100 protein-coding genes and 1 tRNA gene (1 of these 101 running past the window's edge) are annotated in these 115,343 nt (G+C 58.9%); 53 read left to right on the top strand and 48 right to left on the bottom strand.

Annotated features, from left to right (window positions below):
- Window positions 1–792, bottom strand: the 5' portion of a protein-coding gene (apbC, locus tag Q9290_RS05745) for an iron-sulfur cluster carrier protein ApbC (protein ID WP_306078686.1). The gene continues 282 nt to the left of window position 1, outside the view; 792 of the gene's 1,074 nt are visible here — the first part of the coding sequence; its start codon is at window positions 790–792; its stop codon lies off the left edge, out of view.
- Between the two features lie 139 nt (window positions 793–931).
- Between apbC and metG the strand changes: the two genes are divergently transcribed.
- A complete protein-coding gene (metG, locus tag Q9290_RS05740; RefSeq protein WP_306078685.1) occupies window positions 932–2,965 on the top strand; it encodes a methionine--tRNA ligase in 2,034 nt (677 codons plus the stop codon).
- A 159-nt stretch (window positions 2,966–3,124) separates the two neighbouring features.
- On the opposite strand, the gene Q9290_RS05735 is transcribed toward metG, so the two are convergent.
- The 3 genes from Q9290_RS05735 to pabB form a co-directional block, all read right to left on the bottom strand.
- Complete coding sequence (locus tag Q9290_RS05735) at window positions 3,125–4,507, bottom strand: L-serine ammonia-lyase (RefSeq protein ID WP_306078684.1); 1,383 nt, start codon at window positions 4,505–4,507, stop codon at window positions 3,125–3,127.
- Between the two features lie 156 nt (window positions 4,508–4,663).
- Window positions 4,664–5,227, bottom strand: coding sequence for a CoA pyrophosphatase (locus tag Q9290_RS05730; protein ID WP_306078683.1), 564 nt, complete (start codon window positions 5,225–5,227; stop codon window positions 4,664–4,666).
- On the bottom strand, window positions 5,224–6,600 hold the full coding sequence (pabB, locus tag Q9290_RS05725) for an aminodeoxychorismate synthase component I (protein WP_306078682.1): 1,377 nt from the start codon (window positions 6,598–6,600) through the stop codon (window positions 5,224–5,226). Before pabB ends, Q9290_RS05730 begins: the two co-directional genes overlap by 4 nt.
- Before the next feature lie 125 nt (window positions 6,601–6,725).
- On the opposite strand from pabB, the gene Q9290_RS05720 reads away from it, so the two are divergent.
- On the top strand, window positions 6,726–8,246 hold the full coding sequence (locus Q9290_RS05720) for a fumarate hydratase (protein ID WP_306078681.1): 1,521 nt from the start codon (window positions 6,726–6,728) through the stop codon (window positions 8,244–8,246).
- Between the two features lie 132 nt (window positions 8,247–8,378).
- On the opposite strand, the gene yccX is transcribed toward Q9290_RS05720, so the two are convergent.
- Complete coding sequence (gene yccX, locus Q9290_RS05715; RefSeq protein ID WP_306078680.1) at window positions 8,379–8,651, bottom strand: acylphosphatase; 273 nt, start codon at window positions 8,649–8,651, stop codon at window positions 8,379–8,381.
- A gap of 80 nt (window positions 8,652–8,731) precedes the next feature.
- Here yccX and Q9290_RS05710 point away from each other — a divergent pair, with 80 nt between their 5' ends.
- The 4 genes from Q9290_RS05710 (at window position 8,732) to Q9290_RS05695 (ending at window position 12,808) form a co-directional block, all read left to right on the top strand.
- Entirely contained in the window at window positions 8,732–9,925 is a 1,194-nt protein-coding gene (locus Q9290_RS05710) for a class I SAM-dependent methyltransferase (RefSeq protein WP_306078679.1), read from the top strand.
- A gap of 104 nt (window positions 9,926–10,029) precedes the next feature.
- Window positions 10,030–11,067 (top strand): selenide, water dikinase SelD, encoded by a 1,038-nt coding sequence (gene selD / locus Q9290_RS05705; protein ID WP_306078678.1) that lies wholly within the window; start codon window positions 10,030–10,032, stop codon window positions 11,065–11,067.
- Window positions 11,060–12,163 carry a tRNA 2-selenouridine(34) synthase MnmH gene (gene mnmH, locus Q9290_RS05700; RefSeq protein ID WP_306078677.1) on the top strand — a complete coding sequence of 368 codons (1,104 nt, stop codon included), beginning with the start codon at window positions 11,060–11,062 and terminating at the stop codon, window positions 12,161–12,163. The genes selD and mnmH overlap by 8 nt, the downstream gene beginning before the upstream one ends.
- Before the next feature lie 12 nt (window positions 12,164–12,175).
- Entirely contained in the window at window positions 12,176–12,808 is a 633-nt protein-coding gene (locus Q9290_RS05695; RefSeq protein ID WP_306078676.1) for an MBL fold metallo-hydrolase, read from the top strand.
- 148 nt (window positions 12,809–12,956) lie between these two features.
- On the opposite strand, the gene Q9290_RS05690 is transcribed toward Q9290_RS05695, so the two are convergent.
- Entirely contained in the window at window positions 12,957–14,156 is a 1,200-nt protein-coding gene (locus Q9290_RS05690; RefSeq protein WP_306078675.1) for an IS4 family transposase, read from the bottom strand.
- A gap of 108 nt (window positions 14,157–14,264) precedes the next feature.
- Window positions 14,265–14,873, bottom strand: coding sequence for a YdbT family protein (locus tag Q9290_RS05685; protein WP_306078674.1), 609 nt, complete (start codon window positions 14,871–14,873; stop codon window positions 14,265–14,267).
- 94 nt (window positions 14,874–14,967) lie between these two features.
- Between Q9290_RS05685 and mepA the strand changes: the two genes are divergently transcribed.
- The 3 genes from mepA to glpD are packed head-to-tail and all read left to right on the top strand — an operon-like array spanning window position 14,968 to window position 18,727.
- Window positions 14,968–15,738 carry a penicillin-insensitive murein endopeptidase gene (gene mepA, locus Q9290_RS05680; protein WP_306078673.1) on the top strand — a complete coding sequence of 257 codons (771 nt, stop codon included), beginning with the start codon at window positions 14,968–14,970 and terminating at the stop codon, window positions 15,736–15,738.
- Window positions 15,735–17,231, top strand: coding sequence for a glycerol kinase GlpK (gene glpK, locus Q9290_RS05675; RefSeq protein WP_306078672.1), 1,497 nt, complete (start codon window positions 15,735–15,737; stop codon window positions 17,229–17,231). The genes mepA and glpK overlap by 4 nt, the downstream gene beginning before the upstream one ends.
- Window positions 17,228–18,727, top strand: a complete 1,500-nt coding sequence (gene glpD / locus Q9290_RS05670) for a glycerol-3-phosphate dehydrogenase (RefSeq protein WP_306078671.1) — start codon at window positions 17,228–17,230, stop codon at window positions 18,725–18,727. Before glpK ends, glpD begins: the two co-directional genes overlap by 4 nt.
- 17 nt (window positions 18,728–18,744) lie before the next feature.
- On the opposite strand, the gene Q9290_RS05665 is transcribed toward glpD, so the two are convergent.
- The 20 genes from Q9290_RS05665 to Q9290_RS05570 all read right to left on the bottom strand — a co-directional run bounded on the left by Q9290_RS05665 (window position 18,745) and on the right by Q9290_RS05570 (window position 39,567).
- Window positions 18,745–20,523 (bottom strand): putative bifunctional diguanylate cyclase/phosphodiesterase, encoded by a 1,779-nt coding sequence (locus tag Q9290_RS05665; RefSeq protein WP_306078670.1) that lies wholly within the window; start codon window positions 20,521–20,523, stop codon window positions 18,745–18,747.
- 125 nt (window positions 20,524–20,648) lie between these two features.
- The gene (locus tag Q9290_RS05660; protein ID WP_306078669.1) at window positions 20,649–23,840 is read right to left on the bottom strand and encodes a hypothetical protein; all 3,192 of its coding nucleotides are present in this window, start codon (window positions 23,838–23,840) and stop codon (window positions 20,649–20,651) included.
- Entirely contained in the window at window positions 23,837–24,226 is a 390-nt protein-coding gene (locus tag Q9290_RS05655) for a hypothetical protein (RefSeq protein WP_306078668.1), read from the bottom strand. The genes Q9290_RS05660 and Q9290_RS05655 overlap by 4 nt, the downstream gene beginning before the upstream one ends.
- A complete protein-coding gene (locus tag Q9290_RS05650; RefSeq protein ID WP_306078667.1) occupies window positions 24,216–24,971 on the bottom strand; it encodes a type II secretion system protein in 756 nt (251 codons plus the stop codon). The genes Q9290_RS05655 and Q9290_RS05650 overlap by 11 nt, the downstream gene beginning before the upstream one ends.
- Window positions 24,968–25,495, bottom strand: a complete 528-nt coding sequence (locus Q9290_RS05645; protein ID WP_306078666.1) for a prepilin-type cleavage/methylation-like protein — start codon at window positions 25,493–25,495, stop codon at window positions 24,968–24,970. The genes Q9290_RS05650 and Q9290_RS05645 overlap by 4 nt, the downstream gene beginning before the upstream one ends.
- Window positions 25,482–26,021, bottom strand: coding sequence for a pilus assembly FimT family protein (locus Q9290_RS05640; RefSeq protein WP_306078665.1), 540 nt, complete (start codon window positions 26,019–26,021; stop codon window positions 25,482–25,484). Before Q9290_RS05640 ends, Q9290_RS05645 begins: the two co-directional genes overlap by 14 nt.
- A gap of 4 nt (window positions 26,022–26,025) precedes the next feature.
- On the bottom strand, window positions 26,026–26,565 hold the full coding sequence (locus Q9290_RS05635) for a pilus assembly FimT family protein (RefSeq protein ID WP_306078664.1): 540 nt from the start codon (window positions 26,563–26,565) through the stop codon (window positions 26,026–26,028).
- Window positions 26,566–26,678: 113 nt separating this feature from the next.
- Window positions 26,679–27,191, bottom strand: coding sequence for a type II secretion system protein (locus tag Q9290_RS05630; protein ID WP_306078663.1), 513 nt, complete (start codon window positions 27,189–27,191; stop codon window positions 26,679–26,681).
- Window positions 27,192–27,348: 157 nt separating this feature from the next.
- Window positions 27,349–28,572: a type II secretion system F family protein gene (locus Q9290_RS05625; RefSeq protein ID WP_306078662.1), complete on the bottom strand. Its 1,224-nt coding sequence runs from the start codon at window positions 28,570–28,572 to the stop codon at window positions 27,349–27,351.
- Complete coding sequence (locus Q9290_RS05620; RefSeq protein ID WP_306078661.1) at window positions 28,572–30,269, bottom strand: GspE/PulE family protein; 1,698 nt, start codon at window positions 30,267–30,269, stop codon at window positions 28,572–28,574. Before Q9290_RS05620 ends, Q9290_RS05625 begins: the two co-directional genes overlap by 1 nt.
- The gene (locus Q9290_RS05615) at window positions 30,247–30,978 is read right to left on the bottom strand and encodes a tetratricopeptide repeat protein (protein ID WP_306078660.1); all 732 of its coding nucleotides are present in this window, start codon (window positions 30,976–30,978) and stop codon (window positions 30,247–30,249) included. The genes Q9290_RS05620 and Q9290_RS05615 overlap by 23 nt, the downstream gene beginning before the upstream one ends.
- The gene (mshL, locus tag Q9290_RS05610) at window positions 30,978–32,570 is read right to left on the bottom strand and encodes a pilus (MSHA type) biogenesis protein MshL (protein WP_306078659.1); all 1,593 of its coding nucleotides are present in this window, start codon (window positions 32,568–32,570) and stop codon (window positions 30,978–30,980) included. Before mshL ends, Q9290_RS05615 begins: the two co-directional genes overlap by 1 nt.
- A complete protein-coding gene (locus Q9290_RS05605) occupies window positions 32,567–32,893 on the bottom strand; it encodes a SctD/MshK family protein (RefSeq protein WP_306078658.1) in 327 nt (108 codons plus the stop codon). Before Q9290_RS05605 ends, mshL begins: the two co-directional genes overlap by 4 nt.
- Window positions 32,886–33,530 carry a type 4a pilus biogenesis protein PilO gene (locus Q9290_RS05600; RefSeq protein ID WP_306078657.1) on the bottom strand — a complete coding sequence of 215 codons (645 nt, stop codon included), beginning with the start codon at window positions 33,528–33,530 and terminating at the stop codon, window positions 32,886–32,888. Before Q9290_RS05600 ends, Q9290_RS05605 begins: the two co-directional genes overlap by 8 nt.
- Complete coding sequence (locus Q9290_RS05595; RefSeq protein WP_306078656.1) at window positions 33,527–34,105, bottom strand: fimbrial assembly protein; 579 nt, start codon at window positions 34,103–34,105, stop codon at window positions 33,527–33,529. Before Q9290_RS05595 ends, Q9290_RS05600 begins: the two co-directional genes overlap by 4 nt.
- Window positions 34,102–34,959, bottom strand: a complete 858-nt coding sequence (locus tag Q9290_RS05590; protein WP_306078655.1) for an MSHA biogenesis protein MshI — start codon at window positions 34,957–34,959, stop codon at window positions 34,102–34,104. Before Q9290_RS05590 ends, Q9290_RS05595 begins: the two co-directional genes overlap by 4 nt.
- A gap of 132 nt (window positions 34,960–35,091) precedes the next feature.
- Window positions 35,092–36,792, bottom strand: coding sequence for a sodium:solute symporter family protein (locus Q9290_RS05585; protein WP_306078654.1), 1,701 nt, complete (start codon window positions 36,790–36,792; stop codon window positions 35,092–35,094).
- 12 nt (window positions 36,793–36,804) lie between these two features.
- Window positions 36,805–37,071 (bottom strand): DUF4212 domain-containing protein, encoded by a 267-nt coding sequence (locus Q9290_RS05580; RefSeq protein WP_306078653.1) that lies wholly within the window; start codon window positions 37,069–37,071, stop codon window positions 36,805–36,807.
- A 150-nt stretch (window positions 37,072–37,221) separates the two neighbouring features.
- On the bottom strand, window positions 37,222–38,103 hold the full coding sequence (locus tag Q9290_RS05575; RefSeq protein WP_306078652.1) for an AEC family transporter: 882 nt from the start codon (window positions 38,101–38,103) through the stop codon (window positions 37,222–37,224).
- A 210-nt stretch (window positions 38,104–38,313) separates the two neighbouring features.
- Entirely contained in the window at window positions 38,314–39,567 is a 1,254-nt protein-coding gene (locus Q9290_RS05570; protein WP_306078651.1) for a D-amino acid dehydrogenase, read from the bottom strand.
- Window positions 39,568–39,591: 24 nt separating this feature from the next.
- On the opposite strand from Q9290_RS05570, the gene Q9290_RS05565 reads away from it, so the two are divergent.
- Window positions 39,592–39,786 (top strand): hypothetical protein, encoded by a 195-nt coding sequence (locus tag Q9290_RS05565; protein ID WP_306078650.1) that lies wholly within the window; start codon window positions 39,592–39,594, stop codon window positions 39,784–39,786.
- A 33-nt stretch (window positions 39,787–39,819) separates the two neighbouring features.
- On the opposite strand, the gene Q9290_RS05560 is transcribed toward Q9290_RS05565, so the two are convergent.
- Window positions 39,820–42,495: a hybrid sensor histidine kinase/response regulator gene (locus Q9290_RS05560; RefSeq protein WP_306078649.1), complete on the bottom strand. Its 2,676-nt coding sequence runs from the start codon at window positions 42,493–42,495 to the stop codon at window positions 39,820–39,822.
- Between the two features lie 81 nt (window positions 42,496–42,576).
- Between Q9290_RS05560 and Q9290_RS05555 the strand changes: the two genes are divergently transcribed.
- Entirely contained in the window at window positions 42,577–43,941 is a 1,365-nt protein-coding gene (locus Q9290_RS05555) for an SLC13 family permease (protein ID WP_306078648.1), read from the top strand.
- 71 nt (window positions 43,942–44,012) lie between these two features.
- Here Q9290_RS05555 and Q9290_RS05550 read toward each other — a convergent pair whose 3' ends face one another.
- On the bottom strand, window positions 44,013–44,222 hold the full coding sequence (locus Q9290_RS05550) for a DUF1127 domain-containing protein (protein ID WP_306078647.1): 210 nt from the start codon (window positions 44,220–44,222) through the stop codon (window positions 44,013–44,015).
- 575 nt (window positions 44,223–44,797) lie between these two features.
- Between Q9290_RS05550 and Q9290_RS05545 the strand changes: the two genes are divergently transcribed.
- Together Q9290_RS05545 and Q9290_RS05540 are read left to right on the top strand one after the other, a co-directional pair.
- Window positions 44,798–46,273, top strand: coding sequence for a sodium-dependent transporter (locus Q9290_RS05545; RefSeq protein ID WP_306078646.1), 1,476 nt, complete (start codon window positions 44,798–44,800; stop codon window positions 46,271–46,273).
- Entirely contained in the window at window positions 46,270–46,368 is a 99-nt protein-coding gene (locus Q9290_RS05540) for a MetS family NSS transporter small subunit (RefSeq protein WP_306078645.1), read from the top strand. Before Q9290_RS05545 ends, Q9290_RS05540 begins: the two co-directional genes overlap by 4 nt.
- A 104-nt stretch (window positions 46,369–46,472) precedes the next feature.
- On the opposite strand, the gene Q9290_RS05535 is transcribed toward Q9290_RS05540, so the two are convergent.
- Window positions 46,473–46,985 (bottom strand): ATP-dependent zinc protease family protein, encoded by a 513-nt coding sequence (locus Q9290_RS05535; RefSeq protein ID WP_306078644.1) that lies wholly within the window; start codon window positions 46,983–46,985, stop codon window positions 46,473–46,475.
- Between the two features lie 145 nt (window positions 46,986–47,130).
- Here Q9290_RS05535 and Q9290_RS05530 point away from each other — a divergent pair, with 145 nt between their 5' ends.
- The 3 genes from Q9290_RS05530 to Q9290_RS05520 are packed head-to-tail and all read left to right on the top strand — an operon-like array spanning window position 47,131 to window position 49,053.
- Window positions 47,131–47,904: a DUF3025 domain-containing protein gene (locus tag Q9290_RS05530; protein ID WP_306078643.1), complete on the top strand. Its 774-nt coding sequence runs from the start codon at window positions 47,131–47,133 to the stop codon at window positions 47,902–47,904.
- 55 nt (window positions 47,905–47,959) lie between these two features.
- A complete protein-coding gene (gene lpxM, locus Q9290_RS05525) occupies window positions 47,960–48,928 on the top strand; it encodes a lauroyl-Kdo(2)-lipid IV(A) myristoyltransferase (protein ID WP_306078642.1) in 969 nt (322 codons plus the stop codon).
- Window positions 48,928–49,053 (top strand): hypothetical protein, encoded by a 126-nt coding sequence (locus Q9290_RS05520; protein ID WP_306078641.1) that lies wholly within the window; start codon window positions 48,928–48,930, stop codon window positions 49,051–49,053. Before lpxM ends, Q9290_RS05520 begins: the two co-directional genes overlap by 1 nt.
- 148 nt (window positions 49,054–49,201) lie before the next feature.
- Here the strand turns inward: Q9290_RS05520 and Q9290_RS05515 are convergent, their stop codons facing one another.
- The 3 genes from Q9290_RS05515 to Q9290_RS05505 all read right to left on the bottom strand — a co-directional run bounded on the left by Q9290_RS05515 (window position 49,202) and on the right by Q9290_RS05505 (window position 52,105).
- Complete coding sequence (locus Q9290_RS05515) at window positions 49,202–49,993, bottom strand: sulfite exporter TauE/SafE family protein (RefSeq protein WP_306078640.1); 792 nt, start codon at window positions 49,991–49,993, stop codon at window positions 49,202–49,204.
- Window positions 49,994–50,154: 161 nt separating this feature from the next.
- Window positions 50,155–51,012 carry a flagellar protein MotY gene (locus tag Q9290_RS05510; protein WP_306078639.1) on the bottom strand — a complete coding sequence of 286 codons (858 nt, stop codon included), beginning with the start codon at window positions 51,010–51,012 and terminating at the stop codon, window positions 50,155–50,157.
- 67 nt (window positions 51,013–51,079) lie between these two features.
- Window positions 51,080–52,105: an adenosine deaminase gene (locus tag Q9290_RS05505; protein WP_306078638.1), complete on the bottom strand. Its 1,026-nt coding sequence runs from the start codon at window positions 52,103–52,105 to the stop codon at window positions 51,080–51,082.
- A 124-nt stretch (window positions 52,106–52,229) separates the two neighbouring features.
- On the opposite strand from Q9290_RS05505, the gene mtgA reads away from it, so the two are divergent.
- The 3 genes from mtgA (at window position 52,230) to Q9290_RS05490 (ending at window position 55,460) form a co-directional block, all read left to right on the top strand.
- Window positions 52,230–52,904: a monofunctional biosynthetic peptidoglycan transglycosylase gene (gene mtgA / locus Q9290_RS05500; RefSeq protein WP_306078636.1), complete on the top strand. Its 675-nt coding sequence runs from the start codon at window positions 52,230–52,232 to the stop codon at window positions 52,902–52,904.
- Between the two features lie 90 nt (window positions 52,905–52,994).
- Window positions 52,995–53,747, top strand: a complete 753-nt coding sequence (locus tag Q9290_RS05495) for an HAD-IIA family hydrolase (RefSeq protein WP_306078635.1) — start codon at window positions 52,995–52,997, stop codon at window positions 53,745–53,747.
- Window positions 53,748–53,885: 138 nt separating this feature from the next.
- Window positions 53,886–55,460, top strand: a complete 1,575-nt coding sequence (locus tag Q9290_RS05490; RefSeq protein WP_306078634.1) for a cation:proton antiporter family protein — start codon at window positions 53,886–53,888, stop codon at window positions 55,458–55,460.
- Window positions 55,461–55,507: 47 nt separating this feature from the next.
- Here Q9290_RS05490 and Q9290_RS05485 read toward each other — a convergent pair whose 3' ends face one another.
- Window positions 55,508–55,909: a phosphate-starvation-inducible protein PsiE gene (locus Q9290_RS05485; protein WP_306078633.1), complete on the bottom strand. Its 402-nt coding sequence runs from the start codon at window positions 55,907–55,909 to the stop codon at window positions 55,508–55,510.
- 215 nt (window positions 55,910–56,124) lie between these two features.
- Between Q9290_RS05485 and Q9290_RS05480 the strand changes: the two genes are divergently transcribed.
- Both Q9290_RS05480 and Q9290_RS05475 read left to right on the top strand, forming a co-directional pair.
- Window positions 56,125–57,609 (top strand): SulP family inorganic anion transporter, encoded by a 1,485-nt coding sequence (locus tag Q9290_RS05480; protein WP_306078632.1) that lies wholly within the window; start codon window positions 56,125–56,127, stop codon window positions 57,607–57,609.
- Window positions 57,610–57,634: 25 nt separating this feature from the next.
- On the top strand, window positions 57,635–58,483 hold the full coding sequence (locus Q9290_RS05475; RefSeq protein WP_306078631.1) for a universal stress protein: 849 nt from the start codon (window positions 57,635–57,637) through the stop codon (window positions 58,481–58,483).
- A gap of 141 nt (window positions 58,484–58,624) precedes the next feature.
- Here Q9290_RS05475 and mtnK read toward each other — a convergent pair whose 3' ends face one another.
- Window positions 58,625–59,827, bottom strand: coding sequence for an S-methyl-5-thioribose kinase (gene mtnK, locus Q9290_RS05470; RefSeq protein WP_306078630.1), 1,203 nt, complete (start codon window positions 59,825–59,827; stop codon window positions 58,625–58,627).
- A 168-nt stretch (window positions 59,828–59,995) separates the two neighbouring features.
- On the opposite strand from mtnK, the gene arsS reads away from it, so the two are divergent.
- From arsS to Q9290_RS05450, 4 genes are read left to right on the top strand one after another with little or no spacing between them, the layout of a single operon-like run.
- Window positions 59,996–60,967, top strand: coding sequence for an arsenosugar biosynthesis radical SAM (seleno)protein ArsS (gene arsS / locus Q9290_RS05465; protein WP_306078629.1), 972 nt, complete (start codon window positions 59,996–59,998; stop codon window positions 60,965–60,967).
- Window positions 60,964–61,620: a TIGR04283 family arsenosugar biosynthesis glycosyltransferase gene (locus tag Q9290_RS05460; RefSeq protein ID WP_306078628.1), complete on the top strand. Its 657-nt coding sequence runs from the start codon at window positions 60,964–60,966 to the stop codon at window positions 61,618–61,620. The genes arsS and Q9290_RS05460 overlap by 4 nt, the downstream gene beginning before the upstream one ends.
- On the top strand, window positions 61,617–62,222 hold the full coding sequence (locus Q9290_RS05455) for a TIGR04282 family arsenosugar biosynthesis glycosyltransferase (RefSeq protein WP_306078627.1): 606 nt from the start codon (window positions 61,617–61,619) through the stop codon (window positions 62,220–62,222). The genes Q9290_RS05460 and Q9290_RS05455 overlap by 4 nt, the downstream gene beginning before the upstream one ends.
- Window positions 62,219–63,016 (top strand): sterol desaturase family protein, encoded by a 798-nt coding sequence (locus Q9290_RS05450; RefSeq protein WP_306078626.1) that lies wholly within the window; start codon window positions 62,219–62,221, stop codon window positions 63,014–63,016. Before Q9290_RS05455 ends, Q9290_RS05450 begins: the two co-directional genes overlap by 4 nt.
- Before the next feature lie 61 nt (window positions 63,017–63,077).
- Here Q9290_RS05450 and Q9290_RS05445 read toward each other — a convergent pair whose 3' ends face one another.
- Window positions 63,078–63,269 carry a hypothetical protein gene (locus Q9290_RS05445; RefSeq protein ID WP_306078625.1) on the bottom strand — a complete coding sequence of 64 codons (192 nt, stop codon included), beginning with the start codon at window positions 63,267–63,269 and terminating at the stop codon, window positions 63,078–63,080.
- Window positions 63,270–63,577: 308 nt separating this feature from the next.
- Here Q9290_RS05445 and Q9290_RS05440 point away from each other — a divergent pair, with 308 nt between their 5' ends.
- Window positions 63,578–64,432 (top strand): universal stress protein, encoded by an 855-nt coding sequence (locus Q9290_RS05440; protein WP_306078624.1) that lies wholly within the window; start codon window positions 63,578–63,580, stop codon window positions 64,430–64,432.
- Between the two features lie 179 nt (window positions 64,433–64,611).
- On the opposite strand, the gene Q9290_RS05435 is transcribed toward Q9290_RS05440, so the two are convergent.
- Both Q9290_RS05435 and Q9290_RS05430 read right to left on the bottom strand, forming a co-directional pair.
- Window positions 64,612–66,204: an ABC-F family ATPase gene (locus tag Q9290_RS05435; RefSeq protein ID WP_306078623.1), complete on the bottom strand. Its 1,593-nt coding sequence runs from the start codon at window positions 66,202–66,204 to the stop codon at window positions 64,612–64,614.
- A gap of 107 nt (window positions 66,205–66,311) precedes the next feature.
- Window positions 66,312–67,175 carry a universal stress protein gene (locus tag Q9290_RS05430; RefSeq protein ID WP_306078622.1) on the bottom strand — a complete coding sequence of 288 codons (864 nt, stop codon included), beginning with the start codon at window positions 67,173–67,175 and terminating at the stop codon, window positions 66,312–66,314.
- Window positions 67,176–67,361: 186 nt separating this feature from the next.
- Here Q9290_RS05430 and Q9290_RS05425 point away from each other — a divergent pair, with 186 nt between their 5' ends.
- The 4 genes from Q9290_RS05425 (at window position 67,362) to asnB (ending at window position 70,683) form a co-directional block, all read left to right on the top strand.
- The gene (locus Q9290_RS05425; RefSeq protein ID WP_306078894.1) at window positions 67,362–67,787 is read left to right on the top strand and encodes a YbjN domain-containing protein; all 426 of its coding nucleotides are present in this window, start codon (window positions 67,362–67,364) and stop codon (window positions 67,785–67,787) included.
- A gap of 130 nt (window positions 67,788–67,917) precedes the next feature.
- Window positions 67,918–68,005: transfer RNA gene (locus Q9290_RS05420), tRNA-Ser, on the top strand.
- Between the two features lie 249 nt (window positions 68,006–68,254).
- Window positions 68,255–68,827 (top strand): 2OG-Fe(II) oxygenase, encoded by a 573-nt coding sequence (locus tag Q9290_RS05415; protein WP_371930899.1) that lies wholly within the window; start codon window positions 68,255–68,257, stop codon window positions 68,825–68,827.
- Between the two features lie 191 nt (window positions 68,828–69,018).
- Window positions 69,019–70,683, top strand: a complete 1,665-nt coding sequence (gene asnB, locus Q9290_RS05410) for an asparagine synthase B (protein ID WP_306078620.1) — start codon at window positions 69,019–69,021, stop codon at window positions 70,681–70,683.
- A 224-nt stretch (window positions 70,684–70,907) separates the two neighbouring features.
- Here asnB and guaA read toward each other — a convergent pair whose 3' ends face one another.
- Both guaA and guaB read right to left on the bottom strand, forming a co-directional pair.
- Window positions 70,908–72,485 (bottom strand): glutamine-hydrolyzing GMP synthase, encoded by a 1,578-nt coding sequence (gene guaA, locus Q9290_RS05405; protein ID WP_306078619.1) that lies wholly within the window; start codon window positions 72,483–72,485, stop codon window positions 70,908–70,910.
- Window positions 72,486–72,576: 91 nt separating this feature from the next.
- Window positions 72,577–74,040 (bottom strand): IMP dehydrogenase, encoded by a 1,464-nt coding sequence (gene guaB, locus Q9290_RS05400; protein ID WP_306078618.1) that lies wholly within the window; start codon window positions 74,038–74,040, stop codon window positions 72,577–72,579.
- 160 nt (window positions 74,041–74,200) lie between these two features.
- Between guaB and xseA the strand changes: the two genes are divergently transcribed.
- Complete coding sequence (gene xseA, locus Q9290_RS05395) at window positions 74,201–75,538, top strand: exodeoxyribonuclease VII large subunit (RefSeq protein ID WP_306078617.1); 1,338 nt, start codon at window positions 74,201–74,203, stop codon at window positions 75,536–75,538.
- Between the two features lie 157 nt (window positions 75,539–75,695).
- On the opposite strand, the gene Q9290_RS05390 is transcribed toward xseA, so the two are convergent.
- The 8 genes from Q9290_RS05390 to Q9290_RS05355 all read right to left on the bottom strand — a co-directional run bounded on the left by Q9290_RS05390 (window position 75,696) and on the right by Q9290_RS05355 (window position 85,531).
- Window positions 75,696–76,412: a hypothetical protein gene (locus Q9290_RS05390; protein WP_306078616.1), complete on the bottom strand. Its 717-nt coding sequence runs from the start codon at window positions 76,410–76,412 to the stop codon at window positions 75,696–75,698.
- 369 nt (window positions 76,413–76,781) lie between these two features.
- Window positions 76,782–77,483, bottom strand: coding sequence for a hypothetical protein (locus Q9290_RS05385; protein ID WP_306078615.1), 702 nt, complete (start codon window positions 77,481–77,483; stop codon window positions 76,782–76,784).
- A 184-nt stretch (window positions 77,484–77,667) separates the two neighbouring features.
- Window positions 77,668–78,099, bottom strand: coding sequence for a hypothetical protein (locus tag Q9290_RS05380; RefSeq protein WP_306078614.1), 432 nt, complete (start codon window positions 78,097–78,099; stop codon window positions 77,668–77,670).
- A gap of 36 nt (window positions 78,100–78,135) precedes the next feature.
- A complete protein-coding gene (locus Q9290_RS05375; protein WP_306078613.1) occupies window positions 78,136–78,366 on the bottom strand; it encodes a hypothetical protein in 231 nt (76 codons plus the stop codon).
- A gap of 203 nt (window positions 78,367–78,569) precedes the next feature.
- Window positions 78,570–79,271 carry a hypothetical protein gene (locus Q9290_RS05370; RefSeq protein WP_306078612.1) on the bottom strand — a complete coding sequence of 234 codons (702 nt, stop codon included), beginning with the start codon at window positions 79,269–79,271 and terminating at the stop codon, window positions 78,570–78,572.
- Between the two features lies 1 nt (window position 79,272).
- Window positions 79,273–82,554 (bottom strand): T6SS effector BTH_I2691 family protein, encoded by a 3,282-nt coding sequence (locus Q9290_RS05365; RefSeq protein ID WP_306078611.1) that lies wholly within the window; start codon window positions 82,552–82,554, stop codon window positions 79,273–79,275.
- Window positions 82,536–83,453, bottom strand: a complete 918-nt coding sequence (locus Q9290_RS05360) for a DUF4123 domain-containing protein (RefSeq protein ID WP_306078610.1) — start codon at window positions 83,451–83,453, stop codon at window positions 82,536–82,538. The genes Q9290_RS05365 and Q9290_RS05360 overlap by 19 nt, the downstream gene beginning before the upstream one ends.
- On the bottom strand, window positions 83,450–85,531 hold the full coding sequence (locus tag Q9290_RS05355) for a type VI secretion system Vgr family protein (RefSeq protein WP_306078609.1): 2,082 nt from the start codon (window positions 85,529–85,531) through the stop codon (window positions 83,450–83,452). Before Q9290_RS05355 ends, Q9290_RS05360 begins: the two co-directional genes overlap by 4 nt.
- Window positions 85,532–86,332: 801 nt before the next feature.
- Between Q9290_RS05355 and tssA the strand changes: the two genes are divergently transcribed.
- The 22 genes from tssA to Q9290_RS05245 form a co-directional block, all read left to right on the top strand.
- Entirely contained in the window at window positions 86,333–87,880 is a 1,548-nt protein-coding gene (gene tssA, locus Q9290_RS05350) for a type VI secretion system protein TssA (RefSeq protein WP_306078608.1), read from the top strand.
- A gap of 18 nt (window positions 87,881–87,898) precedes the next feature.
- A complete protein-coding gene (gene tssB / locus Q9290_RS05345; protein ID WP_306078607.1) occupies window positions 87,899–88,393 on the top strand; it encodes a type VI secretion system contractile sheath small subunit in 495 nt (164 codons plus the stop codon).
- 21 nt (window positions 88,394–88,414) lie between these two features.
- Window positions 88,415–89,890, top strand: coding sequence for a type VI secretion system contractile sheath large subunit (gene tssC, locus Q9290_RS05340; RefSeq protein WP_306078606.1), 1,476 nt, complete (start codon window positions 88,415–88,417; stop codon window positions 89,888–89,890).
- Window positions 89,891–89,893: 3 nt separating this feature from the next.
- On the top strand, window positions 89,894–90,298 hold the full coding sequence (tssE, locus tag Q9290_RS05335) for a type VI secretion system baseplate subunit TssE (protein ID WP_306078605.1): 405 nt from the start codon (window positions 89,894–89,896) through the stop codon (window positions 90,296–90,298).
- Between the two features lies 1 nt (window position 90,299).
- Window positions 90,300–92,054 carry a type VI secretion system baseplate subunit TssF gene (gene tssF, locus Q9290_RS05330; protein ID WP_306078604.1) on the top strand — a complete coding sequence of 585 codons (1,755 nt, stop codon included), beginning with the start codon at window positions 90,300–90,302 and terminating at the stop codon, window positions 92,052–92,054.
- A complete protein-coding gene (tssG, locus tag Q9290_RS05325; protein WP_306078603.1) occupies window positions 92,018–93,031 on the top strand; it encodes a type VI secretion system baseplate subunit TssG in 1,014 nt (337 codons plus the stop codon). Before tssF ends, tssG begins: the two co-directional genes overlap by 37 nt.
- A 4-nt stretch (window positions 93,032–93,035) precedes the next feature.
- Window positions 93,036–95,615 (top strand): type VI secretion system ATPase TssH, encoded by a 2,580-nt coding sequence (gene tssH, locus Q9290_RS05320; protein ID WP_306078602.1) that lies wholly within the window; start codon window positions 93,036–93,038, stop codon window positions 95,613–95,615.
- Window positions 95,612–97,183 carry a sigma-54 interaction domain-containing protein gene (locus Q9290_RS05315; protein WP_306078601.1) on the top strand — a complete coding sequence of 524 codons (1,572 nt, stop codon included), beginning with the start codon at window positions 95,612–95,614 and terminating at the stop codon, window positions 97,181–97,183. The genes tssH and Q9290_RS05315 overlap by 4 nt, the downstream gene beginning before the upstream one ends.
- 1 nt (window position 97,184) lies before the next feature.
- Window positions 97,185–97,310 (top strand): hypothetical protein, encoded by a 126-nt coding sequence (locus Q9290_RS05310; protein ID WP_306078600.1) that lies wholly within the window; start codon window positions 97,185–97,187, stop codon window positions 97,308–97,310.
- A gap of 14 nt (window positions 97,311–97,324) precedes the next feature.
- Window positions 97,325–98,614: a type VI secretion system-associated FHA domain protein TagH gene (tagH, locus tag Q9290_RS05305; RefSeq protein ID WP_306078599.1), complete on the top strand. Its 1,290-nt coding sequence runs from the start codon at window positions 97,325–97,327 to the stop codon at window positions 98,612–98,614.
- Window positions 98,611–99,072, top strand: coding sequence for a type VI secretion system lipoprotein TssJ (tssJ, locus tag Q9290_RS05300; protein ID WP_306078598.1), 462 nt, complete (start codon window positions 98,611–98,613; stop codon window positions 99,070–99,072). Before tagH ends, tssJ begins: the two co-directional genes overlap by 4 nt.
- 7 nt (window positions 99,073–99,079) lie before the next feature.
- Window positions 99,080–100,405 carry a type VI secretion system baseplate subunit TssK gene (gene tssK / locus Q9290_RS05295; protein WP_306078597.1) on the top strand — a complete coding sequence of 442 codons (1,326 nt, stop codon included), beginning with the start codon at window positions 99,080–99,082 and terminating at the stop codon, window positions 100,403–100,405.
- A gap of 1 nt (window position 100,406) precedes the next feature.
- Window positions 100,407–101,297 (top strand): type IVB secretion system protein IcmH/DotU, encoded by an 891-nt coding sequence (gene icmH, locus Q9290_RS05290; protein ID WP_306078596.1) that lies wholly within the window; start codon window positions 100,407–100,409, stop codon window positions 101,295–101,297.
- The gene (tssM, locus tag Q9290_RS05285; RefSeq protein WP_306078595.1) at window positions 101,294–104,827 is read left to right on the top strand and encodes a type VI secretion system membrane subunit TssM; all 3,534 of its coding nucleotides are present in this window, start codon (window positions 101,294–101,296) and stop codon (window positions 104,825–104,827) included. Before icmH ends, tssM begins: the two co-directional genes overlap by 4 nt.
- Window positions 104,824–105,564, top strand: a complete 741-nt coding sequence (locus tag Q9290_RS05280; RefSeq protein WP_306078594.1) for a PP2C family protein-serine/threonine phosphatase — start codon at window positions 104,824–104,826, stop codon at window positions 105,562–105,564. Before tssM ends, Q9290_RS05280 begins: the two co-directional genes overlap by 4 nt.
- 2 nt (window positions 105,565–105,566) lie before the next feature.
- Entirely contained in the window at window positions 105,567–106,469 is a 903-nt protein-coding gene (locus Q9290_RS05275; protein ID WP_306078593.1) for a serine/threonine-protein kinase, read from the top strand.
- Between the two features lie 184 nt (window positions 106,470–106,653).
- Window positions 106,654–107,172, top strand: coding sequence for an Hcp family type VI secretion system effector (locus tag Q9290_RS05270; protein ID WP_306078592.1), 519 nt, complete (start codon window positions 106,654–106,656; stop codon window positions 107,170–107,172).
- Window positions 107,173–107,293: 121 nt separating this feature from the next.
- A complete protein-coding gene (locus Q9290_RS05265) occupies window positions 107,294–107,578 on the top strand; it encodes a PAAR domain-containing protein (protein ID WP_306078591.1) in 285 nt (94 codons plus the stop codon).
- 133 nt (window positions 107,579–107,711) lie between these two features.
- Window positions 107,712–109,808, top strand: a complete 2,097-nt coding sequence (locus tag Q9290_RS05260) for a type VI secretion system Vgr family protein (RefSeq protein ID WP_306078590.1) — start codon at window positions 107,712–107,714, stop codon at window positions 109,806–109,808.
- Entirely contained in the window at window positions 109,805–113,185 is a 3,381-nt protein-coding gene (locus tag Q9290_RS05255) for a toxin VasX (protein WP_306078589.1), read from the top strand. Before Q9290_RS05260 ends, Q9290_RS05255 begins: the two co-directional genes overlap by 4 nt.
- On the top strand, window positions 113,182–114,225 hold the full coding sequence (locus Q9290_RS05250) for a hypothetical protein (protein WP_306078588.1): 1,044 nt from the start codon (window positions 113,182–113,184) through the stop codon (window positions 114,223–114,225). Before Q9290_RS05255 ends, Q9290_RS05250 begins: the two co-directional genes overlap by 4 nt.
- Before the next feature lie 29 nt (window positions 114,226–114,254).
- Window positions 114,255–115,343: hypothetical protein (locus Q9290_RS05245; RefSeq protein ID WP_306078587.1), on the top strand; the 1,089-nt coding region annotated here is incomplete at its 3' end.

Raw genomic sequence — 115,343 nt, 5'->3', positions numbered from 1 at the left:
TTCTATTACCCCCAACACGGGAATATTGACCTTGCCGAACATGTTAATGCCTTTTACCGCATCGGCCAGGGCCACGTTCTGGGGCGTGGTCACCACCACCGCCGCCGTGGTGGGCACCTGCTGGGCAATGGTGAGCTGAATATCGCCCGTGCCCGGTGGCAGGTCCACCACCAGATAGTCGAGCTCACCCCAGCGGGTTTCCCGCAATATCTGCGACAGCGCCTTGCTGGCCATGGGTCCGCGCCAGACGGTGGCGTCGGTGGCGCCCACCAGAAAACCGATGCTGTTGGCACAAATGCCGTGAGCCTTAACCGGCGCCATGGTTTTGCCGTCGTCGCTGGCCGGGCGGGCCTCGGCTACCCCCAGCATCATGGGAATGGAAGGGCCGTAGACATCGGCGTCGAGAAGGCCCACCCGGGCCCCCATGCGGCTCAGCGCCAACGCGAGATTAACCGCCGTGGTGGACTTGCCTACCCCACCCTTGCCCGACGACACAGCAATAATGTTACGCACCCCGGCCACCGCCGGTGCCTCGTTGGCATGGGCCAGGGTGGCCACCTCTGTGTGCAGTTGCCAGTCCACGACCTGTGCCCCGGCCAGGGCACACAGCTCGGCATTCAGGGATTGCAGTTCATCGGCAAGACGGTGTTGTGCAAACGGAAGCACCAGCGAGATGTGAAGCGTGCCATCACGAACTTCGATGTTACGCACCACGCCGGCAGAGACCAGATCCTCGGGCCAGTGTTTGGGCGTAAAACGGCTCAGCCGCTGGCGAATTGGTTCAATATTCATTCACTTGCGTCCACTTGGGGGAATGGCTGCACTGTAGCAAAAGCGCAACAGGGGGAAAACGCCGTTGAAGAGTGTATATGAGAAAAAACTCGGGTAACATGCAGGGTCCCGTCAACCCGACTCATTAAAAATGGAAATTATGGCTACCGATCCACGTAAGATTCTCGTTACCTGCGCCCTGCCCTATGCCAACGGTTCAATTCACCTTGGTCATATGCTTGAGCACATTCAGGCCGACATCTGGGTTCGCTATCAGCGAATGCGTGGTCATCAGGTCCATTTCATTTGCGCCGACGACGCCCACGGCACCCCCATCATGCTTAAGGCCCAGCAGCTGGGCGTGAGCCCGGAAGACATGATTGCGGCGGTGCAGAAAGAGCACCAGCACGACTTCGACCGCTTCAACATCGGTTTCGACAACTATCACAGCACTCACAGCAGCGAAAACCGGGAATTTGCCGAGCTGATCTACGGCCGGCTGAAAGAAAACGGCTTTATTCAGAGCCGCACCATCTCCCAGCTGTTTGATCCCGAGCAGTACATGTTCCTGCCCGACCGCTTTGTGAAAGGCACCTGCCCCAGCTGCAAGGCGGAAGATCAGTACGGCGACAACTGCGAGGTGTGCTCCGCCACCTATACGCCAGCAGAGCTGATCGATCCCAAGTCTGCCGTGTCCGGCGCCACTCCGGTAATGAAGGACACCGAGCACTTCTTCTTTGACCTGCCCCAGTTCGACGGCATGCTCAAGGCCTGGACCCGCTCCGGCGCCCTGCAGGAAGAAATGGCCAACAAGCTGGAAGAATGGTTTGAATCCGGCCTGCAACAGTGGGACATCACCCGCGACGCTCCCTACTTCGGCTTTGAAATCCCCGGTGCCCCGGGCAAGTATTTCTACGTCTGGCTGGACGCCCCCATCGGCTACATGGGCTCGTTCAAGAACTATTGCGACAAGCGCGGCGATCTCAGCTTTGATGATTACTGGAACAAGAACAGTGACGCCGAGCTGTACCACTTTATCGGCAAGGATATCGTCTACTTCCACAGCCTGTTCTGGCCGGCCATGCTGGAAGGCAGTGACTTCCGCAAGCCCAACAACATCTTCGTGCATGGCTATGTCACCGTGAACGGCGCCAAGATGTCCAAGTCCAAGGGCACCTTTATCAAGGCCGACACCTATCTTAAGCACCTGGATCCCGAGTGCCTGCGTTATTACTACGCCGCCAAGCTCACCAGCCGCATTGATGATCTGGATCTGAACCTGGGCGATTTTGTCGCCCGGGTGAATGCCGACGTGGTCAACAAGCTGGTGAACCTGGCGTCGCGCAACGCCGGCTTTATTGCCAAGCGCTTTGACGGCCAGCTTGCCGCCGACTGTGCCGAGCCCGAACTATACGCCGAGTTTGCCGCGGCCGCCGAGCGCATTGGCGAGTTTTACGAGCAGCGGGAATTCGGCCGCGCCATTCGCGAGATCATGGCCCTGGCCGACAAGGCCAATCGCTATGTGGACGACAAGGCCCCCTGGGTGGTGGCCAAGGAAGAAGGCAAGGACGCCGAACTACAGGCCATCTGCTCCGTGGGCATCAACCTGTTCCGGGTACTGATGACCTACCTGAAGCCGGTGATGCCGAAACTGGCCGAACGGGCCGAGGCCTTCCTCAACGCCGATCTGGCCTGGAACGCCGTCGCCACTCCGCTCACCGGTCATGGCATCAACAAGTTCAAGGCGCTGTTCAGCCGCATTGAAGCCGACAAGGTGGACGCCATGGTGGAAGCCTCCAAGGAAGATCTGGCCGCCGAGCAGGCCAAGGTCGCCCCCACCGGCCCGCTGGCGGACGATCCCATCAGCGATACCATCAGCTTTGACGACTTCGCCAAGGTGGATCTGCGGGTGGCGCTGATCAAAAAGGCGGAAGCCGTGCCCAAGGCCGACAAGCTGCTGCGCCTGCAACTGGATCTGGGTGGTGAAACCCGTCAGGTGTTCGCCGGCATCAAGTCTGCCTACAACCCGGAAGATCTGGAAGGCAAGCTCACCGTCATGGTGGCCAACCTGGCCCCGCGCAAGATGCGCTTTGGCATGAGCGAAGGCATGGTGCTGGCCGCCGGCCCCGGCGGCAAGGATCTGTGGATCCTGGAGCCCCACGACGGCGCCCAGCCGGGTATGCGGATTAAATAATTATCCGGAGCGCAGGCTGCCAGCCTGCATGAGCGCCCGACAGGGCGCTCCTTTGCCGCTGACGTGGCAATATGCGGGCAAGCTGCCCGCGCTCCAACAAAAAGCCCGGCAATCGCCGGGCTTTTTTACGCCTTACTCCTCACGCCTCACGGGCAGGCATCAGCATTCAATAATGTTCACTGCCAGACCACCGCGGGCGGTTTCCTTGTATTTGGTTTTCATGTCCATGCCGGTGTCACGCATGGTCTTGATCACCTTGTCGAGGGACACCTTGTGCTCACCGGTGCCCCGCAGGGCCAGGCGGCTGGCGTTGATGGCCTTCACTGCGCCCATGGCGTTACGCTCAATGCAGGGCACCTGCACCAGGCCACCCACGGGATCGCAGGTCAGACCCAGGTTGTGCTCCATGCCGATTTCCGCGGCGTTTTCCACGTACTCGATGGTGCCCCCCACCACGGCAGTCAGCGCACCGGCGGCCATGGAGCAGGCCACGCCCACTTCCCCCTGGCAGCCCACTTCGGCACCGGAGATGGAGGCGTTTTCCTTGTACAAAATGCCAATGGCGGCGGCGGTGAGGAAATACTGCACCAGGGCGTCGTCATCCACCGGCTGTACGAACTTGTCGTAATAGTGCAGCACGGCGGGCAAAATACCGGCGGCGCCGTTGGTGGGCGCAGTCACCACCCGGCCACCGGCGGCGTTTTCCTCGTTCACCGCCAGGGCGAACAGGTCCACCCACTCCATTACGCTCAGGGGATCCTTGTTGTACTGGGCTTCGCTCACCAGGCGGCGATGCAGTGACGGCGCCCGGCGCTTGACCTTGAGACCGCCAGGAAGAATGCCCTCGGTCTTGCAGCCGCGCTTGACGCAGGCCTTCATCACCTCCCAGATCTCCCGCAGGCCGGCGACGATCTCTTCCTCGCTGCGATTGACGGTTTCGTTGGCCATCATCAGGGCGCTGATGGACAGGCCGTTTTCCCGGCACAGCCGCAGCAGCTCGTCGCCGCTCTTGAACGGATACGGCACCGGGCGGGCGCTGGACTCGGCCACGGCGGCGGCCTTGGTGTCGGCAAATTCCTCGGCCTTGACGATAAAGCCGCCACCGATGGAGTAATAGGACTGTTCGGCCAGCACTTCATTGCCCTCAAAGGCACGGCAGGTCATGCCGTTGCTGTGCAGAGGCAGGGTTTTGCGGCGGTGAAACACAATGGCGCCGGTGCGCGGAAAGGCAGCCGGATGAGTCTGGTTGAGCACAATTTCCTGGCTGGTTTCCACCTTTTCCAGAAAGCCGGGAATGATGTCCACATCCACAGATTCCGGATCAAAGCCGCCCAGGCCGAGGATCACTGCCTTGCCGGTGCCGTGGCCGATGCCGGTCTGGCCCAGAGAGCCAAACAGCTCAACTTCCACGCGGGTGGTTCGGCTGAGTGTGCCCTGCTCGGCCATGGCCTGAACAAAGGCATGGGCTGCCCGCATGGGGCCAACGGTATGGGAAGAGGACGGGCCGATACCGATACTGAACATGTCAAACACGCTGATCATGGCAAACTCCAAACACTACTCGCTTAGGAACAGCGACGCGCACTGGCTATCGCTCAACTATTATTGAACGATTGTAGGTTTATTTGAGTTTTAACCCAACAACATTTTAACAAGTTACAAAAATGTAAAGCGGGAACTGTGATGGGGATCGCCCGTTCAGCGGGCTATCTGGCGTGCAAACTGATGAATAACCGCGGCGGTAATGCCCCACACCCACAGGCCTCGCCAGTGAATAAACACCACCCGGTGCAGCTTGCCCCGCCGGTGCTGGCTCAGCACATGATGGTGGCGCAGATCCAGCAGGTAATCCAGCGGCACCCGGTAAAGCTCATCCACTTCTTCCGGGTTGAGCACAAACTCCGGCTGGCCCTGCACCAGTCCTACAAAGGGCGTGAGCGCAAAGCCGGAGATGGTGTACTGGGCCCGCAGTCGTGCCAGCAACCGGCAACATTCCGGCGGCAGGCCAATTTCTTCTTCGCTCTCACGCAGGGCGGTGTGCCACAGGCTGGCATCACCCTCATCCACCCGGCCGCCGGGAAAACTGATCTGCCCCGGATGCTGGCGCAAATGGCGGCTGCGCCGGGTCAGCACCAGCTCAAGGCCCTGCTCCCCTTCCAGCAACGGCATCAGCACCGCCGCCGGCCGGGCGTGATCCGGCCAGCCCGGATCGGGCGCCGGTGGCAATAGGTTGATACGGGTGATCAGCTCGTCCAGGGTCATAGGGTTTCAAGCACCGGCAGAATGCGGCCCAGCTTGTCGAAAAGCTCCTGATATTCATCCGCCTGCTTCGAGTCGGCCACCACGCCGCCGCCGGCCCAGCAATAAAGCCGGTTTTGCTCCGCCAGCAGGGTGCGAATGGTAATGCTGGTGTCCATGCGACCGTGAGCGCTGATATAGCCCATGCTGCCGCAGTAGCCGTGGCGACGGTGGGGCTCCAGCTCCTCGATGATTTCCATGGCCCGCACCTTGGGAGCCCCGGTAATGGAGCCGCCGGGAAAGGTAGCCGCCAGCAAGTCGGTGCCGTCCAGGCCTTCTTTCAGCTCACCGGTGATGGTGGACACCAGATGATGTACCGCCGGAAACGACTCGATGGCAAACAGCGACGGCACCTTGACCGTGCCCGGCACACAGACCCGGCCAATGTCGTTGCGCAGCAAGTCCACGATCATCAGGTTCTCGGATCTGTCCTTGGGCGCGGCAGCCAGCTCTTCGGCCAGTTGCCGGTCCTGCGCCTCGTTTTCGCCTCTGGGCCGGGTGCCCTTGATGGGCTTGGTTTCCACCCGCTGTCCGTCAAGGGCAATAAAACGCTCCGGCGACAGGCTGAGCACAGTGCCCTCGGGCAGCGGCATAAAGGCGGAAAACGGCGCGCGATTGTGCTCGCTTAAGGCACAGTAGGCGGCCCAGGGGTCGCCCTCAAACGGGGCGGTAAAGCGCACCGTAAGGTTGATCTGATAACAGTCGCCGGCGGCCAGGTACGCCTGCACTCGATCAAAGTTGGCTCCGTATTGCTCACGGCTCTGGTTGGCCTGCCAGGGTCCGGTCAGATGAAACGAATTAGCGGGCTCAGCCGTCAGCCCCCGCCACCAGGCCAGTTTTTGTTGCAAGGCGGCTTCGTCGCCCAGCACCAGTAAATGGGCCATTTGCTGCTCCCGGTCAATGACCCAGGCCCAGTCGTAGATGCCCACCGCCATATCGGGAGTATCCAGCTCGTTGATGGCGCGCTCGGGGATCCGCTCCAGCCGACGGCCCAGATCGTAACCAAAGAGACCCAGGGCGCCACCGGCAAAGGGCAAATGGGCGTAGTTCTCGGGCAGACTGACCTTCCCCAGCAGACGCTGCTGCCAGGTTTTGAGCAAGGAAAACGGGCAGTCGGTGGAGTGTTCGCTGCCGTCGCCATGGCTGATGACGGTGGTCTCACCGTGAGTGACCAGGGTCGCCAGGGGATGGGCGCTGAGTATGTGAAAGCGGCTGTCTGAGGCCTGCGGCGAGGCCGACTCAAGCAACACCGCCCAGGGGGTATTGGCCAGGGGTGAAAAGAAGTCGCGCACCGCGCCGGCAAAGGGCTCGCTGTGTATGTGCAAAGGCAGTCCCATTTATGTAATCCACTCGACAGTTTTGGCATTCCGCCCCGGGCCAGACTGGTCAGCCGGGGGCGGTGAAGCGTATCATGGCGCCGATTATAACAATACAGAGCCAGCCGATAACCCATGAGGAAGCCATGAGCATTATCAAAAAGCAGGACTTTATCGACTCCGTTGCTGACGCCCTTCAATATATCTCCTATTACCACCCGCTGGATTTCGTGAAGGCGCTGGAAAAGGCCTACGAAAAGGAACAAAGCCAGGCCGCCAAGGACGCCATCGCGCAGATACTCATCAACTCACGCATGTCCGCCGAAGGTCACCGCCCCCTGTGCCAGGACACCGGCATTGTGACCTGCTTTGTGAAAATCGGCATGCAGGTGCAGTGGGACTCCGATTTCACCGTGCAGGAAATGGTGGATGAGGGCGTACGTCGTGCCTACTCCACCCCCGACAACCCGCTGCGTGCCAGCATTGTCGCCGATCCCGCCGGTGCCCGTAAAAACACCAAGGACAATGCCCCTGCCGTGGTGCACATCGACATGGTGCCCGGTGGCGAAGTGGAAGTGGCCATTGCCGCCAAGGGTGGCGGCTCCGAGAACAAGTCCAAGATGGTGATGCTGAACCCGTCCGACGACGTGGTGGAGTGGGTACTGAAAACCCTGCCTACCATGGGTGCCGGCTGGTGCCCTCCGGGCATGCTGGGCATCGGCATCGGCGGCACCGCCGAAAAGGCTGCTGTGCTGGCCAAGGAATCCCTGATGGATCCGGTGGATATTCACGAATTGATCGAGCGTGGCGCCGAGACCACCGAGGAAAAACTGCGCCTGGAGCTGTTTGAAAAGGCCAACAAGCTGGGCATTGGCGCCCAGGGCCTGGGTGGCCTGACCACGGTTGTCGATGTGAAAATCAAGACCGCGCCTACGCACGCCGCCTCCAAGCCGGTGGTGATGATCCCCAACTGCGCCGCTACCCGCCACGTGCACTTCCACCTGGACGGCACCGGCCCCGCCGAGCTGACTCCGCCGAAGCTGGAAGACTGGCCGGAAGTCACCTGGGAAGTGGGTGAAAACGTGCGCCGGGTCAACCTGGACACCGTGACCCGGGACGACATTCAAGAGTGGAAGATGGGTGAAACGCTGCTGCTCTCCGGCAAGCTGCTCACCGGCCGGGATGCGGCCCACAAGCGCATTCAGGACATGCTCAGCAAGGGCGAACAACTGCCGGTCGACTTCAAGGGTCGCTTCATCTACTACGTGGGCCCGGTAGACGCCATTGGCGACGAAGCCGTGGGCCCCGCCGGCCCCACCACCTCCACCCGCATGGACAAGTTCACCGACATGATGCTGGAGCAGGCCGGCCTGATGGGCATGGTGGGCAAGGCCGAGCGCGGCCCGGCCACCGTGGGCTCCATTCGCGATCACAAGGCGGTGTACCTGATGGCCGTAGGCGGCGCCGCCTACCTGGTGGCCAAGGCGGTGAAAAAAGCCAAGGTGCTGGCCTTTGAAGATCTGGGCATGGAAGCCATCTATGAATTCGAGGTGGAAGACATGCCGGTGACCGTGGCCGTCGACAGCCTGGGCAACAACGCCCACGAAGCCGGCCCCGCCATCTGGAAAGCCAAAATCGAAGAGCTGGACGCCACCCTGAAGGGCTAAACCCGATACGCATGCCGGCTTCGAGCCGGCATTTTCTTGGGAGCGCGGGCAGCCTGCCCGCAAATTGCCGCAACGCGGCAAGGTTTTTAGCCCCCTTCGGGCGCTAATGCAGGCTGGCAGCCTGCGCTCCCTTCATCCGGTTTCAAATCCGTGCAGCCCGGTGGGCGCAATCTCGTCTTCCTGCAGCCCGGTTACTTGCGCGGTATCCGGCCCGGTGTGCAGCCAGTTGAGCAACTGGCGCACGCTGGCCAACTCTCCTTCCGCCAGCACTTCTACCCGACCGTCGGGCAGGTTGCGGGCGTAGCCGTTTACCCCCAGCCGCTCGGCTTCACACTGGGTGTAATAACGAAAGCTCACCCCCTGCACCCGGCCGCTGACCCAGATTTTTTTGGCAATCACGGTCATTTTTTCTCGCCTCCCCTTTGTGTTTTAGGCTCGTCACTTCTAGAATTATGCCCCTTTTTTTCAAGCAAGCGGCCCAGCCTATGACCTCCTCTATAACCCTAGTTGCCGGACGGGAAAAATCCCTTCTGCGCCGCCACCCCTGGGTATTCTCCCGTGCCGTTGACAGAGTACAGGGCCAGCCCAACGCCGGCGACACCGTCGACATTCTGAGCCACAAGGGCCAGTGGCTGGGCCGGGGCTTTTACTCACCCCAGTCCCAGATCCGCGCCCGGGTGTGGACCTTTGACCGCAATGAGCACATCGACGAGGCCTTCTTTCTACGCCGCCTTGAGCGCGCCAAGGCCGGCCGCGAGGATTTGATCCATGAGCAGGGCCTGACCGGCTACCGGCTGTGCGCCGCCGAGTCCGACGGCCTGCCCGGGGTGACCATAGACGTGTACGCCAACGTGGTGGTGTGCCAGCTGCTCAGCACCGGCGCCGAGCGCTGGCGCAAGGCCATTGTGGCTGCCCTCACCAGCCTGTATCCCGGCGCCTGCATCTACGAGCGCTCCGACGTGGCAGTGCGCAAGAAGGAAGGCCTGAAAGAGCGCAAGGGCCTGCTGGCCGGCACCCTGCCCACGGAGCCGGTGGTGATTGAAGAAAACAACGGTGTGCGCATTCTGATAGACGTGGAAACCGGCCACAAAACCGGCTTTTATCTGGATCAGCGCGACAACCGCCGCATTGCCGGCCGCTACTGCCAGGGCAAGCGGGTGCTTAACTGCTTCAGCTACACCGGCACCTTTGGTGTGTATGCTCTGAAGGGCGGCGCCAGCGAAGTGGTGAATGCCGATGTGTCCGAGTCAGCCCTGGCACTGGCGAAACAAAATGCCGAGCTTAACCAGCTGGATCTCAGCCGGGCTCGCTTTGAGCAGGCCGACGTGTTCAAGCTGCTGCGGGAATACCGGGAGCAGGGTGAAAGCTTTGATGTGATTGTGCTGGATCCGCCCAAGTTTGCCGAAAGCAAGGCCCAGCTCAACGGCGCCTGCCGGGGCTATAAAGACATCAATATGCTGGCCTTTCAGCTGCTCAATCCGGGCGGCGTGCTGCTCACCTTCTCCTGCTCCGGGCTGATGACCTCGGATCTGTTTCAGAAAATCGTGGCCGACGCCGCCCTGGATGCCGGTCGCGACGCCCAGATCCTGGAGCGCCTGAACCAGGCTGCCGATCACCCCATCGGCACCGCCTACCCGGAAGGCCACTACCTTAAGGGTCTGGTGGTACGGGCCTGGTAAACCCCGCTCATTTTCCCCGGCGCGTGTGCGCCGGGGAAGCGGATGCGAAGGCCGACGAGAAAGAGTAGAATGGGCGCTTTCCGTTAGTCACCAAGGAAGCTCGAGTGGAACCCATTCGCCTGACCCAATACAGCCACGGCGCCGGCTGCGGCTGTAAAATTTCCCCCAAAATTCTCGACACCATACTGCACAGCCAGTTGCCCGGGTTTAACGATCCGCGCCTGGTGGTGGGCAACGACAGCCGCGATGACGCCGCCGTGGTCGATATCGGCAATGGCATGGGGATCATTTCCACCACCGACTTCTTTATGCCCATCGTCGACGACCCCTTTACCTTTGGCCGCATCGCCGCCACCAACGCCATCAGCGACATTTACGCCATGGGCGGCACCCCTGTGGTGGCCATTGCCATTCTCGGCTGGCCGGTTAACACCCTGGCGCCGGAAGTGGCCCAGCAGGTTATCGACGGCGGTCGTCAGGCCTGCCATGATGCCGGCATTACCCTTGCCGGTGGTCACAGCATCGACGCCCCCGAGCCCATTTTTGGGCTGGCGGTCACCGGCCAGATCCCGCTCAGTCAGGTCAAGCGCAACGACACCGCCGCCGCCGGCGACGTGCTGTTTCTGACCAAGCCGCTGGGCATTGGCGTGCTCTCCACCGCCCAGAAAAAGGGCGTGCTGCGGGAAGAAGACAGCCAGCTGGCGCCTGAGGTAATGTGCCGACTCAACAAGCCGGGCCAGGACTTTGCTGCCCTGGACGGCGTGAGTGCCATGACCGACGTGACCGGCTTTGGTCTGCTCGGCCATCTGGTGGAAGTGTGCGAAGGTGCCGATGTCAGCGCGCGCCTCAACATGGCCGACATTCCCCTGCTGCCCAACCTGGATCACTACCTGCAGGCCGGCGCCGTGCCCGGCGGCACCCTGCGCAACTTTGACGCCTACGGCCACAAGCTGGCGCCGCTCACTCAGCGCCAGCAACATATTCTGTGCGATCCGCAAACCAGCGGCGGCCTGCTGGTGGCGGTGCGCCCCGATGCCATCGATGAATTCCTGAGCGTGGCCGCGCGCCATGAGCTGAGCCTGTCTGCCATCGGTGAGCTGGTGGCCGCCGGTGAGCACCGCGTTGAGGTCATCGATGTCTGAGCTGGAAACCGATCTCGACCGGCTGTTGACCGAAGATGTGCCCATGCTGGATCTGCGCGCCCCGGTAGAGTTTATTCAGGGCGCCTTTCCCGCCGCCACCAACCTGCCGCTGATGACCGATGACGAACGGGCCCAGGTGGGCACCTGCTACAAGCAGCAGGGCCAGCAGGCGGCCATCGAGCTGGGTCACCAACTGGTGGCCGGGGCCGTGCGTGAAGAACGGCTGCAGGGCTGGCTGAACTGGCTGAACGAACACTCAAACGGCGTGATTTACTGCTTTCGCGGTGGCCTGCGCAGCCAGACGGTGCAGCAGTGGCTGCACGATGCCGGCCGCCCGGTAGCCCGTGTAAAAGGCGGCTACAAGGCGCTACGCCGGCGCCTGCTGCAGGAAATTGAACAGGGCTTTGCCGGCCCCGGCTTTGTGCTGACCGGGCTCACCGGCAGCGGCAAGACCGACTGGCTGGCACGCTCGCCGCTGTCGCTGGATCTGGAAGGTTATGCTCACCACAGGGGCTCCAGCTTTGGCCACTGGGGCGAGCCCCAGCCCACCCCCATCAACTTTGAAAACCGCCTGGCCATTGCCCGAATGAAACAGCGCCAGGCCGGCATTCAGGGCTGGCTGGTGGAAGACGAAAGCGCCATGATCGGCCGCTGCCCAGTGCCCCTGCCCCTGTATGAGCGCATGCAGCGAGTGCCACTGTTGTTGCTGGAAGTGCCCTTTGAGCAGCGGGTACAACAAATTCGTCACGACTATGTGGAAACCATGCAGCGCCATTTTCATGACGATTTCGACCGGCTGGAAAGCTACCTGCAGGACAGCCTCAAGCGGCTGTACAAACGCCTGGGCGACCGGGAATGGCGACGGTTGTCCGACATTGTGGCCGAAGCGGTGCGCCAGCAGCGGGCCGGGTTTGGTTGTGCTGCCCACGAAGAGTGGATCGCCACCCTGCTGGGGGTCTATTACGATCCCATCTACGCCCGTCATCAGGCCGCCAAGGCGGATCGCATTGTCAAACGCGGCGAGGCCGAGGAGCTGGCCGAGTGGCTGGCACAGCAGCCCGAGGCGCAGACTTCACAACCTCGAGTTTTATGTTAAAGGAAGACTGACATGCTGAACCGAATCACCCTGCCGGTGACGCCTTTTATGCAAAACTGCAGCCTGGTCTGGTGCTCTGCCACCAACAAGGCGGCTCTGATTGATCCCGGTGGTGAAACCGACCGCCTGCTGGAAGCGATTGATGAGCGACATCTCACCCTGGAGCGCATTATTCTGACCCACGGTCATCTGGATCATGTGGGCGCCACCGGCGAGCTGGTGGAAAAAACCGGGGTACCGGTGGACGGCCCCGGCGAAGCGGACGCCTACTGGATAGATGGCCTGCCCCAGCAGGCGCAGATGTTTGGCTTTGATCCGGTGCCGGGCTTTACTCCCGATCGCTGGCTGACCCCCGGCGACACCGTTACCGTGGGTGAAGAAACTCTCGAGGTATACCACTGCCCCGGTCATACCCCGGGCCACATGGTGCTGCTGCATCAAGGCCAGCGGCTGTCCTTTGTGGGCGACGTGCTGTTCAACGGCGGCATTGGCCGCACCGACTTTCCCGGTGGCAACCATGAGCAGCTGATCAACAGCATCAAGCACACTCTGCTGCCGCTGGGTGACGACATCACCTTTGTGCCCGGCCACGGCCCGGAAAGCACCTTTGGCGCTGAGCGCCTCAATAACCCGTTTTTGCGCTAAAAGCCCTTTAGGGGCAATCGCCCCACCTCTGTCATGCCCGTGAAGACGGGCATCCAGAACATGGAGCAGTGCTTTGAAAACAACACAGGATCTGAAGACATGCATGAACTCCCGCCTTCGCGCTGAGGGCTCCCCAGTTTTTTACTGGTCATGCAGAAACGCCTGGTGAGAGTAAGTAAAGGCGGCTCAACCTTGCCAGAGCTCGCTCCAGTAGTGAGCCTGTCACTCGCCGGGATTCATGAAACAGCACTTGCTTGCCCAGAGTGATAAAAGACAGCACCCGGCGTTGCAGCGTATTCGCCTGATAACGCCGGTGCCGTCCTTGTTGTTCGCACTCGAACCCCACCAGCCACAGCATCAGCGTGGCAACCTGGGCAATCAGGCACAGCACCGCAATCCGTTTCTCCCCGAGCGTTTTACTGTTACTCCAGCCAAAACCGTAGCGCTGGCTCTTGTCATCGCGGAAGTTCTGCTCAATTTGCATCCGGGTCTGGTAGATGGAGACCACTTCTTTCGCGCTCAGGTGCTCATCCGAGGTCACCAACAACCAAGGCTCCTTGGTCAAGGCGCTGTAACGTGCCTCTGCTTGCGGATAAAGCGGCTGTTTTTTACCCCGCTTTTTATGCCGTCCCTTGGATGGTCCGTGATATTGATGAAAATACACCGGGCAACGCCGCTGCACTGACTTGCCCAACAAACCCAGCCCCAGTGCCTTGGGGATAGAGTTCGCATGCTGTGCCAGTTCGGCCGCCGGGTGCCATTCCTGTTCACTATCCAGCTTGCCGTAGATACGGCCGCGGACCCGCCCCACAAACTCCCAGCCCAATGCGCGTACCTGCCGTAACCATGGTGTTTTGAAGCCGGCATCTGTCACAATCACCACACGACGCTGTGTTCCCAGCAGTGTTTGTAGGTCGAGAAGAAACTGCTGGTGCTCATCGGTGTGCTCCTGACGCTCGGAGGACACCACCCGGTTCAACAAGGGTAACCCACGGCCCTCGTACACCAGACTGGCACGCAACACATGGAAGTCCTGGCTGCAGCAGCCACTCCAGTCAATGGCAATGACACAGCTGGGCAGGCATGCCGTGATACGGCGGGCAATAGCGGCGCTGATGGCGGTATTTTCATGGTGCAGTTTTTTATTGCCGATGAACCGGTCTACCCGCTTTATCTTGTGCTTCACCTTGGATTTTCCCGGAAAATGGCGACCAATTTGCGTCAGGGAAAGCGTGTTCCCCGCGATCAACCCTTCCGCGCAAGACAGCAGGTTTTTGGTACGAGCCTGATGGAAAGAAGTGAGGGCAGAGCGGAAGAAGTTATGGCAGACTGTGCGGACGGCAGGCATGGCGGGTCCTCTTTGTTTTTTTGGCGATTAACAAAAGAGAAAATCTACCATGCCTGCCTATTTTTTTGGGGATCCCTCAGCGCCTTCGCGGGAGTGACAGCCCGTAACTCAATCATCCCAGTCGTCATCGTCTTCGTCCTGCACCGGCTCATCCACCACGACGATAGGCGCCAGCGGGGCGATGGCCGCCAGCAATGTACGGCGCGGCTGCCAGTTGGCGACAAAGCCAAAGCGGTAGCAGCTTTCACCCAGGGCAAAGCGCTCTTCCGCCTGAGTTTCCAGGGTCTGGTGCACCTCGGCCAGCTCGTCGTGATTCAACTGCAAGTCCATGGTAAAGGCGATAATGGCGCCGTCGTGCCCCGGCAGCTTGCCCTTGTTTACTGCCCTCACCCGCTCGCGAGGCAGGCTCACCGCCTGTTTGCGATTGCCGTTCACCAGATACAGCCGCTCATTATCGAACGCCAGGTTAATCAGCCGCTGCCGGCTCCAGCTGGCGGGCCACAGGCTCACCAGCAGCAGCACGCCGCCAAACACCAGGCCCACATAGTGCATCAGCTCAAAGCCGTTTTGCGCATCAAGCCACGACCATACCACCGCCACCAGACTGGCCAGCAGCACGGCCCCCTGGGTGGCATAAAAACGAAAAGCGGGAGGCTGCAGCACATACTCAAGGGGCTGCTGTAACAACTGTTGCACGGTCAGGCGCTGCATGGTCATGATGGAATTCCGAGTGCGTCAAAAAACGCTACCCTAGCAAAAAACCTCGAGGGCATAAATAATGGTGCCATATGGGCAAAACAAGGTGCAGACCATGATGAAACCCTTTTTGCTGCTGGCACTGCTGGCCTCGGCGCAGCCACTGCTGGTCCAGGCCGAAGCCATTGGCGGTTATGCCGCCGGTTGCCAGACCGGGGCCCAGCCGCTGCCTCAGTCCGGGGCCGGCTTTCGGGTGGTGCGGGCCGAGCGCCAGCGCCACTATGGCCAGCCACAGATGATCGACTATTTGCAGGCACTGGGCCAACGGACGCAGCAGGCCGGTCTTGCGCCCATGCTGGTGGCGGATATGGCCAAACAGCACGGTGGTCCCTTTGCCTATGGCCACCGCAGCCACCAGACCGGGCTCGACGCCGATATCTGGCTGCGTTCCGGCCACGGCCCCCTGCCGTCCCGTTCGCAGGACATGGTGAATCACCGGCTCTACATTCTTAACCGTCATTTTGGCGACGATCAGCGTCAGCTGATTGCCCTGGCCGCCCAGGACGAACGCGTAAGCCGCATTTTTGTGCATCCCTTAATCAAGCAGGCCATGTGCAGGGCCTATGGTGACGCTCCCTGGCTGAACCGGTTGCGCCCCTGGTTTGGTCACTCCAGCCATTTTCATGTGCGCCTGCATTGCCCGGCCGGTTCACCGAACTGCGAGCCGCAGGCGGCCGTTCCCGCCGGCACCGGCTGCGGCCGAGAGCTGGCCAGCTGGATTAATGACAAAAGCGGCGCCCTCAGTGCCGGCCCGCGCAAACCCTGGCGCCCCGCTCTGCCCGCTGCCTGCAACACGCTGCTTGCCAGCAAGGAGCCGGATTCATGACAACCGACAAACCCTATGTACTGGCGCTGGATCAGGGCACAACATCTTCCCGCGCTATTCTGTTTGACCGCCAGGCTCAAGTGGTGGCCATGGCTCAGCGGGAGTTTACCCAGCATTATCCGCAGGCCGGCTGGGTGGAGCACGACGCCACCGAGATCTGGGCCACTCAGCGGGCCACCCTGACCGAGGTATTGGCCAAAAGCGGCGTCCGCCCCGAGCAGATCAGTGGTATTGGCATTACCAACCAGCGGGAAACCACCCTGGTGTGGAACAAACACACGGGAGAGCCCATTCACCACGCCATAGTGTGGCAATGCCGGCGCACCGCACCCCTGTGTGAGCAGTTAAAGGCACAGGGCCTTGAGCAGGAGATAAAAACCCGCACCGGCCTGGTGCCTGACGCCTATTTCTCGGCCACCAAAATTCAGTGGCTGCTGGACAATGTGCCCGGTGCCCGTAAGCAGGCCGAGGCCGGCGAGCTGCTGTTTGGCACCATGGACACCTGGCTGGTATGGAAACTGACCGAGGGCCGGGTGCATGTCACCGATTACACCAATGCCTCCCGTACCCTGCTGTTCAACATCAATACCCTGGAATGGGACCCCTTTCTGCTGGAAACACTGAATATTCCCGCCAGCATGCTGCCCGAGGTCAAACCTTCCTGTGCCGTATATGGCCACACCAAACTGGGGGTGGATGTGCCCATTGCCGGCATGGCCGGCGATCAGCAGGCGGCACTGTTTGGGCAGCTGTGCTTTCACAAGGGCATGGTCAAAAACACCTATGGCACCGGCTGCTTTATGCTGATGAACACCGGCAAGAAAAAAGTGGAATCAAACCACGGCCTGCTCACTACCCTGGCGGTGGGCGCCGATGGCGACGTGAACTATGCGCTGGAAGGCTCGGTGTTCATGGGCGGGGCCATTATTCAATGGCTGCGGGACGAACTGGGGCTGATTGCCCATGCCGCCGACAGCGAAGCCTGCGCCGGGCAAGTAACCAGCACTCACGGTGTGTATCTGGTGCCCGCCTTTACCGGCCTGGGGGCGCCCTACTGGGATCCTTACGCCCGCGGCACCATTACCGGCCTGACCCGGGGTGCCAACCGCAACCACATTGTGCGCGCGGCGCTGGAGGCCATTGCCTTTCAGAGCCGGGATCTGCTCGACGCCATGCAGCAGGACGCGGGCCTGCGGCTGGCCGCCCTGAAGGTGGACGGCGGCGCCGCCGCCAACAACTTTTTAATGCAGTTTCAGGCCGACATTACTCACAGCCGGGTGATACGGCCGCAACTGCTGGAAACCACCGCTCTGGGGGCGGCCTTTCTGGCGGGGCTGGCCACCGGACTCTGGCAAAATACCGACGAGCTGGCCCTGTGTGTGGCCGTTGACCGGGAGTTTGGCCCTCACATGAACAGCGTTGACCGCGAGCAGCAATACAAGGGCTGGCAACAGGCCGTGGCTCGCGCGCAGCACCAGGGGAAGCCGTCATGACTACGCCCATTACCGATGTTTTGGTCATCGGCGGCGGCATCAATGGCGCGGGCATTGCCCTGGATGCCGCCGGACGCGGCCTTTCCGTCACCCTGTGCGAAATGAAGGATCTGGCCTCGGCCACTTCCTCGGCCAGCAGCAAGCTGATCCACGGCGGCCTGCGTTATCTGGAGCAGTTTGAATTCCGGCTGGTGCACGAAGCCCTGGCAGAGCGGGAAACCCTGCTGCACGCCGCTCCGCACATTATCTGGCCGTTGCGCTTTCGCCTGCCCCACCGCCCTCACCTGCGCCCAGCCTGGATGATTCGCCTGGGGCTCTGGCTGTACGATCATCTGGCCCGGCGGGACCGGCTGCCGGGCTCAAAAGCCCTGCGCCTGAGCGAGCACGGCCCGCTGCAACCCCATCTGCGCCGGGCCTTTGAGTATTCCGATGCCTGGGTGGATGACGCCCGTCTGGTGGTGCTGTGTGCCCTGGCCGCCAGGGAGCGCGGGGCTCTGATCCTGCCCCGTACCCGGTGCACAAGGGCCATACGGGAAAACGGCCTGTGGCGGGTGCGGCTGGAGAGTGAAAACGGTGATTCGCGCACCCTCTGGGCCCGGACTCTGGTGAACGCCGCCGGCCCCTGGGCCAGCACTATGTTTGATACCGTGTTGTCATCGCCGGCGCCGGCGCGGCTTCGGCTGGTGAAAGGCAGCCATATGGTGGTGCCGCGCATTTATGACACCGATGAAGCCTATATTCTACAAAACCGGGATGGCCGCATCGTGTTTGTACTGCCCTATGAGCAGGACTATTCGCTGATTGGCACCACGGATGTGGACCATCACGGCGATCCCGCCACGGTCAGTGCCAGCAATGAGGAAATTGACTATTTGTGCAACGTGGTCAACGCCCATTTTCGCCGGCAAATCACACCGGCCGATGTGGTGTACCACTACGCCGGCGTGCGCCCGCTGATGGCCGAAGGCAATGGCGAGGCCCGAAAGGCGTCGCGGGACTACAGGCTGTTGCTCGACACCTCCGACGGAGAAGCCCCGCTGCTGTCGGTATTTGGCGGCAAGATCACCACCTTTCGCGCTCTGGCGGAAGACGCACTGAACAAACTGGCCGTATTCCTGCCTCAGGCTACGGGCCCCTGGACCACACAACTGGTGCTGCCCGGCGGCGATTTCCACGACCATGCTGCTCTGACGACCGAGCTGACACACGATTTCCCCTGGCTGCCCGAGCCCGTGATGCACCGCTATGTGCGCAGCTACGGCACCCGCTGCCGGCGCTTTCTGCAAGACGGCAAAAGCATTGAGGATCTGGGTGAGCACCTTGGCGCCGGCTTGTATGCCAAAGAGCTGGATTACCTGATGCAGGAAGAATGGGCACGCACCGCCGACGACGTGCTGTGGCGGCGCAGCAAACTGGGCCTGCGGTTTACCCGGGCCCAGCGCCAGCAGCTGAATGAATATATGGAAGCCACGTTGACCTCACCCGCACAGACATAACCGCCGCAGCCGGATTTTCAATTCAGCGCCCCGCCTTCGGGCCGCCCGGCGGCTAAATCCAGCAGAGGGCACATTTCGTTCACCTGCATGGGTTTGTAATAGTAATAGCCCTGCACCCTTAACGGGCCGAAGTCGTTCAGCAGCTCCAGCTGCTCCGCCTGCTCTACCCCTTCCACCACCAGGCTCAGCGACAACTGACGGGCCAGCTCCATAATGGTGCGCAGCAGGATCAGCGCCCGCTCATTTTCACAGGCTTCCACCATAAAACTGCGGTCGATCTTGAGTTCATCAAGAGGAAAACGATGCAGGCACGACAGCGCCGAATAACCGGTACCAAAGTCATCTAGCGACAGGGTAAAGCCGCAATCCCGCAACTGTTGCAGCATATTCACACCGGCCTCTATCTGCTCCATCATGGTCGACTCGGTGACCTCCAGCCGCAGCTGCCGGGGAGCCAGTCCAAAGTGGCTGACGGTGGCCATCAGCCAGTCGCAGAAATCGGGCTGAGTAAACTGCTGGGCGCCCAGATTCACCGACACCACCGGCGGCGCCAGCCCCTGCTCACGCCAGGCCACCAGCTGAGCACAGGCCTGTTCGATGACCCAGCGATCCAGCCTGACCGACAGGCCGCTTTGCTCGGCCACCGGAATAAACTCCACCGGCGACAGCACACCCAGGCGCGGATGTGTCCAGCGCAGCAGCGCCTCCAGCCCCACAATACGCTCGTCGCTGGAGCATACCTGTGGCTGGTAATGCAGGCTTACCCCCTGAGACTCGCCGGTGCTCAACATATGACTGAGACTATGCTCTATAACCAGCTCCCTGTGGTGCATCTCGTGCTGACGCTGATCCACAAACTGAAAGCGGTTTCGCCCTTCCCGCTTCGCCATGGCATGAGCATATTCCGCCGCCTGCAGCAGGTTTTCGGGCTCACGCGCATCCCTGGGGTACACCGAGATCCCGATGCTGGGTTGCAGGCAAACGATGTTTTTATCCGCCAGCACCATGGGCTGAGACAGTAAATGCAGCAGTTTGTCGGCCAGTTGCGCCATGGTGGCGTCTTCCGCCTTGCTGTGGCGCAGCACCGCAAACACGTCGCCCTGCAGCCGCACCAGGGTATCGGCTTCATCTACCGCGGCCTGCAGGGTACGCGCCTGCTGGCGCAGCACGTCGTCGCCCCAGGTCATGCCCAGTTGCTCGTTTACCGGCTTGAGGCGGCCGATATCCAGCACCATGAGACCAACTCGAATTTTGTTTCGCTGGGCTTCGGCCAGGGCCTGATCCAGCCGGGTGGCCAGCAGCTGGCGATTGCCCAGCTGGGTTAAGGGATCCTTGAAGGTAAAGGGGGTGCGGTCCTGCTCGTAACTGCGCTGGCCGCTGAGATCGTGGCCAATGGCCACGCGGTGAGTTACATCGCCCCTGGCATTGGTCAGGCTGTTGATGCTGAGCCACTGCGGATACACCTCACCGGTCTTGCGCCGGTTCCAGACCTGGCCGCTCCAGCTGCCATGGTGCAGCAGTTGATGCCACATTTTCCGGTAAAAGTCGGGATCGTGCCTGGCCGACTGCATCAGCCTGGGAGTTTTACCGAGCACCTCTTCGGGACTGTAACCGGTGATTTGGGTAAAGGCCGGATTCACCCGCTCGATCACGCCGTCGGCGTTGGTCACAATAATGGATTCCAGGGCGTTGTCGAACACATGCTGCAACAACTGCCGCTTGAACTTGAGGTTGTGCTCCAGGGTAAAGGCATCCATGCCTGGTACTGCCACTGAAGGAGACTGTTCTTCGCGCACTGTGGGTATCCTTACCGTTTGATTGTTATTTTTTTACACGTCCATGATAATTTCTTGTAAACATTAATTGAAACATTTTTGTCACATTTTACGCCACCGGGATCATGGTGGCGCAACAAAGTCCGTCAGCGGGTCACCTCGCGCCGGTTAAAGGTGCGATCGCTGGCCCGCCGTCGCGGATTGTTGAGAATGTCCAGCATGGCGGAGGGGTTGGTCAGTTTGTCGTCTTTATCGACCGGTTTCAGCCAGTCGGGCAGGCCTTCTATGGTGACTTTGATGTTCTCCTTTTGCTGCTCATAGGGAGGAACATTCAAGACAGGCTTATCATCAAGCTTATCAAGGCCAAGCTTCAGTTCATCGAGTACCGGCTCAAGGACAAACTGCTGTTCAGGCTTAAGTTCCGGGCTGGCAAGGCTATAAGCCGTGCTCTTGTCTTCCTCCAGAGTAAACTTATCCTTGCCGAAATAATGCAGTTTACTGAGCATCTTACCTTCTTCGCCGACTTTCACTTCAGTATCCAGCAGGGTGACAAAGCCGAAGCGCAGGGTGTCGTTTTCTTGAGCCAAGGTGGTGTTTGCATCATCAATTCCCTTAGTTTCATCGTGATCATTGATGGTCAGCTCAAGCGGCAAATTGAGTTCTGTTTCCGGGAACGGCGAGTCCTTGATGAAGACAAAATTGTCGGTATCAACAGTAACTACATGCTCACCATTACTGCTATCGCTGACACTCCATTCCAGCTCGTCATAATCAAATGATGGATCAAGCTCAAGCTCTATATTGCCGTCAAGGCCACCGGCAAACTCGCCGCTGTAACTGGGCAATTTATTACCCTCGGTGTCCAGCCCCACTACGGTAAAGGAAGGGGGGGTATCAAAGCTCATACCAGGCCTACCCGCATAAACTATATTACCCGTAATATCACCGTTTTGAGTTTTGATCACCTCTAGTGACGCAGGTACGGTACGGCCGATATATGCACTATGACCTTCAGTAATAAGTGGAGTATCACCCTCTGGTATATAGTCGGCTTTCCAAGCATCAACCGTCACGCCCAGTCGCCCTACAATATCACTGGGAAACAGGTGGGAAGAATACAAATTTGATGCACCATCATCATTCAGATCATAATCCTTTAGCTGATTAAGATCTTCATTTTCCAAGGTCGCGTGGATGCCATTTAAAGTCCGACCTGCGAGCCAGTTCAATGACAGTGGCTGATCATCAATGTCGAGCGCCGCTACTGTGAGTTCGATTTGTTCACCTGCTGCGGCTAGTACAGCACAGCTGCCGGCATCGCTCGAATAGTCAAAACCGCTGGCGCCACCGCAATCAACACTCTCTTGAACTTGCCAATATCTGGGTACAAAGGCGACCTTATCGGTGATGGCAGTATCGAATCCACCTTCGGGGAGAGCTTGTTCAACACTCAGGGTTAACTGATCTGCATTGGGATAGCTCAAAGTACTACCGCTCACCGGCAAGCTTAGTCTTTTGCTTTCTCCTGCCTTGAGGGTGGCAATAATACCGCCATCCGCTTTATATAATGTCACCGGGATTTCGTCATCATAGCTGGCGTTACTGTCAAAATTCAATAATACGTCAACCTCACTGCCACCGGAGAGACAATTACCGTTAAAAGAGATAGCCGCCTTGCCACCCGCATAAGCGGTATCAACGTCAAAGGTCAGCGGGCCGTTATTACTGCTAGTTACGGAAGATGATACGGTACAGGTTCTTTCACCGTTCACATAACATACCAAAGGGTTATCCGTATCAGGATTCATGTTGCCACCCTGGCCGTCGCTCTGCACCACCATGGTAAAGGGGTAGCCCGGTGTTCTGTTCAGCGACTGGGACTCACTACCGTAAATTTTGTTGAAAATCGCCAAATTGGAACCATTAGCCTTAACGTGCAGCTTGGCCTTATCTGTGTATTTTTCAGTGCAACTTTCATTGACACAAGCATAGGCAGTAAGCTGCTTACTACAGCTATTGAAGTGCAATTCGTAATGATGAACCAGGCCCGTAGAAGCATTTTGAGAGATATTATTGATAAAGCTATTTTCATCCATGTCCAGATCAATAACGTTTACCGCACCGTAAATGCCAGCATTTTTATCCAAATCCAGTTCGCCATTTACATACACCGAGCCATAAAGCCTGGCACCTTCATCCAGCTCCACTTCGCCTTCTTCGCCATCGTCGTCATCATTGTCATCGCTGAGGTAGCGATTACTCATGCCATACACATAAACAGTGATGGGCTGGCTGCTGCTGCCTAGCCTTGTTTTGTCATCAAGTTCCAGCTCAGCCCCGACATGCAACGTTACCGCGCCCGCAGCTTCAAGTACCGCAGCCTTGTTGCCATCATCCTGGTCTTTCAGTTCAACTTCATGGAAGTAATAATTCCCCGCATCCAGGATGAGTGAACCTTCCAGTTCAAGCTTCTCAGCAGACACTTTTCCTCGAACCTTTGAAGAAAAGCCATCAATATCCAGCTTTTTATTGGTAAGCAAACTTCCGGTGAAGTCTGTTTTTTCAATTTTGATGTCCGTATCAGGTGCATAGATATGAAGATGATTGATACTGCCAGCTTCGACAATATCGACATCATTTTTTACATAAAAGTGGGTTTCACCTTCTAGAATGAGAGTGCCATCACTAACGTCGAGTTCTTCAATCCAGTACTCACCTGCCGGAAAAGTTATCTGCCCACCGTCCTTCACTTCTATTTTTTTTATTTTATATTCGCCATTAGAGTTTATTATCTCGAATTTACATTTATCTTTGACAATGATTTTTTCATAAGATGACGCAGAATCTCGTTTATTACCTTCATCACAATCCACTTCATGCGAAGAGCTTGTACTTTCAAATACCCGTGGAAATAGCACTGCATTACCATTAAAGCTCGATAATTCAGCTTTCTTCCCCAACTTATAACTCAGCCGACAGTCTTTATCATCACACTTTCCATCCAGCGAGTCATCCTTGTTTTTGAAATCAAGATAACCCAAGGTGCCGCTCATTTTACGTGAGCCATAAATTTCAGCTCCCGCATCCATTTCTATTTCACCTAACTCACTGTGACTTTGAGCAGCATAGCAAAACAGCTCTTCTGTGGCGCCCGCTTCATTGCAGGCGCGACTGTCATTATTGCCGTTATTGCCGTTATTGCCGTTATTGCCGTTATTGCCGTTATTGCCGTTATTGCCGTTATTGCCGTTATTGCCGTTATTGCCGTTATTGCCAGCATAACTATGGAAAGACAAAGACAGCAAGGCTATAAGTGACAGCGCTATCACTTTTTTCATTCAATCACCTCAACTTCGATATTTCGGACCACAGTCAGGCCGCTGCCGGAGCAGTTACCTGTGGTTATGATTTTTACCTGGGTTGCTGCGCCGCCGCTGGGCTTTTGCAGATCCTGAACATGGGCCTGGCATTGGTTAATGATGGCGGGAGCGCTACTTGTGACTACCATGTCGGCGTCAATATTATCGAGCGTTGCAAAGATTTGTTGCTCCAGTACGGCTTCGGCCGCAAGCCGGGCTCGAAGGGCCAGGGTTTCATACACCAGCTGGCGGCTGCTCTGCCCCGAGAGGGTGACCATGGTTGCCATCAGGCCAGACAGAATAAGCATGATAAAGAGCACGCTGATCAGCATGCTGCCGTGCTGGCGTGAGACCTCAGGGTGCATAAGTCACCTGTAATTGTGCCGGCAGTACCAAATCACCATCCCGCGTGCTCAAGGTCAGCTCCATCTGAACCAATTGATTGGACCAATCGTAGCCCAGAAAGACGGTATCTCCTGTGATCCCGGTCACCATCAGGCTGGTTTTTCCCCAGTCTTTACCGGGGCTTTTTACTTCACGTTCAAGGTCGCCGCTGCGCAGGCAATAGCGCACCTGCTCATTTTTCAGCAAGGTATAGCGCTGACCCAGTCCTTCACGTCTGAAGTCAATATCAGCGGGAGTATCAAAGATATTACTCACGACAAAATTGTTATCGGTAGGCTCTTGCTCCAGCTGATAAACATTTTCAGGGGCTATCGCCGGGTAATCACCCCATTCAATCTCTCCGCTGTCGGCACGAATGGCCATATAGCTGCTTTTGATGTTTGTATTGTTCAGACTGAGGGGCTTGATAAAGGTAGCCAGATTGTTTTTGGCCATCCCGGTATAGGTGCCGGCAGCCAGGGCGGGTACAAAAGAAAGGCAGCGGTTGCTGTCACTGATATAAACGCTGGGCCCATAGGAAACTGCCAGTTCACGGCGCAGGCGTTCCATGGCAAAACGGGCGCCGGCCAGGGCCTGAGCGCGTTCTGCCCCCCCTACGTAACTCTCAGCCATTTGAGCGATAAAACCGGTGCCGAATACGGCACTGATGCCAATCAGCACCATCACAATCACCAGCTCCAGCAGGGTAAAACCACGGGCCTTCATCGTATGTTGTACCTGTGCAGAATAAAGGAAATGTCGCTCCCGCTCTTATCCGCAATGGTGATGATGACTTTTTTGTAATCAGCACTGCCATCACTTTTTTCTTCAACACAAGTATTTATCTTGTAACGAGAATACAAAGTGGCATGGCTTAAATTAAGCTGTTCTTCCCCTGCAAGCACATCTCCAGAGATAGCATTTTCATCACCGCACCAGAGGTGAAAGTCATCTACATCATCAAAGTCAGTTAGTTCACTTTCGCTGCCATCGGGTCCGAAATCTTCCTCTTTGGTGCAGTCGGTGGAGCAGCGTTCCTGTTCGTCGGGCTTGTTTTTTTCATCATATTTTACCGCCAGCACCTGCTCAGCCAAGGCTTCGGCCAGGGCCACGGCGCGAAACTGAAATACCGGATCCAGCTGTCGCGGCTGGCTTAAAAAAAACAATCCCGCCCCCACCAGGATAATGGCCAGCACCGCCAGCCCTACCACATATTCCAGCAGGCTGAGCCCTGCATTACGGCGCAACATGAATATATCCCTCGGGTTCTATCAGTACGGTTTTACCGGCAAGGGTGATTTGCAGCCTAGTTACCAACGACTGATAGCCAGTACCAGTATTTACAAAGGGACGGCCAAGGCGGCTGGATTCACTGAGATAATTGGTATCGCTGGCGACTTCGCCAAATTGCAGTACAAATGGAAGAGTGATACTGGCACTAACCGGTAGTTCAACACCCAGCCACAGGTTGGGGTCCAGACTAGTCATATCTTCCAGCAAACTCGAGCTTTGGCAATTACTGGAAATGGATACCCCATTGGTAGTAACCGCAATCACACCGCAGCGTTCTAAAGGTGCAGTGCTCTGCAGCGCCTGAGGGTCGTTCATGGCTCTGAGCTGAGCCAGACGCAGTAAACCCGCCAGATTGCGCGCCTGAAGGGAGCCTTCAAAATCACCACCAACGGGCAGGCGCGGAATGGCCACGGCGGCCAGTATGCCTACCAGCACCAGCACTGCGACCATTTCTATTAATGTAAAAGCGCCCTGCTTGCTCAAATATTCAGCACCCCTTGGTGTTCAGTTTTATACTTGCCGGCTTGCTGTTGGTTGCCGCCGTATAGGTCACTTTGCAGTTATCAAGTTCCTGGCGCTGCCTTGGTTTGATATGCAGATTTTTTCCAGCCTGACCACTGTCGTCACTATCGGTGTATTTAATTACGTAGTTATCGCTGTCGAGCACTTCACCGGCCTTTTCGTTTTTAAAACCTTCAGATCCGGTAAGCAGAGCAATAATGCCGTATTCGTCGGCGGTGGGATAGCCCCGCACCCAGCTGACACCTCCGTCTACACGGCTCGCCACCAGGTTAAAACTGGCATCGGTATGAGTGCCGGCGCCGAGTTTGTCGAAACCGCCGATAATAGCTTTGGTGTGAGCCAGGGTGGTCGCGGTTTTCATAGCGTTGGCCAGTGCAGTGAGATTGGCAATATAGGCATCACGCTGTAAATTCAGAAAGCGGGGTGCGGCGGTAGCCCCGAGAATACCGAGGATGACCATTACCAGCACCAGCTCGATAAGGGTAAATCCGGCTGAGAGACACATGGTACACCTACGATGGTTAAATGTACGGAATTAGTGACGCCAACAATAAATAACTTAGAGACAACAAGCGTTCTACAGGGGGAGAAAAGGCAGCCGAAGCCGCCTTAAAGGAGTTAGCAATCGCTGGTTGTAGCTGCGACTCCTGCCGTGCTGCCAGCACCTGAAGCTTCAGTGTAGGTTAGGCCGCACGTGTCTCTCTTAGAAAACCTTGCAGAAGGGAAAATCTGCAAGGTAGGAGGGGTAACATCACCCGAGATAATTACGTTATAGGATACTTCTGTATTAGATTCAGTGGTTACAACTGCGTAGTCAGTGTTTTCAGTCAGGTCAATCAGCTTCAGAATTCCGTCTTTAGACGCTTCGGGGAAACCATATTCAAATTTCACATTCCCAATACCATCAACATCAACACTTTCATCTGATTCTTGGTCCACTCCTGCCAAAACAGCTTTAGTACTACCAAGTGTCATCGCAGAGTTAAATGATCCTTTAAGCGCATTTACATTCGCACCATAGGCATCATCTTGCAGGTTGATAAACCGCGGTGCGGCCACCGCACCCAGAATACCGAGGATCACGATAACAATTACCAGTTCTATCAGGGTAAAACCCGCTGCTCTTTTCATTTTTTTTCCTTGCTTTTTTGTGTTGCCAGTCTGTTATGAAAGGTTGAGAAATTTACTCAACTAATTCAATTAATTATCGTAATAAATGGTACTGATAGAGCCGGTTTCAATCCAGCCTTTTTTGTGTAAAAACCGTTCATGCATGCAAAAAACCGGCTCACCCGCCTTTTACAATGTTGACCATGTCCCACATGGGGGTGAATATGCCGAGCGCCAGCACCAGTACCATGCCGGCAATGGCGGTGATCAAAATGGGTTCAATGCGCGACGACAGGTTGGCAATGTCATAATCCACCTCTTCTTCGTAGAAACGCCCCGCTTCCATCACCATTTCATCCACCCGGCCGGTTTCTTCCCCTACCCGGAACATCTGCAAAATCAGGGGGGTAAACACGCCGCTGTTATCGGCCACCGCCGACAGGCTGTCGCCGGAGGTCAGCCCCTCGCCCATGCGGTGAATGGCCTGGGTCAGAAAGGCATTGTCGGTGGCACTGCCCGCCAGGCGCAGCACCCGGGTAATGGGCACACCGGCGGAGAGCATCATGGCAAAACTGCGACAAAAGCGCGCCAACAAAATGCGCTTGATCAGCGGCCCCACAATGGGAATGCGCAGCAGGGTATGGTGCCAGCGCAGCCGGCCCGTTGGCGTGCGCACATACCAGGCGAACCCGCCGGCGAGGGCCAGGCCGCCGGCCACCACCAGACCAAAGTAATGAGTAAAAAAGTAAGAGCTGCCAATCAGAAATCGGGTAGTCGGGGGCAATTCCGCCCCCAGGCGGGCAAAAATGCCACTGAAAGCCGGGATCACATAAAGGTTGATGATGGTCATGGCCGCCACCATGGCAATGGTCACGAACATGGGGTAACGAATGGCGGCCTTGATGCGCCGGCGGGTGTCCAGCTCCAGCTGGTAATAATGAGCCAGCTGCAAAAACGCCTGCTCCAGCTGGCCGGTGCTCTCCCCCACTTCCACCAGCGACACAAACAAACTGTTGAACAGATGCGGGTGGGCCGCCAGGGCGTTGGCCAGGGTCTGGCCCTGATTGAGAGACTGGGCAACCTCATCGAGGGCTTCTTTCAGTACCCGCACGTCCGTGGTATCGCGCAGCCCTTCCACAATGCGCAAAATGGGAATGCCGGCCCGGGTGAGTGAGGCAAACTGGCGGCTTAAAATCAGCAGTGCCTCGGGCTTGATGCCACCCTTGAGGAACTGACGCAGTTGCAGCCAGGTTTTGGTGCCAGAGCGGGCTTCCTTCATTTCCACCGGTATCAACCCCGCCTGGGCCAGGCTGGCGGCGGCGCTTTCGGGCGAGCTGGCCTCCATGCGGCCCTCGCTGAGCTGGCCCTGACGATCCCGGGCCTTGTACTGGTAAAAGGCCATCAGTCCACCCACTCGGACAGGCGCAGCACTTCCGACACCGCAATATTGCCCTGCAGGGCCTGCTCCAGTGCCGCCTGGGCCAGAGTCACAAACCCGGGCTGGCTGGCCACTTCCGCCTCAAAGGCCTCGATATGCTGTTTGCGCAGGGCGTCGGCCATGGCCTGGTTGACTTCCAGCCATTCAAACACGCCAATGCGTCCCTTGTAGCCGGTGTGGTTGCAGCTGGCACAGCCCTCGCCCCGATAAAACTGACCGTGCTCGGCCTGAGGGTTCAGGTGCATCAAAAACTGGCGCTCGCCCTCGTCGGGCTGGTGCGGCACCTTGCAGTAGTCACAGATTTTACGGACCAGGCGCTGGGCCAGCACGGCTTTCAGGGTGCTGGCCACCAGGTAACCGGGCACACCCATGTCCATCAGCCGAACCGCGGAGCTGGGGGCGTCGTTGGTGTGCAGGGTAGACAGCACCAGGTGGCCGGTGAGTGCGCCGCGCATGGCGATTTCGGCGGTTTCCTGATCGCGCATTTCGCCGATCAGCAGCACGTCCGGGTCCTGCCGCAGGCTGGTGCGCAGAATGCGGGCAAAGGTGAGCCCCACCTTGCTGTTCACCTGCACCTGGTTCACCCGGGGTAGCCGGTATTCCACCGGGTCCTCGGCGGTAATGATTTTGCGATCCGGGGTATTGAGCTCGGACAGCGCACCATACAGGGTGGTGGTTTTGCCGCTGCCGGTGGGGCCGGTTACCAGAATAATGCCATTGGGGCTGGCCAGCTTGCGCCGGAACGACGCCATCAGCGCCGGTGCCATGCCGGCCTGCTCCAGGGTGCGGGTGCCGCCGGACTGATCCAGCAGTCGCAGTACCACCGCCTCGCCATATTGCACCGGCATGGTGGCCATGCGCACATCTACCGGATTATTTTTGATACTCAGCTCAAAGCGGCCATCCTGAGGCAGGCGCCGCTCGGAAATATCCAGCCCGGCCATCAGCTTGAGCCGCGACACCAGCGCCGGCGCAATGGCCACTTCCTTCAGCTCGGTTTCCTGCAGCAGGCCGTCTACCCGCATGCGCAGGCGAATAACCTTGTTATCGGGCTCAATGTGAATGTCGGAGGCGCCCACCTGCAGGGCATCTTCAAACAGCGAGTTGAGCAGTCGCGCCACCGTGGCGTCGTTATCTTCCAGCCCGGCGGTGTCAATTACGCTGCGGCTGGGGGCGTGCTCTTCCGACAGCTGACCGGCCAGGTTGGCGATATCGTCGGTACGCCGGTAGAGCTGATCGTACAGCGCCAGCATCTGGCTGTGAGGCGCCACCGCCAGGTGTACCTCGCGGGGGGCCAGCAGATTGCTGATGGCGTCCTGAGTATCGAGATCGGCAGGGTCGGCCAGCACCACCGTGGCCTGGTTATCGTCGGCGTCGATCACCAGGGCCCGGTAGCGCCGGGCGTACACTTCCGACAGCAGTTTAACCGCCTGGGGCTTTATCTCGATTTTATTGAGATCCAGCAGCGGGATCACCAGCTGCTCGGCCACAAAGCCCAGCAGTTGCAGCTCGGTGAGTATGCCCATCTGCACCATCACCGCCCCGAGGCGGCCACCTTCCTGGCGCTGGCGTTGCAGTACTGTCTCCAGCTGGGCTTCGCTGATCACGCCATGGTCAATCAGCAGCTCGCCCAGACGTTTAGTGAGTTTGCGTTGTGCCATGTTGCTCCAGTTGCTGGTTCACAAATTGCAAGGAGGCCACGCCCAGATCCACACTGGCGCGGGCCTGCTCAAAGGCGGCGGTAAAGTCGCGCCCCAGGGTCCGCTGACACAGGCCCAGGCCCAGCCACCAGGGGCCGCTGTCCTGTTGTGCCAGCAGGCGATGATAAAGAGAAACGGCGGCATCACACCGGCCGCTACGCCGGCCGGCCTCGGCCTTGAGACCGTAGTAGTCGAGGTGTTCAGCCAGTGCCGGCTCGGCGCCGTCCAGTACCTTCCAGGTGGCGGCGTGGCGGTTTTCACTGGCCAGAATGCGCGCCAGGGTCAGGCGCAACTCCGGTTGTTGCAGGGCCAGTTCAATGCCCTGCTGCAGCAGATGTTTGGCCTCATTAAGCGCGCCCCGGCCATATTGGAGTGATGCCAGCTTTAAGCGAAGGTCATGAGCGTCAGGAAATTCTGCCAGCACCCCGGCCAGGGCGCCTTCGGCTCCGGCCCAGTCGCCGGCAGCAAGAGCCAGATCGGCAGCCTTTTGGCTTTCTGCCAGACGTTCGCTCCGACTGTAGGCCACCTCGCTAATCGCCAGCTCGCTGGCCGCCGGCGGAGTGCTCATTACCTCGGCCCACACCGGATCCTGCCAGTCGGGTTTGTCGTTCTGGGCCAGCGCGGGTGTACCAGACAGCGCCAGCAAAATTACCCCACTAACGACTCTCATCAGCGAATGCCACTGTGCAAGGCATCAAGAGCGGACGGCGGATACCATTTTTCCAACAAATCCCGGGAGCGTTGCAGCTCGGTTTCCCAGGTATTGGCCGCCACCACCACGGGGCGCAGCATGATCACCAGCTCGCTCTTCTGAGTGGCCAGGTTGCGGTTCTTGAACAGGTTGCCCAGCACCGGGATCTGGCTTATCAGAGGCACGGCGGTTTCCTGCTGGATTTGTTTTTCCTGCATCAGACCGCCGATAATAATCACCTCGCCGGACGCGGCTTCCACCACTGTATCCGACTCCCGCACCGTACTTCTGGCAAGAGGGAGCTGAAGTTCACCCTGGCCGAAATTAATGGTTTTATTGGCATCTTCCACCTCACTCACCGCCGGGTGAATATGCAGCAACACGCGGTTGTCATCGGCGATCTGAGGAGTCACATCCAGCGAAATACCCGAGAAAAACGGACTCAGTTCAATGTCGGGAGACGTTTCCGATACACCGCTGGTATTGGTGGTGGTCAGTGAAAAGTCGGTCACAAAGTATTCATCGGTGCCCACCTTGATCACGGCTTTCTGGTTATTGCTGGTGGTCACCCGCGGATTGGACAGGGTATTTACCTCGCCTTGTGTCTGTAACAGGTTAACCACGGCTTCAAAGTTACCGTCGGTATAATTAAACACGGCCCCGCCACCCAGCAAATTAGCCAAGGGGCTTAAAAATCCCGGATAGGGCTGGCTGGTACCCCCTGTGGCTATCTGACCCTTTCGGCTGTCGGCCGACAGGTTATTCCACTCAATGCCCTGCTCATAACCGTCATTCAGCTCCACTTCCACAATGCGGGCTTCGAGGATCACCTGACGCTTGAGCTGGCGCTCGGCGCGGGTGAGAAAGTCATCCACCAGGGCCAGCTCGTCGGGGGCAGCCCGCACGGTTACCAGGCCGGCCTGAGGATTGGTGACCACTACCCTGCCTTCGTCATCGCCAATCAGCCGGCCGAGGGCGCTTTCCAGATCGGACCAGAAATCGTTGCTCGACTCGGTATTGATGCGGGTGGCGCTGCCCTCGCCGTTGCCGTCCTCGCCGGTGGCCAGACTGCTGCCGCTGATGGCGGTTTGCGACTGGCCGTTGCGGCTGAGCATCAGGTAGTTGACGTTAAAGGTGCGGGTACGCACGCCGTTGGGAAACACCTGATACACGCCGCCCCGGCGCTCAATGCCGTAGCCGTAAAGGCCGGAAATGGCCTCAAGGATCTCCGGCAAGGTGACCCGGCGCAGGTTAAGGGTAATGGTGCCCGCCACTTGCGGGTGCACCGCAATGCTGACCTTGTGCTGGCTGCCAAGGGCGGCAAAAAACTCCCGCGCATCCACATCCCGGGCCGAAATATCGAAACGGCGCAGCGGCGCAGTCTGACTGCCGCTTACCGGGCGGCGCGTACTCAACAGCTCCTGCTCTACCGCTGCCGGCACCGCATCGGGCGTGGCCCGCAAGGCCTCGTCGAGGGCGTCCTTGGGCAGGGTGCCATCGGGCGCATGTACACAGGCGCCAAGGCCGGCACACAAGAGGGCCAGGGTAAGAGGTCGTATCATCCGTTTCATTGAGTATCCGCGTTATCAAAAGTGGGAAACAGGCTCAGCACCAGGCGCTTGCCCTGGCCTTCAAGCACCACCCGCTCGCTGGTGATGCGCAACAGCCGGTAGCCACCAATGGTGTCGCCCTGCACATAGCGATGGCCGTCGAGAATGGCGCTGGGCTGGCCACCGCCGAAAATGGCCTGCAGGCGGGGCTCAGCCGGCGTCTGGGCATGCAGCTCGGTTGAGCCGGCCGCCGGCGGGGTCAGGCCCGCAAGGGGCCGGGTGGGATCCTGCAAGCTGCTGGTGGCACTCAGCAGGGTAAAAACCAGGGCACTGGCATTAACCACGGATCAGCTCCTTGTGTTGACTGATGGTAAAGAATTCCAGCCGAATATGGCCGGTGGGATATTGGTCCAGCTCAAAGCTCAGGCTTTGCCAGAAAATCCGCCCGTTCAGCCGCTCCAGCCCTTTGGCGTAGTCCAGCAACTGCAGGTAGCTGCCGGACAGCTCCAGCGCCAGGGCATGGCGATACAGGCGCTGGCCGCCTTCCTGGTTCTGCGCCATGGGCTCGGCCGGCAGGTTGGTAAGCCCCAGCAGGGTCAGGCCACTGCCCTGATCCAGCACCGACAGCAGCAGTCCGGCCATCTGCTCCGCTCCCACCAGGGTGCGCATGCGCTGATCCACATTCTGGTTAAGCCGGTCCAGCTGGCGGTTGAGCCGCTGAATGCGCTGACTTTGATCACTGGCCTTGAGCTCGCCAATACGCCGGTTAAACTCATCCGCCAGCCCGCGCTGCTCGGCCAGCTCCCGTTCCAGGCGCTGTTGCTCGGCCTTCAGACGTTCACCGGTGGCCTGCAGCGTTTGTTCAAACAGGGTCAGCCCCAGCCAGGCCGCCAGCGCCCAGCCGGCGACCGCCAGCAGCCAGCGCTCGCGTTTGGGCCGGGCCATAAAATGGTCGTTGAGCAGGATCAGCCGCTGTTTCATTGGGTGACTCCTTCACTGTGCAGGCTGAACGACAGTCCGCCGGGCTCGCGGCGATGTATGTTCAGCTTGCCAAATTCCCGCCGGGCCAGGCTCTCGCGGCCGTCAAAACCCAGGATCCAGGCCGGCACGGCGGCGGCATCGCTGGCTTCGCCGGTCAGGGTCATGGCGCGGCCCTGCAACTGCACGCCGGTCAGCGACACTCTGCTCCAGGGCACCCGGGCCAGATCTTCCAGGGTGTCGGCGTAAGACACCAGCTCGTCCTGACTCAGCAGACCCAGCAACTGGCGGCGGGTGCGAATGTCCCGCTCCAGGCGCAGACGCTCGCCATCGTCCTGGCGCTGATTAAGCAGGGCCAGGCCTTGTTGCAGTTGCGCCACATTGTTCCGGGCAGCGGCAAGCTGCTGCTCCAGGCCGCGGTTGGCGGCGTGCAATTGATAGTTGGTCAGGTGTTGCCAGGCAAACACACTGCCCCACAGCAACACCAGTGCCACCAGCCCTAGTCCACACTGGCGCAGGGTGGGCAGATCCCGCACCGGCTTGAGGGCGGCCTGATAAAACTCGATGCGTGTTTTCACCGGCTTTCCTCCTGCAACATGCCCAGGGCCGGCAGGCTGACCGGTGACAGGTGTTCGTTGCTGAGGGATTCGGGCTGAATATCAAACACCTGGCCAATGGCGGTCTGCACCGCCGTTGTCACCCGGGCCGGCAGGGCCAGAAACCACTTGTTGGGGGCATTGAGCCTGAGCTGACCAGTGGCGTAGTCGATGCTGCGCTGCAGCTCCAGCAGCAGGTTGTCAAACACGAACTGATCCACCGCCATGGTGTCGTCGTCCAGGGCCTGAAAGCCGCGAATGGTTCGGGAAAAATGCCACTGGCGCTGATGCACAAAGGTCATGGTCAGCTCCTGGCCGGGCACCTTGTGCAGCACCAGGCCGCGCTGGTCCGGGGCCAGCAGGTTGGTCATGGCCAGTTCATCCACGCCCATGGTCTCAATGTCGCACAGGGGCGACACCGCCTTGACCAAGGCCGCCAGTTGAGCCCGCCGGCTGTAATAAACGGCAATGCGCTCGGTGCCCTGGGGGCCCGCGGGCAGGTCAATATAGTCAAACAGCAATTGCTCCACCGGCTCGTCCACCAGCTCGCGCATGCACCAGGGCAGGGCCTGGGCCAGCTCGTCATCGGGCATGGCGGGTTTGTCGAGCTGCGCCTGACGGTAATATTGCCGTCCCAGCGCCAGCCGCAACCGCCGGCCCTGCCAGTGTTGCGCTTCAATCAGGGCGGTCAGAGCTTCGGCCGGTTGCTCGCCACTGGCCAGAGGGTACTCCACCACCTGCTGCGGATATTGCTCTTCCACCGCATAGAGCGCACTTGAAGTGAGGTAAATGCCCACTGCCGTGCTGCTCTGGGCAGATTTGAACCATTTGAACATTCAGGCCCTTTCTTCGGTGAAATAAAGAAAAGGCAGTATAAACAGTTAAAAGCGGTTAATGAACATGGGCTTGAACAAAGCAGAAATAAAAAAGGGACGCTTTCGCGTCCCTGTTATTTTCATTGATGTGGATCAATGGCTGTGCGCGGCACCGGCTCCCTTGGGAAAACGAATGCTTTCCACCAGGTCCTGTACTTCCTGCGGAGTTTCGGTAGTGACTTTGGCCACAATCAGCGAGACCGCCAGGTTCACCAGCATACCCAGGGTACCAATCCCTTCGGGAGAAATACCGAACAGCCAGTTTTCAGGGGTGCTGGCCGCCGGATTGATGAACTTGAAGTAAATGATGTAGCTGGCGGTAAAGGCAATACCGCTCACCATACCGGCAATGGCGCCTTCCTTGTTCATCTTCTTGTAGAAAATACCAAGAACAATGGCCGGGAAGAAGGACGCCGCTGCCAGACCAAAGGCAAAGGCCACCACCTGCGCCACAAAGCCGGGCGGGTTAATCCCCAGGTAACCAGCCCCAATCACCGCCACGGCGGCGGCAATGCGCGCGGCCAGCAGCTCCTGCTTGTCGGTCATGTCGGGCTTCAAGCCTTTCTTCAGCAGATCGTGCGCAATGGAGGTGGAGATCACCAGCAGCAGACCCGCCGCAGTCGACAGCGCCGCCGCCATGCCGCCGGCCGCCAGCAGGGCCACGACCCAGTTGGGCAGCTTGCCAATTTCGGGGCTGGCCAGCACGATGATGTCGGGGCTGATGGTCATTTCGTTGCGCTCGTCACCGGAATAGAAGAGGCGACCGTCGTTGTTCTTGTCTTCCCAGGTAACCAGGCCGGTTTTCTCCCAGTTGGCGACCCAACCGGGGGCCTGTTCGGCGACCACACCCTTGCCGTCGGCACCGTTGAGGCCGTCAATCATGTTGACCCGAGCAAAGGCGGCCACGGCGGGGGCTGTGGTATACAGGAAGGAGATGAACAGCAGCGCCCAGCCGGCAGAGATACGGGCATCACGCACCTTGGGCACGGTGAAGAAACGAATGATCACGTGAGGCAGACCGGCGGTACCCACCATGAGCGCGGCGGTGATGAAGAACACATCAATGCCCGACTTGCTGCCCGAGGTATATTCGGTAAAGCCCAGCTCTTCAGACAGGCCGTCAAGCTTGTCGAGCAGCTCCATGCCGTCCGTGGTCTGGCCAATAAAGCCCAGCTGCGGAATGGCATTGCCGGTCACCAGAATAGACACAAAAATGGCCGGTACCAGGAAAGCGAAGATCAGCACGCAGTACTGGGCCACCTGGGTGTAGGTGATGCCCTTCATTCCGCCGAGCACCGCGTAGAAGAACACGATGGCCATGCCGATGATCACACCCACGTCGATGTCCACTTCCAGGAAGCGGGAAAACACCACGCCGGTACCACGCATCTGGCCCGCCACATAGGTGAAGGACACAAAGATGGCACAGAATACCGCTACCATGCGCGCAGTCTGGGAGTAGTAACGATCACCGATAAAGTCCGGCACGGTAAACTTGCCAAACTTGCGCAGGTAAGGCGCCAGGCACAGCGCCAGCAGCACATAGCCACCGGTCCAGCCCATCAGATACACACTGCCGTCGTAGCCGGCAAAGGAAATGATGCCCGCCATGGAAATAAAGGACGCCGCCGACATCCAGTCGGCCGCCGTGGCCATGCCGTTGGCCACCGGGTGCACGCCACCGCCGGCCACGTAAAATTCACCGGTGGTGCCGGCCCGAGCCCAGATGGCAATACCGATATAAAGAGCGAAGCTGAGCCCCACCAGAATAAATGTCCAGGTTTGAATATCCATTTCCTGCCCCTTTTACGCTTCGTCTACGTTGTATTTCTTGTCGAGCACATTCATTCGCCATACATAAACGAAGATGAGCACCACAAATACATAAATGGCTCCCTGCTGGGAGAACCAGAATCCGAGTTTGGCACCGCCAATGGTGAAGGCATTGAGCACATCCACCAGCACGATGCCGCACAAATAGGAAACCGTGAACCAGATGGCCAGCAATATGCCCATCAGCCGCAGGTTTTCCTTCCAGTACGCCTTTTGTTTTTCCTGACTTTCGAACGCCATTCTTTCTCTCCTTGAATCACCGAATACGGTTCGAAAATAACATTAACGCGAAGAAAGGAATTTGAAACTTAGACTTTGGTATTAACAAGGCGTTAACAAAAATGAAACAAGCAAAGCCGGAGCGGCAGAGCGCCCCGGCGAGGAAGGGATTCAGAAGAAGCTTAAGGTAAGATAAACCACCACGGGAATAATGGCCACTGCCATCACATTGCCCAGCAGCACTATGCTGGCCATTTTGTCGGGCTGGCAGCGATATTGCTCACACAGCAGGTAATTGAGGACCGCCGGCGGCAACATCACCGACAGTGCCAACAACTGCAACCACTCGGACCTGAGCGGCAGCCACCACGTTACCAGCGCAAAGGCCACCGCCCCCGCCAGCAGGTAGGCCAGGTTCACCCGAAACGCCAGCCCCAGGTTGCCGACCTCCCCCACCGACAGCCGCACACCCAGCGCAAACAGCATCAGCGGCACCGCCATCTGCCCCAGCAGATCGGCGCTGGTGTAAACAAAGTCGGGCAGCAGCGCTTTATGATCCGCCAGCAGCACACCGGCCACCGCCGCCCACACAATGGGGTTTTTCAGCCACTGCCAGCGACCCGCCTCGCGGGAAAGAATAAACAGCCCCAGCGAAAAGTGCAGCAGGTTGGACAAGACAAACAAAATGATGATGGCGCCGAGCTGATCTTCGCCATAGGCCAGCATCATCAGCGGAATGCCGATATTGCCGGTATTGCGGAACATGCCTGCCAGCACCAGGGTGCGTCGCTCCAGGCCCTGAAAACGGAACAGGCTGAGCAGCAGCCCCGGCAGGGTAATGCACAAGGCACCGGCCAGGATCAGCGGCCAGCTGTCGGCAAGGGAAACGGGGTTGTGAATAAGGGCGGAAAACACCAGTGCCGGGCAGAACACCGCCACGTTGGCCAGATTGACAAAGCCCATGTCCGGGTTGCGCTGACGCCGGCCAAACACATAGCCGACCGCCACCACGGCGAACACCGGCAGTACGATGTTAAGCAGAGTAAGCAGCATAAAAGAAAGGAAAGCCAAAAAACGGCAATAGTGCGTCTTTTGGCTTTCGGTGTCCAGATGTGAGGCTCGTCAGCACCCGAGCCTGTCATACCGGCCTTTGAGCCGGTATCTTTCTACAGCTGTGCTCTTGAACAAGTGCATCCCGCCCCGGACTCCGGGTCAGGCCCGGAGTGACGACCTTTGGGGGCGAAGGCGCCCCGCGCTCCAGCCTCAGCCGTAACGGCTGTAGGCCAGGCCGTCGCTGTCGATGTCCGGCTGCTTGCCGGAGATCAGATCGGCCACCAGTGCCGCCGAGCCGGCGCCCATGGTCCACCCAAGCGTGCCGTGGCCGGTGTTCAGCCACAGGTTCTTGTAGCGGGTGCCGCCGATGATGGGGGTACCGTCCGGGGTCATGGGACGGAAACCGGTCCAGAACTCGGCTTCATCAATTTTGCCGCCTTTGGGGAACAGGCTGCTGACCGAGTGGGCGATGGTCTCCCGGCGGGCGGCGGGCAGATCCTTGTTGAAGTCGGCCAGCTCTGCGGTGCCGGCGGCACGAATACGGTTTTCAAAGCGGGTAATGGCCACCTTGAAGGTCTCGTCCATCACGGTGGACTGAGGCGCGTCTTCGTCCTTGTTGACCTCAATGGTCAGGGAGTAGCCCTTCACCGGATAGATGGGCAGGCTGATGCCGAGCGGGGTGAGCAGGAAGGGCGAGTAGCTGCCCATGCACACCAGCACCTGATCGGCGGTTTCCAGGCCATGATCGGTCTGCACGCCGCGAATTTCGTCGCCGTCGCGCACCAATGCCTTGATCTCGGAGTTGAACTTGAACACCACGCCCTTTTCCTGACACTTCTTCACCAATGCCTTGGTGAACAGGTTGCAGTCACCGGTCTGATCATCGGGAAAATGCAGGCCACCCACCAGCTTGTCCTTTACCCGGGCCAGGGCCGGCTCGCGGGCAATACAGTCTTCCACGTTAAGCATGGCGTGATTCACGCCGAACTCCTGCAGCACCTTGATGTCCTTGGCGGCATCGGCCACCTGCTTCTCGGTGCGGAACACCTGCAGCAGGCCTTTCTTGCGGCCTTCAAAGGGCAGGTTCAGCTCGTTCTGCAGGGCGTTGATGCACTGGCGGCTGTACTCGGATACCCGCACCATGCGTGACTTATTGATGCTGTAGGACTTTTCGTTGCAATTGGCCAGCATGGACAGCATAAACTTCCACTGCGCCGGATTGGTGCCGGGGCGGACCTTGAGCGGGGCGTGGGACTGGAACATCCACTTCATTGCCTTCACCGGAATGCCGGGGGCCGCCCAGGGAGAAGACATGCCGAACGACAGCTGGCCGGCGTTGGCAAAGCTGGTTTCTTCCGCCGCATCGGGCTGACGATCCAGCACCACCACTTCGTGGCCCTGTTGCGCCAGATACCAGGCGCTGGTTACGCCGACAACACCACTACCCAGAACCAAAACTTTCATAACACTTCCCTATCAAGATGCCTGTTGAGCGAGAATATCATCCAAAAAAATGGAAATATCCAGAGTGATACATCACAAAAAAACCTCGCGTTTATCTGGGGGAAAGGCGGACGCGAGGCGATGACGGGCAAGCATTACAGGTTAGTCTGCGGCGGGTTTTTACCTAAGAATAAAATTCCAATAAAAAACAAAAATACAGAACTTAAAACCAAACATTAAATACCTGTGATCCACTTCACAAAACGTGAAGAATCAGTCGCTTTCCAGGCGGGAAATGGCCTCTTCGAGTCCTTTTTGCAGTAGCGCCAGTTGCGCGTATGGCAGGGGTTGCTGTTGCTCGGGCCATTGCCGTGCTCCCTCGGCCAGTTCGGCCAGGGCGGTTTCACCATCGGCACGGGCACAACGGGCCAGTCCACTCAGCAAATGCGCCACTTCGGCCCAGTCGCCTTCTGCCTGAGCCGCCTGCAGCAACCACAGCTCGTCCCGGCACGCCGGCAACTCGGCGGATTTGCTGTCGGGCTTCACCGGCGGCACCGGCTCGCCGCCGGCCGGTACGGATGCAGGCCGTTCGGTACCGGGGCGGCCGCACTGCTCCACCAGCGCCTGATACAAGTCGTTGCGATTGACCGGCTTGGACACATAGGCATTCATGCCCGAGCCGTAGCTGCTTTCCCGATCGCTGCGCATGGCACTGGCGGTCAGGGCAATAATGGGCACGTCATGATGGCGCTGCAGCCGGCGGATCTGACGGGTGGCTTCCAGACCATCGAGAATGGGCATCTGCAAGTCCATCAGAATGGCATCAAAGGCCTGCCGGGACACCAGCTCCACCGCCTGACGGCCGTTATCGGCCAGACTCACGGTCACGCCCACCCGGGCGAGGTATTCGATCACCAGCTGCTGGTTAAGACGATTGTCTTCCGCCAGCAGCACATGACAGCCGGACAGCCGGCGGCGGTAATGATCGGCGTCGGTATCGGTCATAACCGGGGCCTGTGCCGCCGGCGCGGGATTCAGCACCCGCGCCAGACAGGCCGACAGCCGGCTCCAGGTGACGGGTTTGGAGACATAATGCTCAATGCCCAGCGCCCGCATTTGGGTCGCCGGACGATCCCGGCCAAAGGCACTGACCACCAGAATGGGCAGCGCTTCAAGGTGAGCTTGCTGACGAATGCTGCGGGCCAGGTCAAGCCCGTTTTCCCGCCCCAGGCAGCAGTCGATCAGCGCCAGTGCCAGCTCTCCGCCCCGGTGTTGCAGCAGGGCCCTGGCGGCGTCGATGTTCATGGCGGTATACACCACAAAACCGGCCCGTCTGAGCATGTCGCTCATCACCTCCAGCGCCTGGGGATTGTCGTCCACCACCAGTACCTTCTGGCCCGGCTCAAACACCGGGGTAAAGTCGGGCTTGTCGTCACGGGCCGGACGCAACGGCAGGGTCACGCTGAAGGTAGAGCCCCGCCCCGGCACACTGTGCACACTGATACTCCCGCCCATCAGCTCCACCAGGTGCCGGCAAATGCTGAGCCCCAGCCCGCTGCCACCGTATTTGCGGGTGGTGCTGGCATCCACCTGGGTAAAGGACTGAAACAGCTGCTCCTGCAACTCGGGCACAATGCCGATGCCGGTGTCGCGCACGTCAAACCGCAGCCGGGGCTCGGCCTCGTCGATGACCGACAGGCTCAGCACCACCTCCCCCCGCTCGGTGAACTTGAGGGCATTGCTGACCAGGTTGGTGAGCACCTGGCCCAGACGCAGGGGATCGCCCTGCAGCCGGTCAGGTACGTTGGGCGCCTTGTTGATGATCACTTCCAGCTGTTTTTGCTCCGACATGTCGGCAAACAGCCCCGCCAGCCGCTCCAGCTGTTCGTTCAGATCAAAGGCGATGTCTTCCAGCTCGAGCTTGCCGGCTTCCACCTTGGTGAGATCGAGAATGTCGTTGATCAGCAACAGCAGGTTGTCGGAAGACAGCTGGATCTTGGACAGGTAATCGCTCTGGCGGGCGTCGAGGGCGGTTTGCTGCAGCAACGACACAAACCCGATGATGGCGTTCATCGGGGTGCGGATTTCGTGACTCATGTTGGCCAGAAAATCGGTCTTGGCCTGGGCCAGGGCCCCGGCGCTGCGGCTGGCCTGGCGCCACTTGCGGTTATTGAGATAGAGCAGGCCGCCGCCGGCGCACAGCAACCCCAGCACCAGCATCAGCGCCAGCCCCAGCAGCTGGTCCCGGCTGTGCTCGGTACGCTGCCGCCAGCCGGCGATCCAGTCGTAGAACTCGGCGATATTGGTATCGGCAAAACGGTGGCGCAACCGGATCAACCGGCGCAGGTTGACCGAGTAGATGCCCTGCGCATAAAGCGCCTCATCCAGCCGTGGCGTGGACGGGGTCCGCTGGCGCAGGGCGCCCGCTTCACGCTCCAGTCCCCTGACAAACAGCGGATTGGTGGTGTAGAGATAGAGCCGGCTGTGCTGCAAAAGCTGCTGCAGGCCCGGTCCGGCTTCACCCGCCGGCACCCGGCCCACGGCATCGGCAAACACCCCCAGGCTGTGGCGCGCATGCAGCTCCGCCTCCTGTAACTGCTGCAGGGTCTCGAGGTAGTCGTCGGGGTGCTGATCCCCGGCCAGGGTGGCCAGCTGAGCCATGCCCGACTGACTGATGTGCTGCTGAAATTGCGACAGCAGCAGGCTGAGCCGGCGCACCTTGTCGTCCAGCAGCACGGCGCCCTCAGCGTCGGGCATCATTACCTGGTGGTGAATGTGGTAGAGCTCGTCGACAATGGGCTCGGCATAGCGCAGCAACTGGCGGCCGTCCTCATACTGACGATACAGGCCGTGAGCGTGGCCGAACAACAGCAACAAGGCCACCGCGAGCGGCAGCAACAGCCAGCGGCGTTTTTGAACACGGGCGTCGGGTTTTGCGGCCGCCATCATCTCTTGTGTCTACCTCGTGGTGATATAGTTTGCCGGGATCCCGACAATTCAAAACCAAAACAACAACATAACAGGAACATCATGTCCAACCATGTTTCGCCGCCGGCCTCGCCCTCGGGCCGCACGGGCATTTTAGTGCTTGGCCTGCTGGCCCTGCCGGTGCTGATTTTCGCCCTGCCGTTTGAGCCGGCCATCAACAAGGGGCTGGCGCTGCTGCTGGTGATCGCCACCCTGTGGCTGACCGAAGCGGTGCATATTACCATTACCGCCCTGCTGGTGCCCCTGCTGGCGGTGCTGCTGGGGATACTCGACACCGGTACCGCCCTCGGCAACTTTGCCAACCCCATTATCTTTTTGTTTCTGGGCGGCTTTGCCCTGGCCGCCGCCATGCGCTGCCAGGGCCTGGACCGGCTGGTGGCCGGGCGCATACTGCAGCTGGCTCAAGGCCGGCTGCTGGCCGCCGTATTGCTGTTGTTTGCCACCTCGGCCTTTCTGTCCATGTGGATAAGCAATACCGCCACCGCCGCCATGATGCTGCCCCTTGCCCTGGGCCTGCTGCGCTGTCTGGACGCCGAGCGCCACGCCGCCACTTATGTGTTTGTGCTGCTGGGCGTGGCCTACAGCGCCAATATCGGCGGCATCGCCACCCTGGTGGGTAGCCCACCCAACGCCATTGCCGCCGCCGAAACCGGCCTGGATTTTACCGACTGGATGGCCATTGGCCTGCCCATTACCCTGTTACTGCTGCCGGTGGCCGTGGGCATGCTGTGGCTGCTGTTTCGCCCCCAGCTGAACGAGCGGGTGGAGATCACCGAAGACAGCCTGAGCTGGAACCGCAGCCGCCGGGTGACCCTGGGCATTTTTCTGCTCACCGTGAGCCTGTGGATCTTCTCGGCGCCGGTATCTAAGGCGCTGGGCACCCTGCCCGCCTTTGATACCCTGGTGGCCGTGCTGGCCATCATACTGATTGGCATGACCCGGGTAGCCGGCTGGAAAGACATTGAACACCAGGCCGACTGGGGCGTGCTGCTGCTATTTGGCGGCGGCCTCACCCTGAGCCATATTCTCAAGGAAACCGGCACCAGCCTGTTTCTCGCCACTCATCTGGCCGGCTGGCTGGCCAGCGCCGGTCCCTGGCTGATTTTGCTGACCATTACCGCCTTTGTGGTGTTTCTTACCGAGCTGGCGTCCAATACCGCCAGCGCCGCCCTGTTGATCCCGGTGTTTGCGGCGGTGGCCGAGGGGCTGGGGCTGTCGCCGGTCATGGTGGCGGCCCTGATCGCGGTATCGGCGTCCTGCGCCTTTATGCTGCCGGTGGCCACGCCCCCCAATGCCATCGTGTTTGGCTCGGGGCTGGTGCCTCAGCGGCAAATGATGAAGGCGGGCTTTGCCATCAACCTGAGCTGTATTAGCCTGCTGACCGCCTGGTTCGGCCTGACCGGCTGAGCACCGGGCCGAAGGATCAAAAAAGCCGCTGACTGGCAGCGGCTTTTTTGGTTGAGGCGCATTCCTTGCGATTATTGTTGCCAGAACGGCTTGCTGACTTCCTGATGGCGGTCGGCTTCGTTCAGGCCAATGTCCTTCAGCAAATAAGGGGGCAGTTCGGCCAGCTCACGACGGGAGCGGCTGCGACCCAGCCAGAGACCAAGGGTGGCCAGCAGACCGGTCGAACGACGTGTGGTGCTTTGAGTGCGGGCAGTGCGGACTGAAGTTTGAGTGGTGTTCATAACGCGCCTCCTGAGTGAATGCGCGCACAGCTTAGTGATGTCGGCATGGCCGGCTCAACCGAGTTTTTCTGTCCGGTAAAATAAAAAAAACTAATGGCAGATCACTGACAAACAGGAAGAAAACAGCGATAAAACCAGTGCATTACATTTCACAAACACAGCGGTCACTGACGGTAACATGAGAAAAAATACCTTCAAGCCGCCCCCCCCTCACCGATGAATTTTTATGCACAAAACATGGCAATATGCTTTGATAAAGGCCGGTTACAGCGGGACCTGCTGCATATTCTGCAATCAGCCTTGAGTCCTGCCACGCTGAGCGCCGCTCGACGATTTTTATCAAAATGCAAAAAACACGAATACGCTGGCGGAATGGTAAAACCAAAGACGATAACACCAACTCAACAATAAAAAATCATGGATAATTCCAGTCATACTCAATCAAGCCCTTAAATATAAGGCATTAATCCTGCATCACAGCAGATCGGCGCGTTGATTTTGTGGTCAGCAGCCCCTACCCTGCGCCCGGTAAAACTATCCTGTAGTTATTCTTTTTAAATTCCCGAGGAATCGTTATGAAACGAGAACAATGGGGTTCCCGCACCGGTTTTATCCTGGCCGCGGTCGGCTCTGCCGTCGGCCTGGGTAACATCTGGCGCTTCCCCTATATGGCTTATGAGAACGGCGGTGGCGCCTTCTTTATTCCCTATCTGTTTGCCATGCTGACCGCCGGCATTCCCTTTATGATCCTGGAGTTTACCCTGGGTCAGAAATACCGCGCCGGCGCGCCCGGTGTTCTGCGCCGGCTGAACTCCCGCTTTGAATGGCTGGGCTGGTTTCAGGTGATGATCTGCGCCGTGATCGCCTTTTATTACGTGGTGGTCATCGCTTGGGCCATTTCCTATGCCTGGTTTGCTGTTGATCAGAGCTGGGGTGACGACAGCAACGCTTTCTTCTTTGGCGAGTTCCTGGGGCTGGGTGACAACTCGCCGTCCAGTCTGGGCGGCATTCAGAGCCACCTGCTGCTGCCGCTGGTACTGGCCTGGGCCGCCAGCTTTATTGCCACCTACCGGGGTGTGCAGGGCGGTATCGAGAAAATCAACAAGGTGCTGATGCCGCTGTTGTTCCTGCTGGTGCTGGTGCTGATTGGCCGTATCGCGTTTCTGCCGGGTGCCCTGAACGGCATTAACTGGCTGCTGGAGCCCGATTTCAGCAAGATCTGGGATCTCAAGGTATGGTCTGCCGCCTATGGCCAGATCTTCTTCACCCTGAGTGTGGGCTTTGCCATCATGCTGTCTTATGCCAGCTTTTTGCCGGAAAAGTCCGACATCAACAACAACGCCTTTATGACGGTGCTGATGAACTGCGGCTTCTCCATGCTGGCCGGCATCATGATCTTTGGTGCGCTGGGCTACATGGCCCAGGCACAGGACAAGGCGCTGACCGACGTAGTGAGCTCGGGCGTGGGTCTGGCCTTTGTGACCCTGCCGACAGCCATTAACCTGCTGCCCGCCCCCGGCGTGATGGGCCCGCTGTTCTTCCTGGCACTGGTGTTTGCCGGTATCAGCTCGCACATTTCCATTGCCCAGGCGGTGACCACCGGCCTGATGGACAAAACCGGATGGAGCCGGCAGAAAACCTCCGTGGTGTTCTGTGGTACCGGTTTTGTGGTCAGCCTGCTGTTCATCACCGAAGGCGGTTTGCTGCTGCTAGATCTGGTGGACCACTTTATCAACAACATGGCGCTGCTGGGCTCCTGTCTGCTTGAGCTGTTCCTGGTGGGCTGGCTGTGCAAGCTGTCCGATTATCAGCAGCGGGCCAACCAGCTGTCGGAGTTTACCATCGGCATCTGGTGGCAGCTGTGCATCAAGTTTGTGTCCATCGCCATGCTGGTGGTGATCCTGTTCAACAACATAGTGGGTGCCTTCAAGGAAAACTACGGCGGTTACAGCGATAACGAAATTCTGTTTATCGGCTGGGGCATGATTGCGGTGATGCTGGTTCTGGCCGTGATCATCAACGCCAGCAGCAAGCAGGAGGTGAAAGCATGAGTACCGGAGCCATTATCATGATGCTGATTGGTCTGGGCATCACCTGGGGCGGTGCCGCCCTGTGCATTCGCCGGGCCATGAAGGCCAAGCAATAAGCACAAGCAGTAACGCAAAAGGCAGCCGGTTGGCTGCCTTTTTTGTGGATGTCGTATGCTGCCATGCTACCGGTTCCCCATGCCGGCATGTCACTATGCTCTCCTTACGGTTTGTGCTTGGGTTGCACAAACAACCGTGACGGATCAATCAGCACATCATCGTTCATGAACTCACGGCCCAGCAGCACCGGGTAAAGCATGCGGGTACGATCCTTGAGGGTAAATTCCACCTCCTTGTCCAGATCACCGACCCGCACCGGCAGCATGATCACCGGCCGGCGATCTGTCTTTTTGCTGTTGGCCTGGCGAATTCTCACATACCGGCTGAGCGGCGCTTCCAGCTGAGCCAGATGATTGTCGTGGCGAAAATGAAAGCGGATCCATGCCTTGCCGTCCCGCTCGAACTCTTCAATATCGGTGGCCGACATCGACGAGGTCTTGGCCCCCGAATCAATGCGCGCCTTGACGCTGTCTTCCAGCGTCGGCAGCCACAGCCACTCCACCCGGCCCAGCAACCATTTATTCTCTATTTTCACGTTTTCTCCATTTGCCGCCTGCGCCATCACGCCAGGGAACAACAGAACCATCAACCAGATTACTCCCATGACCCGTTTCATCGGCACTCCTCGTGCGTCAGCCATTGTCGCCATTAGTTTACTCAAGCACACTCGGCCTCGAAAATAGGAAAAACAGCAAAATTATGCTGAACATTGCCCTTCGCCGGGAGTATCCTTGGCGGCTTTTATGCTGAAGGGACGGCCGATGAACTGGGATCCCGATTTTACCACGCGTAACGCCATTCTTGGCCAGCTGGCTGGTCTGGTGGCATTTAATGAGTCCGACTGGCCGACCAACGCCAGCCTGAACCGGGAACTGGCCGCCGGGCTGCCGGTGCGCTTTGTGGATGACGAGGCCTTTGCCGCGCTCGGCTGCTACTACGAAGAAGCCGTGGCGCGAGGACAAGTGCCCACCCGCAGCGCCAACTGGCATGACTTCTTCGGTGCCATGATCTGGCATCTGTTTCCCCGCACCAAGGCACTGCTGAACCGGCTGCACATGGACGACATTCATGCCCATGGGGCACGCCAACGGACGCCACGCCGGGATCGCATCACCCATTTCGATGAATGCGGCCTGGTGCTGGCGGTGCCCGAGGGTGACGATGTTGAGGCGCTGCTGCTGGCCCACGACTGGCAAAAACTGTTTCTCGAACAGCGCAGCCGCTGGGGCAACGACTGGCAACCCTTTATCTTTGGCCACGCCCTGTACGAGCTGGCACTCAGTCCCTTTATTGGTCTGACGGCCAAGGCGGTGATACTGCCCATGCCCGATGCCTTTTTTGCGTTGCCACGCAACGAACAATACGGAGTGCTGGACCGGCACCTGAGTGACGCATTACAGACCCGGCAGCTGTTCGACAGGCCACGTCCCCTGCGGCCATTGCCGCTGCTGGGCATTCCCGGCTGGTGGCCCGCCAACGAGGCTTCGAGCTTTTACGACAACACCGACTATTTCCGGCCCCGCCGGCAAGGGTGATTTGCCGCCGGTTTTTTCATACACTTGGCGATCTTCTGGTTTCGAGGTAGATGTTATGTCCGGGCAGGATCCCGTTTACGATGCACAGTTCAAATCCCGCTATCTGCACCCGCGCTACTGGCCAACCTGGCTGTCCATTGCCCTGCTGTGGCTGCTGGCCTGGCTGCCGGTCCGCGCCCGGGATGCCTTTGCTGGCGCGTTTGCTCCCCTGCTGGTAAAACTGGCCAAAAAACAATGCTATATCGCCCGTACCAACATTCGTCTGTGCTTTCCCGACCTGTCCGACGACAAAGTGGAAGCCATGTTACTGCAGTCCATACGCGCCGGCCTGATGACCTTTTTTGCCTACGGCGAATGGACCGCCCGCAGCCCGGACTATCTGCAGGGGCGCTTTAAAGTGCATGGCCAGGAGCATATCGACGCCTGCCTGGCCGAGAACAAGCAGATCATCTTTATGATCCCCCACACCTGGGCCATCGACGCCGGCGGCCTGTACCTGACCTCATTGGGCATGCCCATGTGCACCATGATGCACAGCGCCAAGAACGAAGTGTTTGACTGGTTTATCAACCGCCAGCGGGCTCGCTTTAACGGCATTGTTTACGAGCGCGATGCCGGCATCAAGGCGGTGATCAAGACCATTCGCGACGGCAAGCACTTCTTTTACCTGCCGGATCAGGATCACGGCCGGGATGCCAGTATCTTCGTGCCCTTTTTTGCCGAGATGAAGGCTACCCTGCCCGCCCTGCCCAAGCTGGTGAAACTGACCGGCGCCCGCGTGATACCGGTGCTGAGTGTGTATAACACGGACGCGCACCGCTATGAGCTGGTCGTCCGCCCGCCCATGGAGCCCTATCCCACCCGCGATCTCACCGCCGACACCCGCGCCATGAACGCCGAAATCGAGGCCCTGCTGGGCGACTGGCCCGAACAGTACATGTGGTTTCTGAAGTATTTTCAGACTCAGGTAGACAGCCGGGAAGGCCGTTACGAGGCGGGTATTCGCAAGATTCGGGGGCGCTGATGAACTGGCTGAACCATGTCTTCAATTATGCCGGCCTGGTGGCCCTTGGCCTGCTGATTCTCTGGGCCGTGGCCCGGCTGGATGACTGGCTGGCGGCGCGGGAGAAGTCTCCTTCGAAGCACTGAAAGCGATTAGCGAACCCCAAAAGCCCGGGGGCTCCAGGAAAGTACGTCACCCCCGCGAAGGCGGGGGTCCATGACATATCGCACTGGACTCCCGCCTTCGCGGGAGTGACGGCAGATAAAACGAAGGTTTGTCAGCAGGGGCTGGTTGTTACGCCGGAAAAAACAGGAATTTGGCGCCCACCAGCAGCAGGAACACCGCAAAGGCGCGCTTCAGTACCACCGCCGACAGCTTGTGCGCCAGAATGGCGCCCACACGGGCAAAGGGCATGCTGGCCACGCTGATGCCAATCAGCGCCGGCAGATAAACATAGCCCCAGGCCTCATCAGGCAGGGTGGTCTGATCCATGCCATGCACCACATAGCTCAGCGCCCCCACCAGGGCGATGGGAAAACCGCAGGCTGACGACACCGCCACCGCCCGCTGCATGGGCACCGAACACCAGCTTAAAAACGGCACCGTGAGCGAGCCGCCACCAATGCCGAAAATGCCAGAGGCCCAGCCGATAAAGCCCCCCATGGCCACCTGTGTCGGTTTACCCGGCAGTTTACCGCTGCCGCTCGGCATCAGGTTAAACAGCATCTGCGCCGACATCAGCCAGGCAAACAGACCGATCACCCGCTGCAACTGCAGGCCCGACATCTTGTCGGCGGTATAACCGCCCAGCCAGGCGCCCACCACAATGCCCGCCGACAACATGGCCGCCAGCTTCCAGTCGATGGCGCGACGACCGTGATGGGTATGAATGGCGCTGAGCGAGGTAAACACGATGGTGGCAAGCGAGGTGCCCACCGCCATGTGGGCCACCAGCTCACCGCCGATGCCCTGCAAATTGAAGCTGAAAATCAGCACCGGCACAATAATCAGGCCGCCGCCCACGCCAAACAGTCCCGCCAGGGTGCCGGCAAAGGCTCCCAGCACCATGTACATCAACCAGGTCATCTTGTATCCCTGAAAATTTGAAAAGGCCCAATAAGCTACCCAAGCGAGACGCAAAGGAAAAGGGGGAATATGATTTATATGTGCATTCCCACGCCAAGCGCGGGAACGAGACACAGTGGCCTGCAGAATGGATTTCGGCTCGGGGGACTGGAATGACCAGGTCAGATCGGCGCCCGGCCCAGGCTTATCACCACCCGGCGGTTGCTGTTGCGCCCGTCCGGGGTGCTGTTGTCGGCAATGGGCCGGCGTTCGCCGTGACCTTCCACGCTGATGCTGGTGTCCGGCAGGCCCAGCTCGAGAAAGCGATCCTTGATGGCCCTGGCCCGCAACAGCGATAACTGCTTGTTGTGAAACTCGGTACCAAAGCTGTCGGTATAGGTGTTGATCACCACTTCACCGATATTGGGATCGGCACGCACATAGTCGGCGATCATCGCCAGTCGCTGGCGTGAGTGCGGGGTCAGCTCGTCGGCGTTGTTCACGTAGTTGAGCACGCTGAAGGCGATGTCTTCAAAGCCGTAGGGCAGCAGATTGTGCTGGCAGTCCAGAAAGGCGGCGTAGCGGGCGCGAAAGTTCACCGACGACAGCCCCACGCCGGTGGTTTTGTCACCGGCATACCAGTCGTCAAAATAAAAGGTGGGCCAGCGTCCCTGGCTGAGCTCGTCGAGCATGATCCAGGCGTTTTGCTGCTCCACCATGGCATCGAACTGCTGATAAAAGGTCACCTGGCTGATGGGCCTGGCCGCGCGGCCGGGCTGCCAGTAGGGTGACTCGCTTCTCAGTGCCGCCTGCCGGGTCCGGGGCATGGCCCTGAGCGGGCTCAGCTCAAACACCAGGTTCACGTTTTTGCCGGCACGGCTGACAAAAGCGCCGGTACCAAAGCCGGGAATACCGTGCTCCAGCCGACACTCCACCGCCGAGTCGGCGGCCAGCCGCCAGCGGGAATGATCCAGACTGGCCACATAGGTACGCGGCTGGGCCCAGCACGTTGTGCTGAGCACCAGTCCCGTTACTGCCATGAGTTTGCGCACACCCTTCGCCTCTTGTTACACCCTGATATGCTTATCGGCGCCAGGGCGAACAGCTTTAGCCGGCATCGGGGCGAACGCCGAATTTTTCTCCGTGCGCCTGGATTTCGTGCAACAGCAGGGTTTTCTCTTCCGGCGACAACCAGCAGGCCTCCACCCCGTTCATGGCCAGCCTCAGCAGTTCACCGTCGCTCATGCCAAGGCCCTGTTGCAGCGCCTGATAGTTGGCGTTCATGTAGCCGCCAAAATAGGCCGGATCGTCCGAGTTCACGGTGACGCACAGGCCGGCCTGCAACAATTTTTGCATGGGATGATCGGCCATCGAATTGACCACCCTGAGCTTGAGATTTGACAGCGGACACACGGTCAGCGGAATACGCGCCTTGGCAAGTTCTTCCATCAGTGCGGTATCCTCAATGGCCGCCACGCCGTGATCAACGCGCTCCACGCCCAGCAGCGTGAGGGCATCGCGAATGTATTGCGGCGGCCCTTCCTCGCCGGCGTGAGCCACCAGCCGGTAGCCCTGCTCCCGGGCCAGGGCATAGGCGCGGCGAAACTTCTCGGGCGGGTTGCCCTGCTCGGCGGAGTCCAGCCCCACCCCGGTGAGAAAGGCATGAAACGGCTCGGCCTGTCGCAGGGTTTCAATGGCCGATTCTTCCGGCAGATGGCGCAGAAACGACAAGATCAGCCGGCTGCTCATGCCCCAGTCGTGGCGGGCCTGCTCCAGCGCCCGGTGAATACCGGTAACCACCGCCGAAAAGGGAATACCCCTGTCGGTATGGGCCTGGGGGTCAAAAAATATCTCGGTATGACGCACATTTTCGCGGTGGGCCCGTTGCAGGTAGGCATGGGTCATGTCGAAAAAGTCCTGCTCGGTCTGCAGCACACTCATGCCCGCGTAATAGATATCCAGGAACGACTGAAGATCATCGAAGTCGTAGGCCGCCCTCAGGGCGCTTTCATCCGCGTAATTCAGGGTGATACCATTGCGCCGGGCCAGGGCAAAGACCAGCTCTGGCTCCAGAGAGCCTTCAATGTGGAGATGCAGCTCCACCTTGGGCAGTTGCTCGATAAATGCAGACATGGCACCTCTCCTTAATTCTGCCGGCCTGTTACTTAAAGATAACAAAGAATCCCCTTCGGCCGTGGTGCCATCTGGGACAAATTTGAAAACCGTGATCTGCCCGTGACCAAGAGATTGCCTATTCATGACCACCCTGTTTAAGCGCCTGCTGCGATGGCTGGCCATTCTGTTACTGCTGGTGCCGCTGGCCCTGACCCTGCTGTACCGCTTCGTGCCCGTTCCGGTAACGCCCCTGATGGTGATCAGACTGTTTGAGGGCGAACCCCTGCACAAGGACTGGCAGCCCGCCTCGCGCATTTCCAATCAGCTGAAAATGGCGGTGATCGCCGCGGAAGACAACAAGTTCTGCCGCCATCACGGCTTTGACTGGGACGCCTTTGGCGATGTGCTGAGCGAAGCCGCCGAAGGGGGCCGGCTGCGCGGCGGCAGCACCATTACCATGCAGACCGCCAAAAACCTGTATTTATGGCCGGGGCGCAGTTACACCCGCAAGGCCCTGGAGGCGCTTTATACGCCCATGCTGGAGTGGCTGCTGCCCAAAGAGCGCATTCTTACCCTGTATCTCAACATTGCCGAGTTCGGCCCCGGGATTTATGGCGCCGAAGCCGCCGCCCGAGCCTGGTTCAACACCTCCGCCGCCCGACTTAACCGCCAGCAGGCCAGCCTGCTGGCGGCAGTGTTGCCCAATCCCCGACGTTTTTCAGCCGGCCGGCCTTCGGCCTATGTGCAAGGACGCGCGGCTGCCATTTCCCGGCGCATTAATGGCCTGGGCGGCTGGCTTGACTGCATCGGCAAATGACAAAAGCCATTCCCGCGGTCATGAAACTGTCATATTCTGGCAACACAGTGGGAACCAGGCCGGCACGAGAATCCGGCACAAGGAGCACCAATGCAAAAAAACAACCTGATCTGTGATATTGACGGCGTCATACTGCACAACAACGATCTTATTCCCGGCGCCGATGCCTTTGTGCGTCGCGTGCTGGAGCAGGACATGAACCTGCTGTTCCTCACCAACTATCCGGCACAGACCCCCAAGGATCTGCAAAACCGCTTTTACTCGGCGGGCATCGAGGTGCCGGAAAGCTGCTTTTACACCTCGGCCATGGCCACCGCCGACTTTCTCAAGCGCCAGAGCGGTGAAAAGGCCTATGTCATCGGTGAAGGGGCACTGATCCACGAGTTGTACAAGGCCGGCTTTACCATTACCGACATTGATCCCGACTTTGTGGTGGTGGGCGAAACCCGCAATTACAACTGGAGCATGATCCAGATGGCCGCCCGCTTCGTGGCCGACGGTGCCCGCTTTATCGCCACCAACCCGGACACTCACGGCCCGCAAATGCACCCGGCCTGCGGTGCCCTGTGCGCCCCCATCGAACGTATGACCGGCAAAAAGCCGTTTTACGTGGGCAAGCCCAGTGCCTGGATAGTGCGTGCCGCCCTCAACCACATGGACGCCCATTCGGAAAACACCCTGATTGTGGGCGACAACCTGCGCACCGACATTCTTGCCGGTTTTCAGGCGGGGCTGGAAACCATACTGGTGCTGACCGGCGTCAGCCAGGTGCCCGACATCGACAAAATGCCGTTCCGGCCTCAGCACATCTACGGCTCGGTGAACGACATCGATTTGTTCTGACGCTCACCCGGGCCTTCAACAAGGTCCCCCTTTCGCAAAAACCGGCTTCAAACTGGCCGCCTTTGTTGACAAGGTGCGGCCTGAACACCGACTATAGCCCCACCACAGGAGTCGGTTACAACCTATAACAAGCACATCATGGATCCCGTTTTTATTGCTGTCGCCTTTGGCTGCGGCCTCATTGTTTATTTGATTGGCCTGCCGCCGCTCATCGGCTTTCTGGCAGCCGGCTTCGTACTCAATGCCATGGGCTATGAGCCCAACGTCACCCTCGACACCCTCGCCAATCTGGGCGTGACCCTGCTGCTGTTCAGCATCGGGCTCAAGCTCGATATCAAGACATTGCTGCGCAAGGAGGTGTGGGGCACCGCCTGCGGGCACATTGTCTCGTCCACGGCGCTGTTTACCCTGGTGCTGCTCGGTATCAAGACCCTCGGCTTTGCCCTGGCTCAGGAGCTGCACTGGCAACAGGCCATGGTCATGGCCTTTGCGCTGAGTTTTTCCAGCACGGTGTTTGCGGTCAAGGTGCTGGAAGAGCGCAGCGACATGAACACCTTTTACGGTGTGGTCGCCATCGGTGTGCTGGTCATGCAGGACCTGTTCGCGGTGGCCTTTCTCAGTATCTCCGCCGGTAAAATGCCCAGCCCCTGGGCGCTGGCACTGCTGGTGGTGCTGCCGCTGCTGCGGCCGGTTTTCTGCCGCATTCTGGAGCGGGCCGGTCACGGCGAACTGCAAACCCTGTTCGCCGTGTTTCTGGCGCTGGTGGTGGGCTACGGCGGCTTTCAGCTGGTGGGCCTCAAGGGCGATCTGGGGGCGCTGGTAATCGGCATGATGCTGGCCTCCCACTACAGCTCACCCGAACTGGCCAAGTCGTTCTTCAACATGAAAGAGCTGTTTCTGGTGGCGTTTTTCCTGAACATTGGCCTGAACGGCATGCCCACCATGGACACCCTGTGGATTTCGCTGCTGCTGCTGCTGGTGCTGCCCCTGAAAAGCGTTATTTATTACAAGTTGTACAAACGCAGCTACCTGCGCCCCCGTACCTCGCTGCTGGCCACCCTCAGCCTGAGCAACTTCTCCGAGTTCGGCCTGATCGTGGCGGCACTGGCGGCTCAGCAGGGCATGCTCAGCAACGACTGGGTGATTGTGGCGTCCATCTCCCTGGCCATTTCCTTTGTGGCCTCGGCGCCCCTGAACGCCAATAACGAAAACATTTATCGCCGCTTTATGCACCGGCTCACGCCCCAGGATCCGGCAGAGCTGCATCCCGACGACATGCCCATTCACCTGGGCGATGCCAATATTCTTATCGTGGGCATGGGCCGAATCGGCCAGGGCGCCTACATGGAGCTGGAAGGCATGAACCCGGGCAAGAAGCTGGTGGGCATTGACTCGGACGAAAAAAAGATTCCGCTGCTGAAAGAGCTCAATATCAACGTGATCAAGGGCGACGCGTCCGACTCGGACTTCTGGGACAAGGCCAACATCGGCAGTCAGCTGGAGTACATCTTCCTGGCCATGCCCAACCACGCCGGTAACCTGTATGCCCTGGAGCAGATTCGCCACGCCAACTTCACCGGCCGGGTGGCGGCCATTATTCGTTATCCGGAAGAAGGGGCCCAGCTGCGTGAGCTGGGAGCCGACGAGGTGTTCAATATCTACGAGGAAGCAGGCAGCGGCTTTGCCCGCCATGTGATTGAGCACACCGGGTAATGTCAGGGACTGGGGACCGGGAAATCCTTGTCCCTGATCCCGGCGGTTTAGTGACCGCCTTCTTCCTTGTCGTAGGGGTATTTGGCATGGCCAAAGCGAATGGCCAGAATGGCCAGGGCCAGCACCAGGGCCGCGCCGGCCACGGTGATCAGCCGCCAGTTGTCCATGCCCTTCATGTCGAGGATCAGGTAACGGGCCAGTGCCACTATGGCAATATAAAGCGGAATGCGAATGGGCAGCTTGCCCGAACGCAGGTAAATGGCCACCATGGCCAGCACTTCCAGGTAAATAAACATCAGCAGCAGGTCTGCCAGCGACACATTGCGCGCCTGCCACATGGTGTTCACCTCCAGTGCCACCGCCACCACAGTGGCAATGGCCACGATGATCAGGCCGATATGCTGCATCATATCCAGTGCACGGCTGCCCAGCATTCTGTTATCACTCATTCATGTTCTCCCTGTTGATTGAAATCGGTATGGGTGCTGATCTTGTTCGACCCCGACCGGATCCCTATAATACCCGCTCTCAAAATCGCGACGCTTACAATAAATAACGTTTTAATGAAAATTCTGCATAACGTCTGCGCGCGACTCAATCCGGCTTTCGCACCCGCATTTTCATGCTTCCCGAAAGGCCATCGACCCACAATTCGGAAACCGCAATGATCCCCAAGCTCAAACAAACCTGGTTCTTTAACGTCAAGGGCGACGTGCTGGCCGGTCTGGTGGTGGCGCTCGCACTGATCCCGGAAGCCATCGCCTTCTCCATCATCGCCGGCGTCGACCCCAAAATCGGCCTGTATGCGTCTTTCAGCATGGCGGTGGTCATCGCCTTTGCCGGCGGCCGCCCGGGCATGATCTCTGCTGCCACCGGCGCCATGGCCCTGCTGATGGTCACCCTGGTGAAAGAGCATGGCCTGCAATACCTGCTGGCCGCCACCCTGCTGTGTGGCTTGTTTCAGATTGTCATCGGCTACCTGAAGCTGGGCCAGCTGATGCGCTTTGTGTCCCGCTCCGTGGTTACCGGCTTCGTTAACGCCCTGGCCATTCTGATCTTTATGGCTCAGCTGCCGGAGCTGACCAACGTCACCTGGCATGTCTATGCCATGACCCTTGCCGGCCTCGGCATTATTTATCTGCTGCCGCTGGTGCCGCGCATTGGCAAGTTGCTGCCATCGCCGCTGGTGTGCATTGTGGGCCTGACCATTGTCGCCATGATGTTCAACATCGACGTGCGCACCGTGGGTGATATGGGTGAGCTGCCCGACACCCTGCCGGTGTTCCTGTGGCCGGACGTGCCCCTGAACCTGGAGACCCTGGCCATTATCTTCCCCTACTCGCTGTCACTGGCGGTGGTGGGTCTGCTGGAGTCCATGATGACCGCCACCATAGTGGACGATCTCACCGACACCAAGAGCGACAAAAACCGCGAGTGCAAGGGCCAGGGTCTGGCCAACATCGCCACCGGCCTGCTGGGCGGCATGGCCGGCTGCGCCATGATCGGCCAGTCGGTGATCAACGTGAAGTCCGGCGGCCGCGGCCGGCTGTCCACCCTGGTGGCCGGTGTGGTGCTGCTTATTCTGGTGGTGTTCCTCGGCCCCTGGGTGTCGCAAATTCCCATGGCCGCCCTGGTGGCGGTGATGATCATGGTGTCCATCGGTACCTTCAGCTGGGCCTCCATTCGTGATCTGCGTACCCTGCCCAAGAGCAGCAGCCTGGTGATGATCGCCACGGTGGCGGTGGTGGTGTACAGCCACAACCTGGCCTGGGGTGTGCTGGTGGGTGTGCTGCTCAGCGCCCTGTTCTTTGCCAACAAGGTGGGCCAGATCCTCTACATTGGCTCGGAAAAAACCACCGATGGCAACCGAGAATACCAGGTGGTGGGCCAGGTATTCTTTACCTCTGCCGAGCAGTTTGTGGCCGCCTTTGATTTCAAGGAAGTGCTAGACAAGGTGCGTATCGATCTGAGCCGCGCCCATTTCTGGGACATTACCGCCATCAGCGCTCTCGACAAGGTGGTACTCACCTTCAAGCGGGAAGGCACGGAAGTGGAGATTATCGGCCTGAATGAGGCCAGCGCCACACTTGTTGATCGCTTTGCTGTGCATAACGATCCGCAGGCGGTAGAAAAGCTGATGGGGCACTGATGCCAACGACACGGGAGAACCGACAATGACCGAACAAGTACTGGCCTGTATCGACGGCTCCGGCCACGCGGCGGCGGTATGCGACTGGGCCGGCTGGGCCAGCCAGCGCCTGAACGCCCCCCTGACCCTGGTGCATGTGCTCGATAAAGAGCCCGGCCCGGTGCAGGGTGATTTGAGTGGCAGCATTGGCCTTGGCAGCCAGGAGCATCTGCTGGCCGAGCTGGCCGAGCTGGACGCCAAACGCGGCAAACTGGCCCGGGAGCAGGGCCGGCTGATGCTGGACGCGGCCAGGGAGCGCGCGGTAAAGAGTGGCGTAACCAGCGCCGATACCCTGCAGCGCCACGGCGCCCTGGTGGATACCCTGGTGGAGCTTGAGCCCGACACCCGGCTGCTGGTGCTGGGCCGCCACGGCGAGGCCTCGGCTCATGCTCATCTGGGCAGCCATGTAGAGCAGGTGATCCGTGCCCTGCACCGGCCCATTCTGGTGACCCTGGGCGAATTTCGCGCCCCGCAAAAAATCATGCTGGCCTTTGACGGCAGCGCCACCACCCGCAAGGGCGTGGAAATGCTGGCGGCAAGCCCTCTGTTCAAGGGCCTGGAGCTGCACCTGGTGCTGGCCGGTGCCGACACCGACGACAACCGGGCCCAGCTGGAATGGGCGCGGCAGCTGCTGGAGCAGGCAGGGATCAGTGCGGTCATCGCCATTGTGCCCGGCGAGGCCGGCAAGGCGCTCACCGACTACCAGCAACAGCAGAACGTGGATCTAATGATCATGGGCGCCTACGGTCACTCCCGCATTCGCCAGTGGCTGGTGGGCAGCACCACCACCGCCATGATCCGGGACGCCAGGGCGCCACTGCTGATTTTGCGGTAGCGCCTCTTCGAGGCGCTGTTTGCTCGTTCCCACGCTCCGCGTGGGAATGCATACCGCGCTTTGGTTATACCCGCTCCCGCAAACAATATATACACTCCCACGCTGGAGCGTGGGAGCGAGTTCAACCCAACTCCCGGTGATTCACTCCCCTTCTGCCGCCATGCGCCTGAGCCAGCTGCACAGGCCCAGCGGGCTTAGTGCGGTGGCGTCCAGGATCAGTCGCCTGCCCAGCCACAATGCCCGGCGCTGGCAGCGCTCTCTTCGGGCATCGTCGGCAATGTCATCCAGATCCGTAACATGGGCAATACCAATGGTACGACGAACAAGCTCTGTACCGGCATAACCCAGGCTGTCCTGCCACACCTGCTGCACAAACTCGGCCACAAAGGCGGGCTCACCCATCAGAGGCGATGCGGTGTGTTTTGTCAGCGCCACAAACTCCTGACTGAATGCCTTCCACAACCGGCGAATGTCTTCCACCCGGGTAAAGCGCGCCTGCTCGGCGTCTTTGGCATTGCCCCACCCCGGCCAGCCACAAAAGTTCAGCATCAGGTTGGCCATCACCAGGCCCAGATCAAACCCCATGGGACCGTAAAAGCCGAACTCGGCGTCAAACACCCGGCACTCCCCCTCTTTCACAAACACCGAGCCGGTGTGCAGATCCCCGTGCAGCAAGGCCTGGGCGTCACACTGAAAGCGCAGCCGCAAATGCGCCACCCTGTGCTTCAAGGCCCGATCAGCCCACAGTTCGGCGGCGTCGCTTTCAAGCCCGGGCGGCACCCGGTTACGCTCATGATCCTGGTAGGGATCGCTGAAAAACACCGTATCCGTGGTCTCGCACAGCTCGGGGTTGGCCAGCCGTGTCACTTCGGCCCGTTTGCGTGCCGAAGGCAGGTGGAAGTCGGAAGTGCCATACAGCACCCGCGCCAGATGCCGCCCCAGCGCGTCTGCCACGCTCACGGGTTCGTGATCCGCCAGCAGCGCCTGCCGCCACACGCGCCAGCCGGTGAGATCTTCCAGCAGCAGAGCCGAAAGCTCGTCGTCGTGATGCAGCAGCGCCAGCGTACCTGCGGGGCTGAGCTCGCCGTGGCGACGCAGAACTTGCGCTTCCCGCGCGGCCCGGTGACGGGTCAGTGGCCAGTCTTCGCCAATGCAGCGAATGTAAGGCAGGGCCTGCTTGACGATCACCCCTCGCCCGCTGGCATCCGCCACCCTGAATACCCGGTTGAGGTTGCCGTCTCCCACTTCCTCGGCGGTCAGCGCACTGTCGGCGGCAAATCCCGAGTAATGGCGACGGGCGAAGTCGGTGGCATCATGCAGGCTAAAAATGCGGTAGGCGGTCATCTAACTCCTCCGAGGATGTACTTTTCATCATGACTGCCTCCACTATAGAAGGCGGCATCACAAAAAAATGGTTCAAATGAACCTTTTTCATTCTCCCTGCTACCTTTTTGTAAGAAACCCCCTCGCCCGCCACACTAATGAATACAGCCATGCCGACGGAGCCTTGTTATGCGTGACACCCTGCCGCTGCTGGAGCAGACCGACTTTCCGCCGATCCGGCGTGAACGCCTCGACACCCTGCAGGTGAACCTGGGTTACCGGTGCAACATGAAATGCGTGCACTGCCACGTAGCCGCCGGGCCTCACCGCACCGAAATGATGGACGAGCAAACGCTGGCGCTGATCCCCCGGGTATTGCAGGCCAGGGGCATTACCACCCTGGATCTCACCGGCGGGGCCCCCGAGCTGCATTCGGGCTTTCGCCACCTGGTGCGTCAGGCCCGCGCCCTTGGCGTGCGGGTGATTGACCGCTGCAACCTCACCATACTGCTGGAGCCGGGGCAGGAAACCCTGGCGGCGTTTCTGGCGGAAAACCAGGTAGAAGTGGTGGCCTCCCTGCCCTGCTATGCCATGGAGAATGTCGACCGGCAGCGGGGCAAGGGCAGCTTTGATAAAAGCATTCTGGCACAGCAACAGCTCAACCGGCTGGGCTACGGCAAGCCCGGCTCAGATCTGGTGCTGAACCTGGTGTACAACCCTCAGGGGCCCAGCCTGCCACCACCTCAAGCGGAACTGGAAGCGGCCTACCGGCACCAGCTGAAGCGCCACTTCGACATTGAGTTCAATCAGCTGTTTGCCCTGGCCAATATGCCCATCAAGCGCTTTGGCGACTACCTCATCAGCAAACGCCAGTTTCACGACTACATGACCTTGCTACAAGACAACTTCAGCGCCGACAACCTGACCAATGTCATGTGCAAAAGCCTGATCAGCGTTGACTGGCAGGGTTACCTGTATGACTGCGACTTCAACCAGCAGCTCGAGCTGCCGCTTGCCGGTGAAGGCCGGCCCCACCTTGAAGACCTGCTGCAACAGGATTACGTGGGCTGTGCTATTCGGGTGGCGGGCCACTGCCATGGCTGCACCGCCGGTCAGGGCAGCAGTTGCGGCGGCGCCCTTCATGACGAGGGGCCAGCATGAGCCTCAGCATTATTATTCCCGCTCTCAACGAAGCCACCACCCTTCCGGCGACCCTGAAGGCCCTGCCGCCGCATGCCGAAGTCATTGTGGTGGATGGCGGCAGCACCGATGACACGCCCCGGCTGGCCCAGCGCCTGGGCGCACGGGTTATTCCCTCACGGCCCGGCCGGGCCCGGCAGATGAACGCCGGTGCCGCCGCGGCACGGGGCCAGTGCCTGCTGTTTTTGCATGCCGACACGCTGTTGCCCGACCGGGCGGCGGAGCTTGTCACCACCGCGCTGCAACGCCATCACTGGGGCCGGTTCGATGTGATCTTGCAGGGCCGCCAGCCCATGCTGGCGGTGATAGGCAGGCTGATGAACCTGCGCTCCCGGCTGAGCGGCATCGCCACCGGTGATCAAGGCCTGTTCATGCGTAAAAGTACCTTTTCAGCAGTGGGCGGCTTTCCCGAGCAGCCCTTGATGGAAGACATCGAGCTCAGCAAGCGCCTTAAAAAACAGGGGCCGCCGGCCTGTTTGCGGCAACGGGTGCGCACCTCCGGCCGGCGCTGGGAGCAGAACGGCCTGTGGCGAACCATCTGGCTGATGTGGCGCCTGCGCTTTGCCTACTGGCGCGGCGCCGATCCCGAACAGCTGGCGGCACAGTACCGATGACGACCCGCCTTCTGATTTTTGCCAAGGCGCCCCTGCCCGGCCAAGCCAAAACCCGGCTGATCCCGGCGCTGGGCGCCGAGGGGGCCGCCCGCCTGGCTCACACCATGCTGAACAGCACACTCGCGCATGCCCTGGCCGCCGATATCGGCCCGGTGGAGTTGTGCATGAGCCCGGCCCCCACCCACTCCGACTGGAGAGCCTTTCATCTGCCGGCAGGCCTAGAGCCAAGTGGCCAGGGTGAGGGCAATTTGGGCGCCCGCATGGCCCGGGCGGCCAGGCGTGGCCTGACGCAGAATGAGGCGGTCTTGCTGGTGGGCACCGACTGCCCCCAGTTGTGCCCGGCACTGCTGCAACGGGCGGCGACCCGGCTTGCCGGTTACGACGCCCTGCTGCATGCCACCGCCGACGGCGGCTATGCCCTGCTGGGCCAGCGCCGGTTTTCTGCCGCGCTGTTCGACAACATGCCCTGGAGCACCGACCGGGTAGCGGAGTTAACCCGCCAGCGGCTTGACGCCCTGGGCTGGCACTGGTGTGAGGGCGAAACCCTGCAGGATATTGATGAGCCGGGGGATCTGTTTCTGTTGCCGGGGCGCTGGCTATGAACGAGTTTGAACCCTGGCTGCGGCTGGGCAGTTTTGCCGGCCTGTTGCTGCTGTTCCTGCTGTGGGAGCAGGCCGCCCCTCGCCGGCCACGACAACAAAAACGCTGGCGGCGCTGGCTCAGGCATCTGGCGCTGGCCGGTTTCAATACCCTGCTGGTGCGGGCCCTGTTTCCGCTGGCCGCCGTGGGGGCAGCGCTGCTGGCCACGAGCCGGGGCTGGGGGCTGCTGCCCTGGCTTAACCTTCCCGGGTGGCTGGCGCTGGTTCTGACGGTACTGATCCTGGATTTCATCATCTACTGGCAGCACCGGCTGTTTCACCGGGTGCCGCTGCTGTGGCGGCTGCATCGCATGCACCACACCGACACCGAGCTGGACGTGACCACGGGCGTGCGTTTTCATCCGCTGGAAATTCTGCTGTCCATGACCATCAAGCTGGCCAGTGTCATGCTGCTGGGAGCCTCGCCCCTGGCGGTGCTGGTGTTTGAAGTGCTGCTGAATGCCACCTCCCTGTTTAACCACGCCAATATTTACCTGCCGCCTCGCCTTGATGCCCTGGTGCGACGGCTGCTGGTCACTCCCGACATGCACAGGGTGCATCACTCTGTCTATCCAAAAGAAACCGACAGCAACTTTGGTTTCAATCTTAGTTGCTGGGATCGCTGGCTGGGCACCTACCGCGCCCAGCCCCGGGATGGTCACCTCGGCATGCGGCTGGGCCTGAAGGAATTTCGCACTCCCGTTGATCGCACGCTGTTAAAACTGCTGATCCAGCCGTTTCGTCGTACGGGTTCCTGAATAAACGAAAGGAGCCGTAACGGCTCCTTTGATTTATGCTCGAGTGGGAAAGGGATGAATATCAGGGACGGCAGAAACCGGGCAGTTTCTTACCCTGTTTTTTCATCATTTTACACGTACGATTATCGATACCGTCCCCACGGGAGGAATACGTGTCGGCAAACGGCTGGCTGGCCGTGGCGGCATTGGTATGAAGCGGCACCATGCTCAACGCAAACACGGCGGCAAGCATGACTGACATGACGGTCTTCATAATAATTCTCCTTTTTGGTGCCGGGCCATAAGCCACACAACTGCAATCAGCCCGACCATGCGAGGGGCACAACCCCAAGCCGATATATTTCGGCTACTATATTCGACTTGATTAGGATCAATTTTGTTTCATTTTTTTACATAACCTTTTCAACTAAGCAACCTGGCACATCGCTCCATTTGTTCTGAATCAATAAAACCGACGGTCCTTGCTATCCTTTGTTTCACTGGGTGCAAACTGTGTTAGAGTGCTGATCACAAAGCCCCCGCAATTCTTTTTAATGTCAATTACCTATCAGGATAAAAAAGATGAGCACCAATGTACTGGCCGGTATCGACGGTTCCAAACACACCGCCTGCGTTTGCGATTATGCGGCCTGGGCTGCCCGGCAACTTTCCGCCTCTCTGGTGCTGCTGAACGTCACCCACAAGCCCGAGCCCACCCTGCTTTACAACATGGGTGCGGCTTCCAGCCTCAGCGCTCAGGACAGTGTGCAGGCAGAGCTTGCCGACATTGACAAGAAACGGGCCGAACTGGCCAGGGAGCAGAGCAAACTGATCCTTGAGCAGGCCAGCGAGCACATTCAGCAGGCCGGCTATCCCGCGCCACGCACCATTTCCCGCGAAGGTCGTCTGGTACAGGCACTGGAGCAATATGACGACTATGCCGATCTGGTGGTGCTGGGGCGCCGTGGCAACAACGAAGACGACAGCCCGGAGCGCCTGGGCAGCCACGTTGAACAGGTCATTCGCACCACCGACAAGCCGCTGCTGCTGACCGACGGGGACTATTCGCCACCCCAGCGCATCATGATCGCCTTTGACGGCAGCGATACCACCCGCAAGTGCGTGGAATACGTTGCCGACTCGGCCCTGTTCAAGGGGCTGGAGTGTCACGTGGTGATGGTGGCCGGCCCCAGCGAAGAGAAAAAGGCCCAGCTTGAAGCGGCACGCCAGCTGCTGGAAGACAAGGGACACAAGGCTACCGCCGCCCTGCTGCAGGGTGAAGTGAAGAAAAACCTGCTGGCCTACCAGGAAAAGCAGAACATGGATCTGATGGTAATGGGCGCCTACGGCCACTCCCGCATTCGCCTGTGGCTGCTGGGCAGCATTACCGATCTGATGCTGCAGGAGTCCCATAAACCCATGCTGATTTTGCGCTAATGCACTGAGTGCGCTGAATAAAGACAACAACGCCGGGCAATGCCCGGCGTTTTGTTGTGATTGCTTTTGAAATCGTGTTGCTCTTCGTCACTCCCGCAAAATGAACATCCATGACACTATGCACTGGACTCCCGCCTTCGCGGGAGTGACGAAAGAAAATTCAGGGGTGGCGAGACAGATCAGAGCACGCCCTGCTCGCGCAGATAGTCGTCGTAGCTGCCGCTGAAGTCGCGAATGCCGTTTTCACTCAGTTCCAGAATACGGGTGGCCAGCGACGACACGAACTCCCGGTCGTGAGACACGAAGATCAGGGTGCCCGGATACATTTCCAGCGCCATGTTCAGCGATTCAATGGATTCCATGTCCAGGTGGTTGGTGGGCTCGTCCATCACCAGAATGTTGGGCTTGTGCATCATCAGCTTGCCAAACAACATGCGGCCCTGCTCACCCCCCGACAACACGCCCACCTTTTTCTTGATGTCGTCCTGGCTGAACAGCAGCCGGCCCAGCACAGAGCGCACGGTCTGCTCATCGTCGCCTTCCTGCTGCCACTGGCTCATCCACTCAAACACGGTGAGATCCACGTCGAAGTCCACGGCGTGATCCTGGGCGTAATAACCGATGCTGGCGTTTTCCGACCACTTGATGGTGCCGCTGTCGGGCGCCAGCTCACCCACCAGGGTTTTCACCAGGGTGGATTTACCGATGCCGTTGGTGCCCAGAATGGCGATGCGCTCGCCCACTTCCACCATCATGCTCAGGTTCTTGAACAGCGGCGCCTCGCCATAGCCCTTGGCCACGCCTTCCACTTCCAGAATGTTGCGGTAGAGCTTCTTGTCCTGCTCAAAGCGAATAAAGGGGTTCTGACGGCTGGACGCCTTCACCTCTTCCAGCTTGATCTTGTCGATCTGCTTGGCACGGGAAGTGGCCTGGCGCGCCTTGGAGGCGTTGGCGCTAAAGCGGGACACGAACGACTGCAGCTCGGCGATCTGCGCCTTCTTCTTGGCGTTGTCGGCCAACAGCCGCTCCCGGGCCTGGGTGGCGGCCAGCATGTAATCGTCGTAGTTGCCCGGATACACGCGCAGCTCGCCGTAGTCCAGATCCGCCATGTGCGTGCAGACGCTGTTCAGAAAGTGACGGTCATGGGAGATGATGATCATGGTGCTGTTGCGTTCGTTCAGCGCCCCTTCCAGCCAGCGAATGGTATCGATGTCCAGGTTGTTGGTGGGTTCGTCAAGCAGCAGCACGTCCGGATCGGAAAACAGCGCCTGAGCCAGCAGCACCCGCAGCTTCCAGCCCGGTGCGACTTCGCTCATGGGGCCCTGATGTTGCTCCAGCGGAATGCCCACCCCCAGCAGCAGCTCGCCGGCCCGGGCTTCGGCAGTGTAGCCGTCGTATTCCGCCACCAGGCCTTCCAGCTCGGCCGCGCGCATATAGTCTTCGTCGCTGGCTTCCAGGTTGGCGTAAATGCTGTCGCGCTCGTGTATGGCGGCCCACAGTTCCACGTGCCCCATCATCACCACATCCAGCACCCGCTCATTCTCGTAGGCGAACTGATCCTGGCGCAGCTTGCCGATACGCTCGTTCACATCCAGGCTCACGTTGCCGGCACTGGGTTCCAGATCCCCGCCCAGAATCTTCATAAAGGTGGACTTGCCACAGCCGTTGGCGCCTATCAGGCCATAGCGGTTGCCGTCACCAAACTTGACGGAAATATTTTCGAACAACGGCTTGGCGCCGAACTGCATGGTGATGTTGTTGGTGGAAATCAAGAAACAAACTCGCTGTAGTAAAGAAGGGAACGGCATAACGCCAACGGCCGCCAAGGATACCGGCGGCCGGAAGAAAGTTCAAAGGTTGTTGATAAATTAAACAGCGCCTAACGGGCCACCAGCACATCACAGGGAGGCGCACTGAGAAAGCTCATGGCCAGATTGCCCACAAGCAAACGACTGATGCCCTGGCGGCCGTGGTACCCCAGCACCAGCAACTGGGCCCTGGTCTCCTCTACCACAGCGGTGATCGCCTGTTTGACCTCCCCCGACAAAATACGGGTGTCGATGCGGTCGTGCTCTTCGGCGGCGATGAAATGCGCCATTTCCTCTTTCACCTCGCGCTCAATGCGCGTCTTCTGATGGTTCATCAGGCTGTCGGTATGCAGGGGGTCGTGACGCAACAGGCCCAGCAGAAGAGGCGGCTCAAACACGTGCACCAGGCTGACACCGGCATCGGGCGCCAGCGCCAGCCCGGCCCGCAAGGCATGGTGAGAGCTGCGGGAAAAGTCCGTGGCGGCCACCAGTTGGCGGTAGGGCTCGGTCTCGCTTTGTGTTACCACCAGCACCGGCATGGTGCAGTGGCGCAGCAACCGCTCCACCGTGGTGCCGAGAAACAGTTCCTGCACCGGCTCCTGGTGCTGCCTGCCCGCCAGCACCAGATCCGCCTGCAGGTCGGTGGCCTTGCGTGCCAGGGTCTGGGACGGCTTGCCCAGCAGCACATGGCGCTCAATGTTGGCCCTTAATCCGGCAGGAAGCCCGTCTACCAGCTGTTGCAGAGCCTGGGTGGCCCCCTGCTGCAGCCGCCGGCGCACCGAAATTTCGACCATGGGCTCGTAAAGCACCATGGCTTCGTCAATGACATGCACCAGATGCAGCCGCGCCTTTAACCTTGCCGCCAGCTCCGCCGCCCGTGCTACTACCCGTTGCGAACCCGTTTGCAAATCCACTGCCGCCAGTAATACGTTCATTGATCCATCCTTTTTCACTGACATGAGATATCACTGAGTCTTACTGGCAGCTTTCCCCCTTTCTGCGGAAAAAGCAACCAGGCTGACAGGGCTTTTGAATTTTCCTGCGTACCGGCTTTGGTTTACAATATCGCCCCTTCAAGCCTTATTTTATCGGGACATCACGTGTTAACAGCAGAAATTGCCATGCGCTGGCTGGTTGCCGGCCACATCGACCATTACATTTGCGAGAACTGTCATGGCATTCACCTCGCCGAGCTGCAGGGGCTGGACGGCGTGCTGGAAAGCCGGCTGTTTGTAGAGCATGAAGATGCCATTCTCACTACCGAAGTAGAAATTCGCCCCACCGCCCTGCTGATGCTGATGGCCGATCTGGGCCGGCTGAACATGAACTACCCCAGCCTGAAGGTTTTTGTCGACATCGTGGACGACAACCTGCCCCGGCTGATTGTGGCCGACTACCTGCACACTCAGGCCGGCATGGAGCAGCACCAGTTTCAGTGGATCGTGCAGCAGACCATGATGGCCACCCATCAGCTGGTGCAGGAGCTGGGTGAACTGGGCTATCTGATGCAGGACGAGCCGCAGAAAATGCCGGCGGCTGTGCACTAAGCCGGCAGACTGAACACTAATAAGGCAGTTGAACGGCGAGCGGCCAAAAATGCTTGAACCCGTCCGCTGCTGCCAGTACATTACGCCCCGTTCCCAAGGGCAAAGCCCAGAGGGCAACAACAAAAAATGTGGTGAGGTGTCCGAGTGGCTGAAGGAGCACGCCTGGAAAGTGTGTATACGGCAACGTATCGAGGGTTCGAATCCCTCCTTCACCGCCAGCATTTTGAAAGCCCGCGCAGCAATGCGCGGGCTCTTTTCGTATGAGCAATTTTTTTCTGCGTTGCCCCCGCCCTGTTCCTTTGGCACTATCTTTTAAAACACTCTTTCTGACGGGAAAATTTTCTCGCTGTTCCCCGCGTTGTTGAAGGTGTACATAAGCGCTCCATAGGAGGGTTTTGCCATTGAACACAGCGCCGCTTAGCACTTGCGTTTTTGACGATATCACCGAGGCCATTGCCGGCCCCGGCATGGGGATTTTTCCCGGTTTTCTCAACCCCGCCCAGACCGCCGCCCTGCGCCGGGACTTTGCCACCCTGCCCGACTGGCAGCTCACTCCCGCCGGCATTGGCCGGGAGCATGCTCACCACAACAACGAACGCATTCGCACCGACAAGACCCGCTGGCTGGACGGCACCACCCCGCCCCAGCAGGACTACCTGGCGCTGATGGCCGGACTGCAGCAATCCCTTAACCGCGAGCTGTTTATGGGGCTACGGGATTACGAGTGCCACTACGCCCGTTATGACGAAGGCGACTTTTACAAAAAACACCTGGATGCCTTTCGGGGCCGCAGTAACCGCCGGGTAACGACCGTGCTCTACCTCAACAACGACTGGCAGGCGGATCAGGGTGGTGAGCTGCTGATCTATGCTGAAAAGGGCGCGCAGCCCAGCCACAGGGTAATGCCCGAAGGCGGCACCCTGGTGTGTTTTCTGTCGGAGCGCTTTCCTCACGAAGTGCTGCCGGCTCGCCGCCAGAGACTGAGCATTGCCGGCTGGTTTCGCATCGACGACCCGGTAGCGCCCGTACTCAGGCTGTAGCGCATTGCTGTTTTTAAGGTTTCGGTGGTTAAACAACCACAGTTATTGACGATATATCGTTTTCAGATAATTTAATTATCGAAACGCCATCAGGATCGGTTTTATTGTGAGATTTCGTTATTTTCACTTTTCACGCCGGCCATCCTCTGTCAACCTGAAGACATGCGGCTCACCTCGTTAAGGAAAACATTATGTGCTCCATTTTCGGTATTCTGGAACTCAAGTCCGACCCCGCCGTCCTGCGCTCAAAGGCGCTGGAGCTGTCGCGGCTGCTGCGCCACCGGGGCCCCGACTGGTCGGGCATTTACAGCAACGACAAGGCCATTCTGGTGCATGAGCGGCTGGCCATCGTCGGCCTCGACAGCGGTGCCCAGCCGCTGCTCAACCCCGCCGGCACCCAGGCGCTGGCGGTGAACGGCGAAATCTACAACCACAAGGAGCTGGAAGCCGGGCTGACCTGCGGTTTTGAATTCCAGACCCACTCCGACTGCGAGGTGATCCTGGGGCTTTATCAGGAAAAGGGCCCGGAGTTTCTCGACGATCTCAACGGTATCTTCGCCTTTGTGCTCTACGACGAGGAAAACGACGCCTACCTGATTGGCCGGGATCACATGGGCATTATTCCGCTCTACACCGGCCATGACGAAGCCGGCAACTTCTATGTGGCGTCCGAAATGAAGGCGCTGACCCCGGTGTGCAAAACCATCAGCGAGTTTCCACCGGGACACCTGCTTTACAGCAAGGAAGGCCAGCCCCGCTGCTACTACCGCCGCGACTGGGAAGACTATGACGCGGTGAAGGACAACACCTCCAGCGTAAGTGAGCTGCGGGAGGCGCTGATGGCGGCGGTGAAGCGCCAGCTGATGTGTGACGTGCCCTACGGCGTTCTGCTCTCGGGCGGGCTCGACTCCTCCATCGTATCGGCCGTGGCCAAGCTTTATGCCGACAAGCGCATTGAAGACGATAGCAACAGCGAGGCCTGGTGGCCCCGGCTGCACTCCTTTGCCATTGGCCTGGAAGGCGCGCCGGACTTGATTGCCGCCCGCAAGGTGGCGGACGAGCTGGGCACAGTGCACCACGAGCTGCACTACACGGTGCAGGAAGGCCTGGATGCCCTGCGCGAGGTGATCTACCACCTGGAAACCTATGATGTCACCACGGTGCGCGCCTCCACCCCCATGTATCTGATGGCCCGGCGCATCAAGGCCATGGGCATTAAAATGGTGCTTTCCGGTGAAGGCTCCGACGAACTCTTTGGCGGCTACCTGTATTTTCACAAGGCGCCAGACCCTCAAGCCTTTCACGAAGAGACGGTGCGCAAGCTGCAGGCCCTGCACATGTTCGACTGCCTGCGCGCCAATAAATCCATGGCGGCCTGGGGCGTAGAGGCCAGAGTACCCTTCCTCGACAAGGAGTTCATGGACGTGGCCATGCGTCTCAACCCCGCCGACAAAATGTGCGTTAACGGCAAGATGGAAAAGCACATACTGCGGGAAGCCTTTGAAGACTTGTTACCCCATGAAGTGGCCTGGCGCCAGAAGGAGCAGTTCTCCGACGGTGTGGGTTATTCCTGGATAGACAGCCTGAAGGCGCTGGTGGAAGAGCAGGTCACCGATCAGATGATGGCCACAGCGGCATTCCGCTTTCCGCTCAACACCCCCACCAGCAAGGAAGCCTATTACTACCGCGCCATCTTTGAAGGCCATTTTCCTCAGGACTCCGCCGCCCGGTGCGTGCCCTGCGGCCCCTCGGTAGCCTGCTCCACCCCCACCGCCCTGGAATGGGACGAGCAATGGAAAAACATGGCCGACCCATCCGGCCGGGCAGTAAAGGGCGTGCACAGCCAGTCTTACTGAATACGTATGTTTGTGCCCGGCTTACGCCGGGCATACAACACACCGTCATCTCCGCGAAGGCGGAGATCCAGAGACAGGCGACGCCAAGCCTGCAATAAAACGCCGTAGCCAGCTTTATGTTGCGCTGCGTTCATCGGCAACCTACTGCCAGACTTGTCGCCGCTCCATAACAAAAAGCCCCTGCACTGCAGGGGCTTTTATCATTTATTCACCGATAACCGGCCTTATTCCCACTCAATGGTGGCGGGCGGCTTGCCGGAAATGTCGTATACAACGCGGCTGATGCCGTCGATTTCGTTGATGATGCGATTGGACACATGGCCCAGGAAATCGTACGGCAGGTGGGCCCAGTGGGCGGTCATGAAGTCGATGGTTTCTACCGCACGCAGCGACACAACCCAGTCGTACTTGCGGCCATCGCCCATCACGCCAACGGAGCGTACCGGCAGGAACACGGTAAAGGCCTGGCTGACCTTGTTGTACAGATCGTGCTTGCGCAGCTCTTCAATGAAGATGGCGTCGGCCCGGCGCAGCAGGTCGCAGTATTCCTTCTTCACTTCGCCCAGCACCCGCACGCCCAGACCCGGTCCCGGGAAAGGATGACGGTAGAGCATGTCGTAAGGCAGACCCAGCTCCAGGCCCACGCGGCGCACTTCATCTTTAAACAGCTCGCGCAGCGGCTCAACCAGTCCCATCTTCATGTCGTCGGGCAGGCCGCCCACGTTGTGGTGAGACTTGATCACATGGGCCTTGCCGGTGGCAGAGGCGGCAGATTCAATTACATCCGGATAGATGGTGCCCTGGGCCAGCCACTTGGCGTTTTTGAGCTTTTTGGACTCTTCGTCGAACACTTCCACAAACACACGGCCAATGGCCTTGCGCTTGGCTTCCGGCTCGTCGATACCTTCCAGGGCAGAGAGGAAGCGCTCTTCGGCGTCGGCCTTGATGATGTTCAGACCGAAGTGGTCGCCGAACATTTCCATTACCTGCTCGCCTTCGTTGAGGCGCAGCAGGCCGTTGTCCACGAACACACAGGTCAGCTTGTCGCCAATGGCGCGGTGCACCAGCATGGCTACCACGGAGGAGTCCACGCCGCCGGACAGACCCAGAATCACTTCATCGTCGCCCACCTGCTCGCGGATGCGGGCTACGGCGTCTTCAATGATGGAAGCCGGGGTCCACAGCGCCTCACATTTACAGATGTCACGCACAAAGTGCTCGAGCATGCGTGCACCCTGACGGGTGTGGGTTACTTCCGGGTGGAACTGCACACCATAGAAATGACGGGTTTCGTCGGCCATGGCAGCAAACGGGCAGCTGCCGGTCTGGGCCACCTTGTGGAAGCCTTCGGGCAGGGCCACAACCTTGTCGCCGTGGCTCATCCACACGTCCAGCAGGGCGTTACCATTTTCATCAACGGCATCTTCAATGTTGGCGAACAGGGCGCAGTCAGCCACGCGCTGAACCTGGGCGTAACCAAACTCCCGCTCACTGGAGCCGGCCACAGCGCCACCCAGCTGCTCGGCCATGGTCTGCATGCCGTAACAAATGCCGAACACCGGCACACCGGCATTAAACACGTATTCCGGCGCCCGCGGACTGTTTTCCTCGGTGACCGACTCCGGCCCCCCGGACAGAATAATACCGTTCGGATTGAAGTCGCGGATCTGCTCCTCGGTGACATCCCAGGCCCACAGTTCACAATACACGCCCAGTTCGCGCACACGACGTGCCACCAGCTGAGTGTATTGGGAGCCGAAGTCCAGGATCAGAATCCGGTTGTCGTGAATGTTCTTGCTCATCGTCTTCCTACTCGTTACAAACACCGCCTGTGGGGGGAGCAGACGGCAATAGAAAAACGGGGGACCAGCCCCCGTTCGTCGCGTTCCGGGATCAACCCAACCGGTAGTTGGGCGCTTCCTTGGTAATGGTCACATCGTGCACGTGTGACTCCTGAATGCCCGCGCCGGATATCTTAACAAATTCTGCCTTGGTGCGCAGGTCATCTATGGTGGCACTGCCGGTGAGTCCCATTGCGCTGCGCAGACCGCCCATTTGCTGGTGGATGATCTCCTTCAGCTTGCCCTTATAGGGTACCCGGCCTTCAATGCCTTCCGGCACCATTTTATCGGCAGCGTTATCACTCTGAAAGTAGCGATCGCTTGAGCCCTTGCTCATGGCACCCAGTGAACCCATGCCACGATAAGACTTGAACGAACGGCCCTGGTACAGCTCGATTTCACCGGGAGATTCTTCGGTACCCGCAAACATGGAGCCCATCATCACGCAGTTGGCGCCGGCCGCCAGGGCCTTGGAAATGTCACCGGAGAAGCGAATGCCGCCATCGGCGATCACCGGAATGCCGAGATCTTTCAGCGCTTCCACGGCGTTGGCCACGGCACTGATTTGCGGTACTCCACAACCGGTCACGATACGGGTAGTACAGATGGAGCCGGGACCAATGCCCACCTTCACCGCACTTACACCCGCCTCGGCCAGGGCCAGGGCACCGGCAGCGGTGGCCACGTTGCCACCGATGATCTGCAGATCGGGATAGGCAGCCCGGGTTTCGCGAATGCGCTGCAGCACACCTTCGGAATGACCGTGAGAAGAGTCAATCAGCAGCACGTCGAGGCCGGCGGCCACCAGAGCGGCAATGCGCTCTTCGTTGCCCGGAGCAGCACCCACAGCGGCACCCACGCGCAGGCGACCCTTGTCGTCCTTACAGGCGTTGGGCTTGCTTTCGGCTTTCTGAAAATCCTTGGCGCTGATCATGCCGGCCAGGCGGCCGTTGCTTTCTACCACCAGCACTTTTTCAATGCGGTGCTGCTGCATCAGGGCCTCTACCTGATCGCGACCGGCACCCACGGGCACGGTGACCAGCCGGCTCTTGTCGGTCATGACTTCGTGCACCGCCTTGCTCATGTCCTGTACAAAGCGCACATCGCGACCGGTGATAATGCCCACCAGCTCGCCGTCGGCCGCCACTACCGGATAACCGGCAAAGCCGTTCTGACGAGTGAGCTCACGCACATCGGCAATGGTCATGTCGGGAGACACGGTGACCGGGTCGGACACCATGCCGCTCTCGAATTTCTTAACCTTGCGCACCTGGGCGGCCTGGGCCTCAATGGACATGTTTTTGTGAATAAAACCAATGCCGCCTTCCTGAGCCAGGGCAATGGCCAGATCGGCTTCGGTCACTGTGTCCATGGCGGCGGATACGATGGGGATGTTAAGATTGATTTCCCGGGTCAGCCGGGTGCGAAGATCCGCCGTGTTGGGCAACACGTTGGAATGGGCTGGGACCAGCAGTACATCATCAAAGGTCAGGGCGTCTTGGGCAATCCTAAGCATCGCAATATTCACCATAGTTTGGGGGGTAAAAATATTGCCAAAGAATTTTAGGCACTCGCCTCCTCCGGGTAAAGCGATTTTTTGTTATTTTGGCCGATAAGACGAAAAATTCTCCCCAACCGCCTTTACTTTCAAATAAAAATACTTAACAGAGGTGATTTTGCAGCAGGAAACGTTGAGCAACATTTACACCGTCAGCCGCCTTAACCGCCATGCCCGGCTGCTGCTGGAAGGCGACATGGGGGCGGTCTGGCTCACCGGCGAGATCTCCAACCTGGCCATGCCGGCCTCGGGCCACTGGTATTTCTCCCTCAAGGACAACCAGTCGCAGCTGCGCTGTGCCATGTTTCGCGGCAACAACCGCAGTGTGGGGTTTCGACCAAAAAACGGCGATCAGGTGCTGATTTTCGGCAAGGTTACGCTGTACGAGCCCAGAGGCGACTTTCAGCTGGTGGCACAAACCCTGGCCCCCGCTGGTGAAGGTCTGCTCAAGCAGCAGTTCGAGGCGCTGAAAACGGCGCTCGCCGCCGAAGGTCTGTTTGCCGCCGAGCGCAAACGGCCGCTGCCGGCCCATCCGGCGCGCATTGGTATTATCAGCTCCCCCACGGGTGCAGCGGTGCACGACATTCTTACCGTGCTGGCCCGCCGGGCGCCGCAACTGGAAGTGATCCTCTACCCCAGTCAGGTACAGGGCGAAAGCGCCGTGCCGCAGCTCATTCATGCCCTGAATCAAGCCAACCGGCGCAATGAGACCGATCTGCTGTTGCTGGCCCGGGGCGGCGGCTCACTGGAAGATTTATGGTGTTTTAACGATGAACGCCTGGTGCGCGCCATTGCCACCTCCCGCCTGCCGGTGGTCAGCGCCGTGGGCCACGAGGTGGACGTAAGCCTGAGTGATCTGGTGGCCGATTTGCGCGCCCCTACCCCGTCTGCTGCTGCCGAGCTCATCAGCCAGGACAGCGGCGTGCAGCGGCGGCAATGGCAACAACAGGGCCAGCGTGTGGGGCAAGCCATGCAACGCCTGCTTGCCGATCGGCACAACCGGCTGCGGCAATTACAGCAACGGCTGGAACGCCAGCATCCGCGTCAGCGCCTGCAGCAGCAAGGGCAGCAACTAGACCAGCTGCAACGTCGGCTGGAGCGAGCCATGGGCCGCAGACTGGAGCAGGCGCAGCAGCGGGCCGATCAGGCAGCAATGCGCCTTGAGCACCAGCACCCCGGCCAACGGCTGGCTTACAGCACCGAGCGGCTGAACACCCTGGAGCAACGGCTGCATGCCGCGCTGAATGCCAGACTGAACCACCTCGAACATCAACTGGCGCTGGCCGGCTCCCGGCTGCACGCCATGAGCCCCCTGGCCACCCTCTCCCGGGGCTACAGCATCACTTTGCACAACAACAAAGTGCTCACCAATGCAGAGCAGCTGAAAGAAAATGATCTGATCACCACCCGGCTGGCCAATGGCGAGATCATCAGCCGTGTTGCATCAACAAGGTGATTAATGGTTGTGTAACATCTGCTAACTGCATTGCCTGGCTTCGCGTTTGCTGCTGGGATCAAACAGATCATGGGGGGCCTGCGCTCTGACAAACAGGCCCAAGAGGGAATAATTGGGGTATTACTCACGTAATAGGTGGTGTTCTCATGGAAATGCCTTACGCTGCCGACTGCCTGGCCAGCTCGGCTTCGCGCTCTTGAATGGCCTGCTCCAGCTCGGGAGAGCGACTGGCCCATTGCTCCTTGGGCAGGGGCTTTGACCATTGTTGGACTCTTTCACCCTTTAAATCAGGAGGCGGGTTCAGATGCTTACGATAGATGTAATCCACCAGCAAGGTATTACACAATATCAGGCCAAAAATGCCATCCCATAAAAACGCCTTGAACCAGCCGCGTTTAGCTATCGATTTCTTAACACCCTTAATGTAAGCCTCAAGAATACCTTCCTTCTGAACAGTAAAATCCTCTGTATCAACCTTAACGTGCTCCGGCCCTTCTTCCATATAGGTGCGTATCACCTCCCACATACCAGTACCCACTTCCGGTACCACGTTTGGAAACCAGAGGTGACGTTCGGCGTTTTCATTGGTGCTGAAGCCATTGCCGCCCAGTTTAACTTCACCGTTAAAATTGGGGTTGGGAAAGCCAATCATCAGGCTGCCGTTTTTATTCACCCCCGCCTGACTGACCATATTAAAGCCTTCCACTGAAGCCTTAACCGTTTCCCAGGGAACATACCAGTAGTCGCCTCCCTTTTCCTTGGGCACACAGACTTCACGACGCTGGCGGTTAAAACGCACCGGTTCTCGCGGCTTGGCAAATACAAGAAAAGCGATGGTCAGGGTCGGGAAAATCACAAAGCCAAAAACAAGCATCCAACCCAGCCAGTCCTGGAAAAAAAATCAGCCCCCATAACACTGCCGATCCAGAACATAGTTAGAATGGTTAAGACAAGAGTACAGTGTAAGGTTGCAACCGCTGAACCGGGGGTACAGTCACTCACATCCATATAGGTACTATTAATACGCCATACCATACCCATGGTGTTACTGGGCTTGCGGCCGGTGGGCACCGGCAAGGGGGCCAGAAAATGCTCGTTTGCCAGACCAAAGATGCTCTTTTTATCGCCGGCTTTGGGTGGTGTTCTCATGTAAAGCTGACCTCTCATGCATTATTTATGCTACTGCCCTAGTGGTGACGCCCGGTGCCAATGGCGGAGCATATAATCTTGCCATAACAGCAGCTCACAAATCCCGGTAGCTTTTAATTTCCTTGATGGTGTAGTTTTTCAGATAAGGCAGAATTCTGTTGAGTGTTTCATCCAGCTTGCCTTTTTCACAAAAGAACTGACCATAGTGAATCAAGCTAAAAGGTTCAGACTCAATAGAAAAAACATTACTACTTCTAAGCACCCTTACTTCATAATTATCAGAAAAGTAAGTCTCATCTTCTCTTATCTCGCTGCTGAAATTGGTCATACCAAACGCCAGAAATGCCATACCACCGGCACCCACAAGGGCCAGCGGGCCCAGCACACCGACGGCAAGAATACACACAAACACGCCCACCCAGGCGAAGGCCCGGACCACCTGATACGCCGTTTCCGGAATGGCGTCCTGTATGGTATAGCGAATGCCGATGGGCGTTAGTTGGTAGTGGTAGTGTTTATCTGATATCCATAAATAACGAACAAAACCAGATAAAGACAAGCCTATTGATGTGCAAATTAAAACAGGTATGAATGACTGATGATCGACAGCAAGCCCTATGCCAGCAAAAATAAAAAGACAACCAGAAAAAACAGCTATCACTATTGCGGCTGCCGGGGGAGCCGCCGTAACATTCCATTCATAAACCAAAGGTGCTTCCTTTAATTCATGAATCATGACTTGTTCCCGCGTTGCTTTCTCACGTTGCTGCTCATCAACTTCCGCTGAGGTATTCATATCAGACTGTTTCCGTTTCAAGTATTAAACTAGTGTTCACAGACAAACTTTCTTTGACTTTGGTACTGAGTGCATCAAGCCCTCGGCCAGACAGAGTAAAGGCATGTTGTTGCTGGCCCTGGTTGGCCGCATAGGTAACGCGCACCAGGGTGCTGAACCATAACTCGTCTTGTCAGCTCCAACCTTACAAGTCCCGATAACTTTTTATTTCCTTGATGGTGTAGTTTTTCAGATAAGGAAGGATTCGATTAAGTGTTTCATCCATCTTGCCTTTTTCACAATAAACAGTACCAAAAACGTGATATTCGAGAGGCACACTATCAAGTGAGAATACATCTCGTTTTCTGAGAATGTTGACTTTATAAGTATCAACAAAATAAATATATTTATTACGAATCTGACTACTGAAGTTCGTCATGCCAAACGCCAGAAATGCCATGCCGCCGGCACCGACAAGGGCCAGCGGACCCAGCACGCCGACCGCAAGAATACAGACAGCGCCCCCCACCCAGGCGAAGGCACGCACCACCTGATACGCCGTTTCGGGAATGGCGTCCTGTATGGTGTAACGAATGCCGATGGGTGTTAATTGATAATGATAGCGTTTGTCCGACAACCATAAAAATCGAACAAAACAGCCCAGAACAATGGCTTACAGCGACACGAGTAGAAATGGTGTCACAGAATCCATATGAACAGCCATTGCAACACCAATGAGCATAAGAATTAGAGTGGGAACCAATGCTGAAAGTGTCGATAGATGCATAGGAGCCCGAACAGACCAATCATAAACTACCGAAGCATTATTTAACGCCTCGAACATAGCTTGTTCACGCGCTGCCTTTTCACGCTGTTGTTCATCAACTTCCGCTGAAGTATTCATATCAGACTGTTTCCGCTTTAAGAGTTAGATTGGTATTCACAAACAAGCTCTCTGCCACTTTGGTGTTGAGTGCCTCAAGCCCTCGGCCCGACAGAGTAAAGGCATGTTGTTGCTGTCCCTGGTTGGCCACATAGGTAACGCGCACCAGGGTGCTGAACCATTTGCTGCTCCAGTTTCAATAACTCGTCTTGTTAGCTCCAACCTCACAAATCCCGGTAGCTTTTTATTTCCTTGATGGTGTAGTTTTTCAGATAAGGCAGAATTCTGTTCAGCATTTCATCCAGCTTGCCTGGCTCGCAATAAACATAACCAAACTCATAAAGCTTGATGGGGTGGTTCTTCATAGAGAAAACATTACTTTTTCTTAAAATGTTAATCTCATAATCATCTACAAAGTAAAACCAGTCTTCATCAATTTTGCTGCTGAAGTTCGTCATGCCAAATGCCAGAAATGCCATACCGCCGGCGCCCACAAGGGCCAGCGGGCCCAGCACACCGACGGCAATAATACACACAAACACCCCTACCCAGGCGAAGGCACGGACCACCTGATACGCCGTTTCGGGAATGGCGTCCTGTATGGTGTAGCGAATACCGATGGGCGTTAGTTGATAGTGATAAATCTTATTTGGCATACATAGATACCTCAAATAAGAACCCATAATACAGCCAAAAGCAGAACAAATTAATAAGGGCATCAATGATTCCTTATCCAATGCCATCCATATACCAAATGATACTGATGAAAGCACCACAAATATGCAATAACCGATAAAAACATTAAACGGCGGCGCATTAACAGTCCATTCATAAACTAAAGGTGCTTCCTTTAATTCATCTATTATGGCTTGTTCCCGCGCTGCTTTTTCCAGTTGCTGCTCATCAACTTCCGTTGAAGTATTCATATCAGACTGTTTCCGTTTCAAGTATTAAATTCGTGTTCACAGACAAGCTTTCTTTGACCTTGGTACTGAGTGCATCCAGCCCTCGGCCCGACAGAGTAAAGGCATGTTGTTGCTGACCCTGGTTGGCCGCATAGGTAACGCGCACCAGGGTGCTGAACCATTTGCTGCCCATGGCCGGCAGGGCCAGCTGGTAGCGCAGATAGTTACCTTCATCAAACACGTCGCCCTGCTGAATATTGCAGTTAATGGTGCGCTGCGGCCCGGGACCAATCGGCTGCTCGGGCGTCAGGACTACTTCAAGGCCAATGGACTGCTGGTGCAAATATTTGGGAAAGGCCAGCTCCAGCTGATAACCATTTTTTTCAGTCACTTGCCCGCCGGGTTGATAGATTTGCTGCTCCAGTTTGAAGAGTTCTTCTTGCTCGCTCCAGTTTTTGCATTGCACGCCCCAGCTGGACTGCCGCAGCCATTTTTCCAGGCCGGTTTGCTGATAATGATTCAGCAGCAGGCTGATGCCCAGATACAGCACCCCCAGCACAAACATGCCCGCTATCATCCAGGGAGCAAAAACCGCACCCAAAGCAGCATTAGTTAAAAGATTAAAAATCTGAGCTGAAAATATAATAAATTGACCACTCAACGTAATAGCTTTAGCCCAATACAAACGTCTCTCAACATCACTGACAATGCTGTTGGGATCATTGGCAATCTGAAAGGTATGAAATGCCTCCAGCCCGGCGGCTACCAGACCCAGCCCGGACATAAAGCCCATGGTTTTAACAAAGGAGCGAATTACTGCGCCATTCATACTTGCCGCATCTTTGAGGGATCGTTTTAGCAAGTGCCCATGATTTTTCGCCAAATCACTCCACACATTGCCCTGATACAGCGCCGCGATGGCGTTGCCGGTCCAGCTGACGGTAAAGCCCACTTCACGGGCGGCATACCAGTTCCCGTTCTTTTTGGCGTTTTCGGTCACATTGGCCAGCACCTGCTGCAGGTTCCACAGGTTAACCAGCGCCACCCCGCCGCCCACCGTCCCCAGGTTGGGCATGGTATTATTCAGGCCCTGCAGGGTGGCACTGCTGCCCCGGCGAACGGCCTCACCGGCGCGGCTCAGATAGTCGGCAACGGCATTGCGGCCATGGCTGTTCAGGTGTTCTGCCTTGAACTTTATCAGCCGAGGCACACTGGTGGCATACAAATCATCAAGTTGCTGATTAAGCCGGGCTGCCGTACTTCTTTGGTGCCTTGACGTGCTTTGCTGGTTATGGGGCCGATTATTGTTGTGAATATCCTTGGTAATCAACTTATGTTGATTTTCAAAATTCTGCATTTCCGAAGCGAATCGCGGGTTTGCCTCGAACTGTAACCCGGGCTCCACCAACGCATCCATCAGCATTAAACGCAGCCCGGCTACGGGGCCTCCGGTCCAGACCTGAGGAAAAATGGCGCTCAGCATCTGGTTTCTTACCTGCGCGGCTCCTGTCGCGATATAACCAGACAGTGCCTCCAGCACGCCTTGCACTCGGGGCACCAGGCCGCGGTACCAGACGCTGTCGCGCAGCTGGCTGTCGCCCTTAATGGTGTTCCAGTCTCCCAGGCGTCCGGCAAGCGCCGTGGTGTCGCTGCTGTTATCCAGATTGAACAGGGGGTTATCCACGGTTTCCCGTGTAACGGCATCATACAGATCCCGGTCAAAACCATAGGGGGCCAGTGCCAGCAGAGTGTGCGGGTCGCTGCTGGTCAGCAAGGCGGTCAGCTCGTTTTTCAGGGGCTCATTAACGCTGGTCAGGGTCAGCATGGGCAGAATATCGTGGAACAGACTGTGCAGATATTTCTGCCCCGCTTCCTGATGATTATCCAGCCCCAGCCATAACGGATTAGCGCCCAGCTGCTCACAGCCCTGGCGCAAATCACGGTGGCAGCGCACCAGCTGATGCTGGGCCCGTTGCAGCCGCTGTTCAAACTGCGCCAGGTAGCCATAAAGGGCGGGCCAGTCGATATCGTCCTGGTAACGCTGCAGCCCGGTCCATTCACTGAGCTGGGCATCATCGGGCTCAAAGCCCTGGTCTATGAGCACCTGTCCGGTTTGTTGCAGGCGCTCGGCCTTCTGTTGGCGCATCACCATTTCCGTGTGGTCGGAGCCATGGTGCTCACGATAGGCCTGCCAGTTGGCCACATGCTCCATCACCTGTTGCTTAAAACGCAGCCGCTCGGTGGTGTTATTGTGCAGATGCTCAGGCAAGCTGCCTTCGTCAATAAACGGCAGTGCCATTTGCTCGGTGGTGTTGATCATCTGCAGCTTGTGCTCTTGCTGCAGCTCCTGCAGCGATATCCATTCCGGGGCCAACTGCAGATAAAGGTCACACACATCGGCCAACGGATCGTCCAGGGCCACCAGCAGACCACTTTTGGCATCGGGCAAGCCCTGGGTATAGTCAGGCGCATCTGCTGCCGGCTTGGCAGCCACCGAGCTGATATCGCTGTCTTTCTGTTCTGCTGCATTAAAGGGCGTACAGCTGAATGCAAACTGGGTGTCTGTGGCGGCATTAATGTCGGCCACCAGAGTGCCAAGCTGGTCTGTTTGCGCCATGTGGGTCAGCGCATCGCAGCGGCGGGCTTTTGGCAAAGGAACCCGGCGCATTCTGCTGTTGCGGCTGTTCATGTTGGAACGCATGTGTTCGCACACCCGCCAGGACCAACGCTGATGGGAAAACGCCATATACAGCACATGATGGGCGGGATAAGTCAGGCAGCTGTTACTTGCGCCGGGCTGGCCGCGTTCATCCTGGCCAAAATCCGCTTCGGACCAGTCATATTTAATGAACTGGGTACCCTGCACTTGATATTCGTGAAAGGTTTTACCCTGTTCGCTATATACATACAGCCAGCCATCCCGCAGTTGCCGCAGGGTATAGGGCGCATCCAGCTGCAGCGGGGGTTGCCACAGGCCGTTTTCCGGCAGCGGGTGTTTACCCAGTAGAGTTTCACCACTGTCGTCGGCAATTTCATCTATGGCATAACGTACAGGCACTATGCCTATTTCAAGCCCGGCAAACGGGCAGGTACCGATGGCCGAGCGCACATCTTCCTGGGGTTCGTTCAATGCCGCATTAATGGGTTCAAGCACCCGGTTCACGGTACGTTCAATGTCGCTCTTAATGGAACTTAATGCCTGCCCAATGCCTGAGCTGGCTTGTTGGATCTCCCCTGCCGCGCTGCGCTCGGTACCAGAAAGCGGCAATGCGGCCGGTGGAACGTTCAGGTAACGGGCTGGCATGGTGCTGTCTCCTTGCTGTCGGCAAGCCGGGCGGCAACACGGGCCGCTTCATTAATACGCTGCGTTGGCGTACCGCCATTTTTATCCTGCAGCAAAATTTGTAATTGCGGATGAGCCTCAAGGGCGTTCGGGCCTAGAAAGCCATGCACATTGGCAAACATCAGAATCTCCTGCCGGCTGTAAAAGCCCTGCCGGTAGGCGGTGTCGGCCAGCTGGTGCCAGTGCTGAGTGCGTGCCATGCCCTGCAATTCGGGAGTATATTCAGGAAAGTGCTGCGCCATGTGCTGCCCCACCCTGATCACCGCCTGGCGAAACGACACCTGCTCCAGCAGCGTCCATTCGGCTTCACTCAGGCGACGGGGCGTATGGGCTCTTTCATTTGCCACTATGGGTTTGGACGGTACCGAATGGTGATGCCAGCGTTGCAGCAAAGCATCGGGGCAATACACATCACAAACAGGACCAAACCAGTCGGCATTGCCCTGTTGCTCGGCATAACCCAACAGCACATGGGCTGTCGCCGGATCCGCCAGGCGCAATAAAGCAGGGTCGCCGTGAGGCGGTGCAACCAGCAACAGGCTGCGCAAGTACTGGCTTACCTCATTCGGCGATGCATCGCTCAGCAACAGCCAGCCCGGCTCCTGCCCAATTTCGCTAAGAAAACCCGACAACACAGGGTCGTCTTTGTCCGTTAAAAACACCACGCAAGGCGATAAAGACAACTGATCGTGCAAGGGCGTATTCAAATACAGGCAATCCAGTTGCGGATTATCCGACCACTGGTAAATACGCGGCAACAGGGGTTGCAGAGCGACCGGATCCAACACCAGGGCCGCCGTTCCCTGCCAGTTGATATTCGGCGGCAATGTTTGCAGTGCATCGGGTGTTCGGGTATTCACGAAGCCGTCTCCTTGCAAATGGCACACACCGGTTTGCCGTCCAACAAGGCCTGGATCTGCGCTTTTACATTGATTGCCGGCCACTCATAAGCCGGAGACGCGTCAAGCGGCACACTGCTATCAACGGCAAGCAGCTGCTCAACATTCACCGGCAGCCCCGCCAGCACGGCGGCCACGCCGCTGCCCTTGCCCGGGCTGCCGCCGGCGTTCATGTTAATGGCCGGGCCCAGCAGGGTAATGCCGGACGGATCCAGTTTGATCATGCTGCCGCCGGCGTTCAGAGTCAGCTCGGTGCCGGCGTCCAGCACCATTTTCTGGCCTGCCGCCAGGTGAATTTCCCGGCCTGCTTTCAGTAATTCCTGGTTGCCCAGCTCGGTGTGGCGGCTGCCGCCCACCTGCTCGTGCCGGTCGCCGTCGGTGCGGCTGTGGTGCTGGCCGTTTACCGTGTGATGGTGGTCGCCCCGCGTGCGGCCATAGTGGTGGCCGTGGGTGTCGGTGTGCTGGTCGTTGAGCACCTCGGTCTTCTTGTTGTGGTCGATGAGCTGGTCGTAATCCTTGGCCGCATGCAGATAAATCTGCTCCTGGCCGGCCTTGTCCTCAAAGCGCAGTTCATTGGCGTTGTCGCTGCCGGGGCTGGAGGCGGTTTTAAAGGTGGAGCGGGTTTTGTGCTCGGGCAGCGCATAGGGCACCCGGTTGGCGCCGTTATACAAGCAGCCGGTAATAATGGGCCGGTCCGGGTCACCGTTAATAAAGCTCACCAGCACTTCCATGCCCACTCTGGGGAGCATGAACTGGCCATAGCCGTTGCCGGCCCAGCCCTGGCTTACCCTGAGCCAGGTGCTGGTGTTTTCATCGCCCAGGCCATGGCGGTCCCAGTAGAACTGCACTTTTACCCGGCCGTATTCATCACAGTAAATCTCTTCCCCGGCCGGGCCGGTGACAATGGCGCTTTGCTGGCCGGGCACTCGGGGTTTGGGTGGGCATGGGGGCCGATACACACTGGCTTCGGGCAGGGCGGTAAACTCACAGTGAAACTCACTCTGGCCGTCGGCCAGCTCCCCCAGCACCTGGGGTTGTTTGCCCTGGTAACGGAGTTGGGTAATCAGCCACAGCTGGTTGTGCTCGGGGTTGGGGTGGTCTTTCAGGGGCTGGTAGTGGCCGGCCATCAGTTGCGGGCTGTCGCTTGCGCCGGTCACGGTCATCTGGTCATGGCGGTAGCGGGCCAGGCTCAGGTCGGTGAGCTGTTTGCCCCGGGCCTGGCTGAGAAAGCTGCCGGGCCAGCGGTAGTCTTCCAGTGGTTGCTCGTCGGCATGGTCGGGCCCGGGCAGGTGCTGGCTGTGGGGCTGCAGCGGCAGCGCCGGACGGGTGAAGTCGTAATCACGCAGGCTTACCTTGCCGGTGCGTACGCCGGGGCCGGCGCTTAAGCGGGTAATGGCATGGGTGTCATGGGCCATGCCGGTGTCGGCCTTGAACGGCAGCGGCGGCAGGGTATCCAGGCCTTCGGGGCCATCGGCCAGCACCAGCAGGGTGTCTTCGGCCCGGTGCACAAAGTGGTAGTGAATGCCTTCTTCGCCCAGCAGGCGCTCGATAAAGGCCAGCTCGGTTTCGTTGTACTGCACGCAGTAATCGCGGGGGGCATGGTCGCGATTCAGCCGCCATTCCCGAGTGTCAGCACCGAGGCCGGCCTCGGTGAGCAGGCGCTCGACAATGTCGGGCACGCTCTGGCCCTGAAAAATACGCACGCCCCGGCGCAGGTTCAGCAGTGCCAATGGCGGCACCACCGTCAGCTGGTAGCGCAGATGGCGGGGGCTGCGGTCGAGCTCGCTGAGCTCAAACACCAGGCCGTGCACATACCGCTGGGTGCCCTTGGGGCTGTGCAGCACCAGGGCGGCGGGCTGTTGCAACAGGGTGCCCAAGGGCGGCAGCGGCGAACTGCACACCAGGGTGACCGAGAGCGAAAAACAGCGGCTGAGGGCGTCATCGCCCTGCCACTCGTAAACGGACTGCGCCCCCAGCTCCCCCAGGTGCAGCCAGGCCTGGTGCGCGTTGGCACCGGGCATTTGCCAGCTTGTGTTCATGAATATCGTGCTCGTTGTTTTTTGTTATGGGCGATGACTCGCCGAAAGCCATTCTACATGGCTGGAAATGGAATCGGGCTCATATGAAGCAGATCATAATCAAGTGCGCCAAAAACTGACATAGCCGCCATTAATTCAGTAAAAGACCACATGCAATGAATGTCCTTCAGGGAGGAGCAGCGAAGAATTAACATGCCACCAAACAAAGACCGACTTCGTCATTACCGTTCAGTCATGCGAAGAAGTTGCAGTGACAGCTCGCCCTCACCAACATGAATAATACTGGCGCGATAAAACCGCACTATTCACCTGTCTTTTCACCCGTTTTTTTCGCTTCTGTTTTTTTTCCAATCACGACCAGCCACGTAACGGCGGACAACATAAACAGATAACCAAAAAAGTTTCAAGGTAACGACAGAACAAGAGTAAAAAACAAAGTAAGACTAAAGTATCAAGTGAAATTAAGCGGCATCGAAATGCATGATGATCATGCATTAATGTATGATTATCAAACACGAAACCCGCGAAAAATGGAAAACAACCACCGAGAACCACTGAATAAGCTATTCGTTAAATTACTGTTAATCCCGCACACAGCAGCAAAGCAGAGCATACGGAAAGTTAAAATTTAAATAAGGTATTGGTTTTTCACTTCAAATATGTAGAATTCTGCCCGCACCAGAAGCACGGCAACAATAAAAATATAAACTCTCATAACGGCCATGCGAGCACGATAAATTTCAAGCCAGACTGTTAGTAATCACTATTGCTGTAGGGCCTAAATCATAACGGGATAAAAACATGACCTCGCGGAATGCGCTTCTCAAGCCTATTCCCGGTGAACGGCCTTGTGGGGATGATTGTCGCTACGAGGACGAATTCGAGCTTGTCGAGCGGGAGATTGGCAAGCTCAATAATCTCTATCATCGGGAAGAGCCGGACTGGCAATGGGTAGCCGAACAAACTCAAGGGTTGCTCACCACTAAAACCAAGGATCTGCGCCTGGCCTGCTGGCTGGTGCGTGCCTGGTGGTGCCTGGAAGGCAACGCCGGTCTTGAACGTGGCTGTGTGCTGTTGGCTGAGCTTTGCGGCACCTTCTGGTCCGGTTTTTTTCCGCGTAAATCCCGCGCCCGGCTGGCGGCCATTCAGGGCCTGATCGGCGTGCTTGATGCCGAGCTGAAGGATGAAGCGCTCGCCTGCCCGGCCGAACAGCTTACCGCCCTGGAAGCCGCCCTGAGTGCACTGGATGAAACGCTTGCATCTCTGCTGGATGAGCCCGTCGACGAGCTGACACCACTGATAAGGCGCTGCCGGCAACAAAAAGAACGGCAGGCCAGTATGCCGGCCACCTCCCCTGCGCCCGACGTCGCTGCACCGGCGTCTGCAAAACCGGCCACACCGGCCGCCCCCACTGTGCCGGTTGATCTGAATGAGCCCGTGGCCTCGGCGGTCGCCAGCGAGCGGGACGCCGCCAGATTGCTGCGTCAGTTGCAGGAGTCCGCCCGCCGCCTGGCAAGCTTCTGGCAAAAGGACAATCCGTCCGATGTGCGCCGCTTTCGCCTGTCGCGGGTACTGACCTGGTCCGCCATCAGCGCCCTTCCCGGGGCCGACAACGAAGGCCGCACTCAGCTTAAACCGCTGCCTGCCAACAAGCTGCTGCACTACCGGGATCGTTTGCAACAGGGTGATTTCGCCGCCCTGCTCGACGAGCTGGAAGTCAGCCTGACCAGGGCGCCGTTCTGGCTGGACGGTCATTTCATGAGCTGGCAATGCCTCAACGGGCTGCACTGCCAAGCGGCCGCCGACGAAGTGGCCCATCAGGTGCGCCACTTTACCGGGGCCTTTCCCGCCCTGCTCACATTGAGCTTTGACGACGGCACCCCTTTTGCCAGCCCCGACACACAGGACTGGATAGGTTCGGGGCCCACACCCGGCGCCGCTCCGGTGAGCCTGCCCCACAGCGACATGAGCGAACAACACCGGCAGACGATTGACGAGGCCATGACACAACTTGGCCAGCAGGGGCTGGGCCCTGCTCTGCAGCCCTTGCATCAGGCCGAGCGTCAGGCCGGCTCCGGACGCGATGCCGCCAAATGGCGCCTGGCCATGGCCCGCCTGTGCCTGCACGACCAGCAATTTGGAGCGGCCGTGGCCCTGCTTACCCCCCTGTACCGGCAATTTGACCAGCACCGCCTCTGGCAATGGGAGCCGGATACCGGGCTTGAACTGTGTCAGTTGCTGCTGGCCGGCCTCGACAAACTGCCGCGAAAAGACAACGACCCCGCCCGGCGCCGTGAGGTATACGAGCGCCTGTGCGATCTGGATGTCTGCGCGGGACTGGAATACTAACCCTGAAGGAGAAGCCTCATGGCTAAAGAAGGTAGCGTCGCCCCCAAGGAGCGCGTCAATGTCACCTTTAAACCGGCAACCGGTGACGCCCAGGAAGAAATGGAACTGCCCCTCAAACTGATGGTGCTGGGCGATTTCACCCAGCAGGAAGACGACCGCCAGATTGAAGAACGCAGCCCGGTCAGCATCGACAAGAACAACTTCAACGAAGTGCTGGCCAAGCAGGAGCTGTCGCTGAGCATGTCGGTAGCCAACACCCTGGATGAGTCGGATCCCGACGCCGAGTTACCGGTGAATCTGTCGTTCAGTGAACTCAAGGACTTTGATCCCGCCAGCGTGGTGGAGCAGGTGCCCGAGCTGAAAGCCCTGATGGAGCTGCGCGACGCCCTGGTAGCGCTCAAGGGGCCGCTGGGTAATGCGCCGGCCTTTCGCAAGGCCATTGAATCGGTGTTGCAGGACAACGACGCCCGCGAAAAGGTACTGGCCGAACTGGGCCTGGGCGACCACCAATAACCAACAAGGAACGGGATAATCATGACTGAGACCGCCCAGCTGAACAGCCAGCAAACCGCGGAAGACGCCGGCATTCTCGAGCAGATCATTGCTGAAACCCGGCTTAACCCCAACGACGAAGCCTACGGCATTGCCAAGCGCGGCGTGGGTGCCTTTATCGAGGAGCTGCTCAAGCCCCACAATCAGAATGAGCCGGTGAAAAAGGCGCTGGTGGATCGCATGATCACCGAAATCGACGCCCGTCTGAGCAAGCAGGTAGACGCCATTCTGCACCATGAGCAGTTTCAGAAAATGGAGTCGGCCTGGCGCGGGCTCAAGTTACTGGTGGATCGCACCAACTTTCGGGAAAACATCAAAATCGAGCTGCTGAACGCGTCAAAAGACGATCTGCTGGAAGACTTTGAAGACGCCCCCGAGATAACCCAAAGCGGCCTGTACAAACACATTTATACCGCCGAATACGGCCAGTTCGGTGGCGAGCCGGTAGGCGCCATCATCGCCAACTACGAGTTCGGCCCCTCGGCCCCGGACATTAAAACCCTGCAAAGTGTGGCCGCCATCGCCGCCATGTCTCATGCGCCCTTTATTGGTGCCGCCGGCCCGCAGTTCTTTGGCCTGGAAAACTTTGAAGGCCTGCCCGACATGAAGGATCTGAAAGATCACTTCGAAGGGCCCCTGTTTACCAAATGGCAGAGCTTTCGCGAGCAGGAAGACGCCCGCTACGTGGGTCTGACCCTGCCCCGCTTTTTGCTGCGCCAGCCCTACGATCCGGAAGCCAACCCGGTCAAAACCTTCGTCTATCAGGAAGACGTGTCCAATTCTCACGAGGACTATCTGTGGGGCAACACCGCCTTTGCCTTTGCCAGCCGCCTGACCGACAGCTTTGCCAAGTTCCGCTGGTGCCCCAATATTATCGGCCCGCGCAGCGGCGGCGCGGTGGAAGACCTGCCCCTGCACCACTTTGAGAGCATGGGCGAGATTGAAACCAAGATCCCCACCGAAGTGCTGGTGTCGGACCGCAAGGAATACGAGCTGGCCGAAGAAGGCTTTATCTCGCTCACCATGCGCAAGGGCTCCGACAACGCCGCCTTCTTCTCTGCCAACTCCACCCAGAAACCCAAGTTCTTTGGTATCTCGGAAGAAGGCAAGGCCGCCGAGCTGAACTACAAGCTGGGCACTCAGCTGCCCTACCTGTTTGTGGTCAGCCGCCTGGCGCACTACATCAAGGTGCTGCAGCGCGAGCAGATTGGCAGCTGGAAGGAGCGCTCCGATCTGGAAGCCGAGCTCAACACCTGGATTCGCCAGTACGTGGCCGATCAGGAAAACCCGCCCGCCGAAGTACGCGGCCGCCGCCCGCTGCGCGCCGCCCGGGTGCAGGTGGAAGAAGTCAGCGGCGAGCCGGGCTGGTACCGGGTCAACCTGTCCATTCGCCCTCACTTCAAATACATGGGCGCCGATTTCACCCTGTCGCTGGTCGGCAAGCTGGACAAGGAGTAAGGAATGCGTTCCGGCAGCCTGTTTGAACGTTTGACCGGCGAGCACGCCGGCAGGGAAAACCTGCCGGCGGAAGACGCGCTGGCGGCGTCCATTTCCAATCACCTGGCCAAGCTGCTGGGCACACGGGCGGGCTCGGTCATGACCCTGCCTGACTACGGCCTGCCGGATCTCAACCAGGTGCACCTGAGCCTGCACGACGCCATGATCACCGTTCGTAACCATATCGAAACCGTGATAAGGCGTTACGAGCCCAGGCTGCATCAACCCAGGGTGGTACCGGAGTCCAACCCCGCCTCGCCGCTGAAAATGCGCTTTCATATCAGCGGCGACGTGGAAGTGGACGGCAGCCGGTTTCCCATCGCCTTTGACGCCGATCTCAGCGGCGGCGGCAAAATCAAGGTGTATTAAGATGTCGCTGAACCGGTATTTTCAGGATGAACTCCAGGCCCTGCGAGAGCAGGGCAAGGCGTTTTCCGAGCGCAATCCGGCGCTGGCCCCCTTTCTGGGCCACGAAGGCCGGGATCCCGATGTGGAGCGGCTGCTGGAAGGCTTTGCCTTTCTGACCGGCCGCCTGCGCCAGCGCCTGGACGACGAACTGCCCGAGCTCAGCCATTCGTTGCTGCAACTGCTCTGGCCCAATTACCTGCAGCCCATACCGGCGTTCACCATGCTGGAGTTTGAACCCCTGACCGATATTGTCAGTGCCCAGCGGGTGCCCCGAAATACCGAGGTGGAAAGCAAGCCCCGCCAAGGCGTGAGCTGTCGCTTTCGTACCTGTTACCACACCAGACTGTACCCCTTGCGCCACGAGCGGCTGGAATTTGCCCCCGCCGGTGACGGCGGCGTGCTCACCCTGCACCTGCAGCTCGAGCCCCATGCCACTCTGCCCGACATGCAGCTCGACAGCCTGCGCCTGCACCTGGCGGGAGACCGGCTGGTGTCGTCGGCCCTGTATCTGAGCCTGCTGGAATACCTGGAGCAGGCCGAGCTGCGTCTGTTCGATGAACAGAACGAGCTGCTGCACCAGTATGCCCTGGGCAAACAGTGCATCAGCCCGGCGGGATTCGATGACGATCAGGCATTGCTGCCCTACTCGCTGAACACTTTCAGCGGCTACCGGCACCTGCAGGAATATTTCTGCTTTCCGGAAAAACTGATGTTCGTGGACGTGGGCGGGCTGGATGTCACCCGGCACAATAGCCCTGCGCACCAGGCCTGTCGCCGGCTGGAGCTCAGGCTGACACTGAGCCGGCTGCCACTGGCACGGTTTACCCCACACCGGGATCAGATCCGGCTGTACTGTACCCCGGCCATCAACCTGTTTGAGCACGATGCCGTGCCCATTCGCATGGATCACCGTCAAACCCAGTACCGCTTGCTGCCGGCGGCCCTGCCCCCCGAATACAGCAGCGTGGTCAGCGTTAAACGCGTGCACGGCTGGCAACCGGGCGGCCGCAACGCCCGTGAGTATTCGCCCTTTGAATCGTTTGAACACAGCGATTACACCAACACGCCCTATTACGGTGTGCACCGCAAGCCGGGGCTGGATTCGCGCAAGCTGGAAACCTGGCTGAGTTTTCATCAGCCCGGGCTTGAGCTTCATGCCGAGACCATTTCCATCGAGCTGTTGTGCTGTAACCAGGATCTGCCCAGCGAGCTGAATACCGGTGACATTTGCGTATCAACCGATACCACTCCCGGCTTTGCGCATTTTAAAAACATTCGCCCGGCCACCAAGTGTTATCCGCCGCCCATGCACCGCGAAAGCCTGTGGCGGCTGATTTCCAATATGTCGCTTAACTATATTTCCCTCACCAACCTCGATGCCCTGCGGGTGGTGCTGGAAACCTATGACTTCTGTGCCCCCTTCGACGAGGCGGCGGCACGCCGCACCCGCCACATGCTGGCCGGGATCAAGGCCATTGATCACCAGCGCACCGACCGGCTGTGGCAGGGGCTGCCGGTCAGGGGCATTCACACCCGGCTGACCCTGGCTTCCGAGCATTTTTCCGGCCCCGGCGAACTGTATTTGTTCGGCGCCGTGCTGAACGAGTTTTTTGCGCTTTACGCCAGCATCAACGCCTTTCATGAACTTTCGATCAACACCACAGACGGAGCCCGTTTTACATGGACGCCAAGAATGGGACAACAGCCCATCCTGTAACGGGGGCACCAGGCCCCTTTACCGGCTCCGTAAGACGTTACAGCCTGTTCAAGGCGCTGGAGCTGAGTTGCCGCTGGCTGATGGCGCGCAATCCGGATCTGAACGAAGAACAGGCTTTTAACCTGATCGAGTTTCAGGCCAACACCTCGTTCGGCTTTGCCGGCGCCGATGTGGAGTCGGCCCGGTTTTATCAGCATCAGGGGCGCTGGCGCGCCCGTCTGGTATTGAACCCCATGGGCCTGGTGGGCGCCGGCTCGCCCCTGCCCGCCTTTTATACCGAGCCGCTGGCTCAGGACGACAGCAGCCAGGATGCGGCGCGGGACTTTCTGCAGCTGTTCAACAGCCGGCTGCACCGGCTGCTGTACAGCCTGTATCAAAAATACCGCTACCCGGCGAGCTTTCGCCAGGGCGCCCGGGACACCTTTTCGCGCCGCATGTTCGCGCTCATTGGTCTGGGCAACGAGATGACCGGGCTCGACAACCGGCTGCAGTGGCAACGGCTGCTGTCTTACCTGGGCCTGCTGAGCCAGCGCTCCCACTCGGCGGCGCTGATCGAGTCGGTGCTGCGCCATTACCTGAAGCATCAGGACATTGAGCTGGAGCCCTGTGTCACCCGCCAGGTACCCATAGCGCCACACCAGCAGAACCGGCTGGGGCAGGCCAACAGCCACCTGGGCCAGGATTGTGTGATTGGCACCGAAGTGCGGGATCGCAGCAGCAAGTTCCGTATTCATATTCGTCATCTCGACTGGCAGCAGTTTTACGATCTGCTACCCATCGGCAGTCATTACCAGGTACTGAACGAGCTGGTGCGCTTTACCCTGCGCGACCCGCTCGATTACGACATCAAGCTGGGGCTCAAACCCAACGAGAAGAGAGCACTCGCCCTGGCCGAAAACAACGAATGCCGGCTCGGCTGGACCACCTGGCTGGGCAGCGAACGAGCCGACGGCACCATTATTATTTCCGGGAGCTGATTTCATGATTAACGCCGATTTGCACCAACTGGTGCGTGCCCTTGACCGGCCTGCACGCCAGGCGCTGGAACAGGCCGCCGAACGTTGCGTGGCCCGTGGCGGACGCGAGATCCTCATTGAGGATCTGCTGCTGTGCCTGGCCGAGAATGAACAGAGTTTTCTGAACGCCGCCCTGCGGCAGTTCGGCCTCAGCCGTGACGCCCTGCTGAAAGCCCTGCACGGTGCCGATGGCCGGCCCGCCCCCGGCGAGCACAGCCCGGTGTTTTCGGCCGATCTGGTGCAATGGCTGCAGGAAGCCTTTTTGCTGAGCACCCTGGAGTTGCGCCTTGAGCAGGTGCTGGAAGGCTGCCTGCTGCTGGCCCTGCTCAACAACCCCGGGGATCATGCCCACCGCCCCTGCTACGCGGTGCTGGCCGACATGCCCAAAGACCAGTTGCGCCGGCTGCTTGACGGCCTGCTGGATACCCAGGAGGAAGTGCGTGCTCCGGCCGGTGATGGCGCCCTGCAGCAGTTCACCAGTAACTTCACGCAACTGGCCCGTGACGGCGGTATCGATCCGGTGCTGGGCCGCGAAGGCGAAATTCGCCAGATGATCGACATTCTGGCCCGCCGACGCAAAAACAATCCCATTGTGGTGGGCGATGCCGGTGTCGGCAAAACCGCCGTGGTCGAAGGACTGGCGCTCAAGATAGCCAACGACGAGGTGCCGCCGGTATTGGCGGGCGTGGAGATCCTCTCTCTCGACATGGGCCTGCTGCAGGCCGGCGCCAGCGTCAAGGGCGAATTCGAGCGCCGGCTGCAGGCGGTCATCGAGGGCGTAAAAACGGCATCCACACCGGTGATTTTGTTTATTGATGAAGCCCATACCCTGATCGGCGCCGGTGCCCAGGCCGGTGGCAGCGATGCCGCCAACCTGCTCAAACCGGCGCTGGCCCGGGGCGAGCTCAGAACCATTGCCGCCACCACCTGGTCGGAATACAAAAAGTACTTTGAGAAAGATCCCGCCCTGGCCCGTCGCTTTCAGCCAGTGCAACTGCTGGAGCCCACCCCGGACCAGGCGGTGAGCATTCTGCGCGGCCTGGCTCCCGGCTATCAGCAAACCCATGGGGTGTATCTGCGAGATGACGCCGTGGTGGCCGCTGCCGAGTTGTCGGCCCGCTACATCAGTGGCCGCCAGCTGCCCGACAAGGCCGTGGACGTGCTCGACACCGCCTGCGCCCGGGTGCGCATCAGCCTGAACAGCCGCCCCGCCGCACTGGAGGATCTGCACTATCGCCAGGCCGAGCTGCAACGGGAGCTCAGTGCCCGAATGCGGGATCACGATGCCGGCCTGGCTCAGGACGAAACCGAGCTGGCCGGGCTGCAGCAACAACTCACCGAACTGGCCGGCCGGGCACACACCACCGAGCAGCTGTGGCAGCAACAAAAGGCGTTGGCCGAGCAGTTGCTGGAGCTGCGCCGGCAGCAGGCCGGTGAGCCGGAGCAGGACACCGACACCGCCAAACTCGAACGCCTGCAGCTGGAGCTGGAGGCGCTGCAGCAGGCGCAGTGCCTGGTGCATTACGAAGTGAGCAGCCGGTTGGTGGCCGACGTGATCTCCGCCTGGACCGGCATCCCCGTCGGCAATCTGGTTGAACAGCGCTCGGCACAGGTGCTGGAATTTGGTGAACGCATGCAGCAACGCATTCGCGGCCAGCAACACGCCATTGCCGCCCTGGATCGCTCGGTACGTGCCAGCGCCACCGGCATTACCAGCCCCGACGCTCCCGACGGCGTGTTTTTGCTGGTGGGGCCGAGCGGCGTGGGCAAAACCGAAACCGCCCTGGCCATGGCCGATCTGCTGTATGGCGGCGACCGCTTTCTGACCACCATCAACATGTCGGAATTTCAGGAGAAACACACGGTATCCCGGCTGATTGGCTCGCCCCCCGGCTACGTGGGCTATGGCGAGGGCGGCATGCTTACCGAAGCAGTGCGCCAGCGCCCCTATTCGGTAGTGCTGCTCGACGAAGTGGAAAAGGCCGACAAGGACGTGCTCAATCTGTTTTATCAGATCTTTGACAAGGGCACCGCCAACGACGGTGAAGGCCGCGCGGTGGACTTTCGCCACTGCACCCTGCTGCTCACCTCAAACCTGGGCTCCGACATCATTGAGCAGCGGTGCCGCCAGCAACCGCGCCCCAGTCCGGCCGAGCTGCTTGAAGCCATTCGCCCCACCCTGAGCCGCCATTTCAAACCGGCCCTGCTGGCCCGCATGACGGTGGTGCCCTACTTCCCCATTGATGACAACACCATGAGCGAGCTGGTGCGCATCAAGCTGGATCGCCTGGGCCAGCGCCTCAACAACCGACGCATTGAACTGGACTACGACCAGGCCCTGGTGGATGCCATCAGCCAGCGCTGCAGCCACAGCGACAGCGGCGCCCGCAATATCGACCACCTGCTGCGGGAGCTGCTGATGCCGCTGGTGTCCGACACCCTGCTGGCGGCCCAGTCTGCCGGCGAGCCGGTTTCCAGGCTCACCCTGACCTGGCACGAACAGGATGGCGTTCAGTGTTATTCCGGGCGTCAGGAGGAGGCATGATACCGGTCGCCAGTACAGATCAGGCCCGAGTGAGCGCCGAAGCCGCGCTGTCGCTGCTTCACCGCCTGTGCGCAACCGATTCGGCAATGTCGGTATTGCGGCTGTGGGCCGGCGGCGTGCAGCAGCTGACCGACTGCGATCGGGTCGACATTTACCTGCTGGATCAGGGCCACAGCCTGCTGGTCCGTCATATGCTGGCCGATGCCAGTGGCGTTCGGGCCAATACCGACTACCAGGAGCAGGCGGATTATCACCATGACAGCCTGCTCAGCACCAGTTTGTTGCAGCAAACGCCGCTGCACCTTGATCACCCGTTGTCGGGAGGCCATTTCCGGCTCGATTTTTTACAGGCCGCTCCAGACTGCCTGAACGCCGATTCCATGCTCACCGCCCTGCCCGTGCGCGATACCAAGGGTCACACTCAGGGCGTAGTGCTGCTCATCGGCCGCCATGGCCGCAGTCGCCAGCGTCATACAGAGCTCCTTGAGGCACTCTGCGCCAGCTTCTGGCAACAATATCACCTGCACCAGCGGCTGGCCGAAAAGGTCCAGCACCCGCCGTCCGTGTCCGTTGGCCGACCGGCTCCCCTGAACCACAACTATGGCCTAACCGGCCACAGCAAGGCGGTGAAGCAACTGCGCCGGCTGATCAGCAAAACCCTGCATAACCAGAGCTGTGTGCTGATCACCGGGGAAACCGGCACCGGCAAGGAGCTGGTGGCCCAGGCCATTCATCATCACGGCCCGCGGCGTTCACAAGCCTTTCTGGTACAAAACTGCGCCAGCATTCCCGAGCAATTGCTGGAGAGCGAACTGTTTGGTTACAAGCGCGGCGCCTTTACCGGCGCCGAGCGGGATCATCACGGCCTGATCCGCGCCGCTCAGGGCGGCACCCTGTTCCTCGACGAAATCGGCGACATGCCGCTGTCGTTGCAGGCCAAGCTGCTGCGGGTATTGCAGGAAAAAACCGTACGCCCGCTCGGAGATACCCGCTCCTTTGACGTGGATGTACGCATTGTGGCCGCCACCCACCAGAACCTGCCGGACATGGTGGAGCAGGGTCGCTTTCGCCGGGATCTGTATTACCGCCTGGCCCAGTTTCCCATTGCCCTGCCACCGCTCAGAGAGCGCAAGGACGACATTGGCCCGCTGGCACACCAGTTTGCCACCGAGTTCGCCCGCCACAACCACCTGCGCATGCCGTCGTTCACCCCGGCCCTGCTGGAGCGGCTCGGCAACCATGACTTTCCCGGCAATATTCGCGAACTGAAAAACATTGTTGAACGCACCCTGTTGCTGCATGGACACGAGGCCGAGCTGCAGCCCGGGCACCTGCCCGCCGAGCTGTTTGATACGCCGCCAAGCGAAGATCCGGGTCCGCACCAGGATCTGGGTACCGGCAAGCTCGACGAGCGTCTCAACTATCTGGAATGCCAGGTGCTGGAGCGAGTACTGCACCAGTTTCACGGTAACCAGAAGCTGGCCGCCCAGGAGCTGGGGCTGACCAGAGGCGCCATGAACTACCGACTGAAAAAACATCATATCAACGCACGGGACTGGAGGATCTGACATGCCCTTACTGACCACGGCACTGGCGGCACTGTTGCTGCTGTCGGCCTGCACCAACACCGATCACTACCGCCCGCTGGGTGAGCCCGGCCCCGGGGAACAACCCGAAGTCATCAAGCAGCAGTAACAGGAAGCTCAGCCATGGAACTGATTTTTACCATCACAGGTGCCCCGGATTATCCGCATGATCTGCGTTCATCCCACACCTTTCGCCAGGCAGGCGGCACCATTGGCCGCAACCAGCGCTGCGACTGGCCCCTGCCCGATGACCGGCGTCATCTTTCCGGTTTGCACGCCGAAGTCACCTTTGAAGACGGCCGTTTCTACCTGACCGATCTCAGCACCAACGGCACCTTTATACAGACCAGCGGTGAACGCCTGCCCGCCAATCAGCCGGTGCCGGTGATTCATGGCACCGTGTATGTGTTTGGCGAATATTTGCTGCAGGCCCGCCTGACCCAGGATCTGGATCTGTATCAGGAGGTGGCCGGCCAGCCCCGCTCCGATGCCAATATTATTCCCGACGACGACTTTCTCGATCTGGATCCCATCAGGGCCCTGAGCCAGCAGCAAGAGCAGGAGCACTATCATCAGCCGGTGGCCGACGACTGGCAGGGCGCTTCCACCCAGGGCCTCTCCACGCCGCACACTGCTGCACCGGACACCTCCCTGCTCGACCAGCCCACCATCGCCGACAGCGCAGAGCACATGACCGATGCGGTACCGCCTCCGGCGTTTGCCCGTGCGCCCGAGCCCGAGCCCGAGCCGCCAATGCCGCCGGAAACGGTGACCGCGCCGCCGGCCAACCCCGCCGAGCCCCTGACCGACAGCGAGTGGCAGCACCTTTGCAATGCACTGGGTGTGCCGCTGGCCGATGTGCCCGCCGGACAACGGGCCGACCTGCTCACACGCCTGGGGGGCATGTTGCGGCTGGCGGTAACCGGCACCATGCAGGGGCTGCGCACCCGGGCCGACATCAAGAACGAAATGCGCCTGAACATGACGGTGGTGCAAAGCGAGGGCAACAACCCGCTCAAGTTTTGCAGCGATTACCAGCAGGCCATGGAGCTGATGCTCAAGCCCCGCACCGGTTACCTGAGTGGCGAGCAGGCATTGCGCCAGGGCATGCAGGAACTGCAGGCGCACCAGGTGGCCAGCCTGGCCGCTACCCGCGCGGCCATTAACGGGGTGATTGAGCAGTTGTCGCCCGAGCGGCTGGTATACCGGTTTGAGCAAACCATCAGCAAGCCCCGCTTCGGCCGGGTGGATGGCCGCTACTGGCGCGCCTACCACCAGCTGCACCAGAGCCTGAATGATGACCAGGACTGGCGCCAGTCACTGTTCTCACGGCATTACAGCACCACCTATGAGGAGCAGGCGCAACTGCTTGCCACCGCCAACCCGAATCTCGACCGACAGGACACACCATGATACGCGCATCGCTTTTTCTCGCCCTGTGCCTGGCCCTGGCCGGCTGCAGCAGCCATTCCCGAGACACCCTGCTCGATTTGAGCCTGGTGGCCAGTGACGATCAGAACCCGGACGTCAATGACCGCCCGTCACCCATGATCGTCAAGCTGGTGGAGCTGAATGCCTCGTCGGCTTTTGCCAATGGCGATTTTTTTGCCCTGTATGACGCCGCCGACGACACCCTGGGTACCGATCTGGTGGCCCAGGAGTCGCTGGCGGTGCGCCCCGGTGAAACCGTGCAGCTGTACCTGCGGCTGAACCCCGACTCCAGCTATGTGGGTGTGGTGGCCGCCTACCGCGAGCTTGACGGCGACAACTGGCGCTACCTGCTGCCACTGACGCCGGGCAGGCACAATAAAATTGAACTGGGCCTGACCCGGGATCAGCTGGTGCGCATTCAGCCCGGCGACAAGGAGTAAGCGCTGCATGGACAAGGTGATCTGGCATGAGGGCATGCTGTTACGCCCTCAGCATTTTCAACAGCATGACCGCTTTCTGCAAAACGAGCTCAACCAACGCTCGCTGTTTGCCCGTCGCCATGGCTGGGGCTTTTTTCAGCGCCAGCTGGACATGCAGTATCTGCAGATGGGCAAAGTCGTACTGAACGCCGCCTCGGGCATACTCCCCGACGGCACCCTGTTTGATCTGCAGGACAACGATGAACCGCTGGCCCTGGATGTGCCTGCCGATGCCACCGACAGTCTGGTGTGTCTGGCGCTGCCGTTGCAGGCGGGCAATACCGTGGAAGCCCGGCGCGCCGAGCAACAGGATGTGGTGGCCCGCTACGTGGGCTACAGCCGTGACGTCACCGACTCCAATGCCGGTGAGCATGGCCAGACCCAGGTGATGTGTGGCCGCAAGGGTTTTCGGCTGATGCTGGAGCAGGATATTCAGGCCAACTGGGCCAGCCTGCCGGTGTGCCGCCTGCTCGATCTCAGCCCCGACGGCGTGGTCAGCCTGGAGCGCGACTATCAGCCCACCGTGCTAGACATTCACCACTCCGAGCTGCTCAGCGGCTATTTGCGGGAAGTGATCAGCATGCTCAGCCACCGGGGTGATCAGCTGGCCCAACGCATCAGCAGCGCCCGCCAGCTGGGCGGCAGCGAAATGGGTGATTTTCTGATGCTGCAGTTGATTAACCGCAACGAGCCCCGCCTGCGCCACCTGCTGGCGGAGCCTCAGGTACACCCGGAGCAGCTTTTCCTGGAACTACTCAGTCTGAACGGCGAGCTGGCCACCTACAACGGTGAGCTGCGCCGTCCCGGCAAGGAGCACGGCTACCGGCATCAGGATCTGCTGGGCTGTTTTCGTCCGCTGATGCAGGACATTCGCCAGTTACTAAGCCAGGTGCTGGAGCAGCACGCCATTGAACTGGAACTGCAGGAGCGCAAATACGGCATTCAGGTGGCGCCGCTGCACGACCACGGCCTGCTGGAGAATGCCGGCTTTATTCTGGCCGCCCGCGCCGACTGCGACCCCGACGAACTCCGCCGCACCCTGCCCAACCAGCTCAAGGTGGGCCCGGTGGAACGCATACGCCAACTGGTAAACCTGCACCTGCCGGGTATTCGCCTGCGTTCACTGCCGGTGGCTCCGCGCCAGCTGCCCTATCACACCGGCACCGCCTATTTCGCCCTCAACCTGACCCCGGAAGACAAGGCGCTGCTGGAAAGCTCCGGCGGCTTTGCCTTTCATACCTCCGGCCAGTTCAGCGGACTGGAGCTTAACTTCTGGGCCATAAGGAACAGCTGAGATGAGTCAACCCCCGTTTGAAGATCGCACCGTACTGGTGAGCCACTCCTCCCGGAATACGCGGGAAGTGTCGCTGACCGAGGAAACCCTGGGCCAGCGCCCCAACTATGCCCAGCTGGAAGACCGCATGGTGTTTGCCGCCCGCATTCGCCCCGAGCTGGAACTGCGGGTAGGCGTGAATCCGCTGGTGGAGGCGGCCTCTGTGTTACTGCTGCACCAGGCTCGCCTGAGCCAGGAGCCGCGCCATCAGGACCTGCCCTCACTGAAGGAAAACCTGAGCGGCGACATCAAGACCTTTGAATACCTGGCGCTGTCGCGGGGCTGTGACAACGCCGAGGTGATTGCCGGGCGCTATGTGCTGTGCACCGTGCTTGACGAGGCCGTGGCCACCACCCCCTGGGGCGAAGAAGGCGAATGGTCCCGCTACAGCCTGCTGAGCAGTTTTCACAACGAAACCTATGGCGGTGAAAAGGTGTTTCAGCTGGTCGACAAGCTCTCCGCCAACCCGGCCCGCCATCTGAACCTGCTGGAGCTCATCTACCTGTGCCTGAGCCTGGGCTTTGAGGGCAAATACCGGTTACTGCCGCGGGGCACCCTGGAGCTGGAAGCCATACGCGACAGCCTTTATCGCCAGATCCGCCAGCTTCGGGGCGATGTAAAAAAAGAGCTGTCCCCCAACTGGCAGGGCATCAGCAAGGGCCGCCCTTCACTGGTATCACGGGTACCGGTATGGAGCCTGATGGTGATGGCAGTGCTGTGCCTGGCCGTGGTTTACAACGGCTTTAACTGGGTACTGAGCAGCCAGACCAATGATATTGCCACCTTATACAGCCCGCTGGCCCGGCCAGCGGTTGCACAACAGCTTGTGACAGAAGGACTCGAGACCCCATGAACGCCCGGTTAGATGCTATTCGCAACACCCTTGGCCAACGCTGGTGCTGGTCACTGCTGCTGACCCTGGCGCTGATCCTGCTGGTTTGGCTGGTTGGTCCCATGGTGGCCATTAACGAGCATAAAATTCTGGCCGGCACCGGCAGCCGCATTTTGGTCAGCAGCTGCCTGTTGCTGATATGGGGGCTGACTCTGCTGTTGCTGCAACGCCGGGATCAGCAGCGCCAGCTCAGTGATGAACAGCGCGAAGATCAGCATCAGGAACAACAACTGAAAAAGCAGGTAAAAGACGAACTGGGGGTGATAAAGGATCGCATGCAGCAGGCATTGCAGGTGATCCGCAGCTCCAGCCTGTATGGCAAGCGCGGCGACCGGTTTCGCTATGAGCTGCCCTGGTACCTGCTGCTGGGCGCCACCGGCAGTGGCAAGACCTCATTGCTGGAGCACTCCGGTGTGGAGTTTCCGGTAAATGAACACAAGGACAGCCTGACTCACGACATTGGCCACACCCGCTATTGTGACTGGTATTTTGCCAACCATGCCGTGCTGATAGACAGCGCCGGCCGCTTTACCGAGCAATCGGGCAGTGGCCCCGATGCCGATATCTGGCAGGGCTTTTTGCGCCAGCTGAAACTGCGCCGGCGCCGGCGGCCGCTCAACGGTGTGCTGCTCACCCTGGATCTGGATCAGCTGCTGCAGGACAGCGAAGCGGACCTGGAACGCTATGCCCGTACCATTCGTGAACGCATGCAGGAGCTGCACGGCAAGCTGACCATTGGCCTGCCGGTGTATCTGGTGCTGACCAAAACCGACCGCCTGCCCGGCTTTCGTGAGTTTTTCGACGCCCTCAGCCGGGAAGAGCGGGATCAGGTGATGGGCGTAACCTTTAAGGAAAACACCGACGGCACTCAGGCCAGCGTACTCAAACAGGAGTTTGAAGAGCTGCTGCGCCGGCTCAACAGCCAGGTGCTGCAACGCGTGCACCAGGAGCGGGACGTGACCCGCCGGGGCCAGCTGCTGGAGTTTCCCATGCAGCTGGCGGGCATGGGCGAACGCCTGGCGCTGTTTGTGGAGCTGGCCTTTGGCAAGACCCGCTATCACAGCGCCAGTCAGTTGAGGGGGGTCTATTTCACCAGTGCTCCCGAGCTGGCGCCCAACCTGGATAACGACACAGCGTCCATTGGCCGCAACCTGGGCCTGCCCCGTCATCTGCTGCCTGCCACCGGCGAAAACCGGGGCATGTTTATTCGCCGGCTGCTGGAAGAAGTGATCTTTCCCGAGGCGGAACTGGCCGGTCTCGACAAGCGCTATGAGCAAAAACTGAAGTGGCGCAACCGGCTGGCTTATGCCGCCGCCCTGGGAGTGCTGATGCTGGGCGGCGGCCTCTGGGCCAAGAGCTTTTTGTATAACACCGACCGGCAGCATGAGCTGGCCGCCCGGCTTGAGCAGGGCCATGATATTCAGCGTCAGCTGCCGGGCAATGCCGGTCTGGCGGAAACCGCGCCCCTGCTGAACATTCTGCGTGACGCCACTCACGTGTATCCCGCAGATGAAGCGGTATCCTGGGTGGAGCAGCTGGGCCTGTATCAGGGCAAGGCACTAAACCGAATGAGCCGGCAAGTTTATGATCAGCAACTGCGTGAGCAACTATTGCCCCGCATTCGGCGCCAGCTCGAAGAGCAGATTGCCGGTAACCTGGATAACCGCAACTTTCTCAGCAATGCCCTGCGCGCCTATCTGATGCTGAACCTGCAGCGCCACCTTGATCCGGATTTTCTCAAGGAATGGATGGGCATGGACTGGTCTTACCGCTACAGTGGCCTGGGCCAGTTGCAGCAGCAACTGACCGGACATTTTGACCACCTGCTGACCATTGGTTTTGAGCCGGTAAAACTCGATAAACAGCTGCTTGTCAGCGCCCGTAACGAGCTACGTACCGAGCCCACTGCCGAGCTGGTGTATCGCCTGCTGCAGGAAGACAAGTCGCTGGTGAAAGTGGCCGACTTTACCTTTGCCTCCGTGCTGACCAGCTACCCCCGGGTGTTTGATTACGACGACTACCGCATTCCCGGCCTGTATACCCGCGAGGGTTACCAGCGGGTGTTTCTGACCCAGGGTATTGGCCTGGTCAAGGACATTGTCGACAACAACTGGGTACTGGGAGATTCCACCGAGCTGAGCGAGTTTGAAATTCGCCGCATCTATGGCGAAGTGGAAAGCATGTATTTTCGGGATTATACCGAACACTGGAACACCGCCCTTAACCAATTGCAGATAAAACCCAGCGCCACCCTGGCCGAGGCCAGCGCCCAGCTGCAGGCCATGACCTCGGGCTCACGCCCCTTGCTGGAAGTGCTGCAGGCGCTGCGCAATAACTCGTTGCTGATGGACAACCTGGACAACTCCGCCCGGGTCGCCGGCGAGCTGACCGGCAAGCTGGCCAAAGGCACCGATGCCCAGATGCGCAATCTGGTGGCCAGCGGTGTGGAGTCGGCCCTGGCCGAAGCCGGCACCAACAGTGCCCGTCAGGCCCTGGCACGCCAGTTCCACGAGTTGAATGTACTGCTGCCCGATGGCGAAACCCCGGCGCCGGCGCTGCAAAATGCCATGGACGCCCTGTTTGCGGTGCAGAGCCGGTTTAATGCCGTGGCCAACGCGCCCGATCCGGGCCAGGCTGCCTACAAGCTGGCCCGCCAGCGCATGAGTGGTGACGTGGACGAGCTGGGCCGATTGCGCCAGGCCATGGAAACCCTGCCCTCCCCCGCCAGCCACTGGCTGCTGCAGGTGGCGGACCAGGGCTGGTATTTAATACTGGCCAGCAGCCATGATTACATTCAGCAGCAATATGCCGCCGAGCTCTGGCGCCCCTACCGCAATGCCATTGCCGGTCGCTACCCCTTTGGCCGGGAGGCGGAGCAGGAAGTGGCACTGGGCGATTTCAATGCCTTCTTTGGCAAGGGCGGCAGTGTAGACAACTTTTATCACAGCGTGCTGCGCCCCTTTGTGAGCGGCAGCCGTGGCCGGCTCTATGCCCGTCAGGTTGACGGCCAGGGTCTGCCGTTCTCCGGCGCGTTTTTGCGCCAGATGTCCCGCGCCTACGCCATTCAGCGGGCGTTTTTCTCGGAAAACGACAGCCAGGCCCAGCTGCAGTTCAAGCTGGAGCCACTGGCGCTGTCTTCCAGCCTGTTGAAATCCGAGCTCAAACTTGATGGCAACAGCCTGGTGTACGAACACGGCCCCATTCTTGGCAAGCAGTTCAGCTGGCCCGGTACCGCCAGCCGCAACCTGGCCAGCATTGCCCTGCACAACCTGGCCGGCAGTCATGTGCTGAGCCGCCAGAGCACCGGCACCTGGAGCCTGTTCCGGCTGCTGGATGAATTTCAGGTGGAAACCCAGAGCGGCAGCAACGTGCTCAAGGCCAGTCTGAACAAGGAAGGTCTCACCGCCCAGTATCTGATTGCCAGCCGGCACAGCCCCAACCCGCTGAACCGGCAAACCCTGATCGCCTTTGGTCTGCCGGCAAACCTATGACCCGGCACCTCAACTGGCATTCTGCCGCCTGCACTCATGGCGGCAAAATCAGGGACTGCAATGAAGATGCCTATTTCAACCACAGCCCGGCCGGGCTGTGGGCGGTGGCCGACGGCCTGGGGGGGTATCGGAACGGCGACCTTGCCAGCCGCATGGTGGTGGAGTCACTTACCGGGCAGGCCGAGGCCACGAGTGACCCCGCTACCAGCCTGGAGCAGCGCCAGTTGGCGTTGCATAGAGCCCTGGAACGGGTAAACCGTCACCTGGGGTGTGAAAAAACCCTGCATGGCAGCCAGGCCATTGGCAGCACGGTGGCCGCCCTGTTGCTGAGCCCGCAGGGCAACGCCGCCTGCCTGTGGGCCGGTGACAGCCGTTGCTATTTGCTGCGCCGGCGGCGGCTGTATCAGATTACCCGTGATCACAGCCTGGTGCAGCGGCTGATTGAGCAACGGCGGATCAGCCGCCGCCAGGCGGTGGGCCACCCTCAAAGCCATGTGCTGACCAGGGCCATTGGCGGCGCGCCCGAATTGGCACTGGAAACCGTGGAGCTGGAGCTGGAACGGGGCGACCGCTTGTTGCTGTGCACCGATGGCCTGTACCGGGATTTAAGCGAAGAGCAAATGGTGGCCGGGCTGTGCCTGGACACGCCGGGGGCGGCGGTTACTCACCTGGCCACCGAGGTGCTGCGCGGCCCGGCCACCGATAACCTGACGGCGCTGGCCGTTTTTGTGAGCTGAGCATGACGCAATCACAGCTTTCACCCGTAACCGCCCATCCCGGCCCTGGCCTCGCCCCCACCGTGCTGGCAAAGCGCTACCTGCTGCACCGCATACTGGGTGTGGGCGGCATGGGAGTAGTGTACAAGGCCCGGGATCTGCTGCTGGAATCGATGGGAGAGCCCCACCCCTGGGTGGCGCTGAAAACCCTGAGCCGGGACATGCGCGAGTACGAGGGTGCCGACGCCCTGCTGTTGGGTGAATACCGGCTGGGCATGCGCCTGCGCCACGGCAACGTGGTAAAAAACCTGCATTTTGATCTTTGCCCCCAGCACCGTTACGGCTTTTTTACTCAGGAGCTGATTGCCGGCGAAACCCTGGAAGAGCGGCTGCTGCAGGGCCCGCCGCCTTCCCCTGAGTTACGCCTGAAATGGGCCCGCCAGCTGGTGGCCGCCCTGCAGCACTGCCAGCAGCAGGGCGTGATCCATGCCGATCTCAAACCCGCCAACCTGCTGATTGACCACCATGACGATCTGCTGCTGTTCGACTTTGGCATTGGCCGGCTGAGTGACGGTAGCGACGGGGCCTTTCGGCTGAACCGTGAGCAGCTGGACGCCTGGAGTTATCGCTATGCCGCTCCCGAGCTGTTTTATGGTGCTTTGCCTTCGGTTGACACCGATGGGTTTTCCCTCGCCTGTGTGTTGCACCAGCTGCTGAGCCTGCAGCACCCGTTTGGCCAGCGCACCTCCCGATGCCTGGCAGAGCGGCCATGGCGACCCGAGCCGCCCACTCGCCACCGCCGCCTTAACCGGGCACTGCTGGCGGGGCTGCAGGTATTGCCCGACGAACGCCAGGTTCATTTGAACGAACTGGCACAGCGACTGGCGGAGCTTGCCGCCGCCCCGGACAAGTGGCTGCGTGCATGATTTTCAGTGAGAACATGCACAAATGTCTGAAAACCCTGCACTTTTCTCTTGGGAAAAACTCAGGACAACGCTAAACCACTGAATAATAAGAATTTATCTTTCTGGCACAGACCTTGTATATAAATGAGTACCGGATACGTCCGGACTTATCATTTTTACCAACACAAACACGAGGATAAACACAATGCCAACTCCGGCTTATATGACCATCGAAGGTGAAAAACAGGGCCTGATCACCGCCGGTACCTTTACCGAAGACTCCGTGGGCAACATCTACCAGGAAGGCCACGAAGACGAAGTGCTGGTGCAGGGCTTTGAGCACCAGGTGGTACTGCCCCGCGACGTGCAGTCCGGCCAGCCCACCGGCCAGCGCGTGCACAAGCCGGTGAAAATCACCAAGGTGTTCGACAAGGCGTCACCGCTTATCTACAACGCCCTGACCGCCGGTGAGCGCCTGCCCACCGTGACCATCAAGTGGTACCGCACCTCCGCCACCGGCAGCCAGGAGCACTATTTCACCACCGAGCTGACCGACGCCATCATCGTCGACGTGCAGGCGCAAATGCCCAACTGTCAGGATCCGTCCCAGGCCCACTTTACCCACCTGGAAGACGTGTACATGACCTATCGTGCCATCAGCTGGACCCATGAAGTGTCCGGCACCTCCGGCTCCGACGACTGGCGTTCGCCCGTGTCTGCCTGATGCCAGTGCCCGGGCATTGGCCCGGGTATATTACCGAAGGTTTACGCCTGCTTATGCCGTTATTCCGGCCCATGAGCAGCCTTAAACCTTTTGTGTTTTACAGCCGGGAGGACAGCAAAACATGGCGAAGATTGCGCGATTGGGAGATGCGACATCCCAGGGCGGTAGCGTGCTCGAAGGAGACCAGACCGTGATGCACGGCGGCAAGCCGGTGGCACGGGTGGGCATGCTGGCCAGCTGCCCCAAATGCCAAAAGGGCCAGGGCCCCATTGTGCCCGTGGCACCGCGCACCGTGCAGCTGCCCGGTGGCCTCGTGGCCCTGGCCGGTGATCAGGTGGCCTGCGGCTGCCCGCCCGGCAGCCATGTGCTGGTGCCGGTGCAGGGCGACACCAATGCCGCGGGCTGACCCGGGTTTGGCGTCAGCCTCTGACGCGCCCTGCCCCGCACGCGCCTCATGTGAGACCACTCTTTTTCCCTGCCATGTAGAATGTCCCTTGGCGAGCCATCGCCCATAACAAAAAACAACGAGCACGATATTCATGAACACAAGCTGGCAAACGCCCGGTGCCAACGCGCACCAGGCCTGGCTGCACCTGGGGGAGCTGGGGGCGCAGTCCGTTTACGAGTGGCAGGGCGATGACGCCCTCAGCCGCTGTTTTTCGCTCTCGGTCACCCTGGTGTGCAGTTCGCCGCTGCCGCCCCTGGGCACCCTGCTGCAACAACCCGCCACCCTGGCGTTGCACAGCCCCAAAGGCACCCAGCGCCATGTGCATGGCCTGGTGTTTGACCTCACCGAGCTGGACCGCAGCCCCCGCCATGTGCGCTACCGGCTCACCCTGGTACCGCCGCTGGCGCTGCTTGACCTGCGCCGGGGCGTGCGCATCTTTCAGGACCAGACCGTGCCCGAGCTGGTGGAGCGCCTGCTCTCCGAGGCCGGCCTCAGTGCCGACACCCGGGAGTGGCGGCTGAACCGCGACTACGCCTCCCGTGACTACTGCGTGCAATATAACGAAACCGAGCTGGCCTTTATTGAGCGCCTGCTGGGCGAGGAAGGCATTCACTACCACTTTGTGCACAAAGCCGAAGACACCCTGCTGGTGCTGGCCGACGGCCCCGAAGGCCTGGACCTGCTGCCGGCGTTGCCGTTCAAGGCCGGCACCGGCATGGCTCACGACACCCATGCCATTACCCGCTTCACCGCCGGCCCCGGGGTACGTACCGGCAAGGTGAGCCTGCGGGACTACGACTTCACCCGCCCGGCGCTGCCACTGCAGCCCCACAGCCAGCACCTGCCCGGGCCCGAGCACGCCGACGAGCAACCGCTGGAAGACTACCGCTGGCCCGGCACCTTTCTCAGCCAGACCCGGGGCCAGCAACTCACCGACCTGAGCCTGGCCCGTCACCGCCATGACCAGATGACAGTGACCGGCGAGAGCGACAGCCCGCAGCTGATGGCCGGCCACTACCAGCCCCTGGAAGACCACCCCAACCCCGAGCACAACCAGCTGTGGCTGATGACCGAGCTCAGCTACCACGGCAAACAACCCCAGGTGCTGGGCGAGCTGACCGACGGCCGGAGTGAATTTCACTGTGAATTTACTGCCCTGCCCGAGGCCAGTGTATATCGGCCCCCGTGCCCACCCAAACCCCGGGTGCCCGGCCAGCAAAGCGCCATGGTCACCGGCCCGAAAGGCGAAGAGATTTACTGTGATGAATACGGCCGGGTAAAAGTGCAGTTTTACTGGGACCGCGAAGGCCGGGGCGATGAAAACACCAGCACCTGGCTCAGGGTAAGTCAGGGCTGGGCCGGCAACGGCTACGGCCAGTTCATGCTGCCCAGAGTGGGCATGGAAGTGCTGGTGAGCTTTATTAACGGTGACCCGGACCGGCCCATTATTACCGGCTGTTTGTATAACGGGGCCAACCGGGTGCCCTATGCGCTGCCCGAGCACAAAACCCGCTCCACCTTTAAAACCGCCTCCAGCCCCGGCAGCAACAACGCCAACGAGCTGCGCTTTGAAGACAAGGCCGGCCAGGAGCAGATTTACCTGCATGCCGCCAACGACTACGACCAGCTCATTGACCACAACAAAAAGACCGAGGTGCTCAACGACCGGCACACCGACACTCACGGCCACCACTACGGCCGCACGCGGGGCGACCACCACCACACGGTGAACGGCACTCACCACAGCCGCACCGACGGCGACCGCCACGAGCAGGTGGGCGGCAGCCGCCACACCGAGCTGGGCAGCCAGGAGCTGCTGAAAGCCGGCAAAGAAATACACCTCTCCTCCGGCCACAAGGTAGTGCTGGACGCCGGTGCCGAGCTCACTCTCAAGGCCGGCGGCAGCATGATAAAACTGGATCCGTCCGGCATTACCCTGCTCGGCCCGAATATCAAGATGAATTCCGGTGGCAGCCCGGGTAAGGGAACAGGAGCGGCTGCGCTCCCCCCCCAGAAACCACTTCCAACCGAAAATATAAAACCAGGGAAGGTTCCCGTCGGAGCATCTGCCTTTGCACCGGCAACCTCCACTGGGCATGCCACCAGAAAAACAGAAATTATCGTGGATGTTCTGGGCGGTGGGGAGCCTGCTGCACAGGTGCGCTTGCTTAAAGGGAAAACATCATGATTACCGACCTTAAACAACTCAATGATGAAAGTATTGAACACGGCAAGCGCAGACGGGTTGAATATGAAAACCATGAAGGGGGCGAACTGGCTCTCACCATTCCCAAACGGGAAGGCGGTGAGATTAAAATCACCCTGCTTGAGCATGCACAGATCACCGATGAGCAGTATGACGATTATCAGCTGAATACGCTGCTGCGTCTTCGTCCGCTGGCCGAGATGCCACCGAATGAACAATATGGCTCAGCTGGCATCGGCATACTGCGCAAAGGATACCTTTATGTATTCTTTCATGGCCGTTTGTGGCGTGAGCTGGAGGTTGATGAACATGGCCGCATGAGCGACGTAGACCTTGACCATTATCGTCAGTGCAGGGCCGATGAGCAAAATGACAGACCCTCATCGGGCGTCTGGCTCAAGGATATTTTGGTACCTGTCATGCTGCAGGGCCACGGTGTTATGCATGATGTGCGAGTCGGGTTCAGTGAAATAGCCTGGAGCTGGGCATATATTACCTGGCTGGAGCTGAACCCGGCCAAGCTGGAACAACGCGTTCAGTCTGTTGGCCATGCCAGTGCCGTGGTTTATAGCGACGAACTGCGTTTTGACACCGGTTTCCCGGCTCAAAAAGTATCAACCCTGCCTGAACTGCGTGCCCGTGAGCCGGCAGCCGAGCTGATGCTGGAAAATCCGTCAGAGCAATTCACTCTTGATTACACTAGCCCGGCAGCAAGCTCATTATGCGGAAAGCTCCGCAGCAAGTGGCAATTTATTGCCGATAATGCCGCCAACGCCAAATCTATAGATGGGGCTCAGGAAGCAAATCAGGAAGAGCTGGTTTCACTGACCCAAATGCTGGAACATCAGGTTGAAGCCGGTACCGATACCCTGGCAACACTTAAAACCCAAACCGGCGTGGCAGCGGTCAAAATAGCTGATCCTTTGTTTGTGTTACGCCATACGCTAACGCAAATCAGGCTGAGTTTTCATTATCTCGATGCCATAGAAACTTCCCTTTCTTACAAGCCCCTGGCTCATTCCGCCATGCTTCTGCGCCAAAGCCTGTTTGATCGCTCCGTAGCCAAAGAAAGTGAGCATCAGGAAATGCTTATGCAGTTAAGGCAGGCGCTGGACAGAAAAAAACTCGATGACGTACTGGAGAACGAGGAACGCCGCCAGACCCTGGATCACATTAAAATACAGATCAACAAGCTGAGATCCTTGCTGGACAGCGGTGCGTTTGAAGCAACTTTGCGCGATTACGCCAGCCACCACCATCTGGGCGTTATCGAATCCTTTTCCCTTGCAGGGGCCTTGCTTCATACCCTGAAGCAGGTTCCCGAGACGGTCCGCAAGCATGGTTTTGATGACAATCTGGGTACTGGGGCCATCCTCACCGGTATTTTCAAAAACGCCGCCTTGATGGCGTTCTGGTCTCCTGAAGACGCCGAAGAACTTATGCAACAGGATCTGCCACCAAAAGGTGAAATAGAGCCAAACGATGGCAGTGGCCGGTTTAGGCCTAATTTTATTCGCTCGCTGGTAGAAAGCGGCGCCAGCCTCGATGAAAAAGCACTGGCGGCCCTGCAAATGGAGGGGCTGGCACTGCTCGCCAAACAGGAGTCAGTAAGTCAGGGTGGCGATGATTCTGTACAGAAAACCGGCAAGGTAAGCAGCCTGATAAAAGCAGCCATTGAGGGCTGGAGTGGTGCCATTTTGGCCAGCGTTCAGTCACTGGAAAAAGAAGGAATGATTACCCGGGTTGAACTACATCGCCTGTTCTCATGCCTTGGTGCCAGTTTAAAACACGTCTATCAGGAATTTTCCGGCTTGCGCCTGCTGGCCAGAGACAGGGTCAGCCTGCAACAATATTCCATTATTGGCGTTCACGGTGATGGCCTGCGCTACGGTATGACCGATGCGGAGCTGGCAAGCAATCATTTAACAAAAAAAACTGACTTCCTTGTAGGCGACATACTGGAAGAGCACAACGGCACCACCAAGACAGCCGCATCGAGCAGCCCCACCACCATGCATCAGGCAGACGCCGGCCCCGTTATTAAAACATCCGGCTCTCACAGTGTATTTGTCATTCCGCCCGACCATAAGATGGCAAAAAAGTTAACGGCAACCAAAATCGATCTGGCTAACAATATTAATATCCGCATAAACAGTGAAGGGATTAGCAAGGTATTTTTGGGATTTGCAGTTTATAACTTAAATAGTGAAATAAAATCATTCAAGGAAAAGTGGAGCAATGATAAATCATACGCACTACAAGGAATCAAGTTAATAAATGCAGCTATAGATTCTATGGCTGCATCAATGAAGCTGACAGAAGTCATACTTGGCAACGACCACAAGTTTATTAAATATGGAATTCAGAGGCCCTTATTCACAGTAGAGAGAACGCCGCTGATTGGCAAACGGCTGGCTGCGGTAGGCGGCAATACTCTGGTAAAAACCGCAGCTCTAGTTAACTTCGCTGCAGGTAGTATTGGCGTAGGTATCAGCGCCTATGAAGTAGTTAACAGCCTTGATAATGCCGACTACGACGCTGCCTTTGCTCACTCTGTAGCCCTGGCCGGCGGCGTGGTGTTTTTAAGTTCTCCGCTGCTGGCCACCTGCCTGGCCATTCCCGGCTGGGGCTGGGCCGTACTGGGCATGGGGCTTATCCTGGGCGGAGGGGTATGGGCTGCATTTGCAACAGATGGTCCTCTTGAAAAGCATCTTAAACTGGGGCCACTGGGCATATCGCCAGATGCAAGCGAAGTACCGAATACAGACAATGACTACTACCCCCAACTGCTTAGTCTGATGTCACCTTTTACCATTAATGCCTGCCGTGTAGCCGAAGCGCCGGCGAATAACGACAAACTCCAGGCCTGGTTGCAGAATGCCAATCATCAACCCGACGATATGATGATCACCCTGAGCTCACCGCTCATCAGTCAGTTCCCCAGCTGGAAATCCAATGGTCTCACCATCACCGCCCAGGAGCTGAAATACAGCACCCTGGAAGCCTCGGGCACCCGGGCAAGCTTTCTTAGCGAGCAAACACCTTTGGTTAACCTCAAAAGCTCGGGCTTTTTACCGGAAGACAATGCCATTCGCTTTGTGGTGGGCAAGCAGCTAAAAGGCGGAACGCACACCACTGCGTATTACCGGGAGACCTATCATCTCAGGCTAAGGGTATGTATTCAGGCTCGTATAAAATCCGAACTGGGTGAGCATGTATTCCCTCAGCCTCTGAACAAAAAGGATCTGCCTTACAATCCGGATAAACACGCATCGGCACCGGCCAAAAAAACGCGAACCTATCACCCTGCGCCTAACGAGCAGGCACCTTTCTGGTTTATCAAGGAAATTGACGTATGACCATTCAGCAATATCAGGGCAACGCCATTCCCCCGCTGCCCGCTGCTCCCAAAAGCCGCCATCGGTCCATGCAAACGCTGATGGGCTTTGGGGATTATGCCGCTCTGGATCCAAACACCATGCAGCAGGAAGATGCCAGCTCGGTACAATATGCCGAAACCCAGGACAAGGAGTTCTATAAAAAGGACTGGTGGTGGGATCACCAGCGCATACGATTTTTAAATGATGGCGGTATGATAAAACTGATGTTATTTATCATCCCTGGACTTATTTGGCTTTCATTTAATGCCTTATCCCTCCTTTCAACAAATTTACTCTTAGAAAACTATGAATTACCTGCTGACCTCGTCGTTTTCATCCTCATCATTTTCTCTTTCATATGGTTAGCATTAGCGATAGTTTCCTTCCCATTAATATTCAATGGTTTTTTCAAGGTCTGTGAAGTACTTTCCAAACCATTTCATAAACAGGTGGAAGCCGGTCTGGATCGGGCACTGGAGAAAAAGTGCAGTGAGTTCAATCGGACAGATGGCATGGTGCGGCTGGCGGTATCCGCCAAAGAGAAATTTGAAGCGCCCTTTATCGAGTTTGATCCCTACATTGAAAGCGTGGTGCAAAGCGGCGGTGTCTATTACCGGCTGATGCTGGTGCACCGCTACACCGGCAAGACCTTCACCAAAATCAACCTCACCGGCCTGAGTGCCACGCAACACGAGATCTTTGCCCTGTGGGACATGCTGCAACGCTTTATGGACGTCACCCAGCCCCTGCCCGATATGCCCAGACTGGAGCCTTTCCGGCATCTGGATCCGCTCACCGCCGAGCACGACCGCAACACCGGCCGCCATCCCCGCTTCTGGCGCGATCTGGATCTTAAAGCCTGGAGCGATAATGAAGGCGCAAAGCGGGCCAAAGCCCAGCGAGCCTTTGAGTGGAACAAGCTGAAATGCCAGCTCACGCCCCAGCTTGGCAGAATCAGTATGGAAGAGTATCAGACAGGTAAAGCCAACACAGCAACCTGTGAGTCCGGCCCTGTATGACTGGGATAAAACCATGACTTAAACGCCTCATGAAAAATACTAATAAAACAATGTATTCAGCCTTTAACAGCACAAATCTGCCGGACTTGCCGCCGGCATCAACAGAGCACCAAAACCGCCTTTACAGCGCTCTGAATATTCCTCTGTTCTGGGGAAACTACACAAATCTGGACTCGGCAACCGAGCTGGAGCTGGATTTTGAAATGGAACGGGATCTTACCGAGGAAGAAAAAGAATCAACCCGACACATCAACACGTTGCGCTGGAACTTTGAAATTAATAACAGATGGTCACATCTTATATTTATCACTAAAATAATGAGTTCATTTTCAGTTCCTATATTCATATCTCTAGAATTTACATCCAACCTAGATGAAATTATATTCTCAAGTTTTCTCGTTATATTTTCAGCATTTGCATCACTTGTGCTGGTTATGACCCAAAAGCCACAGTACTATATAATCTTTTTATCATTTGCTTTTCTTTCTAATGCTGGCATTTTAGCCTGGCAACAACAAACCCTGTGGGGCTTTTGGCAGGGCTATCCCTTTTTTATTACCGGTTGTATTTTATTTTTCCTGGCGGTGATAGGCTGTGATTTATTATTATTTCTGCATGCTTATTTTTACCAACACGACGGCAGTCAGTTTAACCGCCGTACCGGCATGGTGCACCTGGCCGGCAAGCGCTGGCGCAAACCTTTTGTGGCCCCCTTTTACGAGTTCGATCCGGTGATGCAGGTGCAGGTCATGCCCCATGGCCAGCGCGATTATGTGCTCTGGCTTTATCACCGTTACACAGATAAAAAGGTGTGTCTGGCCAACCGGATACACAGCCTGGGATTGGACCAAAACAACCTGCGCGCCTTCTGGGATACCCTGCAACGCTATATGGACGTCAGCCAGCCGTTGCCGGACTTGCCCGTGCTGGAGCCCTGCCGCCAGCAGGATCCGATAACTGCTACTTATGATAAGGCACAGGACCGCCCGCCCCGCTACTGGCGCGACATGAGCGAACGACACTTTAAGCAGGAGGTATTGCCCCGACTGCGGGAACAACTGCGCAACGCCAGCTGGCCCAGCGGCCCCGGCCTGATTGCCGCGCATACCGATCCTGCC

Origin of the sequence: Oceanimonas aquatica, assembly GCF_030732065.1 — a bacterium.
GTDB lineage: Bacteria > Pseudomonadota > Gammaproteobacteria > Enterobacterales > Aeromonadaceae > Oceanimonas.
Note: the sequence above shows the minus strand (reverse complement) of the source record. Positions and strands in the feature narration are given on the sequence as shown.

What these genes read in the sequence shown, in the direction of transcription:
- metG (WP_306078685.1), top strand. Translation starts at nt 932, where the DNA reads ATGGCTACCGATCCACGTAAGATTCTCGTTACCTGCGCCCTGCCCTAT.
- tssJ (WP_306078598.1), top strand. Translation starts at nt 98,611, where the DNA reads ATGATACGCGCATCGCTTTTTCTCGCCCTGTGCCTGGCCCTGGCCGGC.
- Q9290_RS05275 (WP_306078593.1), top strand. Translation starts at nt 105,567, where the DNA reads ATGACGCAATCACAGCTTTCACCCGTAACCGCCCATCCCGGCCCTGGC.
- mshL (WP_306078659.1), bottom strand. Translation starts at nt 32,570, where the DNA reads ATGAAACGGATGATACGACCTCTTACCCTGGCCCTCTTGTGTGCCGGC.
- Q9290_RS05590 (WP_306078655.1), bottom strand. Translation starts at nt 34,959, where the DNA reads ATGTTCAAATGGTTCAAATCTGCCCAGAGCAGCACGGCAGTGGGCATT.
- Q9290_RS05710 (WP_306078679.1), top strand. Translation starts at nt 8,732, where the DNA reads ATGACCTCCTCTATAACCCTAGTTGCCGGACGGGAAAAATCCCTTCTG.
- arsS (WP_306078629.1), top strand. Translation starts at nt 59,996, where the DNA reads ATGCGTGACACCCTGCCGCTGCTGGAGCAGACCGACTTTCCGCCGATC.
- mtgA (WP_306078636.1), top strand. Translation starts at nt 52,230, where the DNA reads ATGACCACCCTGTTTAAGCGCCTGCTGCGATGGCTGGCCATTCTGTTA.
- Q9290_RS05485 (WP_306078633.1), bottom strand. Translation starts at nt 55,909, where the DNA reads ATGAGTGATAACAGAATGCTGGGCAGCCGTGCACTGGATATGATGCAG.
- Q9290_RS05415 (WP_371930899.1), top strand. Translation starts at nt 68,255, where the DNA reads ATGGGGATTTTTCCCGGTTTTCTCAACCCCGCCCAGACCGCCGCCCTG.
- Q9290_RS05425 (WP_306078894.1), top strand. Translation starts at nt 67,362, where the DNA reads ATGCGCTGGCTGGTTGCCGGCCACATCGACCATTACATTTGCGAGAAC.
- mtnK (WP_306078630.1), bottom strand. Translation starts at nt 59,827, where the DNA reads ATGACCGCCTACCGCATTTTTAGCCTGCATGATGCCACCGACTTCGCC.
- Q9290_RS05650 (WP_306078667.1), bottom strand. Translation starts at nt 24,971, where the DNA reads ATGAAGGCCCGTGGTTTTACCCTGCTGGAGCTGGTGATTGTGATGGTG.
- Q9290_RS05580 (WP_306078653.1), bottom strand. Translation starts at nt 37,071, where the DNA reads ATGGCGTTCGAAAGTCAGGAAAAACAAAAGGCGTACTGGAAGGAAAAC.
- Q9290_RS05635 (WP_306078664.1), bottom strand. Translation starts at nt 26,565, where the DNA reads ATGTGTCTCTCAGCCGGATTTACCCTTATCGAGCTGGTGCTGGTAATG.
- Q9290_RS05695 (WP_306078676.1), top strand. Translation starts at nt 12,176, where the DNA reads ATGCTGAACCGAATCACCCTGCCGGTGACGCCTTTTATGCAAAACTGC.
- Q9290_RS05685 (WP_306078674.1), bottom strand. Translation starts at nt 14,873, where the DNA reads ATGACCATGCAGCGCCTGACCGTGCAACAGTTGTTACAGCAGCCCCTT.
- Q9290_RS05315 (WP_306078601.1), top strand. Translation starts at nt 95,612, where the DNA reads ATGATACCGGTCGCCAGTACAGATCAGGCCCGAGTGAGCGCCGAAGCC.
- Q9290_RS05575 (WP_306078652.1), bottom strand. Translation starts at nt 38,103, where the DNA reads ATGCTGCTTACTCTGCTTAACATCGTACTGCCGGTGTTCGCCGTGGTG.
- Q9290_RS05250 (WP_306078588.1), top strand. Translation starts at nt 113,182, where the DNA reads ATGACCATTCAGCAATATCAGGGCAACGCCATTCCCCCGCTGCCCGCT.
- Q9290_RS05445 (WP_306078625.1), bottom strand. Translation starts at nt 63,269, where the DNA reads ATGAAGACCGTCATGTCAGTCATGCTTGCCGCCGTGTTTGCGTTGAGC.
- Q9290_RS05495 (WP_306078635.1), top strand. Translation starts at nt 52,995, where the DNA reads ATGCAAAAAAACAACCTGATCTGTGATATTGACGGCGTCATACTGCAC.
- mepA (WP_306078673.1), top strand. Translation starts at nt 14,968, where the DNA reads ATGATGAAACCCTTTTTGCTGCTGGCACTGCTGGCCTCGGCGCAGCCA.
- Q9290_RS05515 (WP_306078640.1), bottom strand. Translation starts at nt 49,993, where the DNA reads ATGACCTGGTTGATGTACATGGTGCTGGGAGCCTTTGCCGGCACCCTG.
- Q9290_RS05460 (WP_306078628.1), top strand. Translation starts at nt 60,964, where the DNA reads ATGAGCCTCAGCATTATTATTCCCGCTCTCAACGAAGCCACCACCCTT.
- tssC (WP_306078606.1), top strand. Translation starts at nt 88,415, where the DNA reads ATGACTGAGACCGCCCAGCTGAACAGCCAGCAAACCGCGGAAGACGCC.
- Q9290_RS05385 (WP_306078615.1), bottom strand. Translation starts at nt 77,483, where the DNA reads ATGAATACCTCAGCGGAAGTTGATGAGCAGCAACGTGAGAAAGCAACG.
- Q9290_RS05530 (WP_306078643.1), top strand. Translation starts at nt 47,131, where the DNA reads ATGAACTGGGATCCCGATTTTACCACGCGTAACGCCATTCTTGGCCAG.
- Q9290_RS05585 (WP_306078654.1), bottom strand. Translation starts at nt 36,792, where the DNA reads ATGGATATTCAAACCTGGACATTTATTCTGGTGGGGCTCAGCTTCGCT.
- tssK (WP_306078597.1), top strand. Translation starts at nt 99,080, where the DNA reads ATGGACAAGGTGATCTGGCATGAGGGCATGCTGTTACGCCCTCAGCAT.
- tssF (WP_306078604.1), top strand. Translation starts at nt 90,300, where the DNA reads ATGTCGCTGAACCGGTATTTTCAGGATGAACTCCAGGCCCTGCGAGAG.
- Q9290_RS05505 (WP_306078638.1), bottom strand. Translation starts at nt 52,105, where the DNA reads ATGTCTGCATTTATCGAGCAACTGCCCAAGGTGGAGCTGCATCTCCAC.
- Q9290_RS05475 (WP_306078631.1), top strand. Translation starts at nt 57,635, where the DNA reads ATGACCGAACAAGTACTGGCCTGTATCGACGGCTCCGGCCACGCGGCG.
- Q9290_RS05260 (WP_306078590.1), top strand. Translation starts at nt 107,712, where the DNA reads ATGAACACAAGCTGGCAAACGCCCGGTGCCAACGCGCACCAGGCCTGG.
- tagH (WP_306078599.1), top strand. Translation starts at nt 97,325, where the DNA reads ATGGAACTGATTTTTACCATCACAGGTGCCCCGGATTATCCGCATGAT.
- Q9290_RS05265 (WP_306078591.1), top strand. Translation starts at nt 107,294, where the DNA reads ATGGCGAAGATTGCGCGATTGGGAGATGCGACATCCCAGGGCGGTAGC.
- Q9290_RS05535 (WP_306078644.1), bottom strand. Translation starts at nt 46,985, where the DNA reads ATGAAACGGGTCATGGGAGTAATCTGGTTGATGGTTCTGTTGTTCCCT.
- Q9290_RS05510 (WP_306078639.1), bottom strand. Translation starts at nt 51,012, where the DNA reads ATGGCAGTAACGGGACTGGTGCTCAGCACAACGTGCTGGGCCCAGCCG.
- pabB (WP_306078682.1), bottom strand. Translation starts at nt 6,600, where the DNA reads ATGGGACTGCCTTTGCACATACACAGCGAGCCCTTTGCCGGCGCGGTG.
- Q9290_RS05625 (WP_306078662.1), bottom strand. Translation starts at nt 28,572, where the DNA reads ATGGCCTTTTACCAGTACAAGGCCCGGGATCGTCAGGGCCAGCTCAGC.
- Q9290_RS05450 (WP_306078626.1), top strand. Translation starts at nt 62,219, where the DNA reads ATGAACGAGTTTGAACCCTGGCTGCGGCTGGGCAGTTTTGCCGGCCTG.
- Q9290_RS05630 (WP_306078663.1), bottom strand. Translation starts at nt 27,191, where the DNA reads ATGAAAAGAGCAGCGGGTTTTACCCTGATAGAACTGGTAATTGTTATC.
- Q9290_RS05570 (WP_306078651.1), bottom strand. Translation starts at nt 39,567, where the DNA reads ATGAAAGTTTTGGTTCTGGGTAGTGGTGTTGTCGGCGTAACCAGCGCC.
- Q9290_RS05520 (WP_306078641.1), top strand. Translation starts at nt 48,928, where the DNA reads ATGAACTGGCTGAACCATGTCTTCAATTATGCCGGCCTGGTGGCCCTT.
- Q9290_RS05375 (WP_306078613.1), bottom strand. Translation starts at nt 78,366, where the DNA reads ATGAATACTTCAGCGGAAGTTGATGAACAACAGCGTGAAAAGGCAGCG.
- tssH (WP_306078602.1), top strand. Translation starts at nt 93,036, where the DNA reads ATGATTAACGCCGATTTGCACCAACTGGTGCGTGCCCTTGACCGGCCT.
- Q9290_RS05730 (WP_306078683.1), bottom strand. Translation starts at nt 5,227, where the DNA reads ATGACCCTGGACGAGCTGATCACCCGTATCAACCTATTGCCACCGGCG.
- Q9290_RS05550 (WP_306078647.1), bottom strand. Translation starts at nt 44,222, where the DNA reads ATGAACACCACTCAAACTTCAGTCCGCACTGCCCGCACTCAAAGCACC.
- Q9290_RS05735 (WP_306078684.1), bottom strand. Translation starts at nt 4,507, where the DNA reads ATGATCAGCGTGTTTGACATGTTCAGTATCGGTATCGGCCCGTCCTCT.
- Q9290_RS05540 (WP_306078645.1), top strand. Translation starts at nt 46,270, where the DNA reads ATGAGTACCGGAGCCATTATCATGATGCTGATTGGTCTGGGCATCACC.
- tssM (WP_306078595.1), top strand. Translation starts at nt 101,294, where the DNA reads ATGAACGCCCGGTTAGATGCTATTCGCAACACCCTTGGCCAACGCTGG.
- Q9290_RS05455 (WP_306078627.1), top strand. Translation starts at nt 61,617, where the DNA reads ATGACGACCCGCCTTCTGATTTTTGCCAAGGCGCCCCTGCCCGGCCAA.
- glpD (WP_306078671.1), top strand. Translation starts at nt 17,228, where the DNA reads ATGACTACGCCCATTACCGATGTTTTGGTCATCGGCGGCGGCATCAAT.
- Q9290_RS05545 (WP_306078646.1), top strand. Translation starts at nt 44,798, where the DNA reads ATGAAACGAGAACAATGGGGTTCCCGCACCGGTTTTATCCTGGCCGCG.
- Q9290_RS05270 (WP_306078592.1), top strand. Translation starts at nt 106,654, where the DNA reads ATGCCAACTCCGGCTTATATGACCATCGAAGGTGAAAAACAGGGCCTG.
- tssG (WP_306078603.1), top strand. Translation starts at nt 92,018, where the DNA reads ATGGACGCCAAGAATGGGACAACAGCCCATCCTGTAACGGGGGCACCA.
- Q9290_RS05370 (WP_306078612.1), bottom strand. Translation starts at nt 79,271, where the DNA reads ATGAATACTTCAACGGAAGTTGATGAGCAGCAACTGGAAAAAGCAGCG.
- Q9290_RS05480 (WP_306078632.1), top strand. Translation starts at nt 56,125, where the DNA reads ATGATCCCCAAGCTCAAACAAACCTGGTTCTTTAACGTCAAGGGCGAC.
- Q9290_RS05430 (WP_306078622.1), bottom strand. Translation starts at nt 67,175, where the DNA reads ATGAACGTATTACTGGCGGCAGTGGATTTGCAAACGGGTTCGCAACGG.
- Q9290_RS05600 (WP_306078657.1), bottom strand. Translation starts at nt 33,530, where the DNA reads ATGAAACAGCGGCTGATCCTGCTCAACGACCATTTTATGGCCCGGCCC.
- tssE (WP_306078605.1), top strand. Translation starts at nt 89,894, where the DNA reads ATGCGTTCCGGCAGCCTGTTTGAACGTTTGACCGGCGAGCACGCCGGC.
- Q9290_RS05660 (WP_306078669.1), bottom strand. Translation starts at nt 23,840, where the DNA reads ATGAAAAAAGTGATAGCGCTGTCACTTATAGCCTTGCTGTCTTTGTCT.
- Q9290_RS05655 (WP_306078668.1), bottom strand. Translation starts at nt 24,226, where the DNA reads ATGCACCCTGAGGTCTCACGCCAGCACGGCAGCATGCTGATCAGCGTG.
- Q9290_RS05390 (WP_306078616.1), bottom strand. Translation starts at nt 76,412, where the DNA reads ATGCTTGTTTTTGGCTTTGTGATTTTCCCGACCCTGACCATCGCTTTT.
- Q9290_RS05720 (WP_306078681.1), top strand. Translation starts at nt 6,726, where the DNA reads ATGAGCATTATCAAAAAGCAGGACTTTATCGACTCCGTTGCTGACGCC.
- tssA (WP_306078608.1), top strand. Translation starts at nt 86,333, where the DNA reads ATGACCTCGCGGAATGCGCTTCTCAAGCCTATTCCCGGTGAACGGCCT.
- Q9290_RS05310 (WP_306078600.1), top strand. Translation starts at nt 97,185, where the DNA reads ATGCCCTTACTGACCACGGCACTGGCGGCACTGTTGCTGCTGTCGGCC.
- Q9290_RS05555 (WP_306078648.1), top strand. Translation starts at nt 42,577, where the DNA reads ATGTCCAACCATGTTTCGCCGCCGGCCTCGCCCTCGGGCCGCACGGGC.
- Q9290_RS05690 (WP_306078675.1), bottom strand. Translation starts at nt 14,156, where the DNA reads ATGCCTGCCGTCCGCACAGTCTGCCATAACTTCTTCCGCTCTGCCCTC.
- glpK (WP_306078672.1), top strand. Translation starts at nt 15,735, where the DNA reads ATGACAACCGACAAACCCTATGTACTGGCGCTGGATCAGGGCACAACA.
- Q9290_RS05645 (WP_306078666.1), bottom strand. Translation starts at nt 25,495, where the DNA reads ATGTTGCGCCGTAATGCAGGGCTCAGCCTGCTGGAATATGTGGTAGGG.
- Q9290_RS05620 (WP_306078661.1), bottom strand. Translation starts at nt 30,269, where the DNA reads ATGGCACAACGCAAACTCACTAAACGTCTGGGCGAGCTGCTGATTGAC.
- Q9290_RS05440 (WP_306078624.1), top strand. Translation starts at nt 63,578, where the DNA reads ATGAGCACCAATGTACTGGCCGGTATCGACGGTTCCAAACACACCGCC.
- Q9290_RS05615 (WP_306078660.1), bottom strand. Translation starts at nt 30,978, where the DNA reads ATGAGAGTCGTTAGTGGGGTAATTTTGCTGGCGCTGTCTGGTACACCC.
- lpxM (WP_306078642.1), top strand. Translation starts at nt 47,960, where the DNA reads ATGTCCGGGCAGGATCCCGTTTACGATGCACAGTTCAAATCCCGCTAT.
- guaA (WP_306078619.1), bottom strand. Translation starts at nt 72,485, where the DNA reads ATGAGCAAGAACATTCACGACAACCGGATTCTGATCCTGGACTTCGGC.
- asnB (WP_306078620.1), top strand. Translation starts at nt 69,019, where the DNA reads ATGTGCTCCATTTTCGGTATTCTGGAACTCAAGTCCGACCCCGCCGTC.
- Q9290_RS05490 (WP_306078634.1), top strand. Translation starts at nt 53,886, where the DNA reads ATGGATCCCGTTTTTATTGCTGTCGCCTTTGGCTGCGGCCTCATTGTT.
- tssB (WP_306078607.1), top strand. Translation starts at nt 87,899, where the DNA reads ATGGCTAAAGAAGGTAGCGTCGCCCCCAAGGAGCGCGTCAATGTCACC.
- mnmH (WP_306078677.1), top strand. Translation starts at nt 11,060, where the DNA reads ATGTCTGAGCTGGAAACCGATCTCGACCGGCTGTTGACCGAAGATGTG.
- Q9290_RS05560 (WP_306078649.1), bottom strand. Translation starts at nt 42,495, where the DNA reads ATGATGGCGGCCGCAAAACCCGACGCCCGTGTTCAAAAACGCCGCTGG.
- Q9290_RS05355 (WP_306078609.1), bottom strand. Translation starts at nt 85,531, where the DNA reads ATGAACACAAGCTGGCAAATGCCCGGTGCCAACGCGCACCAGGCCTGG.
- guaB (WP_306078618.1), bottom strand. Translation starts at nt 74,040, where the DNA reads ATGCTTAGGATTGCCCAAGACGCCCTGACCTTTGATGATGTACTGCTG.
- yccX (WP_306078680.1), bottom strand. Translation starts at nt 8,651, where the DNA reads ATGACCGTGATTGCCAAAAAAATCTGGGTCAGCGGCCGGGTGCAGGGG.
- icmH (WP_306078596.1), top strand. Translation starts at nt 100,407, where the DNA reads ATGAGTCAACCCCCGTTTGAAGATCGCACCGTACTGGTGAGCCACTCC.
- Q9290_RS05255 (WP_306078589.1), top strand. Translation starts at nt 109,805, where the DNA reads ATGATTACCGACCTTAAACAACTCAATGATGAAAGTATTGAACACGGC.
- Q9290_RS05280 (WP_306078594.1), top strand. Translation starts at nt 104,824, where the DNA reads ATGACCCGGCACCTCAACTGGCATTCTGCCGCCTGCACTCATGGCGGC.
- Q9290_RS05365 (WP_306078611.1), bottom strand. Translation starts at nt 82,554, where the DNA reads ATGCCAGCCCGTTACCTGAACGTTCCACCGGCCGCATTGCCGCTTTCT.